A 111660-nucleotide genomic window follows, 5' to 3' on the forward strand; every position below is an offset into this window, starting at 1 on the left:
GCCGGGGTCGGCGGCGGGGCGGCACCCGTAGACGGCGGGAAGGCCCTCCGTCTCCCACACCTCCGCGTGCGAACACCCGAGCCGCAGCATCGCCCGCGCGAGCCAGCGGGCGGAGCGGCGAACGGAAGGGGGACCGGCGGGGCCGGCCGACACGGACGGGATGGCGACCCACGCCGCGAGTGCCTCCGGCTCCACCATGACCTCACTCATGACGCTGCTCCAGTCGACGGATCCCGCGCCTCGATCGCCGGCGGGGCTGGGTTGGCGCCCCCGGAGGCACCGGGTCGGTGTCGGGGCCGGGGGTGCGCTTCCAGCCCGAGCGGCGTTCGAGCGGGCCGCGGCGGCTTCGGCCGGGCTCTCGGGGCTCCGCCCCGGACCCCGCGCCTCAAACGCCGGCGAGGCTGGATCGGCGCCCCGGGGGCCGGGGATCGGACATGCCGCTCCTCCGTTCGTCACCGCCGGTCGGCCCCGGCCGTCGGCGCGGACTCCGCGCCGCCGCCGGTCGCCCCGGTCGTGGGCCGCGCCTACCCGCCCCGGGAGGGGCTACGCACCGTACCGGCCGATCGGCGAAGATGGCGGGGCCAGCGCAACCACGACCGAGACCTCCCCGACCCGAGGACCGACCCGCAGATGCCAGCCACCACCGGCCCCGCACCCGCTCCCGGCCAGGGCGAAGGCCAAGGCCAGGGCCAGAGCCAAGGCCAGGGCCAGGGCCAGAGCCAGGGCCAGGGCCAAGGCCAGGGCCGAGGCCCCAAGCCACCGACGATCGCCGACGTCGCCCGGACCGCCGGCGTCTCGCGGACCACCGTCTCCCACGCGCTCAACGGCCTCGGCAAGGTCGACCCCCGCACCCGCGAACGCATCAAGCAGGTGGCCGCGGACCTCGGATACCGCCCCAACCTGCGCGCGCAGCGCCTCCGCCGCGGCCAGGCCGAGGCCATCGCCCTCGCCTCCTCCATGCCCATCGCCGTGGCCGGCGGCGCCTCCCGGCTGGGCTTCTACATGGAGATCGCCGCGGCCGCCGCCGAAAGCGCCCTGCTCCACGAGTACGCGCTCGTCCTCGTGCCGCCCGTCCGGTCCGGCGCCGGACTGAGCTCCGTCGACGTCGACGGAGCCATCGTCGTCGAACCCGACGCCGACGACGCGGCCGTCGCCGACCTCCGGGCACGCGGACTGCCGTACGTGGCACTCGGACGGCCCGTCGCGCCCGCCGACGACGCCCCCTACGTCGACCTCCGCGGCGGCCCCGTCGCCGAACTCCTCCTGCGCCACCTGCACGAGCAGGGCGCCCGCCGCCCGGCCCTGCTCATCGGCTCCGGATCCCGCCACTCCTCCGTCGACGCCCGCGCCGCGTACGAACGCCTCGCCGCCGAGTACGGCTGGCAGCCCGTCGTCGCCACCGCCCACGAAGCGGGCGGCGAACGGGCCGGCTACGAGCGCTGCGCGGCCCTCCTCACCGAACACCCGGAGACCGACGCCGTCTGCGCCCTCGTCGACGCGTTCGCCGTCGGCGCCGTCGCGGCCATCCGCGACAGCGGACGCGCCGTACCGGACGACGTCCTGGTCGCCACCCGCTACGACGGGCTGCGCGCCCGCACCTGTCAGCCGCCGCTCACCGCCGTCGACCTCCACCTGGACCGCGCCGCCTCCGACGCGGTGGAGCTGCTGCTGGGCAGGCTCCGCGGTGAGGTGGGCACCGCCGCCGTGGTCAGCCCGCCCGAGCCCCGCCTGGTGGTGCGCGCCTCCTCGCTCCGCCCCGCCCCGCCGCGGGTCACATCCCGAGGATGAGCCCGAGACCCGAGACCAGCGCGAACACCAGCACGAACAGCCGCATCCGCCGCGCGTCGAGCCGGTGGTGGACGACCCGGCTCGCCCAGGCCCCGGCGGCGACGGCCGGCACCAGCAGGGCCGCCCACCCCAGGTCCGCCGCCCGCCCCTGCCCGGTCGCGAACAGCAGCGCCAGCGAGGCCAGTTCGCCGACGAGGAAGCAGGCGGCCACCGTCGCCCGCAGCTCGTCCGGCGGCCTGTGCTGGTAGACCAGCGCCAGCGGCGGCCCCCCGACACCGGTCGCCGTCTCCGTCAGTCCCGTCACCGCACCCGCGCCCAGGTAAGCGGCCCGGCCCGGGGCGAACGCGGGCGCGGCCAGGCTCACCACCGCCGCCAGCACGGTCGCGACCCCGACGAGCAACCCGATCGCACGGTCCGGGACCACCACCAGCAGCACCAGCCCCCCGGGCGTCGCGGCGAGCCGCGCCAGGGTGATCCACCCGGCCCCCCGCAGGTCCAGGGCACTCCGCTCCCGCCAGGCCACGTACAGGTTGAGCGGGACCATCGACGCGAGGACGAACACCGGCAGCAGCCCCGGGTCCAGCAACCCGGCCACCGGCGCGACGATCAAGGCGAAACCCAGCCCGCTGCCGCCCTGCACGAACGCCGCGACGGCCACGGTCACGGCGAGCACGGCCAGGGTCTCGACGCTCACCTGGCCCCGCCCCGGCCGCGCGCCGCCATCGACGTCGGGTGGGCGCGGGTCACGCCGGCCCGGCCCACGGCGGCCCGGGACAGGGCGGCCGCCCTCCGGACCAGCCCGGCCCCGTCCCACCCCACGGGCCGGCCCCGCAGCAACCGCAGCCGGCCCGCCACGAACACCGCGGTGATCTCGTCACGGTTGCCGCGCCGCACCAGCTCCCACGGCAGGTCCCAGGACAGCGCCAGCTCCGGTCCGGAGACGTCCACCAGCAGGAAGTCCGCGGCCAGGCCCGTAGCGACCGTCCCCGTACGGGCGCCCAGCCCGAGGGCGTCCGCACCGCCGCGCGCCGCGTGCTCGAGCCACGTCCACCCGGCACCGCACGAGGAGTCGCCGCTCGCCAGCCCGTACGCCAGCCGCTGGGCGAACTCGGCCGCGTCCGCCAGCCGGAAACCGTCGCCGCGCGTCCCGTCGGTGCCCAGCCCGAAACGGACCCCGCGCTCCGCCATCGCGGTGGCGGGGGCGACGGCGTTGCCCTTCCACGCACTGGCCACGGGGTTGTAGCTGACGGCGGTCCCGGTGTCGGCGAGCAGGGACAGCTCGCGCGGCGTGAGCAGCGTGGCGTGCGCGGCGACCAGCTGCGGGCCGAGCGCACCGACCCGGTGGAGGTGCTCCAGGGGCCGCGCCCCGTGCCGCAGCAGCGACCGTTCGACACCGGCCAGGTGCTCGTTGACGTGGATCTGCACGGTGGCACCGGCCTCCGCGGCCAGCCGCGCCGTCTCCCCGAGGGTGCGCTCGGTGGCCGACTCGGGCGTGGGGACGGCCAGGGACGCGTGCACCAGCGGGTCGCCCTCGTACCGTTCCAGGTGCTTGCGCGCCGAAGCGAGGACGCCGTCGGCGCCGTCGCCGTCGCCCGCGCCGTCGCCCGTCGCCGCGTCGGCGCACACCCGGCCGAGCACGCAGCGGATCCCGGCGTCCCGGACGGCGGAGGCGATCACGTCGACGTCCACACCGGCGCGGGTGCCGGCGTCGGCGACCGTGGTGAAGCCGCCGCGCAGCGCCTCGTACGCCGCCAACTTGGCGGACACGTAGGCGGATTCCTCGTCGAGCGAGCCCTCCAGCGGCTCCCAGACCCGCCGGAATATCTCGGACGGCTCACCGAAGGCGAGGGCGGCGCCGAAGCTCTGCGTCAGGTGGTGGTGGGTGTCGACGAAGCCGGGCATGAGGAGGTGGCCGGGCAGCCGTACGGCTCGGAGGCCGGGGTGCCGGCGGGTGACGTCAGCGGCCGGACCGACGGCGCCGAACGCGCCGTCGGAGACGACCGCCGCGAAGCCCTCGGCGGGCCCGTCGGGGAGCAGGACGGCGTCCGGGACGAGCACGAACGGGCGTGAACCGTCGGGCAGTTCGGGAGTGGGCTGGTCGGGGTGGTGGGGCTGGTGGGGCAGGTCGTACTGGCTCATCGGTCGCTTTCCGTACGGGGGCCGGCGGTCCGGGTGGCGAGGGCCGGCCGGACGTGGTGGAAGAGGATGTTGAGTACCGCCGCGGTGAACGCACCCACGGCCACGCCGCTTTCGAGCAGGATGCGGAGGTTCGGCGGGAAGCCGGCGTACACGCCGGGGACGAGGATCGGCAGCAGGCCCAGCGCGAGGGCGACGGCACAGACGAACGTGTTGGTGTGCTTGTCGAGCTCCGAACGCCCGAGCATCTGCACCCCGAGCACGGTGATCACGGCGAACACGACCATGGCGGTGCCGCCGATGACCGCGGACGGGATCACGCTGATGGCGCGGGCGACCGGGGCGAGGAAGCCGATGAGGATCAGGACGACGCCGGCGGCGGCCGTGACGTACCGGCTGCGGACTCCGGTGACGCGGACGATCCCGATGTTCTCGCCGCTGGTCACCATCAGCGGCAGCCCGAAGAAGCCGCCGAACAGCGAGGTGACCGCGTCGCCGCGGATGGTCTTGGGCACGTCGGCGCGCTGGTCGATCTCCTTGCCGACCGCCTGCGCGTTGATGACGGTCTGGCCGGTGGCCTCCGCCATGGAGGCCAGGCTGTACAGCATCAGCGGTACCGCGGCGAGGAGGCTGAACTCGGGTGCCCCGAACGGCAGCGGCTGGGGCAGGTTCAGCAGGCCGCCCTCGGTGGCGCCACCGAAGTCGACGGCGCCGAGGACCGCGGCCAGCGCGGTGCCGGCGAGCAGGCCGAGCATCACGGCGAGTTGGCGCAGGACGCCGGTGAAGAGCAGGTAGAAGGCGACGGTGAAGCCGATCGTGGCCAGGCCGAGGGCGAGGGCGGTGGTGTCGGCGAAGCCGGGCTGGCCGGGCCGGCCGGTGACGAGGACGGCCCCGACCTTCACCAGGTTGATGCCCACGATGACGATCATCGTGCCGATGACGAGGGGCGGGAAGAAGGCCAGCAGCCGGGAGAACACGGGCAGGACGACGAAGTAGAAGGCGGCGGTGAGGATCACCGCGCCGGTGGCCGTGGGCAGGCCGTGCTGGTCGGCGATGGCGAGGAACAGGATCAGCGGGGCGCCGCCCGGCAGCATCACGAAGGGCAGTCGCGGCCCGAACTTCCAGGGTCCGAGCGACTGGATCAGGGACCCGACGCCGGAGAGCAGGAAGGCCGCCGAGAGCAGTTCGACGGTCAGGTCGGAGTCGAGGCCGAGGGTGGCGCTCATCAGGAAGATCGCCGAGATGGGGGTGGCGGCCATGACGAGCACGTGCTGGACGCCGAAGAGGAGGATCCGGCCGAGGGGCCGGGACTGGTCGACGGGGTGGACGGGCTCCGGGGCCGGTGCGGCTTCCGTGCCGGTGGTGGTCTGACGCTGAGTGGACACGCATGAGCTCCGTTCGGCGTGTGGCACTTTCGGGTGGTTCGGGGACGAGCCAGGCCCTGGACGGAGAGCCAAATCGATTTGGCCAAATCGATTTGGCCGACTGTATCGGAGGGCCCGCAGGCCCCGTCAAGACTCCGTACGACAACATTCGCGCCACGCGGCGACCCGCCCCTCACGCGAGCCCGCGGCCCGGACCGGAGCCGGACCGACCGCGGCCCGCCCGGCCCCCACCAAGGCAAAGGAGCGAAGCGACGACCGAACCGGAACGGCCACACCGCGAGCCCCGAAGGCAGCGACCGGGGCGGCTCCGCCGATCGGGCACTGTCCGGCGGATCACGCTTCGGGGTCGAGGGCCCGGAGGTCGTAGAGGTAGGAGCGGTCGTCTTTGAAGCTGCGCCAGACGGTGGCCGGGGGTTCGGGTTCGTCAGCGTGGCCGTCGACGGGATGGGCGGTGACGAGGCCGTCAGCGATCTCGCAGTGCCAGCCGTCGGCCGGCGACCAGACGCACCACACGTTTCCGTCCGTTCGGCGGTACGCAGGGCGGCCGTTGTGCTCGCCGTCGCGTTCGAAGTGGTAGCGCAGCCCGTCCGTGTGGCGCACGAAGGTGAAGGACGCGAGTGCCGTCATGCCTTCGGCACTGTAGGGGACGACGCCGCCGGCGGCCGAGCAGTTCCGGGAGGGACCAGATGCAGGGCGCATCTCACGGGCGGAGCCGGAGCCTCACCGGCGAGGCGGATCCCGCAGGTCGGACAGACCGCCCCGGGACCGCCCGAGTCCTTCGTCCTGGCGGTGGCGCCGGGGCGTTCTCCTTCTTCGGGCGCCCGCGCGTCGAAGAGCACGGCAGGACGTCGAATCGACGCCGACCGTGCTCCGGTCGATCCGGCCCGCGAGGTCGGCGTCCGCCTGGACAGCGCGCGGAATCCGCTCCACGTACCGTCCGCCGGTCAATGCCGGTTCCGCCGGCAGGCGGTCTTCCAGCTGCCGAGGTCCCGGCGCGGCCACCCCTGGACGCTCGCCCCCCTCCACGGGGGAGGGTCAGCGCGCCGGGGCCATGTCGTAGGTCACCCACATGGTCCGCGTGGCCACCTGGTCGTACTTGGCGCGCGCCCGGTGGTTGTCGTCCGCGGTGATCCACCGGACCACGCTCCACCCGCGTTCCGCGGCCAGCGCGCGCAGCTCGCCCAGCAGCAGGTCGGCGGCGCCGGACCCGCGGTGCTCGGGTGCGACGAACAGGTCGTCGAGGAAGCAGCCCACCGTGGCGGACAGCGGACGCGCGAACGGCCGGTAGTGCGCGAGGCCGAGCAGCCGGCCGTCCGCGTCCTCCGCGACCAGGGCGTTCACCTCGTGACCGGGGTCGTTCACCCACGCCCACACGGTCGCGGCCGCCTCCTCGGTCTGCTCCACCCGGTAGAAGTCCGCGTAACCGCGGTAGAGGGCGCGCCACTGCGCGAAGTCCTCCGGGCGTACGGCGCGGACCGAGATCTGGGACATGCGGGAAACCCCCCGTGGTCGAAGGACGCGGCCGCGGGAGCGCGACCCGCCGGAGCCGATCATCCGGCAGCGCCCGGCGGAGCCGGAACCCGCCCCGGTGTCGAAGCGCCGGCACGGGAGGCGCCACGGTGGACATAACGGACGCGCCCCGGCGTACGCCCTCGGGGCGCATTCGGGCTGCCGTACGAGCGCTCCTCCCGGAGCGGGAAGCACCCCGGTGAACTTCCCCAACTGGCCGTCCACGGCGGGAGCGTGCGGTCTAGCGTGGGTATCCGGTGATCAACTCCGGCCGCGGCGCCGCCGCCCGGAACCCACGTCCGCCATGTACCGAGGACGCCGATGTCCGGACTCCGAGCCGCCCGCCACACCTCGTCGCGACACGCCGCCACGGGGCCGGGCCGCCACATACGGCCCCAGATGGTCCGCGCCGCCGTACTCCCCACCCTGGCCGCCGGGCTCAGCGGCGCCGCCGCCGTGATCTTCACCTTGCAGCTGGGCGGCGGGGCCGGCGAGCGCGACGCCCGGCTGTGGCCCGTACTGGCCGGCTGCGGGCTGCTCGTCGCAGGAGCCCTCGCGGCCGCGCTGCTCGGGGCCCAGCGCGCGGCCAAGACCGTACGCGACCGCTGCGAGGCCCTGCGCCGCTCCAGCAGCCGGGGCAGGATGGAGCTCCGGGCCACCGCCGAGCAGCTGCAACGGGGCGAGACCCCGGCCCGGCCGGCCCGCGCCGGGTCGGTACGCCCGCCCGGGCAGGACCCGGCGGCCACCGACGAGTTCTGGGCGCTGGCGCGGGAGTTGCGCGGTGCGCGGGAACAGGCCCACGCGACCCTGGTACGGCTGGCCGGCCCGGGCAGCCGCACCGACAACGACCGCAAGGTGGAGGTCTTCGTCAACCTCGCCAGGCGGCTCCAGTCCCTCGTGCAGCGGGAGATCTCCCTGCTGGACCACCTCGAGGACACCGTCGAGGACCCCGAGCTCCTCAAGGAGCTCTTCCACGTCGACCACCTCGCCACCCGCATCCGGCGGCACGCCGAGAACCTCGCGGTGCTCGGCGGAGCCGCCTCCCGCCGCCAGTGGACCCTGCCCATCGACCTCAGCGAGGTGCTGCGCTCGGCGGTCGCGGAGGTCGAGCAGTACACGCGGGTGAAGGTCGTACCGCCGGCGGGCGGCGCGGTGCGCGGGCACGCCGTCGCCGACGTGGTCCACCTCCTCGCCGAACTCGTCGAGAACGCAACCGTCTTCTCCGCCCCCGACACGGACGTCGTGCTGCGCGCGGAACGGGTCACGGCCGGCATCGCGGTGGAGGTCGAGGACCGCGGGCTGGGCATGCCGCCCGAGGAGCAGCACCGGATGAACGCCCTGCTCCGCGAACCCGACGGGATCAGCGTCAGCCATCTGCTCGCGGACGGCAGGATCGGCCTGTTCGTGGTCTCCGCCCTGGCGCGGCGGCACGGCATCGCCGTCGAGCTCAAACCCAACATCTACGGCGGTGTACTGGCCGTGCTGGTGCTGCCGCTGGACCTGCTGGGCACCGAGCCGGCCGCCCCCGCCCGCCCCCGGCCCGAGCCACACCCGGAACCGCCCGGGACACACCCCGAGCCGCCCGGGACACACCCGGGACCGCCCGAACCGGCCCGTCCCGCCGAACCGGCCGAGCCCGCCTGGGAGTCCGCCCCGGCGCCGCCACCCCTGGAGCCGGCCCGGCTGACCCTCCCGCGCCAGCAGCCCCCGCCCCGGACCGGCGCGACGGCGTGGGCCCCGGATCCGGACCGTCCTGGTGGGACGAGTGGAGCGAGCGCAGCACGGGTGACGACAGCGTCGCTGGGGGCCGCCGCCGACCTGGAACCACGGGTGACGGGCTCGGGTGAGGACGACGATGCCGCCGGCGAGGGGGGCCGACCCGCGCTGCCCAAGCGGCGGGCCCAGGCGCATCTCGCGCCCGGGCTGCGCGACGTGCCGCCGGCGCCCCGGGCGGCCGAGGCCGGTGAGCCGCCCGTGCACGATCCCGGCCTGATGGCCGCCTTCCAGCGCGGCTTCGGCCTCGCCCAGTCGGAGAACCCGTCATGACCGGCGGGACCGCCCGCCGAGCCCGAGAGCCCGGCGCGACCCACGAGGAGCCCATCCCGATGCCCGCCACGCCCGCCATGCCCGCCACGCCGGCCATGTCCGCCACCCCCGCCGTGCCCGCCACGCCGGCCATGCCCGCCATGTCCGCCACCCCCGCCGTGCCGTCCGTGCCCGTGATGCCCACCGAAGCCGTCGCCGCCCCGCCGGCGCAGCGCCGTCTCTCCGACCTGGACTGGCTGTTGAGCGGACTCGTCCAACGCGTGCCCTACACCCGCAGTGCCGTACTGCTCACCGCCGACGGCCTGGTCACGTGCAAGCACGGCCTCGACGCCGACAGCGCCGACCACTTGGCCGCGCTCGCCTCCGGTCTGTACTCCCTCGGCCGGAGCGCCGGCGCCCGGTTCGGGGACGGGGCCGAGGTCCGCCAGGTGGTCGTGGAACTCGACTCCACCCTGGTCTTCGTCTCCGCCGCCGGCGCCGGGACCTGCCTCGCCGTGCTCGCCGACCGCGAGGCCGACGCCGGGGTCCTCGGTTACGAGATGGCGATGCTGGTCAAGAGCGTACGGCCGTACCTCGCCGCCCCGCCCCGGCGTGCGGCCGCCGCCACCCCCGAGCGGTGAGGGCCCGGAAACCCGGAGCCGCGGCGCGGTCCGACGCGACCTGGTGGCCCGGGGCTTCCGGGGCCGAAGGCCCCGCCTGGCTCGACGACTCCGCGGGACGCGTCATGCGCCCGTACACCGCGAGCGGCGGCCGGACCCGTCCGGCCGTCCACCTCGACCTGCTGTCCCTGGTGACCGCCACCGGCGTACGGCTCCGGCCGCCGCTCGGCGCCGACCACACCCTCGCGCTGCGGCTCTGCGCGGGCACGGCCGCCGTGTCGGTCGCGGAGGTGGCGGCCCAGCTGCGGCTGCCGGCGGCGGTCACCAAAGTGCTGCTGTCCGACCTCGTCCAGGCCGGGGCGGTCACGGCGCGGGCGCCGTACTTCCCGGACAGCCCGGCCGACGACCTCTCCCTGCTCCAGGCGGTGCTCGATGGTCTGCGTAGAAAGCTCTGAGACCCACACCCCGTCCCCTGACCTGCCCGCGACGCTGAAGGTCCTCGTCGCGGGCGGGTTCGGGGCGGGCAAGACCACCTTCGTCGGCGCGGTGAGCGAGATCGAGCCGCTCTGCACGGAGGAACTGATCGGCGGACTCGGCGCGGCCACCGACCCGCTCGCCGGCGTCGAGACCAAGACGACCACCACCGTGGCCCTGGACTTCGGCCGGATCACCATCGACGCCGACCGGATCCTCTACCTCTTCGGCACGCCAGGACAGCAGCGGTTCTGGTTCCTCTGGGACGAACTGTGCACGGGCGCCCTCGGCGCGGTGGTCCTCGCCGACACCCGCCGACTGGCCGACTGCTTCCCGGCGGTCGACTTCTTCGAACGGCGCGGCATCGCCTTCGTCGTCGCCGTCAACGAGTTCGACGACGGCCACCGTTACACGTGCGACGAGGTACGGGAGGCGGTCGGCCTGGAGGCCGAGGTGCCGGTCGTACGGTGCGACGCGCGCCTGGCCCGCTCCGCAACCGGAGCACTGATCACCCTCCTCCAGCACCTGCTGACCCGGAGCCGGGACGGCTGACCGGCGGGCGGGTGACCGACACGACACCGGTGATGCCGAAGAGGCGACACGGCGGGCACGGCAGAGCCCGCACAGCGGCCGGCGCGCCCCGGCCCGACCGAGGGGGAACCATGACGTACCACGACTCGACCGGACACCTGCTGCTCACCCCGGCGGACCGGGACGCCCCGGCGCGCGTCGCCCGACTGCGCGCCCTGGGCCTGGGGGAGCGGACCGATCCCGAGCTCGACGCCTTCGCCCGGCGGGTCGCCGAGACCACCGGCACCCCTTATGCCGGGGTCAACCTGCCCGGTGCCGAACGGCAGTTCTTCGCCGGCCTCCACCACTCCCCGGGCGCCCCGGCCAGCGGCTATCCGGCCCGGGTGCTGGCCCGCGACCACGGCTGGTGCCCGCACGTGCTGGTGCGCCGCCGGGCGCTGGTCCTGGAGGACGTGAGGGACTTCGCGCGCTTCGCCGGGAACGCCGTCGTGGACGAGGACGGGGCCCGGTCCTACCTGGGCGCCCCGATCACAGACCGGCAGGGCGTGGTCCTGGGGACCGTCTGCGCCGTGGACCGGGTGCCCAGGCGGTGGGGCAACGAAGGCCTCGTGACGATCAAGGAGCTGGCGGCGGAGTTGGTGGAACGCATCCACCGGCGCGAGGACACCGGTCTCCGGTGAGGCGCGGGCGGCAGTCACGGGACTACCGTGCGAAGGGACCGCCGGCACCCCCGCGCCACCGGGCCGGCAGGGGCCGCAGGGGTGTGCGCAGACGCCCGGACGCAGGAGGACCGATGGCCGTGACCGCCGAGGACGTGCGTTCGGTCGCACTCGCGCTGCCGGAGAGCACCCTGGGCGGCCCGCGGCCCCGCTGACCGCAGCGCCGCTGACCGCAGCCCCCTGACCGGCCAGCCGCTCCCGCCTCGGCCCTCGCACGCCCCGCAGCCGTCCCGTACGTCTACACGTCCAGGAAGGCGGTGATCCGCTGCCGCAGCCCGGCCGGGTCCAGGCCGTGCGCGGCCGTGTGCTCCTCGACCGTCCCGTAGCGGCGCAGCTCGGCCCGGCCCACGCCCAGCCCCAGCACCCGGTGCGGCACCTCGGCCAGCGCGTCGTTCGCCGCCGCCGTCGAGGTCCCCGCGAGGTACGGCTCGACCAGCACCACGTCGGCGCCCGCCCGCCGTGCCGCGGCACGCAGCGACGCGTCGTCGAAGGGACGCACGGTCGCCGCGTACAGAACGGTCACGTCCAGGCCCGTGGTCGCGGCGAGCACGTCGTCCAGGGTGGGGCCCATCGCCACGACCACCCCGCGGGTGCCCTCCCGCACGGTCCGCAGGCCCAGCCCGCCCACCGGCCGAGCGGCGGCGTTCGACAACTGCGACAGCCGGACGTACACCTTGTCGTCCCCGGCCGCGTACGCGTGCCTCAGCAGCGCCTCCGCCTCGTCGGGATGGCCGGGCACGTGGACCGTCCACCCGTCCAGCGTGTCCAGCAGGGCCACGTCCCCGGGGGCCATATGGGTGTACCCGCCGGCCGGCCAGTCGTACGAGGCGCTGGCGCTGACCAGCACCCCGCCCGTCCCCTGGTGGCCGAAGTCCAGCTTCACCTGCTCGAACGGCCGCTCCACCAGGAAACTCGCGAACGTGTGCATGACCGGCCGCAGCCCGGTCAGCGCCAGCCCGCCGCCGACCCCGACGAGCAGCTGCTCGCGGATCCCGACGTTGAGCACCCGGTCCGGGTGCCGCTGCCGGGCCGGCCGGAAGCCGTCCATGCTGATCTCCGCCAGCACCAGCGCCAGCCGCGGGTCCTCGTCCAGCAGCCGCGAGGTCACCGTGACGAACCTCTCCCGCATGGTGTCCATGCCCGTTCCCTCCCCGTACTCCTGCTTCTCGTCCTGCATCGCCCTGCCCTGCTCTGTACTGCCCTGCCCTGCTGAGGCTGCGGTCAGGCCTTCTTCTCGACCCGGGCGACCACCGCGAGCGGCCGTCCCGGGTGCGGTGCGGTGAACGCGGCGTACAGCGCCTCGTGGTCCCGGCCGTCGACGGTCACCGCCGCCCAGCCGGCCGCCTCGAAGCGGGAGGCGATACCGCCGGGCCAGCCGTGCGTGGCCGAGTCGTTGTCGATCACGACGGTGTGGAGCCGCTCCAGTCCCGCGGACCCGGCGTAGGCCAGGGCCTCGTGGTTGCTTCCCTCGTCCAGCTCGGCGTCCCCGATGAGCACCCAGACGGCGGGCCCGGTCAGCCCCTGCGCCCGCAGTCCGAGCGCGGTACCGACCGCCAGGGGCAGGCCGTGCCCGAGGGAGCCGCTGCCGATCTCGACGCCGGGGACGAGCGTGCGGTCGGGGTGGTGCCCGAGGGGCGAGTCGTACGAGCCGAAGCCCGGCAGCCACTCCTCCGGGAGGAACCCCTTGGCGGCGAGCACCGCGTAGTACGCCATCGGCCCGTGCCCCTTGGACAACAGGAACCGGTCCCGCTCCGGGTCGCCGGCCGTTCCCGGCCCCACCCGCAGCACCCGGTCGTACAGCACCCACAGCACGTCGAGGGTGGAGGTGGCGGCGGGTCCGTGCTTCTCGGCGCCGGTCATCAGCGCCATGAGCGGGCGCAGGTCCTCGTAGCGGCGGACTTCCGTGTCCGCGGTTCCCTGGGTCATGTGCCCACCGTGCAACCTCAAGGGGACTTGAGGTCAACCACGACGTCGCCGGAAAGGAGCGCGCGACCACTCCCCGAAGTGCGGTATTGTTCTCGTGCGCGTTCATCCGGGGGAAACCCCAGGTCAGCGGGCATCGGGACGTGGCGCAGCTTGGTAGCGCACTTGACTGGGGGTCAAGGGGTCGCAGGTTCAAATCCTGTCGTCCCGACTTGCGAATACGCAGGTCAGAGGCCGTATCGGAAGCATCCGATACGGCCTCGAGATCGTTTTTGGGGACCAGCTGGGGACCAAGCCGGTCTGAACGGGTCAGACGGCGGCCATTGCCGTGGGTGGCAGTGAACGAGGTGCGCGGAGCGTCATGAGGTGCGCAGAGGGTGCGGCCCCAGCTGCTGTGATCTGGTCAGCGTCGGGGTGCGGTTAGCGCTGTGTGGTGGTCAGTGAGCCGTGTCCGGCGATCTTGCGAAGCACGTGCAGCGGGACGCCGGCGTCGGCGAACCATGTCGGCCCGGTGTGGCGGAGGTCGTGCCGCCGGAGGTGCTCGGCGCCGAGCTCGGTGACGACGTCGTCCCAGTGCGTGGCGTCGCGCAGGACCGCGGTGGAGATGCGTCCGCCGCGCGGTCCAAAGAAGCTCACGCCGGTCGTGTGGATCCGTGCGTCGAGGGGCACATCGTGCTGGTCGGCCACGGGCCCGTGCATCCGTCGGCGGATGTAGCTCCAGGCCGTGCGGCTGCACGGCCGCAGTGTCCCAAATCACCGAGAGTGTCGGGCAGTTCGGATAGGATCGCCGGTATGGGAATTGACTGGGAAAACATCCTCGGCACAAGCGGGAACGGTCTCGACGAGGCATACGACAGGGCGGTCTCCTCAGTCGTCTATGGCGAGATCTCGGAGGACGACCATCGGCCACTCCCGATCGGCGAAGAGTTCGACGACACGGATGGCCTTCGCTGACCTGAGGGCGCACGCAGAGACTGCCCGATGAGCCGGGGTTGCGTGTTGGGCTTGGTCCGCTCTGGCGGGCATCGGGGATCAGAGGCTTCTGCCCCGTAGTGAACCGGTGGTCAAGCGTGCCATCGGGAACCTCGCCTCGCCGTGTCCAGACGGGCGCGGCACTGGTGGCGAGAAGTTGCGCTCGGACGGCCCGGCGTCCGTCGCCGGCTTCTTCGGCCGGAAGAACGAGTTTCGGTCCCAGGGGGCCATGCGCTGCGGAGCACCTCGGTCACCCCGGCTGTTCCGGGCCCCGGCCGACGCCGGCACGCATGGGGATCGTCAGGAACGACATGAGCACGCACCCGGACATCCTGTCGCCGAGATCGGGAAGGACGGGGTCCGCAGCCGAACTCACCGCGCAATGGTCAGCAATCGGTAGGACGAGTTCGGTGGCGACCGAACTGACCTACGACCCCCGCGAGCCGGAGCGCGCCGTCCCCGTGGTGTCATGGCCCTGGTTCCTCGTGCGGATGTCCCTCGTCCTCGCCGTCGGCATCCTCATCCTCTGGGGCGGATGTGTCATGGCCGTCGACACGGCGTGGTACGACTGCGAGGGGCTGAGCGCGCGGGAGTGCGGCGAGGCGAACAGGTGAGAACGGCGGCAGCGCGCCGTCCCGGCGGGTGAGGCGTGGCTTTTCGGCCTGCTTGCCTCCGCGCGCCGGTGGAACCCACCCGCTCCGCTAGCATGTTCGAGCCAACACTGACCACGTTGAGATATGAACATCGGCTGAAAATTGATATCTGCGGCATCACGAGTACTTTCGCGCCCGGACGGCGGGATCGAACCCCCCGTGTGGCGTCGACCGAAGGTCCTGCTGTGGGCCGCAGTGGGTGTGGTGGCCTTCGGGTTCTTCGTCGCCCTGGAGGCCGCCGCCCGCCATTACGGCGTACCCGGCCCGATCACCGTCCAGGCCCGAGAGGTGATCTTCGCGCCCCAGTCGGGGACGGTCCTGTACGCCGCCATGGCGCTGATGATGGTGGTCCTCACCTGGCGGCAGCGGTTCGTCGCCGTCGGCGCCGCGATCGCGATCGACCTGGTGTTCTGGTTCGTCCGGTGGCTGGTCGGCGCCGAGATGATGTACGGCAACGGCGCGCTGTGGGTCACCCTCGGCTGCGCCGTGATCGCCGTCACGCGCCGTACCGGCAGTGAACGCGCCCTGCTGCTCAAGGGCGTGGGCCTGGCCCTGCTGCTCGTGGCCGGCCGCAAGACCGGTTACACGTGGCTGCTCATCACCTCCAAGACCCGCCCCATGGTGCTCGACCAGTACGTGGCCACCGCCGACCACGCCCTGGGCAACCCCTCGTGGGTGGCGGGCCGGATCGTCGAGGCCACCGGCACGGTCGGCTTCCACGTCCTCGAATGGGTCTACATCCAGCTCGCCGTGATGGCGGTCGCCGTCGCGCTGTACCAGCTGCGCAACGTGGCGGCCGAACGCCGCTTCCCGAGCCACCACCTGGTGCGCACCTTCCTGGTCATCGGCCTGCTCGGGCCCGGTATCTACATGATCTTCCCGGTGGTCGGCCCGATCTTCGCCTACGGCGCCGACGGCGAGGGCTGGGCGCTGGCGAACCTCTGGCCGCACACGCCGCCGCCGCTGGACACCCCGCTCCCCATGCCCTTCGACGGGGAGACCCCGCGCAACTGCATGCCCAGCCTGCACACGGCATGGGCCACCGCGATCTACGTGCATTCCCGCAGGGGCCCACTGGCCATGCGGCTCGCAGGAACGTTTTGGCTGATCGCGACGCTCGGCGCCACGCTGGGCTTCGGCTACCACTACGGCGCGGACATCATCGCCGGCGTGGTCTTCACGCTCACGATCGACGCGGCGCTGCGCGCCCTGGCCCGCGGCTGGGACCGGCGGGCGACCCTGTTCGTCGGCCACGGCGCGGCGGTCTTCGTCGCGTACCTCGTGTCGTACCGCTTCCTGCCGACGGAGATGGCCGCGCTGCCGTGGCTGTCCGGGCCGCTGCTCGTCCTGGCGATGTGCTCGGTGATCTACGGCTTCGTACGGACCACCCGGGAATGGGACCGTACGGCCGTCCCGGTGCCGGTACCGCGGCCCCGGCGCGAACGCACGCCGGAACTGGTCTGATCCGGCGCGGGCCGCGGAGGCGGAGCCGGGCCACGGCCACGGCTCCGCAGATGCCGGCGCCCGCTCACTCACCCCCGGGGCGCGGAGCACGGCCGCGCCCGGCCGGTCCGGGCTCCGCCGGTCCCGGCTCCGCCCGGCGCGGTGCCGCCGCCCGGGACGCGTAGGCGCGGACGTCCGCGTCGGCGTCGGAGGCGGCCCCGACCAGGGCGGTACGGGCCCCGGGCGCCTCCCGGTGGTGCAGGAGGGAGAGCACGGCGGCCTTGCGGACGTCCGCGTTCCCGTCGGCCAGTGCCGCGGCGAGCGCGGGGACGGCCTGCCCGGCCCCGGCCGCACGCAGCGCGGTCGCGGCGCCCGCCCGCACCTGCCAGGCCGGGTCGCCGAGCGCCGCCACGGCCCGCACGGCGTACTCGGGCGGGCAGCCGGTGACGGCCAGCGCACCCAGGGCCGCGCCCCGGACCAGGGGATCGCGGTCCTCCAGCAGCGGACCGAGCGGTGCGGGAGCCGGGGCGTGCACGGCCGCCAGGCCGCGGGCCACCGCGACCCGCACCTCACGCGCCGGGTCGGCGGCGGCCACGCCCAGCGCGGCCACCGCGTCCACCGACACCAGCCCGCGCACGGCCGTGGTCCGCACCTCGATCTCGGCGTCGGAGAGCGCGGCGGCGTACGTCGCCGAATCGCCCAGCCGCAGCGCCCGCAGCACGTCGAGCGCGGCGGCCCGGACGGCCGGGTCGGCGACGTCCAGCGCGGACCGCAGCCCTTCGCCCAGCTCCGGCTCGGCCGGCAGCACCTCGACGAGCTCGCGCAGCGCGGCCGCCGCGGCGGCCCGGACCGCCGGCGCGCCGTCCCGCAGGGCGGCGGCGAGCGCGGGCCCCGCACCGGCGGGCACCGTCTCGGCGAGCGCGGCGACCGCGGCCGCCCGCACCGCGGCGTCGGCGTCCGCCAGGTAGGGGCGGAGCGCGTCGAGGTCGGGGGACTCCTCGGCCAGCGACAGCACGCGCAGCAGGGCGGGCGCGGGAGCCGCGGGAACCCCGGGTGAGCCGTCCGCCCCGGCACCGTCCACCCCGGCACCCTCCGACGCCCCGGCACCGTCCACCCCGGCACCACCCGACGCCCCGACCGCAGCCCCGTCCGCCGCAGCCCCGTCCGCCGCGGCCCCGTCCGCCGTGGACACCACCCCGCGGGCTGCCGGAGCGGCCTCCCGCGGACCGGCCGTGGCCACCGGCACCAGGGCCACCTCGCCCAGCAGGCGTTCCGGCCCCGGCTCCGGGGAGAACCCCGGCACCGGCACCACGTACGGCTCGACCGGCCGCGCCGTGAACTCCATCGCCCCCGACGGCGACTTGCGCAGGTCCAGGTGGTGGAGCCAGCCCTCGTCGTCCCGCTCCGGGTGGTCCGTCCGGGCGTGGTACAGGCCCCAGCGCGACTCCGTGCGGGCCAGCGACGCCCGCGCGGCCATCTCCGCGCAGTCCCGGATGAAGCCGACCTCCGCGCACCGCATCAGCTCGTGCGGGGTGCGCGCCCCCATCCCGGAGATCTCCACCGCCATCCGGTCGAACGCCTCCACCGCCAGGGACAGCCTCGCCCCCGTCTTCGGCGGCGCCACGTAGTCGTTCACGAACCGCCTCAGCTTGTACTCCACCTGCGGCTGCGGCGGCCCGCCGGGGTTGCGCAGCGGACGGTAGACCAGCTCGTGGGCGGCCTCCACCTGGTCCCGCGGGAGCTCCCCCTCGTACGCCCGGTACCGGGCCGCGTCCTCGCCGGCCAGGTCGCCGAAGACGAACGCGCCGATCATGTAGTTGTGCGGTACGCACGCCAGGTCGCCCGCCGCGTACAGCCGGGGCACCGTGGTGCGCGCGTGGGCGTCCACCCGCACGCCGGAGGCCGAATGGCCCCCGCACAGCCCGATCTCCGAGATGTGCATCTCGATGTCGTGCGTGCGGTAGTCGTGGCCGCGCCCCTCGTGGAAGGTGCCGCGGGTGGGCCGTTCCGTCGTGTGCAGGATCGATTCGACGGCGGAGACCGTCTCCTCGGGCAGATGGCTGAGCTTGAGGTACACCGGCCCGCGGTCGGAGGCGAGTTCCGCCGCGAACTCGGCCATCATCTGCCCCGACCAGTAGTCCGACTCCACGAACCGCTCGCCGTGCCGGTTCACCTGGTAGCCGCCGAACGGGTTCGCGACGTACGCGCACGCCGGCCCGTTGTAGTCCTTGATCAGCGGGTTGACCTGGAAGCACTCGATGCCGGTGAGCGCGGCCCCGGCGTGGTAGGCCATGGCGTAGCCGTCGCCCGCGTTCGTCGGGTTCTCGTACGTCCCGTACAGGTAACCGGACGCGGGCAGTCCGAGCCGGCCGCACGCCCCGGTGGCCAGGATCACCGCGCCCGCCCGCACGGTGACGAACTCCCCGGTGCGGGTGTCGAACCCGGCCGCACCGATCGCCCGCCCGTCGTCCGGGTGGGTGAGGACCCGGACCGGCATGACCCGGTTCTCGATCCGGATCCGCTCCCGCATCTCGCGCCGCCGCAGCTGCCGGTAGAGGACCTTCTTGACGTCCTTGCCCTCCGGCATCGGCAGCACGTACGAGCCGGACCGGTGCACCTGCCGGACCGCGTACTCGCCGTGCTCGTCCTTCTCGAACTTCACCCCGTACGACTCCAGTCGCTTGACCATCGCGAAGCCGCGGGTCGCGGTCTGCCGGACGGTCGACTGGTCGACGATCCCGTCGTTGGCGCGGGTGATCTCGGCGACGTAGTCGTCGGGTTCGGCCCGTCCCGGGACGACCGCGTTGTTGACCCCGTCCATGCCCATGGCGAGCGCCCCGGAGTGCCGTACGTGCGCCTTCTCCAGCAGCAGCACCTGCGCGCCGAGGCCGGCCGCGGTCAGGGCGGCCATGGTGCCGGCGGTCCCGCCGCCGACGACCAGGACGTCGCAGGACAGCTCCCGCGCGTCGGCGGGGGAGGGTACGGGCATGGGGGAGGAGGAGTCCACGGGGGAAGCCACGGAGGTGTCCACGGGGGTGTCCACGGGAGGTGCTGCCTTTCGGATGCCGGGCACCGGGGTGCCCGCGGGTGCGTGCGGGTCGCGCGGGTTCACGGCGACCCGTCCAGGGATTCGAGGACGAGGCGGCGCAAGCCGGCGGTGCCGTCCGGGTGCCGCGCCCCGCGCCCGCGCGGGTGCGGTACGTCCAGCACCCGGCCGGAGCCCAGCAGGGCGACCCGGTCGCCGAGGTGGAGGGCCTCGTCCACGTCATGGGTGACGAAGACGACCGTCGCGCCGGTGCCGCGCAGCACGTCGACGAGCAGGTCCTGCATGCCGGTGCGGGTGTGCGCGTCGAGCGCGCCGAACGGCTCGTCCATCAGGACCGCCCGGGGCCGGCCGGCCAGCGCCCGGGCCAGCTGGGCGCGCTGCCGCTGGCCGCCGGACAGCTGGTGCGGCAGCTTGTGCCCGTGCCCGCCCAGCCCGACCCGTTCCAGCCAGTCGGCCGCGGACCTGCGCCGCTCCGCCCGCGGCACCCGGCGGATCGCCAGCGGCAGCTCCACGTTGGCGCGGACGGTGCGCCAGGGCAGCAGGGCGTCGTGCTGGAAGACCAGCGCCCGGTCGGCCGCCGGCCCGGTGACCGGTTCCCCGTCCTGGGTGAGCCGCCCGTCCAGCGGGGGCAGCAGCCCGGCGAGGGTGCGCAGCAGGGTGGACTTGCCGCAGCCCGAGGGCCCGACCACGGCCAGCAGCTCCCCGGGCGCGATGCGCAGGGTGACCGTGCCCGGCAGGGCGGTGCCGTCCGGGTGGCCCAGCCGGAGGCCGTCCAGGGCGAGTTCGGCGCCGGCGGACGGGGCGGCGGACGGCGCGGCCGTGTCCGGGGCGGCGGTGTCCGGGGGAGTGGGGGTGCTCATGGGACGGGCTCCTTCCGGGGAGCGGCGCGGACCGTGTCCGTGGGGGCGGGGTCGGCCGCGGCCGCGGCCGTGGGGCCGCCGGGCCGGCGGAGCGCCGGCCGCCTGGGGGCCGGGGCGCCGGCCGTGGCCGTACGGGGCAGCCAGGCGGTGGCCCGCCGGCCCAGCAGCTCCACGGCGGTGGAGGTCAGCCAGCCCAGGGCGCCGATCGTGACCATGCCGACGAACACGCCCGGGTAGTCGACGACCGTGTAGTCCTGCCACGTGCGGTAGCCCACCCCGTACTCCCCGGAGATCATCTCCGCGGAGATCACACAGATCCACGAGACGCCGACGCCCACCGACAGACCGCCGAAGACGCCGGGAAGGGCACCCGGCAGCACCACGGCGAACAGCACCCGCAGCCGGCCGCCGCCCATGGTGAGCACGGCCTCCTCCCAGACCGGGGCGAGGGCCCGCACCGCGTGCCGGGTCGACACCACCACCGGGAAGAACGCGGCGGTGAAGGTGATGAACACGATGCCCTGCTCGTTGGTCGGCAGCAGCAGGATGGCGACCGGGACGAGGGCGATCGCCGGCACGGGCCGCACCACCTCCAGCAGCGGGCCCAGCAGGTCGGCCGCCCACCGCGACCGCGCGACCGCCGTCCCGACCGCCACCCCCAGCACCGAGGCCAGCAGGAAGCCGGCCACGATCCGGCGCAGGCTGTGGACCAGGTCCTGCCAGTACGCGGCGGTGCCCAGCCGGTCGGCGAAGGCCGAGCACACCTCGCCGACCGTCGGGAACTGCTCGAACCGCAGCCACAGGTTGACGTCCAGGGCGGTCAGCAGCTGCCACAGGCCGAGGGCCGCGGCCAGTGACGCGCCGCGCAGCAGCCAGCGGCCCGCGCTCACGACGCCAGTCCCACGGCCTCGGCGTAGTCGATGACCCGCGCCCCGGGGCGGCCGCCCGCGTACCTCTCGGCGCCGGCCGGCGTGACGAAGGCGTGGAGGTCGCCGCCGTCCGCCACCCACACCGCCTTGTCGGCGAACCAGAGCGTGCCCGTCACCGCGTCCGGCACGTACGCGGCCCGCACGTCGGCACCCTTGGCGGCCTTCAGCAGCTCCTCGGGGCTGTCGAAGGTGCGGGTGGTGCCCTGCCCCTTCAGCCACAGCTCGGGCTTGGCGGCTCCGGCCTTGGGGTAGGCGGGGGCCCGTACGGCCCGCTCCAGCGGCGCCGGGTCGACGAAGGCGTCCACGTCGACGTCCTTGACCAGGGAAGCCGCCTTCAGCACCGGCACGTCCTCCTTCAGCGCGGCGATCAGCTCCGGACGGAGCTCCGGGTCGAAGGTGGCGATGCCGTTGGCACCGTTGTAGAGGTAGACCACCTCGGCAGGCAGTCCGGTCTCCTTCGCCACCGACTCGGCGGCGGCGACCGGCCGCTCGCGCAGGTAGTCGGTGGCGCGACGCTGTGCCCTGAGGAAGTCGTCGAGGACCCCGGCCCGCCGCTCGGCGAACTCCGCGCGGACCGTCACCCCGTGGAAGGTCGGCAGGTTCAGCTCCGCCCCGTCGTAGAGGGCCGTGGCACGGCCCTCGAAGGCCAGCTGCCCGGGCCATGCGACGAACTGGGAGAGGGCGTCCGCGCTGCCCCCGGCCAGCGACGAAGCCCCCACGCTGGGCTGCTGGTTCAGTTTCTGGATGTCCTTCGCCGGGTCGAGGCCGGCCCGCTGGAGGGCCCGGACCAGGGTTCCGTCCGCGGCCGAGCCGACACTGGTGGAGACCTTCTTGCCGCGCAGGTCGGCCAGCGACCGAAGTGGCGAACCCGGCCTGGTCACCACCGTGTTGAGGCCGCCGCGCAGGTTGTACCCGGTCACCGCGACCAGCCGGGTCGGCTGCTTGAGCTCCTTGCCGCGGGCCGCGTTGAGCAGCAGCGGGAAGTCGCCCATCGAACCGATGTCGATCTTCCCCGCGGTCATCTGCGCGGTGATCGGGGCCCCGGTGGCGTAGTCCTGCCACTTGACCCGGTAGGTGGTGCCGTCCTTCCTCCCGCGCGCAGCGAGCTCTTCCTCGAAGTAGCCGAGGGAGCGCAGCAGGGTGCCGGCGGTGACGGTGTTGATCGTCTTCGATTGGTAGCCGACCGTCACGGTGACCGTCTTCGGGCCGGCGTCGCCGCCGGTGCCCGTGTCGGCACCGCAGGCGGTGGCCGACGGGAGGAGCAGGACGAGCGGCAGCAGCCGCAGCAGCGGGATCCCCTTGGGAGACATGGGAGACATGGGAGTCGGGCCTTTCACCGGAGCAGGTAGGGCATGTTGACGGTGACCGCGCCGGTGGGGCAGCGGGCCGCGCAGGGGCCGCAGTACCAGCACTCGTCCACGTGCATGTACGCCTTGCCGTTGTCCTCGCGGATGGCGAGCGAGTCGAGCGGGCACATGTCGACGCAGAGGGTGCAGCCTTCGATGCACTTGGACTCGTCGATGGTCACGGGCACATCGGCGCGCTGGGGCACAAGGGGCATGGCTGTCTCCAACGGCCGCCCGGAGGGCGGCGAATGGGGGAAGGGGGGAAGGGGGAGGGGAGGAAGAAGGGGCGGCGGCCCGGATCACACGGAGCGCTGCAGCACGCCGCTCATGGTGATGCGGTCACCGCGGAACCGGATGAACTCCAGGTCCACCGGCCGGCCGTCGGGCAGACACGTCAGCCGCTCCAGCATCAGCACGGCTGCCCCGCGCGGTACTTGGAGCACGGCGGCGGAGTGCGCGTCGGCGTTGACGGCCTCCAACGTGATCGCGGCGTGGCCCAGCGGGCCGCCGGTCAGCGTTTCCAGCAGCCGGAACACGTCCGTGTTCTCCAGGTCGCACCCGAGCAGCTCGGCACCGAGGTCCATGGGCAGGTAGGACAGGTCCAGCGACAGCGGCAGTCCGTTGAGGTGACGCAGCCGTTCGACGCAGAGGACGTCGGCGTGCTCGGGCAGGCCCAGCCGGTGGGCCACCGGGCCCGGGGCGGTGACCGGGCCCACCGTACGGATCTCGTTGGTGACCCGTCCGTGCTCGTGCAGCGTCTCGGCCAGGCCCTGCAGCCGGTCGAGGCCGTGCGGGTACTTCTGGCAGACGACCACGGTCCCGACACCGGGCTGCCGCTCGACGAGCTGCTCGCCGCGGAGCAGGTCCAGCGCCTGCCGGACGGTGTTGCGGCTGGTCCGGAAGTCGGCGGCGATGACGTCTTCCAGGGGCAGTACCCCGCCGGGGAAGCCGCCCGCCAGGATCTGGTGGCGCAGCAGGTCGGCGAGCTGCCGGGCCCGGTCCGCACGCAGCCGGCGACGGCGCGCGGCGGCGACCGGGAGGGCTGCGGGGGCGGGTTCGGCGGGCATGGAAAGAACGTACCGGGAGTGCGACAGCGGTGGTGTTGCCGCCGTGTTGCGCCACCTGACGGGCCGTGAGAAACGGCTTGACCTGCGGTTTTGTGGATGGATCGGCGAGATCCGCCACTCCGCTGCCCACAACGTGGACATTGGACGACCATCATGCGGACGGCGCCCCGGCCCTCGGAACGAGGCGTTCCGACAGCATACGAAAGCACCGGCTCCGCCGGGCTTGATGCCTGGGCGGAGCCGGTGCTGAGGGTGCCGGGCGGACCGGCGCGGTACGGGTGTCAGGCCTTCATCAGCAGGCCGCGGTTGCGGAGCATCCGGCGTTCCAGTGGGCTGAAGACGAGGAGGTCGATGGCGATGCCGACGACGAGGATGAGGGCGATGGCGAGGAAGACGCCGGGGAGGTCGATGTTGTTGCGGCCGTTTTCGAGGAGTTGGCCGAGGCCGAGGCCGAGGTCGGGGGAGGAGGCGATGATCTCGGCGGCCATGAGGGAGCGCCAGGAGAAGGCCCAGCCCTGCTTGAGGCCGGCGACGTAGCCGGGGAGGGCGGCGGGCATGACGATGTGCCGGATGCCGCGGAGGCCGGTGGCGCCGAGGGTGCGTCCGGCGCGGAGGAAGAGGGGTGGGACCTGGTCGACGCCGGAGACGAGTCCGTTGGCGATGGAGGGTACGGCGCCGAGGAGGATGACGGTGAACATCATGGCGTCGTTGAGGCCGAACCAGAGGACGGCCGGGGGGACCCAGGCGACGGAGGGGAGGGATTGCAGGCCGGAGAGGATGGGGCCGATCGCGGCGCGGACGAACTTGACGCGTGCGACGAGGAGGCCGAGGGGGGTGCCGATGGCCAGGGCGAGGAGGAAGCCGAGCAGGCCGCGGGAGACGGAGGTCCAGATGACGTCGAAGAGGGTGCCCTGGAGCCACATCTGGGCGAGGCTGTCGAAGACGGCGGGCAGGGGTGGGAGTTTGGCTTCGTCGACGGTGCCGGTGGTGACGAGGGTGTGCCAGAGGGCCAGGACGAGGGTGACGGCGACGGTCGGGGGGAGGGCCTTCTTGGTGAGGACCTCGCGGATGGGGGTGCGGCGGATCTCGACGGCGTCGAGGGCGTCGAGTCCGGCTTCGAGGCCTGCGAGGTCGTCCGCTTTGGGCTTGGTTTCAGTGCTGGCCATGGCGGCGGATCTCCCCACGGAGGTGTTCGGTGATCTCGAGGGACAGTTCGGCGACGTCGGCGTCTTCGATGCGGCGGGGCTGGGGGATGCCGACGGTCCATTCCTTGGCGACGCGGCCGGGGCGGGAGGAGAGCAGCACGACGCGTTGGGCGAGGCGGACGGCTTCGCGGACGTTGTGGGTGACGAACAGCACCGACAGACCGGTCGCTTCCCAGATGCGGGTGAGTTCGCCGTGGAGGACGTCGCGGGTGATGGCGTCGAGGGCGGCGAAGGGTTCGTCCATGAGGAGGAGTCGGCTGTCCTGGGCGAGGGCGCGGGCCAGGGCGACGCGTTGCCGCATGCCGCCGGACAGTTCGTGGACGCGTTTGCCGTGGGCGCCGCCGAGCCGGACCAGCTCCAGAAGCCGTTCGGCTTCGGTGCGTCGTTCGGTTTTGGGTACGCCGCGTAGGCGGAGGGCGAGTTCGATGTTCTTGCCGGCGGTGAGCCAGGGGAAGAGGGCGTGTTCCTGGAACATCAGGGCGGGGCGGCCGGTGGTGTCGATGGTGCCGGTGGTGGGGCGGTCGAGGCCGGCGACGAGGTTCAGGAGGGTGGATTTGCCGCAGCCGGAGGCCCCCAGGATGGTGACGAACTCTCCGGGTGCGACATCGAGGCTGATGTCGTCCAGGACGAGTTGTGTGCCGGCCGGGCCGGTGAAGGACTTCGAGACGTGCTGGATGCGTGCGGCGTGCGTCGCCGCCGTCGCGGTGTCCTCGGCAGCCTTGGCGAGTGTGGTGGCCATGGTCGTCACCTCCTGGGGGATTGGGGGGGAGATCCCCGCGTGCCTGATTACTTGGCGCCGAGGCCGGCGTCGGAGACCTCGGGCTTGCCCGCGGCCTTGAGGACCTTGTTCAGGAGCGTCAGGTCGTAGATGCCGGTCAGGTCCGGCTGCTCGATGAGCTTGGCCTTCACGGCGTAGTCCGCCTGGGTCTTGAGGGTGGCGGCGAGCGGGTCGTCGGTCACGTCGATGCCGGCCCAGGCCGGGTCGATGACGGCGGCAGCGAGTTCCTTGCCGGTCTCCGCCTTCAGGGCGGCGTTCGCGGACGCCTTGGCCTTGTCCGGGTTGGCGTTGATCCACTCGTTGGTCTTGACCGTGCCCTTGAGGACGGCCTCGACGACGTCCGGGTGCTCCTTGAGGAACTTCTGCGACACGATCACGTTCGTGATCACGAACTTCTTGTCGGGCCACAGGTCGGTCTCGTCGAGCAGGACCTTCGCGCCGTCCGTGACCAGCTTCGACGCCGTCGGCTCCGGCACCCACGCGCCGTCGATCGAACCGGACTTGAAGGCGTCCGGGGTCACCTTGTTCTCGGTGCGGACGACGGAGACGTCGCCCTTGCCGGACTCCGGGTCGACCTTCCAGCCCTTCTCCGCGATCCAGTTGAGGAAGGCGACGTCCTGCGTGTTGCCCTTCTGGGGGGTCGCGATCCGCTTGCCCTTGAGGTCGTCCAGGGTCTTGATCTTGTCCGGGTTCACCACCAGCTTCACCCCGCCGGAGGCGGAGCCGGAGATGATGCGCAGGTTCTGGCCCTTGGACTTCACATAGCCGTTGATGGAGGGGGACGGGCCGATGAAGCCGATGTCGAGCGAGCCGCCGTTGAGGGCCTCGATCTCCGACGGGCCGGCGTTGAACGCCTGCGGCTTGATCTTGGTGCCGCCCAGCTCCTTCGCGATCAGCCCCTCCTGGAGGCCGACCAGGGCCGTGGCGTGCGTCAGGTTCGGGAAGTAGCCGATCCGCACCTCCGGCGCCGACAGCTTCACGCCGTCCGCGGCCACGTTGGCCTTGGCGTCGGAGGGCGTGTCCTTCTTGCCCTCGGATCCGTATCCGCACGCGGTGAGCAGCAGGGGCAGGGTCGCCGTGACGGCGAGGGCGCGCAGGGTGGTGGGGAGCGGTCTTGCGGCAGACACGGAGGTGTCCTTTCGGAGGGTGGTGACACGAGGGTCGTGACGAAGAGCGGGGGGAGCGCGCGGCGGCACGCCTCACGGGGTCCGCCGGCTTCCTCGGACGGAAGCAGCGGTGTCGTCAGCGCGTGCGGCGTCGCACGCCGGCGCGGAAACGTGCGCGGCGAGTGTGTGCCGGGGACGTACGGCCGTGTGCGCGGGCAGTGAGCGCCCTGGTGGGGCGGCTGCGCCGGAACGACCGGGGGATCGCCGCAGGGCGGCGTCAGAAGGGCCGACAGATGGCGCTGGACGTGCGCAGCAGGTCGATGTGGCGGCGAGAGGTGAGCGGGGGCAGAACTCGGCCCGCACGGTGTGTGGTTCGCACGGCCTGCCCCCGATTCCTAGTTTTCCCACCTGGTTGGTAGGCATAGTGGCAGAAGGCGCGCCCGCCCCCAAGGGTGCGATCACATAGTGGACGATCGCGTCTCAGCAGCCGAGAAAGCCCAGGTCAGGGGTTGGTCCAGGCCTCGGGTGTGTGGGTCAGCGCGGTGACGTCGGTGGGGAGGTGGGAGGACGCGACGTCGGCGAGGGTCACGCCCTCCAGGATCTCGCGCACGTTGGACCGCAGGGCGATCCACAGCGGCAGCAGCGATTCCGCGGGCCCGGTGTAGGAGAGGTCCGGGGGCCGGACGCCGCGTACCGAGACGAGCGGTCCGTCCACGACGCGGATGACGTCCGCGACGGTGATGTCGCGGGCGGGTTTGGCCAACCGGTAGCCGCCGTTGCCGCCGCGCTGGCTGAGCACCAGACCGCCCCGGCGCATGTCGTTGAGGATGCCTTCCAGGAACTTGTGCGGGATCTCCTGGGCGACGGAGATGGCTTCGGCCTTCAGTGGCCCGCCGTCCTGGGACGCGGCGAGCTGAAGCGCGGCCCGTACCGCGTAGTCCGCCCTGGCTGAGATCCGCATGTGGCCATTATCCCGTACGCCCGCGGGGCTGCCTGCGGCGCCCGCGCCGAGGGGGTCACGAGCCGTTGAGGTAGTGCTCGCCTATGGAGCGCAGCCGGTGCGCGGCCGGGCGGTGGGCCGTCAGGACGCGGGCGTTGCGCCAGAAGCGGTCCAGGCCGGGCGCGTCGGCGATCTCCAGTACGCGCGCGGCGACGCGCAGGGCGGCCTCGGCGGTCACGGTCTCGGCCGTGGCGACGAGGGCGGCCACCGCCGCCGGCTCGTCGGCGCCCAGCGCCGGGCCGGCGCCGAGGGCGCGGGCCATGACCTCCGTCGCGCGGTCGACCACGACGGCGGCCGTCTGCGCGGCGGTCGCGAGCTCGCCGTACGTCAGGAAGAGGTCCTGGTCCCGGCCGGCGCGGGTGCCCCGGCTGAGGTCGCGGGCCTCGGCGAGGGCGCCCTCGGCCGTGCCGAGCGCCACCTGGCAGAGGGCGAGCCGCAGGGCGGGCTCGGCGAGTGCGGTGAACGGTGCGGTCGACTCCTCGTCGGCGGGGCGGACGCCCAGTACCTGCCCGGCGGTGACGGCGACCCGGTCGAGGACGAGCCTGCCCGCACCGGCGACCCGCTGGCCGAGACGGTCGTGGGCCGGCTCGGCGGTCACGCCCGGCGCGGTGGCCGGGACGCGGACGACGAGGACTTCGCGGGTGGTGGTGCAGACGGCGTCCAGCACGATCTGGTCGGCCGTGGCCACCGCCGTGTCCAGGAACCGGCGCCCGTCCAGCACGTAGCCGGAGCCGCGGGGGCGCAGGGTGGCCGGTGCGGTGGCCCCGGGAGCGTCGGGGCCGCCGGGGACGTCGGCCCACGGGCGGTGCGGGCGGATCGATCCGGTCCACAGCCACTGCCCGTCCGTCGACTCCTCCTCGAGGGCGGCGGCGCGGTCCTGGCCGGCGTAGAAGCGGCCGCTCCACGTGTGGGCGTAGTGGCGGGCGAGCAGCTCGCCGACGGAGCTGTCGGCCGCGGCCGTCTCGCGTATGACGGCGCATCCGGTGCGCCAGTCCGTGCCGCGGTCCGGCCCGGGCGGGGTGAGGGCCGCCGGGAGGCCGGCCTCGCGCAGCCTGGCCGTCTCGTCGACCGGAGGCTTGCCCGCCTGGTCGCGGGCGATGGCGTCCGCGGCGAGGTCCTCCGCCACGTCGCGGGCGGTACGGAGGAGCGCGCGCCGCCGCGCTTCGGCGGGCCGTGCGTCGACGGTGGTCGTCACTGGATCCCCATATTCCCTATCGGATTGATAGGGAATGGTTCCCGAACCCGGCCCGCCCGGCAAGGGGTTGACCGAATGGCGGACAACCCCGTCCCGGCGCGAGAGACGACCCGACCCACCGGGCCGGCCGCACCACTCCGGCCCGCCCGTCAGCCGGCCGGAGCGGTGCGGCCGAAGAGCGGCCGACGAGGTCCACCGGCGACGCGCCCGCTCCCGCCGCGGGTGGAGGAACCGCGCTGCGCGGTCGCCGAGGCCGGGTGCAGGAGGGTCCTCCCGTCCGTGAGGGTCCTGACCACCCGTCAGGACGCGGACGGGCGAGCCGGGGAGGTCGACTGCGGGACCGCCCTCGCGCCGGTCAGTCGCCGATGTCGCGCAGGCGGACGTCCTCCAACGTCTCCCGCCGGACGAGCAGGCGGGCGGAGCCCCCGTGCACCGAGACCACAGGGGGGCGGCCCACCAGGTTGTAGCCCGAGGCCATGGACAGCTGGTACGCCCCCGCCACGGGCACGGCCAGCAGGTCGCCCGGGCGGACGTCGCCAGGCAGTCCCACCCCGGCGGCCAGGACGTCCCCGGCCTCGCAGTGCCGCCCCACGACGGTCGCCGTCAGCGGGGCCGCCGCCGACGCGCGGCCGATCAGCCGCGGCGCGTACCGCACCCCGTACAGGGCCGGCCGGGGGTTGTCGCCCATGCCCCCGTCGACGGCGACGAACAGCGTGCCGCCGCTCCGCTTCACGGCCAGCACCCGGTACACCGCCACGCCCGCCGGTCCCACCACGCCCCGCCCCGGCTCGATCACCAGCCGGGGCACGGGCAGTCCCGCCGTGGCGCAGCTGTCCGCCAGGACGCCCCGCAGCTCCCGGGCGAGCTCGACCGGGTCGAGGGCGGGCTCGCCCGGCCGGTGGGCGACGCCGTGCCCGCCGCCCACGTCGAGTTCCGGCAGAACGACCCCCGCCGTGTCCCGGACCCGCGCCATCAGCCCCACCATGCGGCGCACCGCCACCAGGTAGGGCTCCACCGCCGTGATCTGCGACCCGATGTGGCAGTGCAGACCGGTGAGTTCCAGCCGCGGCTGCGCGAGTACCCGGAGCACGGCGTCCAGCGCCGAGCCGTCGGCGAGGGACAGCCCGAACTTCTGTCCCTCGACCCCGGTACGGATCTTGTCGTGCCCGCCCGCGGACACGCCCGGCACCACCCGCACCAGCACCTTCTGGCGGGCCCGCGGACCGGCCCCGGCCGAGATCCGGGCGATCTCCGAGGGCCCGTCGATCACGATGCGGCCCACGCCGAGCCGCAGCGCACCGGCGAGGTCGCGCGGGGACTTGGCGTTGCCGTGCAGCCAGATCCGCTCCGGCGGGAACCCGGCCGTGACCGCCAGCTCCAGCTCGCCCGCCGAGCAGACGTCCAGCCCCAGCCCTTCCTCGCGCACCCAGCGCACCACGGCCCGGCACAGGAACGCCTTGGCCGCGTACAGGACTTCGGCCCCGGCGAACGCCTCCCGGTACGTCCGGCAGCGCTCCCGCACCTCGCCCTCGTCCAGCACGTAGACCGGCGTGCCGAACCGGTCGGCGACCGCTCCGAGCGGCACCCCGCCCACGGCGACGTCCCCGTCCGCGAGCCGCGCCGCGGAGGCCGGCCAGACGGACAGGTCACCCGTGCCCGAGCCCGCCCCCGGTACGACCGCGGTGGTCATCGTCTCCCCCCGCCCGGTCACGACGCCCGGCCCGCGAGGTCCGCGGCCTCCGCGGCGGCGGCACCGGCGGCCGCGGACTCCGGAACCGCCGGCACCGCGGTCACCGCGGGCGCCGTGAACGTCGGGTCGACCGTCAGCAGGGCCACCCCGAGCGGCTCGGCCATCGCCCGCAACGCCCGCCCGGACAGCCGGATCCACGGCTGCTCCGCACCGAGCAGGGCCGCCAGCCGGCCGGCGCTGGTGAAACCGACGGCGGTCCGTTCGCCCAGCGGTGTGCGGAACAGCCGTACCACCACCGGCGCGGTTCCCGGCCGGACCGGGACGAAGAGGGGTCCGGCCGGGACCCGTTCCTCGGGTTCGGCCTCGTCGTCGTACGTGAACAGGCACATGGGTCCTCCTCAACGGACCGTGAAGGGCAGGAGCACCCCACCGCCGGCAGGCGGATCCGGGTGCGCACCACCGAAGTTAGACCCGCCGCGGAGGCTGCGGACGCGGCCCTGACGGCACCTTGACGCCACCCGGCCCGGTCCGTACGCGTCCCTGACGGCCGAGGACGACCTGTCGCGCGACGCTCCCGGTCCACTACATTGCGTGATGCCCGCACCGGGCCCGCGAAGAGGAACGCGAAGACCGGACACCCCGCGCACCCGCCGAACAGGAGCAGACCCGTGGCCACCCACGCCCACCCCGGCTCCCTCCCGGGACCCGCCCCCGAAGCCCGCCGGATCCCCGAGCTGGACCCCGCCGCCGTGACCCGGTGGCAGGAGGGGGGCGGAGACCTCGTGGACCTGTTCGCCGAGGCCGGCCGGCGGCTCGGCGGCGTCGCCGCGGTCCGGCTCGGACCGAGGCCGACCGTCGTCGTCACCGGCCCGCACGCCGTCCAGCACGTCCTGGCGCTGCGCCCCGCCACGTACGTCAAGCGCTCGCACCGGGCCCGGATCCTCATCGGCGACGGAGTGCTGGCCGCCACGGGCGAGGCCTGGCAGAGGCAACGACGCCTGCTGCAAGCCCAGTTCACCGGCCGCGGCATGCGCCGCTACGAGCAGCGCATCACCGGGGCCGCCCGCACCACCGCGGCGCGCTGGGCCGGGTACGCCCGTACCGGGGAGGTCTTCGACCTCGGCGAGGAGATGCGCCGCTTCGCCCTGGACACCATCTGGCGGTCCCTCACCGGCCACCCCCTCGACCCGGACAGCGAGCGCGAACTGGCCGCCGTCCCGGCCGTGGTGGCCGCCCTGCCCAGCCTGCCCGCCGACGGCGCCGCACCCGAAGGGGCCGTCGCCGCGGACCTGGCCAGGATCGACGCCCTGGCCCACCGGGTCATCGCCGCCGCCCGCGACGTCGGGGCCGGCCCCGACGGGCCCGGACTGCTGCACGTCCTGCTCGAAGCCGCCGCGACCCGGCCCGAGTACGACGACCGGCTGATCCGCGACGAACTCGTCACCCTGCTCGTCGCGGGCCACGAGACCACCGCCACCACCCTCACCTGGCTCCACCTCCTCCTCGACCGGCACCCCGGCGCGAGGGAACGGGCCCTGGCCGCCGGCCCCGAGGGCTCCGCCGGACGGCGACAGGCCGTGCAGGCGCTCGTCCACGAGACGCTGCGCCTCTACCCCTCCGCCTGGATCCTGCCGCGCTGCGCGGCGGAGGACGACGTCCTCGCCGGATACGAGGTCGAGGCCGGCACCGACGTGATCGTCTGCCCCTACCTCACGCACCGCGACCCGGACCTCTGGCAGGACCCCGAACGGTTCGACCCCGAACGCTTCACCACCCCCGGACGGCGCCCCGCCCACCCCGGCGCGTACCTCCCGTTCGGCGTCGGCCCCAGGGCGTGCCTGGGCCTGCAGTTCGCCCTCCGGGAGTCCACCGCACTCCTCGAACACCTGCTGCCCGCGCACGCGCCCCGCTTCCACGCCGTCCCGGCCGGGGCCGCGTACGGCATCACCGTCCGCCCCGACGGCCCGACCCCCGCGACGCTCGACCCCCGGGAAAACGCTTGGACGGCATGACCGCGCCTGCGGGACACTCCGGATCCTGTCTTTTCGCTCCGACAAAGCAGGGTTTGGGATGGGAAAGCGTGACACACGCGAAAATCCGCCGCGCAAGGGGCCGGTGCTCCTCGCGCTCCGCTACTACGGACGGGAACTCGTACGGCTCCGCAGACTGACCGTTCCCGCGATGCTGCTGCCGGCACTCGGCAACATCGGCATCTTCTACGTCGCGCCGCTCATCGTCGCGAAGCTCGTCGGCCGGATCACCGGGGACGGCGGCACCGGCCCGGACCACGCCGCGGCCCTGCCGTACGTCCTCGGGTTCGCCGGTGTCCTGCTGCTCGCCGAGACGCTGTGGCGCATCGGGCTGCACTGCCTGAACCGCCTCGACGCGCGAGGCATCGAGCGGCTGTACGTGATCGGCATGGACGAACTGTTCGCCAAGGACGCCGCGTTCTTCCACGACAACTTCGCCGGTTCGCTCACCAAACGCGTGCTCGGCTTCGCCTCCCGCTTCGAGGAGTTCGTCGACACGCTGACGTTCTCCGTCATGGGCAGCTTCGTGCCGCTGGCCTTCGCCTCGGTGGTGCTGTGGCAGTACGAACCCCTGCTGGTGGCCGGGCTCCTGACGATGATCGCCGTGACGGCGGTCGGCGTCAGGCCGCTGATCCGCCGCCGCCAGACACTCGTCGCCCAGCGCGAGGCGGCGATCGCCCGGGTCTCCGGGCACGTCGCCGACAGCCTGATGAACATGGACACGGTCCGGGCCTTCGCCGCCGAAGAACGCGAGGCCGCCGAACACCGGTCCCGCGTCGCCGAGTCACGCCGCCTCATGCTGCGCTCCTGGGACTACGGCAACCTCCGCATCGACACCCTGGTCGCCCCGATGTCCGTGCTGACCAACACCATGGGCCTGCTGCTCGCGCTCGCCCTCGGCGCCGGACAGCACGGCGTGGAGGCGGTCATCGTGGCCTTCACCTACTACTCCAACGCCACCCGGATCATGTTCGAGTTCAACCAGATCTACCGCCGTCTGGAGAGCTCGATGACGGAGGCCGCCCAGTTCACCGAACTCCTGACGACGCCGCCGACCGTGCTCGACCCGGTGTGCCCCGAACCGCTCGTCTCGCCCGTCGCCTCCGACGTCCGCTTCGAACGCGTGACGTTCACCCACGCGGGTGGAACGGAACCGCTCTTCCACGGCCTCGACCTCGCCGTGCCCGGCGGCTCCAAGATCGGCCTCGTCGGCCGCTCCGGCGGCGGCAAGACCACGCTGACCCGGCTGCTGCTGCGGATGACCGACGTCGACGCCGGCCGCATCCTCATCGGCGGACAGGACATCAGCCGGCTGACCCAGGCCGACCTGCGCAGCCTGATCGCCTACGTGCCGCAGGACCCGGCCATGTTCCACCGCACGCTGCGCGACAACATCGCCTTCGCCCGGCCGGAGGCCACCGACGCCGAGATCCGCCGCGCCGCCGAGGCGGCACACGTCACCGAGTTCGCCGACGCCCTCCCGGACGGCTTCGACACCATGGTCGGCGAACGCGGGGTGAAGCTCTCCGGCGGCCAGCGCCAACGGGTCGCCCTCGCCCGGGCCATCCTCCGCGACGCACCCGTCCTGCTGCTCGACGAGGCCACCAGCGCCCTGGACTCGGAGAGCGAGGTCCTCGTCCAGGACGCGCTGTGGCGGCTCATGGAAGGCCGGACGGCCCTCGTGGTCGCGCACCGGCTCAGCACCGTCGCCACCATGGACCGGCTCGTCGTCCTCGACCGCGGGAGGATCGCCGAACAGGGCACGCACCGGGAACTCCTGGCCGCCGGCGGCGCCTACGCGAAGCTGTGGCAGCACCAGTCGGGCGGCTTCCTGGACGACGGCGGCCCGGCGCGCATCGCCGTGCGGCCGCGCGTGCCGGGCGACGGGGAGGCGGCCCGGGTCGACTGAACCGCCTGCGACCGGCCGGACCGGAGGAGAGCGGGGCGCCGCGGAGCACCGGGGCGCCCCGGTGCTCCGGGTCCGCGCCGGGGTACCCCGATCAGCCGGGCGCCGGGCGGGCCGTGTGGTGGGCCAGCGCGGCGTGCGGGTCCGTCCCCGCCGGGGCGTGGTCGGTGTGCACGGTGGCCGCGGTGAGCCGCGGAACGGAATGGATCAGCGCGTGCTCCGCCGCGACGGCCAGTTCGTGGGCCCGTACGACGGTCAGGTTCGGATCGACCACGATGTCGGCCTCGGCCCGCAGGCTGTGGCCGATCCACCGCATCCGGACCTGCCCGGTGCCGAGCACGCCCGGCACCCCCCGCAGCGCGGCCTCGGCGGTCTCCACCAGGGCCGGGTCCACCGAGTCCATCAGCCGCCGGAGGACCTCGCGGGCGGCGTCCTTCAGCACCAGCAGGATGGCCAGGGTGATCAGCAGACCGACGACCGGGTCCGCCGCCCGCCAGCCCAGCGCGGCGCCGCCCGCGCCGAGCAGCACCGCCAGCGAGGTGAACCCGTCGGTCCGCGCGTGCAGACCGTCGGCGACCAGCGCCGCCGAGCCGATGCGCCGGCCGGTGCGGATGCGGTAGCGGGCCACCCACTCGTTGCCCAGGAAGCCGGCCAGGGCCGCGCCGGAGACCGCCCACAGATGGGTCAGCTCGCGGGGGTGCAGCAGCCGGTCGACGGCCATCCAGCCGGCCACGGCCGCGGAGCCGGCGATGGTGGCGAGGACGACGAGGCCGGCGAGGTCCTCGGCGCGCCCGTACCCGTAGGTGTACCGGCGGTTCGCGGCGCGGCGGCCGAGCAGGAAGGCGATGCCGAGAGGTACGGCGGTCAGCGCGTCGGCGGCGTTGTGGACGGTGTCGCCGAGCAGCGCCACCGACCCCGAGAGGGCGACGATCACGGCCTGCACGGCGGTGGTCGCGCCGAGCACGGCCAGGGAGATCCACAGGGTGCGCATGCCCTCGCGGGAGGCCTCCATCGCCGGGTCGGTCCGGTCGGAGGCGGCGTGGCCGTGCGGCGCGCGGGGGCGGGCCGTGAGACGGCGCGGACCCGCGGGGCGGCCGTGGCCGTGATGCCCGTGATGGGGGTGGTCGTGTCGGTCGTGGTGGCCGTGGTGGTCGTGGGTGTTCCGGTTCCCCTCCATGCGTCCACCGTGGCACGGGAAACCCATTGCGGCTACGGCGGTCATACGTGCCGTGACCAGCTGCGATGCCTGCGCAACTGCCGTGTCGGGGCGGCACCGGCGCCGCCGTCACCGTAGGGTGGACCCAAGGTGCATGGAGGCGCGACATGGCCCGTAACCACCACTTCCACCTCGACCACTCAGGCCACTCGATCACCGTGAACGTCGGCCCGGGACGCAGCGGCGAGGTCGAGCTGCTGGTCGACGGCAAGGTGATCGCCCACCAGCGGGAGCACCGGTCCGGCACCACCGTCCTGGTCGGCGAGCTGCCGGAGGACCCGGTGCGCAGGTTCCGCGTGATGCTGCACCAGTCGCACCTGGTGCAGTCCCGGCTGCGCTGCACCTGCGAGCTGGACGGTGTCGAGCACACCATGCCGCAGCAGCCTTTCGTATGATGACCGCATGATCGCCGCCGTGCAGCCGACGCGTCGCCGCCCCGCCGGGCGCGGCGTCCTGCTGCTGGTGCTCGCGGTCGTGGCCGGCGTACTGGCCATGCATGGTCTCGGTCCCGGGTCCGTACCCACCGCCGCCCACCACGGCGGCGACCACGGGCGAGCGGCCCACCGTACGCACGCCACCCACGCCACCCACGACGCGCAGTCCGCGTCCGCCCGGGCCTGCTCGCACTCGGCCGACGGCTCCGGCCACGTACGGCACGCCGACGCGACCTGCGCGGCCGCCGGAATCGCCACCCCGTACGCGCCGCCCGCGCCCGCCGAGGCCCCGGACGGCGTACCCCCGGCCGCGGAGCCGGCCGGACGGGCCGCGGAGGCCACCCAAGCGGGCCGGGCCCCGCCGGACCTCACCGAACTGCAACTCCTGCGGATATAGGGCGCCCCGCACGGCGCCCGCCCGCGCGCACCCCTGCGCCCGCGCATGACCGCCGTTGCTCCGGCACGTCCACGTTCCGCCTTTCCGCATGCCCTGACCAGGGCTGCGTACCCAAGGGGTTGCACTTTCCATGGACCACAACCGTCCGCAGCAGAACCGTCCGACCGTCCGCCGCGCCGCGCTCGTCGCCCTGGCCGCCGGCGCGTCCGCCCTCCTGCTCACCGCCTGCGGCTCCGGAGCCGACGGCTCCGCCGGGCACGCCGGCACCCACGCGTCCAAGGCCCCGGCCGCCTCCCCGGCCGCGCCGTCCCCCGCCCCGGGCGGCCGCAACGCCGCGGACACGGCCTTCGCCAAGGGCATGGTCCCGCACCACCGCCAGGCCGTGGAGATGGCCGACCTCGCCCCGTCGAGGGCCGGGTCCGCCGAGGTGAGGGAGCTCGCGGCGGAGATCCGCAAGGCCCAGGACCCGGAGATCAAGACCCTGTCGGGCTGGCTCGCGTCCTGGGGCGAGCAGGTGCCGGCCGAGGGCGCCGCGGACCACTCCGGCCACGGCACGGGCAGCGGCCCGGGAATGACCGGGATGATGACCGCCGAGGAGATGGACAAGCTCGCCGGATCCTCCGGCAAGGCCTTCGACACCGCCTTCATGGAGCTGATGATCAAGCACCACGAAGGGGCGGTCGAGATGGCCCGGACCGAGCTGAAGGACGGCGCCTTCCCGGCCGCCAAGGAGATGGCCGAGGCCATCATCGGCTCGCAGAGCGCCGAGATCAGCCGGATGAAGTCGCTGCTCGGCAGGGGCTGACCCCGCGCTCGGGGCGGGCACCCGCCCCGCCCCGGCCGCAGGCCCGGCCCGCCCCGGCTGCCGGCCACACCGCCGGCCACACAGTCGGCCGGGCCGCGCGTCGGGCCGCGCCGGGCCGCGCGCCGGCCGCTCCCCGGGCTGCCGTCAGGCCGCCGGCCCGGCCGCCGATCGGGTGAAATCCCCATGCCCGGCCCCCCGTTCCTCCTAGCCTGGGTACCCGGGGCGACCGAGGGAGACCAGGTGGACGCGGCGGAACTCTTCGACGGCATGGGGATCGAGTACGAGCGGGCCTTCGCCCGGCTGCCCGGGCAGCTGGAAGCACTGGACTGGCTCGTCGAACGCCTCCCGCCAGGGGCGCGGGTCCTCGACGTCGGCAGCGGCACCGGCCGCCCCGTCGCCGAGACCCTCGCCCGGGCCGGACACGACGTCACCGGGATCGACGTGTCCCGGACCATGGTCGACCTGGCGCGCGCCCAGGTGCCCGGCGCCCGGTTCGAGCAGCACGACGTACGCGGGTACCGGGCGCCCGAGGGGAGTTACGACGCCGTGTGCGCCTTCTTCCCGCTGCTGGTCATGGGCCGCGCCGAGGTCGGCGAGGTCCTGGAACGCATCGCCGGGTGGCTGGCCCCCGGCGGCTACTTCGTGATGGCCACCGTCCCCGCGGACGTCGAGGACCTGGAGATCGAGTGGATGGGCCGCCGCGTGTCGGTGTCCAGCTACTCCACCGAGGAGTACCTGCGGCGGCTCCGCGAGGACTGCGGACTGGAGGTACTGCACCACTCCACGTCCACCTTCCAGCCCGAGAGCGAGATCGCCGGGCCGGAGGACCACCTGTTCTGCTACGCCCGCCGCCCCAGCAGCCGGTGAAGGGAGGCCGCGAAGGCCACGACGAACGCGTCGCGGTCCGCGGCCGGCAGCAGGTCCAGCGACAGGTACGGGTTGAGGTCCTCCAGCTCGACCAGGAGCAGCTCCCCGGACGGCGCGCGGCAGGCGTCCACGCGCTGGATCCCGTGGTCCACCGTGTTCCAGTCGACGAAGCGGCGGGCGAACTCCAGGTCCTCCGGGCCGGCCGCGTAGGGCTCCAGCTCCCAGCGACGGTCCGGCCGGGGCGCGTACAGGGCGTACTGGAAGTCGCGGTCCACGAAGTAGAACGACACCTCGTACCGGAACGGGATCCGGGGCTGGACCAGCATGCTGCCCGGAGGGGCCTCCTCCAGGGCCGCCGCGAGCGAGCAGTACGGAAGGAAGCGCAGCCCTATGGAGTCGGCGCCGAGCTTCGGCTTCACCACGTACTCCTCGGCGGCGGGCAGCCGGGGCAGGTCCGCCGCCCGGTCCACGGTCGGGATCACCGGGTACCCGGCGGCCGTCAGGTCGAGCAGGTACTGCTTGCCCGCCATGTCGGCGCGGCCGGTGAGCTGGTTGTACACGGGGATGCCGCCGGCCGCCGCGCGGGCGCGGAACGCGTCGTAGGCCTCCCGGTGGTTCAGCACCGGTCCGCTGTTGCGCACCACCACGGCGTCGAAACCGTCCATCAGCGCCGCCGCGTCCAGCGGGTGGCACAGCGCCAGGTCGAACTCCGCGCGCAACCGGGAGGTCAGGAACACGTCCTCGTCGCAGTAGCGCCGGCCGCGGGCCGGGTAGGCCAGGTCGCTGACGTACAGGATGCGGGGGCGGGACATCGCCGTCCTCCGGATGGTGCGCTGGGGCGTTCGGACCCCCGCCACGCTATCCGGCGGGCCCGCCGGGCCCGTCAGGGGGTCAGCAGGGCCCGCGGCAGGTACGGCGAGCTGACCGGCAGCGGCCAGCCCATCCGGTGCGCGTGGCAGGCCAGGCCCAGCACGTCCAGGTCGATCCACGCCTCCGGGTCCCGGCCGCGGCCGGCGCCCGCGTGGTGCTCCCGGTGCGCCTCCAGCGCGTCGGCCAGCGCCAGCACGAACCCCTGCCGGTCACCGTCGACCAGCTGGGACAGCAGGGACACCGGCGGGGGCAGGAACCCGCCGCCCGACAGCCGCCCGGCCGTCCGCAGCGCCCGCAGGACCGCCGGCTCCGGATCCGCCCCGCGCAGGTAGTCGTGCAGCGCCGCGCAGTACGCGCTGGCCGGCGAGGCGTACGGCCCCTGCTCGAAGAAGCCCGGCGTGACGAGCACGCAGTCGGCCAGCGGGCCGCGGGCCCCCGCCGCCAGCGCCAGGGCCACGGACTCGCGCCACCGCTGCGTCCCCGGCTCGAAGGAACTGCGCCAGGCCGGCAGCCGCCGGGTGGTGCCGCCGACGGTGACCTCCGGCTCCGTCCCCGGTTCGGCACGCGCCAGCCGCCACTGCGCCCCGCCCGCCTCCGCGGCGAGCAGCAGCGCCTCCCGCAGGACCGGGTCCCCGCCCTCCGGGTCGGCGCCGGCCCGCGCCAGGAAGCGGAGCCGCTGGTACCGCCCCAGCGCCCCGAGGTCGCGGGCGACGGCCGCCGGATCGGCCGCGAGGTCGCGGAACCGGGCCAGCTTGGCCGCCGCCACCTCCTCGTACGCCCGCAGCCGCGCGTCCCCGGGGGAGGGCCGGCCGGGCCGGGACACCACCAGCGGCCCGGCCGCCAGGGCCGCCACCGCGTCGGGCCGCTTGTCCCGGCCGAGCGGCCCCACCCGGGGCCCCGGCACGGCGAACCCGGTGACCAGCGCCTCCGGCAGGTACTCCGAGTCCACCTCGATCCGCCATCCCTCCCAGCGGTGCGCCATCGCGGCCAGCGCGATGGCCGCCGCCGGCAGCAGCGTGCGCGGCGGGGGGTTGCGCACCCCGGCCGGGGAGTCGCCGTACCGGCCGCGGTGGATCTCCAGCTGCCGGGCCAGGGCGGTCGCGAAAGCCGCCTCGTCCTCCGCTGCCAGGGCCCGCAGGGTCGCGAGCGCGGCCCGCTCGGCGAGCTGCGCGTCGCCCGCGCCCAGGCCCGCCGCGATGGACTCCACCACGGCGGGCCGATCGGCCGGGGGGAGCGGGTCGGGCGCGTCCCGGTTCTCCTGGAAGCCGTACACGTACGCCAGCAGGGCGTGCGCCAGGGCCGTGGCGGGCTCCCGCTCCCGGCCGCGCAGCGGCCCGGCCAGGTGGACGAGCAGCCTGCCGTACAGGTCGGTGCGGTCCGCTAGCACCGCCAGCCAGCAGGCCTCCAGCCAGTCCGGGGCCTGCGGCGGGCGAGCCGCCCCGAGCTGCCCGGCCGGGCCGTCCGGCCCGGTGTAGCGGATGCCGTCGCCGACGAAGCCGATGAACACGTCCATCCGCTCGCCGGCCGCCAGGGTGACCGCTCCGACGGCGGCGGCCGCCGCCGACTCCACGGCCACCCTGATGTCGCGTCCGCGCAGCCCCGGGTCGGTCACCGAGCGGGCGGCGACGTAGTCCAGCAGGTCGTCGGCGATCATCTGCCAGCCGTACGAGGGCGAGTCGTCGTGCCTCATCCGGTGCACCTCGCCGCCGAGGCGGGCGGTGAAGTCGTCCTGGGCGGCGGACAGCGCCGCCGCACCGACCCGGTGCCGTTCGATCCGCGTACGCATCCGACCTCCTGCAATCCCGCCGCGATCCCGCGACCCCCATACCCCGCGACCGGCGGTCCGACCCCAGCCCGACCAGCATAGGAAGGGGGTCTGACAGTCCGTCGACGGCCTCCCCGCCCGGTCAGCCGATCAGTCGGTGGGCCCGGCGCACCGCCTCGGCCAGCCCGTCCACCTCCGGGTCCCGGCTCCCCGCGGCCAGCCGCCCGGCGTGTTCCGCCAGAACCCCCAGCCCGACCGCCCCGGGCAGCGGGGCCCAGCCGCCGTCCCGCCCGCGCAGCTCCGAGGCGAAGTGCGCGGCCACCGCCGCCACCTGGAGCCGCTCCGGGGTCCCGGCCCCCCACAGGTCGCGGTCCAGCGCCCGCACCTCGATCCGGCCGGACTCCTCGTGCGGCGCCCGGTCGTCCGGGTCCAGCCAGCGCACGGTGGCCGTCGCCACGTGCCCGGACGCGCCCGGCCGCAGCCGCACCGCGTACAGGGCGGTGACGGTGTGTCCGGGCCCGACCTCGCCGCCGTCCACGCCGTCGTCGCGGAACGACTCGTCCGCTACCCGCCGGTTGTCGTAGCCGATCAGCCGGAACCGCTCCACGTTGCGCGGGTCGAAGGCGACCTGCGCCTTGGCGTCGCGGGCACGCAGCTCCACCTGTGCGGGGAGGTCCTCCACGAAGACCCGGCGGGCCTCCTCGCGGTCGGAGACGTACACGGTGTGGCCGTCGCCCCGGTCGGCCAGGCGTTCCATGAGGGCGTCGCCGTACTCGCTGCCGACGCCCACCCCGAACAGGGTGATCCCGTGTTGGGTCCGGGCGCCCTCGATCCGCCGGAGCAGTGCGTCGGCCGAGGTGGCGCCGGTGTTGGCGAGGGCGTCGGAGAGCAGTACGACCCGGTTGGTGGCGCCGGGCCGCAGGCCCTCGACGGCCACCTCGTAGCCGCGGGTGACGCCCGCCTCGACGTTGGTGGAGGACGAGGGCCGCAGCCCGTCGACGACCTCGTGGACGCGGTCGCGCCGGCCCTCCAGCCGGGTCATCGGCAGTCGTACCTCGGCCGTGCCGCTGAAGGCGACGACGGCGAGCGAGTCGTCGCCGCGCAGCTGGTCGGCGAGCATGCCGAGGGAGGCGCGGACCAGGTCGAGGCGGCCGGGTTCGGCCATCGAGCCGGATACGTCCACGACGAAGGTGAGGGCGGCGGGCGGGCGCGCTGTCCCGTCCTGCCGGGCGCGGGTGGCCAGCCCGACCCGCATCAGCGACCAGCCGTGGCCGTCGGCGCCCTCGCCCGCGGCGGTGCCGCCCGTGCCCGTGGGGGCCGCGTCCATGTCGCCGACGGTGCCGGCGTGACCGCCGCCGGCGGCCCGGGCGCCGTCGAGGGTGACGGAGAAACCGTCGCCCTCGGGCCTCGGGTAGTCCTGCGCGAAGCTGTTGACGAACTCCTCCGGCCGGACGCCGTCCGGGGAGGGCAGGCGGCCGTCGGCCAGGGTGCGCCGGGCGTACCCGTAGGAGGCGGTGTCCACGTCCAGGGCGAAGGTGGACAGGTAGTCGGCGGGCGGCGCGGTGGGCCGGCCTTCCGGTTCCCCGGCCTGCGGGGTCCGGGAGCCGTCCTCGGGTGCCGCCCGGGTGGGGCCGCCGGGCAGCGGCTGCTGGTCGCGGCGGGCGGGTTCGCGGGCGGTTCCGGTCCCGTCGCCGGTGGCGGCTCCGGAGCTGCAGCCGGTGAGCAGTACGGCCCCGGCAGCGAAGGCCGCCAGCAGGCGTGCGCCCGGGCGTCTACGGAAGGTCATCCCGTCCCCTCTCGGATCGTCGGTCTTGCGAATGTGACGTCCTGGAAGGGGAGTTGGACGCATCGAAGGGGTTGCGAACGCGTCTCGAAGGGACAACGGCAGGCGGAACGTCAAGCTCTGGCGGCGATCAGGACACGAACTCCTCACGCAGGCCGCCGGCCGTGCCGGCGCGGCCGGTCGCCCGGGCGTAGAGGGCGCGCACGTCCGCGCCGAAGTACGGGCTGTAGGAGGTGTCCGGGGAGTCGCCGCCCTCCTGGTAGCCGCCGATGACGCCGATCACCTCGCCGGTCCGGGTGCGGGGGTCGTAGCGGCGCAGGAAGGGGCCGCCGCTGGTGCCGCCCGGGTAGCCGGTGCAGGCGATGCGCAGGAAGGAGCCGGGTCCGGCCTTGTCCGTGCTGGTGAAGCGGGTGGTGCGGTTGACGCACTGGCGGGGCCGGGCGGCCCGGGCCGGGTGGCCGATCAGCCGGACCGCCGGGTGCGCGTACCCGGCGCCGGTGACCAGCCGGTTGGCGCCGACCACGTCCTGCAGGAGCTTGCCGTCCGCCCGAGGGCCGACCTGTACGAAGGCCACGTCGAGCGGGGCGCCGCGGACCGGGCCGCGGCTGCGGTAGCGCGGGTCGACGAAGATCCGCCGGACCGGGAACGTCCCGTGCGGCCTGGGCCTGGCCGCGGTGTACTGCGGGACGAAGGCGATCTGCTTCGGGTCGGTGCCGCGGAGGCAGTGCGCCGCGGTGAGCACCAGGTCGCGGCCGGGCGAGGCGACGGCGCCGGCGGTGCAGAAGTAGCCGCCGCCCTTCTTCACGCCGAACAGCCGGCCCACCACGGGGATGCCGCCGAAGTCGCGGCCGGTGCCGGCTCCGCCGGGGCGGGCGCCCGGCCGGCCCGGGGCAGCGGTGCCGTCGCGTTCCGGGTCCACGGGCAGGGCCCCGGCCATCCGCTCGGGGGTCCAGAAGCGCGCGGCCTCCCGGGCGGCCAGTGCTGCGGCGGCCCCGGCGGCACCGGTGGCGCCGGCGGCGGTGGCCCCGCCGGTGGTCGCCCCGGCGGGTCCCGGCGCCGATGCGGTGGCGCCGGCCGGGCCGCCGGGTCCGCCGGATCCGGCCGGGCCGCCCGGCGCCGCCGAGGCCGCCGGTGGTCCGCCGGCGGCGAGCACGGCGGCCGCGAGCGCGGCCCCGGCGGTGAGGAGGGCGTGGCGCAGACGCATGCGGCCCAGTCTCGGCCCGGCCCCGCGGGGCCCGCCGTACGCACCGCCGTCCGCTCGCCCGATCGGCGCACGGCCCCGGCGTCCGGCCCCCAAGTGGAGCCGCGGTGAACCTTTGTTCGCGCCGCTGCAAACCGCTTGACCCCCAAATAAAGGGGGCATAAGTTCTGCCGCACCACTCCGCGTGGAGGGGTGCTCGACACCTGCTCAGGGGGGAACCGTGAAGATATACATCGAGGTGCTCAAGAAGTACGCGGTCTTCGGCGGTCGGGCCCGCCGCCAGGAGTTCTGGATCTTCTTCCTGGTCAACCTGCTCATCTCGATCCCGCTGGTGATCATCGACTTCGCGCTCGGGATCTACCCGCTCCTCACCGGCCTCTACGGGCTGGCGACGTTCCTCCCGAACCTCGGCCTGACCGTCCGCCGCCTGCACGACACGGGCAAGTCCGGCTGGTTCGTCCTGCTCGGACTGATCCCGCTCGTCGGTTCGATCATCATGCTCGTCTTCATGGCCTCCGAGGGCCAGCCGGAGGCCAATGAGTACGGCCCCAGCCCCAAGGCCGTCCCCGCCTACTAGGCCCCCGTCCGCCCGCGGCCGGGCCCACGACGACCGAGCGCCGGTCCCGGAGGATCACTCCGGGACCGGCGCTCTCGTCGTCCTCGGGCTGAGATATCTTGATGTCGAGCAATGTTGCAGACGAGAGACGCATACGTGGAGCGGAGCATCCGGTGACTGACTCGACCATCATCTACACCCACACTGACGAGGCGCCTGCCCTCGCGACGTACTCCTTCCTGCCTGTGATCCAGGCCTACGCGTCGACCGCCGGTGTGACCGTCGAGACCCGCGACATCTCCCTGGCCGGGCGGATCATCGCGAGCTTCCCGGAGCACCTGGAGGAGGGGCAGCGCATCGCCGACGCCCTCGCCGAGCTGGGCGAGCTGGCGAAGACCCCCGCCGCCAACATCATCAAGCTGCCGAACATCTCGGCCTCCATCCCGCAGCTGAAGGCCGCGATCGCCGAGCTCCAGGGCCAGGGCTACGCGCTGCCGGACTACCCGGACGACCCGAAGACCGACGAGGAGCGCGAGATCCGCGCCCGCTACGACAAGGTCAAGGGCTCCGCCGTCAACCCGGTCCTGCGCGAGGGCAACTCCGACCGCCGCGCCCCCGCCTCGGTGAAGAACTACGCCAAGGCCCACCCGCACCGCATGGGCGCCTGGACCGCCGAGTCCAAGACCAGCGTCGCCACCATGGGGCAGAACGACTTCCGCTCCACCGAGAAGTCGACCGTGGTCGCCGAGGCCGGCAGCCTCCGCATCGAGCACGTCGCCGCCGACGGCGCCGTGACCGTGCTGCGCGAGTCCGTACCGGTCCTGGCCGGCGAGGTCGTCGACGCGTCCGTCATGCGCGTCGCCGCCCTGCGCACCTTCCTCTCCGAGCAGGTCGCCCGCGCCAAGGCCGAGGACGTGCTGTTCTCCGTGCACCTCAAGGCCACGATGATGAAGGTCTCCGACCCCATCGTCTTCGGCCACGTGGTCCGCGCCTTCTTCCCGAAGACCTTCGCCAAGTACGGCGAGGTCCTGGCCGCCGCCGGTCTCTCCCCGAACGACGGCCTGGGCACCGTCCTCAAGGGCCTGGCCGCCATCCCGCACGGCCTGGGCGACGAGATCAAGGCCTCCTTCGACGCCGAGATCGCCGAGGGCCCGGCCCTCGCGATGGTCGACTCCGACAAGGGCATCACCAACCTGCACGTGCCGTCCGACGTCATCGTCGACGCCTCGATGCCGGCCATGATCCGCACCTCCGGCCACATGTGGGGCCCGGACGGCCAGGAGGCCGACACCCTCGCCGTCCTCCCGGACAGCAGCTACTCCGGCGTCTACCAGGCCGTCATCGAGGACTGCAAGGCCCACGGCGCCTTCGACCCGGCCACCATGGGCTCCGTCCCGAACGTCGGCCTCATGGCCCAGAAGGCCGAGGAGTACGGCTCCCACGACAAGACCTTCGAGATCGCCGCGGCCGGCACCGTCCGCCTCGTCGACGCCGCGGGCAACACGGTCCTGGAGCAGGAGGTCGCCGAGGGCGACATCTTCCGCGCCTGCCAGACCAAGGACGCCCCGATCCAGGACTGGGTCAAGCTGGCCGTCACCCGCGCCCGCGCCACCGGCGACCCGGCCGTGTTCTGGCTGGACGAGGGCCGCGCCCACGACGCCGTCCTGATCGAGAAGGTCAAGCGCTACCTGGCCGACCACGACACCGACGGCCTCCAGATCGAGATCATGTCCCCCGTCGAGGCGACCAAGTTCTCCCTGGAGCGCATCCGTCGCGGCGAGAACACCATCTCCGTCACCGGCAACGTGCTCCGCGACTACCTGACCGACCTCTTCCCGATCCTGGAGCTGGGCACCAGCGCCAAGATGCTGTCGGTCGTCCCGCTGATGAACGGCGGCGGCCTCTTCGAGACGGGCGCCGGCGGCTCCGCCCCGAAGCACGTCCAGCAGCTGGTCAAGGAGAACTACCTGCGCTGGGACTCCCTCGGTGAGTTCCTGGCCCTGGCCGTCTCCTTCGAGCACCTGGCCACCACCACGGGCAACGCCCGCGCCCAGGTCCTGGCCGACACCCTGGACCGCGCCACCGGCACCTTCCTCAACGAGGACAAGTCCCCGTCGCGCCGCCTCGGCGGCATCGACAACCGCGGCAGCCACTTCTACCTCGCCCTGTACTGGGCCCAGGAGCTGGCCAAGCAGACCGACGACGCGCAGCTCGCCGCCGCCTTCGGCCCGCTCGCCAAGACCCTGACCGAGCAGGAGGAGACCATCGTGGCCGAGCTCATCGCGGTCCAGGGCTCCCCGGCGGAGATCGGCGGCTACTACCAGCCGTCGCCGGAGCTGGCCGCGGCGATCATGCGCCCGTCCGCCACCTTCAACCAGGCCATCGCCACCCTCGGCTGAGCCTGACCGCACCACCCCGCCCCGGCCGGCACCACCCGGCCGGGGCGGCCGCGGTTCCGGGCCGGGGCGGTCGTCGGACCGGGGTGGGTCAGGGGGCGGGTGAGGTGGGTGGGGTGGGGCGGGGGCGGCCGTGGTGGCGGCCCCGGCGGGTGCGGAGGCGGGAGGCCGTGAGGTGCCGCGTCGTCGGCGCCGGGAGTCCGGCCAGCGCCGGGTGGAGCTCCTCCTGCCGGAGCCGTTCCGCGACCGGGTCGGGGTGGGCGGCGGCCGCTTCCCGCTGCCGGACGTCCAGGTCCAGCCAGCGGACCTGCGCGACCAGCGCGAGGCCGGTGACGACCGCCGCCGTCCACTGGAGCGGCCCGTGCGGCATCCGGTCCAGCAGCGCGACCGTGGCGAGGGTCAGTTCCATGGCCAGCAGCGTCATGCCCAGGACGGCCAGGCAGCAGGGCGCGTCCCGCCGGGGACGGGGCAGGCCGGCCCTCAGGACGGCGCCGCACTCGGCGTGGAACTCCGCGCGGACGGCGCGCAGTTCCGGATCCCGGAGCACCAGGTTGCCCAGCGCCGCGGGCGCCGTGCGGCGGCGCAGCGCCGCCAGCAGGGCGTCCGGCAGCGGATGCCCGGCCGTACGGGCCGGGTCCGCGCCGGCGGTGGTGAGCCGCAGGTTCCCGCGGTGGTTGACGGTGACCAGCCCGTCCAGCAACAGCCGGGCGGCGGCGGCCTGGACGTCGTCCTCCGCCCACCAGCGGCCCGCCGCGGCGTGGTACGGATCGACGCGCAGCCCCGCGCAGTACGCGGCCACCGCCCGGTCCCGGCGGCGGCGCGCGCCGAGCATCCCGTACAGCAGGGCGGTGACGGGCAGTACGACTGCGCAGGCGAGTATGACGGGGTCCATCCGCCGAGCCTAGGACCCGGGTCCGACACGGCTCACAGGCGGTGCACGAACTCCTGCGGCAGGGCCAGCGGGTACCGTCCCGTCGCCAGGATGCGCAGGCCCGGGGCGACGGCCAGCAGCCGCCTCAGCCACTCCAGGGCCTCGGCGGTGAGCAGTCCGCCCCCGTCGAGCACCAGCAGCATGTCCCGCTCGGCCAGGTACGAGACCGCGTCCGCGGTGCCGCACGGCAGGAAGGGCATGCCCGGTACGCAGCCCAGCGCGGCGATGAGTTCACGGACGCCGGAACGCCGTTCGAGGGTGACCACGGCCACCCCGTCGCAGAAGTTGGACGCCAGCCGTTCCCCGATGCCGCGGACCAGCAGGCTCCGCGGCCCGCTGAAACGGCCCGTCACCGTCACCACACGGCCCCGGCGAACGGCGCTGAGGAGCCTCGACAGTTCGCCGGACGACACCGGCAGGGTCCCGATCGGCACGATGCCCCCCATGCATGCGTGACCACCTACGGAAACGGCGGCCGTTTCCGGCCGACGTGCAGACGATTATGCGCCAGCTGTGCCCCAGGGCCAGGGGAACGCCGCATTCCGGTGGAACCGTGACGGACCGGTCATGATCGCGGCACTCCGGGCCCCCCACGGACTGCCGCGCCCGGCGTAGCTCCGGTGGTCCGAGTGACGTACGTGCCGCGCCCCGGCGTCCGGCGAACGGTTGTCCGCCGGACGGGAATCCGCTCTACTTCTGTCCAGCCCCGCACGCGGGCATATTCCAGGGGAGGGCCCGACCATGACGGCGAACCACCGCAAGAGGCCGTTAGCGCACCGGCGCCGCGCGGGCTTCCGCGCACGTCGCCCGGTGCTGTCCTTCCTGGTCGCCGCCTGCCTCCTGGTCGCCGCGCTGGCCGCGGCCGGCCTGGTCTGGGACCCGTTCCCGGCCGGCGCCGGACCCGCCGGCCACGCCTCCGGCACCGGCGTGCCCGGGACCGCCGTGCACGGCGGCCGCCCCGACGCCACCCCCGCCGTCCCGGTCCCCGCCCCGGCCACCACCGGCCCCTCCGGCACGCCCGCACCCGGCGCCACCGGCGGCACCGGCAACGGCACGGGCGGGGATCCCCAGGACGGCGACGGGGCCCCGACGCGCCCCGCCGGCGCGCTGCCCTTCGACATGCCCGCACCCGCCACCCTCCGCGCGAGCGGGAAACTCGTCTTCGCCCACTACTTCACCCCCTACCCCCTCTCCCTCGACAACGCGCCCGCCGCCCAGGACTACTACACCCGCAACTACCTCCACCCCGACGGCGAGAACGGCAAGCACGACGCCTACGGCGGACTGCTGCGCGACCGCCCCCTGCCCGTCGCACCCCAGCCCGGCGACTGGCAGCTCGCCAACCTCAAGCGGGAGGTCCGCACCGCCCGCGACGCCGGCCTCGACGGCTTCACCCTCGACCTGCTCTCCCTGTCCGGGCAGAACTGGGAACGGTGCAAGCTCCTGCTGGAGGCGGCCCGTTCGGTGGACCCCGCCTTCCGCATCATGCTGATGCCGGACATGACCTCCCTGAAGACCGACGACCCCGCGGTCCTCGCCGGCGTCCTCGCCGAACTCGGCCGCGCCCCCTCGGCGCACCGCCTCTCCGACGGCCGGCTGGTGGTCTCCCCGTTCAAGGCCGAGCAACAGAGCGCCGACTGGTGGCGCAAGGTGCTGGACACCCTCCGCGAACGGCACGGCATCCGCACCGCCTTCGTCCCCCTCTTCCTCGACTTCGGCGCCCACAGCGCCGCCTTCGCCCCCATCAGCCACGGCTTCTCCGAATGGGGCAGCCGCTCCTACACCGGCCAGGAGAGCTCCGCCCGCGACGTACGCCGCGCCCACTCCCTCGGCAAGATCTGGATGCAGCCCGTCTCCGTCCAGGACGCCCGCCCCAACCAGGGCGTCTACGACGAGGCCGGCAACACCGCCACCCTCCGCGCCACCTGGACCCGCGCCATCGAGGACGGCGCCGACTGGGTGCAGCTCACCACCTGGAACGACTACTCGGAGGGCACCCAGTTCGCCCCCTCGGTCCACAACGGCCACACGTACCTCGACCTCAGCTCCTACTACCTGACCCGGTTCAAGACCGGCAGCTGGCCGAGGATCGTCCGGGACACCCTCTACGTCACCGCCCGGACGCAGTTCGCCGGCGCCGACCCCACCGGGGACCAGTCCCTGGTGATGAACCTGCGCAGGGGCAGCGCACCCGCCCGCGACACCGTCGAGGTGCTCAGCTTCCTCACCGCCCCGGCCACCGTACGCACCACCGTGGGCACCGCACGCGACTCCCACCGGGCCCCGGCCGGGGTCCACGCCGAACTGCTCCCGCTGCGCACGGGCACCGGCGCCGCGGCGGTGGAACGGAACGGCCGCACCACCACCGAGGCGCGGCTGCGCTACCCCGTCGCCCGCACGGTCGAGGTGCAGGACCTCCAGTACCAGGGCGTCACCAGCGGCCGGGACGTCCCGACCTGCTGCTGACCGGCCGGACCGCGCCGGGCCCGCGCCGGGCCCGCCCCGGGCCGGCCCGGGGCGGCCGCCGGAGGTCAGACGTACGCGCGCAGCACCGCGGCGAGCCGCTCGTACTCCTCGGGCCGGTTGTAGATCTGGCCGCACACCCGGATGCCGCCGCCGCCCGGCCAGGGCCACACCAGCACCCGGATCCGGTGCCGGGTCGCCAGCTCCTCCCGCAGTGCCACCGCCTGCTCCCGGGTCTCTGCCGTGCCCGGCGGGAGCCGCAGCGAGCGCATCGCCACGCCCGGCGAGTGCGGCAGCGGGCGCAGCCCGGGAAGGCCCGCCAGCAGCTCCGCACCGTACGCGGCCAGCGCCGCGTTGTGCGCGCGGACCTTGGCCGCGTCCAGCCGGGCCAGCAGGTCCAGCCCCTCGGGGGCGGCCAGCCGCCCGGTGTAGTCGGCGGTGGCCCGGAACTCCACGGCACGGGGGAACCCGTGCCGGTCCTCCCAGGACGGCACCAGCGGCTGCACCCGCGACCGGTGCGCCGGCGCCACCGCCAGCACCGCGCTGCCGTGCGGCCCGTAACCCCACTTGTGCAGGTTCCCGAACCAGAAGTCCGCCCGCCCGGCCAGCGGGTCGGCGAGCATGCCCAGGGCGTGCGCCCCGTCCACGACCGTGGTGATGCCCCGGTCCGCCAGATCGGCGAGCAGCTCCGGCGAGGCGATGATCCGTGCCGTGGGCGAGCTGATGTGGTCGAGTACCGCCACCTTCGTGCGCGGGGTGAGCGCGGCGAGGACGGCCTCGCGGACCGCGTCCTCGTCGGCGAGGTCCGGGTCGAGCCGGGCGGTCACCAGCGGCGCCCGGCGGGCCGCGGCCGCCACCACCGTGCCGTAGCCGTGATCGGTGACCAGGATCTCGTCGCCCGGGAACAACGGGGCCGCGTTCACCGCCAGGTTGGCGGCCTCGGTCGCGTTCGAGACGAAGGCGAGACCACCGGGATCCTCGGCCAGGTGCTCCGCGACGCGGGTGCGGGCGGCCGCGAGCCGGTCCGGTACGGCGAGGAAGAAGGCGTCGGGGTCGGCGTGCGCCTCGCGCTGGTACGCCGCCTGCACCTCCTGCACGGGTACCGGAACGGCCCCGTAGGAACCGTGGTTGAGGTGGGCGACCTCGGGGGTGAGCCGGAAGAGCCCGGGGCCGCCCGGGAACTCGCCGGCTGTGGTCGACGCGGTCACGTACGGGGCCTCCGGGGTTCGGAACGGCGGGACGGCGGGGCGGGGCTCGTGACCCCGCCCCATGATCCTCCCCAGCCGGCCGGGGTCCCACACCGGGACGACCGGCCGCACCGGGACGACTGCGGCACCGGGGACGACCGGCGGCACCAGACGACCGGCGGCGCCGGCCGCACCGGCGGCACGGCCGTGGCCGCACCCCGCCCGGACCGGTCCCGACGGGTCCCGAACGGTCCCGACCGGTCCCGACCGGTCCCGACCGGTCCGGACCGTCCGTCAGTCGCCGCGCCGCAGCAGGTACGTGTCCATGATCCAGCCCTTGCGCGCGCGGGCCTCCGTGCGCAGCTCCTCGATCCGGCCGGACACCTCCGCCAGCTTCCCCTGCACCAGGATCTCGTCCGGGGTGCCGACGTACGCCCCCCAGTAGATGTACAGGTCCTGGTCGAGGTGGTGGGTGAACGCGTGCCGGGCGTCCAGCATCACCACCACGTCGTCCACGTCCTCCGGCCAGCCCTCGGCCAGCCGCCGCCCCGTGGTGATCTGCACCGGCCGGCCCACCCGGTTGAGGTTGGTGCGGTGCTTCGCCAGCAGCGCCGAGATGCTGCTGACGCCCGGCACCACCTCGTACTCGAACGCCACCCGGCCGCGCTCCGCCACCTCCTCCAGGATCGCCAGGGTGGAGTCGTACAGCGACGGGTCGCCCCACACCAGGAACGCGCCCGTCTCGCCCTCCGCCAGGTCCTCGGCGATGAACCGCTCGAAGATCTCCGACCGGGCGCTCCGCCAGCCGTCCACGGTCGGCGCGTACCGCTCCGGCGTGCGGTCCCGGTCCGGGTCCCGGCCCTCCACCAGCCGGTGCCCGGGGCGGGCGTGCGCGTCGAGCATGGCCCGCCGCAGCCCGGTCAGGTCCGCCTTCTCCTCGCCCTTCTCCAGGATGAGGAAGGCCTCCGCCGCGCCGATCGCCCTGACCGCCTGCAGGGTGAGGTGGTCCGGGTCGCCCGCGCCTATACCGATCACTGAGAACTTCTTCACGGCGCTATTCTGCCCGTCATGCGCGCCGCCCTGTTCGTCACCTGCGTCAACGACGCGCTCTACCCCGGGACGGGCACCGCCGTGGTCCGGCTGCTGGAGCGGCTCGGCGTCGCCGTCGACTTCCCGGCCGCCCAGAGCTGCTGCGGCCAGCCCCAGTACAACACCGGCCACCGGCACCAGGCCGAGCCCCTGCTGCGCCGCACCGCGCGGGCCTTCGCCGGCCACCGGTACGTGGTCGCGCCCTCCGGGTCCTGCGCGGCCATGGTCCGGGAGCACTACCCGCGGATCGGCGCGCGGGCCGCCGCCGAGGGCCGCGGCACGGAGCTCGCCGACCTCGCCGCCGACCTCGCCCCGCGCGTGTACGAGCTCACCGAGTTCCTCGTCGACGTACTCGGCGTGACCGACGTCGGCGCGTACTTCCCGCACACCGTCACCTACCACCCCTCCTGCCACGGCCTGCGGTCCCTCGGACTCGGCGACCGGCCGCGCCGGCTGCTGGCCGCCGTGAAGGGGCTGGAACTGGTCGAGCTCCCGGGCGCCGAGGAGTGCTGCGGCTTCGGCGGCACCTTCGCCGTCAAGAACCCCGACGTCTCCGCGGCCATGGCCGCCGACAAGCTGGGCAACGCGGGGGCCACCGGGGCGTCCGTACTGTGCGGGGCGGACAACTCCTGCCTGGCGCACCTGGACGGCACCCTCCGCCGCGTCGGCTCACCGATGCGCACCCTGCACCTCGCCGAGATCCTCGCCGCCACCGAAGCGGAGCCGCTGCCGTGACCGCCACACACCTCGGGATGCCGGCCTTCCCCGACGCCGCGCGGGAGGCCGTCCACAACGGCACGCTGCGCGCCAACCTCCGGCACGCCACCCACACCATCCGGGCGAAACGCGCCCGCGCCGTCGCCGAACTCGCCGACTGGGAGCGGCTGCGCGAGGCCGGCCGCGCCATCAAGGACCACACCCTGCGGCACCTGGACCACTACCTGCTCCAGCTGGAGGAGACGGTCACCGCGGCCGGCGGCACCGTCCACTGGGCCGCCGACGCCGCCGAGGCCAACAGGATCGTCACCGGCCTGGTCCGCGCCACGGGCCACCGGGAGGTGGTCAAGGTCAAGTCCATGGCCACCCAGGAGACCGGCCTCAACGAGGCCCTGGAGGCGGCCGGCATCAGCGCCTACGAGACCGACCTCGCCGAACTCATCGTGCAGCTCGGCCACGACCGGCCCTCCCACATCCTGGTCCCGGCCATCCACCGCAACCGGGCCGAGATCCGCGACGTCTTCGCCCGCGAGATGGGGCAGTGGGGCCGCCCCGCGCCCGAGGGCATGGACGACACCCCGGCCGCGCTCGCCGAGGCCGCCCGGCTGCACCTGCGGGAGAAGTTCCTCCGGGCGAAAGTGGGCGTCTCCGGCGCGAACTTCATGGTCGCCGAGACCGGAACCATGGTCGTCCTCGAATCCGAGGGCAACGGCAGGATGTGCCTGACCCTCCCCGAGACGCTCATCTCCGTCGTCGGCATCGAGAAGGTCGTCCCCACCTTCCGTGACCTGGAGGTCTTCCTCCAGACCCTGCCCCGCTCCTCCACCGCCGAACGGATGAACCCGTACACCACCATGTGGACCGGGGTGGGGCCGTCGAAGGGGGCCGACGGCGACGGACCCTCCGCGTTCCACCTGGTCCTCCTCGACAACGGCCGCACCGACACCCTCGCCGACGAGGTCGGCCGGCAGGCCCTGCGCTGCATCCGCTGCTCCGCCTGCCTCAACGTCTGCCCGGTCTACGAACGGGCCGGCGGCCACGCCTACGGCTCGGTCTACCCCGGCCCGATCGGCGCCATCCTCAGCCCCCAACTGCGGGGCACCGCCTCCGACATCGACGCCTCGCTGCCGTTCGCCTCCACCCTGTGCGGTGCCTGCTACGAGGTCTGCCCGGTCGCCATCGACATCCCCGAGGTCCTCGTCCACCTCCGCGAACGGGTCGCCCAGGGCGGCCCGGTGACCCGCGACGGCGTCCGCGTCCGGCTCCGCCCCGCCCGGGGGCACGCGGCGGAACGCGCCGCGATGTATGGGTCCCGGCTGCTGCTGGACCGCCCCGGCGCGCTGCGCGCCGCCGAACGCGTACTGGCCCGGACCCGCCGGTTCCGCCCGCACCGGCTGCCCGGCCGCACCGGCCGGGCCTGGACCGGCACCCGCGAACTGCCGGTGCCGCCGGCGGAGCCCTTCCGTGACTGGTGGACCCGCGAACGGGGGAATCCGGCATGAGCGCCCGGGACCAGATCCTCGCCCGCATCCGCAGGGCGAACGACGCGCACGTCACGGGCCCCGCGGACGGCGCGGCCGTCGCGCGGGCGTACCGCGACGACGTCCCCCGCGACTACCTCACCACCCACGCCGACCGCACCCCCGCCCAGACGGTGGACCTCCTCGCCGCCAACCTCACCGAATACCGCGCCCACGTGCACCGCACCGACGAGGACGGCCTCCCCGGCCTCCTCGCGCGCCTCCTCGCCGACCGCGGCGCGCGCACGGTCGTGGTCCCGCCCGCCCTCCCGCCGCACTGGCTCGCCGGAGCCGGCCCCGCCCGCGTACCCGACCACGACGGACTGGCCACCACCGAACTCGACGGGGCCGACGCCGTCGTGACGGGCTGCGCCCTCGCCATCGCCGAGACCGGCACGATCGTCCTCGACGCCGGACCCGACCAGGGCCGCCGCCGCATCACCCTGGTCCCCGACCACCACATCTGCGTCGTCCGCGTCCCCGCCCAGGTGGTCGACTCGCTCCCGCGGGCCCTGCCCCGGCTGGACCCCACGAACCCGCTCACCTGGATCTCGGGCCCCTCCGCCACCAGCGACATCGAACTCGACCGGGTCGAGGGCGTACACGGCCCCCGCAGGCTGGACGTCGTACTCCTCGGCGCACAATAGGGGCATGCCCTCCCACATCGCCCTCACCGCGCTCCTCGTCGCCGACTACGACGAGGCCGTCGACTTCTACACCCGGGCCCTCGGCTTCGACCTCGCCGAGGACACCCCCAGGCCGGACGGCTCCCGCTGGGTCGTCGTCAGGCCGCCGGGAGCCACCGAGTCGGCGCTGCTCCTCGCCCGCGCCAAGGACGCGGCCCAGCGCGCCCGGGTCGGCGACCAGACCGGCGGCCGGGTCGGCTTCTTCCTCCACACCGACGACTTCGCCCGCGACCACGCCCGCATGACCGCCCGGGGCGTCCGCTTCCTGGAGGAACCGCGCCACGAACCGTACGGCTCCGTCGCCGTGTTCGAGGACCTGTACGGCAACCGCTGGGACCTACTCCAGCCCACCGCCCAGTAGCCGCGGCGCCTCCCGCGCCGCGTCGACCGGTTCGCCCCCCTCCACCCGGCCGGCCAGCTCCCCGGCCCACCGCACCAGCCCGGCCAGGTCCAGCCCGTACGGAGACTCCCCGGCCCGCCCGCCGAGCCCGGCCGCGCCCCGGCGCAGCAAGCGGGCCCCTCCCACCGCGTTCCCCCGCGCGGCGTGCGTCAGCCCCACCGCCAGCTGCGCGAGGGACTTCCACAGCGGGGCCTCGGCGGGCGGCCCGGACTTCCAGGCGTCCTCGAACACCTCGTGCGCGTGGAACGGCATCCCGGCGTCCAGGAGCCGCTGCGCCTCCCGCACCGTCCCCTCGGGCGTCCGCGCCACGCCCTCGGGCTGCCGCGCCACGCCGGGCGCCCCGTACGCCAGCGGCCGGCCCAGCCCGTCCCGCGGCCGCGCGCTCCGCGCCCGCCCGCCGGCGTCCCGGTCCCTGCCGCCCCTGCCCGTGCTGTCTCCCACACCTCCATCCTGCCCCTGCCGGTACCCGTGTGTGTGCACCCCCCGTCGTGCGGTAGTGTTCTTCATGCACCGCCGCCCGGGGGAAACCCCAGGTGAAGGGGCATCGGGACGTGGCGCAGCTTGGTAGCGCACTTGACTGGGGGTCAAGGGGTCGCAGGTTCAAATCCTGTCGTCCCGACTCTGCTCTTCGCAGGTCGGAGGCCGTTCTCTCATCCGTGAGAGGGCGGCCTTTCGCGTGTCCGGGGCCATGGTGGTCGCCATGTGGTCGCACGTCCGGTCTGCGGCCGGGCGGTCGTCGCGCTGAAGGCCAGCGGCACGGGGGAGCGGAGCCGGCGGACGACTTCACCGAGCCGTTGGACCTGGTCGCGTGGTGGTCGCAGCCACGCCGGGCGGCTCGTGTCGGCGCCAACCTTCTCGACTCCGGTGAGGGTGCGGTCGAAGGTGTCGTCGGCTTCGCGGGCGGCCTACGGGTGGGGCCGGTGGACACCGGGCCCTCGCCCTCGCGCTCGGCGACGTCTCCGAACGGCACGAGGCGCTGCGGGCGCAGTACCGGCTCGACCGGGCGGCCCGGCCGGCCGCCTTCCCGGTCCCGGAGGCGGACCGCTCCCCCGACGGTGGCGAACTCGTCCGGTCAGCCCCCCACGCCTCCCGCCCCGAGGCCCTCGAAACCCTGCGGGCCGTCCTGCTCGCCCCGTTCGACGCCGGAGCTCCGCCACCGGGTGTGACGGCAGAGCGCCGCGTCGGGGACCCGCCCACCTGCGGGACGGCGCCCGACGAGCCGGTCGCCGGGCGCGCCACCCGGTGCGCTTCCGGTGCCGGCGAAACCCGACGCACCGTGATCCGCGCCTGGCGTCCGCAGCCAGTCGGCACCACCGGCCGCCCCGTGCCACGGCGGCACGCGCGGACCCGCCGTTCGTCGCCGGGGGCGGCGAGGGCTTTCCGGGGTAGACGGGCCGTGACGAAAGGACGGGCCGCGTGGGCGAGTTGCTGATCGGGACGTGTTCGTGGACGGACAAGGCGCTGGTGGCGGGCGGATGGTACCCGCCCGGGCGGCGCGACCCGGAGGGGAGGCTGCGGTACTACGCCGAACGCTTCTCCGTCGTGGAGGTCGACGCCGGCTACTACGCCCTCCCGAGCGTGCGCAACAGCGTGCTCTGGAGCGAACGCACGCCGCCGCGCTTCCGCTTCGACGTCAAGGCGTTCTCGCTCCTCACCGGCCACCCGACCCGCAAGTCCGCCCTGCCCGTCGACCTGCGCGGCCACGACCTCGGGGACCCGGAGCTGCTCGACGAGGTCTGGCACCGTTTCGGCGCGGCCCTGCGGCCGCTCCGCGAGTCCGGCCGACTGGGTGCCGTACTGTTCCAGTTCCCGCCGTGGTTCGCTCCGGGCGCGCGGGCGGAGAGCGTGCTCCACGTCACCAGGAAGCGGGCGTACCACTGGCCGATGGCCGTGGAGTTCCGCCACCCCGACTGGTGGCGCGAGGACCGGCGGGAGCGCACTGCCGCCCTGCTGCGGGACCTGGACGCCACCGCGGTGGCCGTGGACACCGCCCAGGGTCTGCCCACCTCGATGCCCCCCGTCACCCCCGTCACGTCCTCGAAGCTCGCGGTGGTCCGCTTCCACGGCCGCAGCGCCGACTGGGGGACCGGGAGCAAGGAGGACCGCTTCCGTCACACGTACACGCGGGAGGAACTGGCCGCCTGGCTGCCGCGCCTGCGCCGGATGGCGGACCAAGCGGAGCAACTGCACGTGCTGTTCAACAACTGCTGCGGGGACGCCGCCGTACGCGCCGCCGAAACGCTGCGCGGTCTGCTCGAACCTCCCTGAACCGGCCTTCCGGTTCCCGCCAGGGCGGTGTGGGCGGAACGCCGCGAAAGCCCGACGCTCCGTGGTCCGGGGGACCGGTCGAGGACCATACGATGGAGGCGGCGGTGCACGAAGTCCCGCCCCACACACGGCGACCTGCTCGTCCGCCGGTTGAGGGGGCGCAGGTTCACGTCCTGTCGTCCGTGCATCCGACCCACCACCGCACCCAGACTCGGAGGACCGAGAGAATGACCGGCCTGTCCGCTTTCCCGCTGCCCTTCCAGGCTTCGCGTTCCATACGGTTCACGCAGCCCCGGACACTGCGGGAACTCCAGATGATGGAGTGCAGCTCGCACATCCGGTCGAAGCCGGGATGGTTCGACAAGGTGAACGACGCCGGCATCGTCGCCAGGTGGACGCGGGAAGCGGTCGCCCAGGGCCTCACCGAAGCGCAGGTCCGTTACGTACTCGCCGAACTCGCCCACTACGCCGCCCTGCGGGACGGGCGTACCGGCATCGAGGTGTCCGCCGTCGACGGGGTGTGGCAGTCGGACGCGCTGGTCGACGACGGGCTCAGGTCCCGGCTGCGCGAGGCGGTCCGGGTCCTGGAGGAGGTCCCCGAGGAGGAGAAGGACTGGCATCCCGGCTCCGGCGGCCAGGTCCTGGACCTGGTGCACCCCTCACTGTTCTGCCTGGTGCGGGAGGTGAGCGGCGAGCCCGACCAGGCGTGGCGGAACCCGACGGACCACTACTCGAAGCACGAGTTCTCGGAACGGTTCCAGTGGCTGCCCACGGACGTCGAGGTCGGTGAGGACGGCGAGGTCCGCTTCCTCTCTTACGTCAACAACGTCCACCCCGAGGAGCACCGCGAACTTGCCGCCGTCCTGCCGGACCTGTTCGCGCGGATGCGCCCGCTGCTGGAGAACGTGCTCACCGACCTGCGGCACCCGCGGCCCCCGCGGATCGAGGCCGATCCCCACGGCTGGTACGGCTCGCCGCCGCCGTACCCGCAGAAGTCCGCCTACGATGACGACGCGGCCCACCGGGCAGCCCTGCGCGACTGGCGGCACGCCCACGGCGAGTGGTACGACAACCGCAGCCTGGCCGTCCCGGACGCCCCGGAGTTCACCCCGCCGGAGCCGCTCGCGGAATCCGACCGGGTCGACCTGCGGGGCCGGCGGCTCCAGGTCATCGTCAAGCTCGCCACCGTCCACCTGACCCCCGACGACCCCGAGTACGCGGGCGGTTCCTGGCACGTCGAGGGGATGCTGAACGAGCGGATCGTCTCGACCGGCATCTACTACTGGGACAGCGAGAACATCACCGAGAGCCGGCTGGGTTTCCGCGCCGCGCTCGACGACCCGTACTACGAGCAGAACGACGACGAGGGTGTCCGCGAGGTCTACGGCCTGGAGGACGAGGACGCGCTGAACCAGGTGCTGGGATCGGTGGCGACCCCGGCGGGCCGGTGCCTGGCGTTCCCGAACATCCTCCAGCACCGCGTCGATTCCTTCCGCCTCGCGGACCCCACCCGACCGGGACACCGCAAGATCCTCGCGTTCTTCCTGGTCGACCCGGAGCAGAGGATCGTCTCGACCGCCGACGTGCCACCGCAGCAGCCGTGGTCCGCCACCTCGACCATGACGCGCGAGGAGGCCGAGCGCTTCCGCGAAGAGCTCATGCAGGAACGCAAGTTCTTCGTCGACGAACACAACGAGCAGGTCTACGAGCGGGAGTTCTCGCTCTGCGAGCACTGAACCGCGAGCACTGAACCGCGAGCACTGAACCGCGAGCACTGGGCGGCGGGCACTGGGCCCCTCAGGAGGACGGTCTCCCGGGGGCCGGGGTGAGGGTGCACACGCCGTCCGCGCACCGGCGCTCCAGGCGGCCCCGGGAGACGGTCTGCACCAGGCCGACCATCCAGCAGGTGGGACAGCCGCGGAAGGCGATCAGGGCGAGTGGCGCCGCCAGCAGGGCGGCCGGGCCGACCACGGGCACCAAGGCAATGGAGCCGGCGATCAGTCCGAAGCCGATGGCGCCGCGCGCCAGGTGGCGGGGGACGGACCTGCTGGCGAAGTCCCCCTTCCGGGCCGGGGTGTTCATGGTCGGGTGTCTCCTTCACGGGGGCCGAGGGCCCCTTCGCGTTCGGTCTCGGATTCGGTCTCGGATTCGGTTTCGGTCAGGGACTGGCGCAGTGCCGCCCGGGCGCGGTGCAGCCGGGACTTCATCGCGGCGCTGCTCAGGCCGAGCGCGTGGGCGACGGTCCGGCCGGGCAGGCCCTGCACGTCACGCATGAGCAGGACCTGCCGCTGGTCGCGGGGCAGCGCCCGGAGGGCCGCCGCGATCCTTTCCACCTCCAGGGCCCGCAGCACGGCCTCCTCGGCGGACGGTCCGGCGGGCCCCTCCGGTCCCGCCGTCGTGTCGTCTCCGGGCGTGACGAGCAGCCGTACCTGACGGAGGCATTCGTTGCGCACGATCCGGAACATCCACGAGGCGAGCGCGCCCGTGGCCCGCAGGGTGCCGATCTTCCGGTAGAGGATGATCAGCGCCTCCTGCGCCGCGTCCTCCGCGTCCTGCGGGGTGGCGCACAGCGACAGGGCGAACTTGCGGACGTGGGGCTGCGACTCCATGACCACGGTGGTGAGCGAGGTGACGTCGCCGTCCTGCGCGGCCCTGATCAGCCGCTCCTCCGGCCATCTGAAACGTGGGTTCATCCGCGGATCAGCGCCGGCTCTTGTAGCGGCGCGTCAGGTGCCAGGCGCACGCGCACACGAGCAGGGCTCCCACCACCACGAGACCAGTGACCATCGTCGTTTCCTTCCGGTTCCGCCGGCCCGTTCGGCCGGTACACAGACAAGAGGCGCGGGGGTCCGGAAAGGATTCAGCTCGGGCCGGGATTTTTTCCGAGGAGGGTGAGGGCGGAGGCCGGACAGTGGCCGACGGCCAGGCGCACGGCGGTGTGCTGGTCGGGTGGCGGGCTGGCATCCAGCAGGATGACGAGCCCCTCGTCGTCGTCCTGGTCGAAGACCGCCGGTGCGGTCAGGGCGCACATGCCGGCGCCGATGCAGCGGCCCTTGTCGGCGTGGAGGTTCATGCCGGGCGGTTCCCGTCGTCCCAGGTGACGGGCAGCCGGTGCACCCCGTACACGTTCATGTTCGTGCGCAGCGGTACCTCGTCGGCCGGTACGGCCAGCCGGAGCGTGGGGAACCGGCCGAGGAGGGCGGGCAGGGCCACGGTCAGCTGGACGCGGGCGAGCTGCTGGCCCAGGCACTGGTGGATGCCGTGGCCGAAGCCGAGGTGGCCGGCGGCCGCCCGGTGGAGGTCGAGCACGTCGGGGTCGCGGAAGCGCTCGGGGTCGCGGTTGGCAGCTTCGAACGAGAGCGTGACGCTCTCCCCGGCCCGGATCAGCCGGCCGTCGAGTTCGACGTCCTCCAGCGCGGACTTGATGCCGGTGGGTGCGACCGTCAGGTAGCGCATCAGCTCCTCGACGGCCTGGGGCGCGAGGTCGGGGTCGGCGCGGAGGGCCTCGGCCTGCGAGGGGTTGCTCAGGAGCGCGAAGGTGCCGTGGGCGATCATGTTCGCGGTGGTGTCGAGCCCGGCGGCGAGCAGGAACCCGCCGATGCCGACGAGTTCCTCGTCGGTGAGGCCGGAGTCGCGGGCGAGGTCCCCGAGGAGGTCGTCCGTGGGTTCGGCGCGTTTGGCGGCGACCAGCTCCTCCATGTACGCGACGAGCCCGGTCAGTGCCGCGTACCGCTCCTCCGGGGTCACGTCCATGGACATGGTGGTGTGGGCGTGGTCCGCGAAGCGCGCGCGGTCGGCGTAGGGGACGCCGAGCAGCTCGCAGATCATCACGGCCGGGATGGGGCGGGCGAAGACCTCGACCAGGTCGGCGCCCGGCCCCCGGCGCTCCAGGGCCTCCAGGTGCTCGGCGGTGATCTCCGTGACCCGCTCGGTCAGCTGCCGCATCCGGCGGACGGTGAACCTGCCCATGAGCAGCCGCCGGAAGCGGGTGTGCTCGGGGGCGTCCATCCCGGTCATGTCGCCGACGGGCGCGGGCGGCAGCGGGCCTTCCGGCCCGCCGGGGAAGGGGTAGTGGATCAGCTCGTACCGCGAGCTGAAGCGGGGGTCCGCCAGGATCGCGCGGACCGTGGAGTAGCCGGTGGCCAGCCAGCCGACGTGCCCGTCCGGATAGGCCATGCGAACCAGCGGGCTCCGCTGGCGAAGCTCCGCCAGCCCGGCGGGCGGGTCGAAGGGGCATCCGGCGGCGCGCCGGGTGGGCAGGTCGACCGGCTCGGCCGGGGTGTGCTCGCGGTGCATGAACGGATCCTCCTGGTCGGGGTGCCGAATGCGCGGCGCTCAGTGGCGCCAGTGGTGCCACCGATGGCACCACGCCTGCCGCCACCCAGACGCCCCGGCAACCCGGCCCACTTACCCGCCAGCCCGGGGTTCGTCCCCGTACCTGGCGGGCGGCAAGCCAGCTCGTCGCCAGCGCCGTCCTGATGAGGGTGGCGGCCCGTGAGAACCATCATGGCGCCAGAATGACGCCATGGCAAGCCGTTCTGGCGCCGAGTGGCACCGAATGGCGCCGAGTGGCGCCACTGGTGCCTTCCCCCGGCCCGGTGTCACCGGCGTGCCGTCAGCGGCGGGTGGCGGTCAGGAGCCAGGCCGTGCTGCGGAGGCGGAGGGGGGTGCCGGGGGAGTGGTGGCGGGTGAGGGCGGCGGTGAGGCGGTGGCGGGCCGTGGTACGGGTGGGCGGGTCGACCTGGGCGAGGAGGTGGCGGCCCGGGCCGGAGTCCAGCAGGAAGTCCGCCGCGTCGGCGGCGTCGGCTCCCCAGGTGCCGTACGCCTCCACGTGCTCGGCGCGGACGTCGGTGAGGCCCGCCCCCGTCAGGTGGGCCGTGGCGGTCGCGGGGTCGGCCAGGGAGAACATGCCGGGCCCTCCGGGGCTGCCGAAGCCGCCGACCGGGAGGATGTCGGAGAGCCCGGTGAGGGCCGTAAGCCACTCGTTGCCCGCGGGGTCGGCGGCGCTGAGGAACGCGACGCGGCCACCGGGGCGGAGGGTGTAGGCGATGTGGGCGAACGCGGCGGCCGGGTCGGCGAAGAACATGACGCCGAAGCGGCTGATCGCCACGTCGAAAGCGCCCTCGGGCAGGGGATGGACCTGGGCGTCACCGTGGACGAAGGAGGCGTGGTCCAGGCCCTCCAGGGCGGCGAGTTCGCGGGCGCGCTCCAGCATGGGGCCCGACAGGTCCAGGCCCAGGGCGCGCCCGGTCGGGCCCGTGGCGCGGGCGGCCAGGCGGGTCGTGGCGCCGGCGCCGCAGCCGACGTCGAGCACGTGCTCGCCGGCCCGGATCGCGGCGGCGGTGAGCAGCGGGGTGTCGAAGCCGGCGTTGACCGCGTTCCAGCGGTCCTGGTGGGCGGCCCAGTGGGTGCCCTCGTAGCCGTTCCAGGCCTCGGCCTGCGCGGTGTTGGCGGCGTGCTGCATGGCTGTGCCTCCGGAGTCGCGGACGGGTGCGCCCCGTAGTATGGGCGCATGCCCAAACAGTATGGGCGCGCGCCCATACTGTGCAACGGCCGTTTTCTGGGAGGTAGTCGATGTCACCGCGCGGAGTCGCGATTCCGGAGCTGCGGGAGAGGCTGTTCGCCGCGGCGGAACGGGTGCTGGCCCGGGACGGGGCGGGCGCGCTGACCAGCCGCGCCGTCACCGACGAGGCGGGCTGCGCCAAGGGCGTGCTGCACGCGCACTTCGAGGGCTTCGACACCTTCGTCGCCGACCTCGTACTGAGCCGCTTCGAGACGGCGGCGGCCCTGGCCCTGGACCTGCCGGCCCGGGCGGGGGAGGGGAGCGTCGTGGAGAACCTGGCGGAAGTGTCCGGGGCCGTACTGTCCCTCGACCCCGGCCTGGTGGGGCTGGCCGTGACCCGCCCGGTGGCGGCGCAGCGGGTCCGGGAGGCGTGGCGGGCGGGGGCGCCCGGCTTCGGGGTGATCGAGGAGTGCGTCGCCCGGTACCTGCGCGCGGAGCAGGACGCCGGGCGGGCGCCGGCCGGGCTCGACGCGGGGTCCGCCGCGCTGGCGCTGGTGGGCACCTTGCACCACCTGCTGATGACCGGCCCGGAGGAGCCCGCGGCCTCGCGCGAGCGGGTCGGGCGGCTGCTGCGGGCGCTCGTAGGCGCCGGCGGGGTGTGACCCCTGCCGGCGCCTGACGGGTCCGCGGTCTGACGGTGTCCGCGGTCTGAGGGTCCGCGGTCTGTCGGTGTCCGCGGTCTGAGGGCCGCGGTCCGGCGGGGCGGCTACCTGAAGGAGCGCAGCCGCAGGCTGTTGGTCACCACGAAGACCGAGGAGAAGGCCATCGCGGCCCCCGCGATCATCGGGTTGAGCAGGCCGGCGGCGGCCAGCGGCAGGGCCGCCACGTTGTAGCCGAAGGCCCAGAACAGGTTGCCCTTGATGGTGGACAGGGTGCGCCGGGAGAGCCGGATGGCGTCCGCCGCGACCCGCAGGTCCCCGCGGACCAGCGTCAGGTCGCCCGCCTCGATGGCGGCGTCCGTCCCGGTGCCCATGGCCAGCCCGAGGTCGGCCTGGGCCAGGGCCGCCGCGTCGTTCACGCCGTCGCCGACCATGGCGACCGTACGGCCCTCCGCCTGGAGCCGGCGGACGACGTCCACCTTGTCCTGCGGCAGCACCTCGGCGATCACCTCGTCGATGCCCACCTCGCGGGCCACGGTCTCGGCCACCGCCCGGTTGTCGCCGGTCAGCAGGACCGGGGTGAGCCCCAGTGCCCGCAGCTCCGCCACCGCCTGCGCGCTGGTCTCCTTGACCGCGTCGGCCACGGTCAGCACGCCCCGGGCCGCGCCGTCCCAGGCCACCACCACGGCGGTGGCGCCCTCCGTCTCGGCGGCCGCCTTGGCCGCGGCCAGCGGTTCCGGCAGGTCGATCTCCCAGTCGGCCAGCAGCTGCTCCCGGCCGACCAGTACGGCGTGGCCGTCGACCACGCCCTGTACACCCAGCCCGGCCACGTTCTCGAAGCCCTCGGGCACCGGCAGCGTCCCGGCCGCCTCGGCCGCGCCGGTGGCGACGGCCCGGGCGATGGGGTGCTCGGAGGCGTGCTCCAGCGCGCCGGCGAGGCGCAGCAGTTCGCGCTCCTCCACGCCGTCGGCGGTGTGGACGCCGGCCAGGGTCATCCTGCCGGTGGTGACGGTGCCGGTCTTGTCGAGGACCACGGTGTCCACCCGGCGGGTGGACTCCAGGACCTCGGGGCCCTTGATCAGGATGCCGAGCTGGGCGCCGCGGCCGGTGCCGACCATCAGCGCGGTCGGGGTGGCCAGGCCCAGGGCGCACGGGCAGGCGATGATCAGTACGGCCACGGCGGCGGTGAAGGCCGCGGCGGCGTTGCCGGTGACGAGCCACCACGCCACCCAGGTGGCCAGCGCGATCAGCAGCACCACGGGCACGAACACGGCGGAGATCCGGTCGGCGAGGCGCTGGACCTCCGCCTTGCCGTTCTGGGCGTCCTCCACCAGCCGGGCCATCCGGGCCAGCTGGGTGTCCGCCCCGACCCTGGTGGCCTCCACGACCAGCCGTCCCGCGGTGTTGACGGTGGCGCCGGTGACGGCGTCCCCGCCGCCGACCTCCACGGGCACCGACTCGCCCGTGAGCATGGAGGCGTCCACGGCGGAGCTGCCCTCGACCACGGTGCCGTCGGTGGCGATCTTCTCGCCGGGCCGGACCACGAACCGGTCGCCGGCCGCCAGCCGGGCGACCGGCACGCGCACCTCGGCGCCGTCGCGCAGCACGGCGACGTCCTTGGCGCCCAGCTCCAGCAGTGCCTTCAGGGCGGCCCCCGCCTTCCGCTTGGACCGCGCCTCCAGGTACCGGCCGAGCAGGATGAACGTGACCACGCCCGCCGCGACCTCCAGGTAGATGGCGGAGGAGCCGTCGGTGCGCGAGACGGTGAGGTCGAACCCGTGCCGCATGCCGGGCATCCCGGCGTGTCCGAGGAACAGCGCCCACAGCGACCAGGCGAAGGCGGCGAGGGTGCCCACGGACACCAGGGTGTCCATGGTCGCGGCGCCGTGCCGCGCGTTGGTCCAGGCCGCCCGGTGGAAGGGCAGCGCGCCCCACACGACCACGGGGGCGGCCAGGGTCAGGGAGAGCCACTGCCAGTTGTCGAACTGCAGGACGGGGACCATGGAGAGCAGTACCACGGGCAGGGCGAGGACGGCGGAGACCAGCAGGCGCTGCCGCAGTGCGGCCGTGGCCGGGTCGTGTTCCGCCGGCTCCGGCGCCGCGGCCGCGTCCTCCGCGTCCCCGGAGGCGGTGCCGCGCCCGGGTTCCGGTTCCGGGGCGGGAGGTGGCGGCGGCTCCTCGGCCGTGTAGCCGGTCTTCACGACGGTCGCGATCAGGTCGGCGACCTCGACGTCGCCCCCGTAGGACACCCTGGCCGTCTCGGTGGCGAAGTTCACCGTGGCGCTGACGCCGTCCATCCGGTTGAGCTTCTTCTCGATCCGGGCCGCGCAGGAGGCGCAGGTCATCCCGCCGATCGACAGCTCGATCCGGCGGTCGCCCGGCTCTGTGGCCGGGGCCGCGGGCCCGTCGTGCACTGTGGTGCTGCTCATGTTCCGGCTCCAGGGGGAGGGCCGGGCCGTACGGAACCAGTATCAGCCGGCCGGTACGGCCCGGCGGGGGTGCTTCGGGAATTCTGACGGAGAACGGGGGGCGGGAGGTCAGGCGGCGGTCCCGGCGAGCTCGTAGCCCGCCTCGTCCACGGCCGCGCGTACGGCGTCCTCGGCGAGCGGGGCGTCGGAGACGACGGTCACCTCGCCGGTGGCGGCGACGGCCTTGACCGCGGTGACCCCGGCCAGGGCCGAGAGCTCGGCGGTGACCGCGCCCTCGCAGTGCCCGCAGGTCATGCCCTGCACGCGGTAGACCGTGGTGACGGAGCCGCCTTCGGTCGAGGACCCCGCCGCGCCGCCGGAGCAGGAACCGGCGCCGGAGCAGCAGGAACTGGTGATGGCCTGGGAAGTCATGGCGGTTTCCTCACGTCTCGGCTACTGCGACGGCGGCACGGCGGCCGCCCTCGTCCACAGGAACCACTATACCCCGGGGGGGTATTCCATGCCACCGCGGCTCCCCGGGCGGAAGCGCCCCCCGTGCCGGCTGGGGAGCCGGCACGGGGAGGCGGGCGGCTGTGAGGACCGGCCACAGGACCGGGCGGCGTCAGGAGCCGACGTACGCCGCGAGGTGCTCGCCGGTGAGGGTGGAGCGGGCGGCGACGAGATCGGCCGGGGTGCCCTCGAAGACGACCCGGCCGCCGTCGTGGCCCGCGCCGGGCCCCAGGTCGATGATCCAGTCGGCGTGCGCCATGACCGCCTGGTGGTGCTCGATCACGATGACCGACTTGCCCGAGTCGACGAGCCGGTCCAGCAGTCCCAGCAGGTGCTGGACGTCGGCGAGGTGGAGGCCCGCCGTCGGCTCGTCCAGGACGTAGATCCCGCCCTTCTCCGCCATGTGCGTGGCGAGCTTGAGCCGCTGGCGCTCGCCGCCGGACAGGGTGGTCAGCGGCTGCCCGAGGGTCAGGTAGCCGAGTCCGACGTCGGCGAGCCGCTCCAGGATGCGGTGGGCGGCCGGCGTGCGGGCCTCGCCGGTGGCGAAGAACCCTTCGGCCTCGGTCACGGACATGGCCAGCACCTCGCTGATGTCCCGGCCGCCCAGGTGGTATTCGAGGACCGAGGCGTCGAACCGCCTGCCCTCGCACTCCTCGCAGGTCGTGGCCACGCCGGCCATCATCGCCAGGTCGGTGTAGATCACGCCGGCGCCGTTGCAGACGGGGCAGGCGCCCTCGGAGTTCGCGCTGAACAGGGCCGGCTTCACCCCGTTGGCCTTGGCGAACGCCTTGCGGATCGGTTCGAGCAGACCCGTGTACGTCGCCGGGTTGCTGCGCCGCGAGCCGCGGATCGCACCCTGGTCGACGGACACCACCCCGGCGCCGGTCGGGATCGAGCCGTGGATCAGCGAGCTCTTCCCGCTGCCGGCGACCCCGGTGACCACGGTGAGCACGCCCAGGGGGACGTCCACGTCCACGTCACGCAGGTTGTGCGCCGACGCGCCGCGGATCTCCAGCGCGCCTGTGGGCTTGCGCACCTCGCCCTTGAGGGAGGCCCGGTCGTCGAAGTGGCGGCCGGTGAGGGTGCCGCCGGTGCGCAGCCCCTCGACCGTGCCCTCGAAGCAGACGGTGCCGCCGGCGGTGCCTGCACCGGGACCGAGGTCCACGACGTGGTCGGCGATCGCGATGACCTCCGGCTTGTGCTCCACCACCAGCACGGTGTTGCCCTTGTCGCGCAGCCGCAGCAGCAGGTCGTTCATCCGCTGGATGTCGTGCGGGTGGAGACCGGTGGTCGGCTCGTCGAAGACGTACGTCGTGTCGGTGAGCGAGGAGCCGAGGTGGCGGATCATCTTGACCCGCTGTGCCTCGCCGCCGGACAAGGTGCCCGAGGGACGGTCGAGGGAGAGGTAGCCGAGGCCGATCTCCACGAACGAGTCGAGGGTGTGCCCCAGGCCCGCGAGCAGCGGCGCCACCGACGGCTCCCGGAGGCCGCGGACCCACGCGGCGAGGTCGCTGATCTGCATCGCGCAGGCGTCGGCGATGCTGATCCCGTCGATCTTCGAGGACCTGGCGCCCTCGTTGAGGCGGGTGCCGTCGCAGTCGGGGCAGGTGGTGAAGGCGACCGCCCGGTCGACGAACTCCCGGATGTGCGGCTGCATCGACTCCTTGTCCTTGGCGAGCATCGACTTCCGGATGCGCGGCACCAGACCCTCGTAGGTCATGTTGATGCCGGCGATCTTCATCCGCGTCGGCTCGTGGTGGAGGAAGGCGTCCAGCTCCCTCTTGGTGAAGTCGCGGATCGGCTTGGCCGCGTCGAAGAGGCCCGACTCGCTGTAGAGGCGGTGGTTCCAGCCGCCCGGCTTGTAGCCGGGGATCGTGAGCGCGCCCTCGTCGAGCGACTTGGAGTCGTCGTAGAGCTGGGCGAGGTCGAGGTCGGTGACCGAGCCGCGGCCCTCGCAGCGCGGGCACATGCCGCCGGTGATCCTGAAGTCGCGGCGCTCCTTCACGGTCTTCCCGCCGCGCTCGTAGGTGACGGCGCCCGCGCCGCTGACGGAGGCGACGTTGAAGGAGAACGCCTTGGCCGAGCCGATGTGCGGCCGCCCCAGCCGGCTGAAGAGGATCCGGAGCATCGCGTTGGCGTCGGTGGCCGTACCGACCGTGGAGCGCGGGTCGCCGCCCATCCGCTGCTGGTCGACGATGATCGCGGTCGTCAGGCCTTCGAGGACGTCGACGTCGGGGCGGGCCAGAGTCGGCATGAAGCCCTGGACGAAGGTGCTGTACGTCTCGTTGATCAGCCGCCGCGACTCGGCGGCGATGGTGTCGAAGACCAGGGAGCTCTTGCCCGACCCCGAGACACCGGTGAACACCGTCAGCCGGCGCTTGGGGATCTCGACGTCGACGTCGCGCAGGTTGTTCTCCCGCGCGCCGTGCACCCGGATCAGCTCGTGGCTGTCGGCGGCGTGCGGCGCGGCGGTCCCGCCCCCGCCCGTCTTCATGGCCCTGCTCATCGTGTCCCCATCTCCCTGTCACGCGCGTGCCGTCGCGCTGGTGCGCCGCCCACGGGGGCGGGCTCAGCGCCGCTCCTCACCCTAGGTGTGGCCTGAAGTCGGCGCTTCTCGATTCCTGACCGGCCGGTCAGGGAGCGGGGTCGGGAGCGGCCCCGGGAAGCGTGAGCGTGAAGACCGCGCCGCCCTCGGGCCCGCGGCCACGGGCGGCGAGGGACCCTCCCAGGCGGCAGGCCAGACGATGGGCTATGGCCAGGCCCAGACCGCTGCCGACCGGCCGCTCGCCCCGGTAGCGCGCGTGCAGCGCACCCCGCTCGAAGGCCACCGCCAGGTCCGCGCCGGTCAGCCCGGGCCCACCGTCGCGGACCTCGATCCGCGCCCCGGAGCCGCCCGGGTCCGCGGCCAGGGCCAGGACCACGGGCCGCCCGGCGGGCGTCACGCGCAGGGCGTTCTCCAGCAGACATTCGGCCAGCTGCCGGACCCGGAACCCGTCGGTCCGGACCGGTGGGCACCCTTCCTCCCCGGGCGGCTCCCAGCGGAACTCCACCCCGTGCCGCGCGCACCGCTCCCGCCACACGCCGGAGGCCTGTTGCAGCAGGACGCCCAGGTCCGTGACCACCGGGTCGAGGCGGAACTCGTCCGCCTCCAGCCGGGCCAGGTCGAGGAGGTCGGAGAGGAACCGGTCCAGCCGCTGCGCCTCGGCGACCAGGACGCGACCGGTGCCGGGAACGCCGTCCGCCCCGATGACGCCGTCGGCCAGGGCCTCCGCGTAGCCGCGCATGGTGGTGAGCGGCGTACGGATCTCGTGCGAGATCGACAGCAGGAACTCCCGCTGCCGTTCCTCGCCGCGGGCCAGCTCCCGGTCCAGCACGGCCATCGCCCGGCCCAGCTCGGCGACCTCGGCGGGCCCCGGCTCCGGGACCGCCACCCCGCGCTCCCCGCCGGCCAGGCGTCCGGCCGCCGTCGCGGCCCGGGCCAGCGGGCGGGCGATGCGGCGCGCCAGCAGCAGCCCCGCCACGGCCGCCCCCGCCAGACCCGCGCACAACGGCAGGACCAGGCTGCGGCGGATCCTGGCGGCCGCCTCGTCCACCTCCCCGGTGGGCTTGGTCAGCACCACCCCGCCCACCCCGGAGGTCCGGCCCTCCACGATCACCGGCCGCCCGTCCAGCGTCCCGGCCGCCGACAGCGGCCGGCGGGCGAGCAGCACGTCGCGCTGGGCGTTCGACACGGCGTCCGCGGCCGGACCGCGGAGCGTGCCCGAGGCGTCGAGGACGGCCAGCCGGACACCGTTGGAACCGGCGATCAGCTGCTCCCCCTCCAGCAGCAGCGCGGACATCCGCGGAACCCGGCTGAGCACCGTCGCCTGCCGGCCCAGCCGGTCGCGTTCCTGCGCCTCCGCGCTGCCGCGCGCCGTGTACCAGGCGGTCACCCCGCTGAGCAGTACGGCGATCAGCGCGACCAGGCCCCCGAACAGCACCAGCTCCCGGGCGAGGGTGCCCCGGACGGCCCTCACGCCCCCGCCGCTTCCGCCGACGCGCCGTAGCCGACACCGCGCACCGTGCGGATCGGGCTGGCGGTGCCGAGTTTGGCGCGGATCTGGGACACGTACACGTCCACCACGCGCTGGTCCCGGTGCGCCGAATCGCCCCACACGCGGTCCAGCAGCTGGGCCCGGGAGAACACCTGGCCGCGGTGGTCCAGCAGGTGGGCGAGCAGGGCCAGCTCCAGCGCCGTGAACTCCACGGGCAGACCGTCGACGTGCACGGTGTGGCGGCCGCGGTCGACGCGCAGCCGGCCGAGCGCGTGCACGGCGGGTGCGGGCCCGGGGGCGGGCCGGGGGCCGCGGCGGAGCACGGCGTTCACGCGGGCCACCAGCTCGCCCGGCGAGAACGGCTTGGTGAGGTAGTCGTCCGCCCCCAGCTCCAGGCCGAGGATCCGGTCCGCCTCGTCGCCGCGGGCCGTGACCAGCAGTACGGGCGTCCAGTCCCCGCGTTCGCGCAGGCGCCGGCAGAAGGTCACGCCGTCCATGCCGGGCAGCCCGACGTCCAGCACGACCGCCACCGGGGCGCTGCGGGCGACCGCCGCGAACCCGGCGGTGCCGTCCTCGGCGATCTCGGTGCGGTAGCCGTCCCGCTCCAGGTACAGGCGTTGCAGCGCGGCGATGTTGGCGTCGTCCTCCACGATCAGGACGAGTCCCTTGTGGGCGTTCATGACGACTCCGGGGCAGGGGCGCGGGGGCGGTGGCGGTGGCGGGGGCCCATGCTAACGGCGGTGCCGCCGCGGGGCCGGGTCCCGCCCGGGCCCACGCGGTCCGCTCCGGTAACGCCTAACAGAGCGCTAACAGTGCGCTCATCGTTCCCGGGTGATCGGCGGTGACGATCGGATCGGAGCGGGGCGGCGGTCGGCCGGCCCGCCGGAACCGATCCACCCACCGCGAGGACCCCAGATGACGTCAGCCGAACGCGCCGAGCCGTCGCTCCTGTACCGGACCGGCCGGGCCTGTGCCCGGCGGCCCTGGCTGGTGACGGGGGTCTGGCTGATCGTCCTGCTCGCCGTCGTCGGGGCCGACCGGGCCTGGGGCGGCCGTTACGAGGACGACTTCGCCCTCCCCGGCACCTCGGTGCAGACCGGGGCCGATCTGCTCGACGCCCACGCCGGCCCCGAAGCCCGGGGCGTGGCCGCCAAGGTCGTCCTGCACGTGGAGCAGCGCGGCGGCCCCGGGCTCACCGGGCACCGGGACCAGGTGGAGGCCGCGCACCGGCGTCTCGCCGGACTGCCCGGCGTGATCGCCGTGACCGGCCCGCTCTCCGCACCCGGCGCCCTCACCCAGGACGGCCGCACCGGCTACTACACCGTCCGGTTCGACTCCGACCCGGCCCGGTTCGACCCCTCCTACCTGGACCGGGTCGACGCGGCGGTCGCCCCGCTGCGCGCCGGCGGCGTGACCGTCGAGTACGGAGCGCCGCTCGGCGCGCTCGCCGCCCCCACCGGGGCCGGCCGCGCCTCCGAGGCCATCGGCGTCGTCACGGCCGTGGTCGTCCTGCTGCTCGGCTTCGGCAGCGTCGCGGCCGCCGCCTTCCCCCTGGCCAGTGCCGTCGTCGGACTGGTGGCCGGGCTGGCCGCGCTGGGCCTGTTCGCCGCCGGGTTCGACTTCGCCGCCGTATCACCCACCCTCGCCGTGATGATGGGCCTGGGCGTCGGCCTGGACTACTCGCTGTTCCTGGTGACCCGGCACCGCCGGCTGCTGCGCGAGCTGCCCGACCCGTCGGACGCCGCCGGCCGGACGGTCGCCACCAGCGGCCGCGCCGTGCTCGTCGCCGCGCTCACCGTGACGGCGGCCCTCGCCGGGCTGTTCGCCTCCGGCGTCGGCTTCATCGGCATGCTGGGAGTGGCCGCCGGAACGACCGTGCTCACCGGCGCGCTCGCCGCCCTCACCCTGACGCCCGCCCTGCTGGGCCTGGCCGGGCGGCGCATCGACCGGTTCCGGGTCCGCACCCCCGTGGACGAACCCGACGGCGACGGCGACGTGTGGCACCGCTGGGCCGCGGTCGTCGGGCGCCGCCCGTGGACCTTCCTGCTGCTGGGCACGGCCGTGCTCGCGGTGCTCGCCGTACCTGCCCTGTCCATGCGCCTCGGCCACGTCGACGCGGGCGCCTCGCCGCCCGGTTCCACCGAACGCCGGGCGTACGACCTGGTCGCCCGGGACTTCGGGCCGGGAGCGAACGGGCCCGTCACCGTCGTCGTCACCACCGACAAGGCCGGCACCACGGCCACCGGCCGCGCCGCACTCTCCCGGGACCTCCACCAGGCGCTCACCCGCACCCCCGGGGTGGCCTCCGCCAGCCCGCCCGCGCCCACCCCGGACGGTGCCCTGCTGGTGTCCACCGTGCTTCCGGCCGGTGCCCCGCAGGACCGGACCACGGCCGACCTGCTGCACCGGCTGACGGACGAGACCCTGCCGGACGCGCTCGGCCCCCACCACGCCACCGGATACGTCACCGGGCCGGCCGCCGCCCAGCAGACCTTCCGCGACGTGCTCGCCGACCGGCTGCCGCTGGTCGTCGGACTCGTGGTCGCGGCGGCCTTCGTCCTCCTGCTGGCCGTCTTCCGCAGCCCGCTGGTCGCCGCCAAGGCCGCGCTGCTCAACCTGCTGTCGATCGGCGCGTCGTTCGGCGTCGTCGTCGCCGTCTTCCAGTGGGGCTGGGGCTCCTCGCTGCTCGGGGTGGACGGCACCGTGCCCGTCGAGTCGTACGTGCCGATGATGATGTTCGCGATCGTCTTCGGCCTGTCCATGGACTACGAGGTGTTCCTGCTGGCCAGGATCCGGGAGCACTGGCTGGACGGCAGCGACGACCGGGCCGCGGTCGCCGCCGGCCTGGCCTCCACGGCCCGCGTCATCACCTGCGCAGCGCTCATCATGACCAGCGTCTTCCTCGCCTTCCTCCTCTCGCCGAACCCGGTGGTCAAGATGCTCGCGCTCGGCCTCGGGGTCAGTGTGGTGCTCGACGCCACCGTCGTCCGGCTGCTGCTGGTCCCGGCCTCCATGACCCTGCTGGGTCGCGCCAACTGGTGGATACCCGCGTGGCTGGACCGCCTGCTGCCGCACCTCGACGCCGAAGGCGCCCACCCCGCGCGCCCCGCCCGCCCCGAGGCCCGGTCATGAGCCGCGGCACCGCCGCCACCGCCCGCACCGGGGCGCGTGCGCAGGCCCCGGCCGGACCCGCTTCCTGGAACCGCGGGAGCCGCGGGAGCCGCGGGAACCGCGTGGACCGCGGGAGGCGCCGGCGTCGCCTCGTCGCCGCCGTCCTGGCCGTCCTCGGTACGGCCGTGGTGGCCGGGGCCGCCGAGGTCGCGGCGACCACGGTGGTGGAGAACCGCATCGAGGACGCCCTGCGGCCGCGGCTGGGGGACACGACGGCCGAACTCACCGGCCCGGGCCTGCTCACCCTCCCCCGGGGCCGGGCCGGGTCCGTGACCGTCAGCGGGGAGGAGGCACGGTTCGGCCGCCTGTCCGGCGCGTCGGTGAGGCTCCGCCTGGACGGGATCGCCCTGACCGGGGGCACGGCGGGGGAGGTGGATTCACTGCGCGGCACGGTCACGCTGCCCACCGCGGCCCTACGGGCCCTGCTCGTGGACACCCGGCCCGGACTGCCGGTCGGCGAGGTCGCCGCCGACCCGGCCACCGGCACGCTGCGGGCCGGTTTCGGGCCCGGCGACGCCCTCACCGTCGCCCTCCGCCCGCAGCTGGACGGCGGCCGGCTCGGCTTCACGGCGACCGAGGTGACCCTGCTGGGCCGACCCGCCCCGGAACACCTCGTCAGCGGCATCCGGGAGCGGCTGGCGGAACTCCCGCAGGGTTCCGCCGGGCCACCGCTCCCCGGGGCGGAACCCGTCTCCCTGCGGGTCACGGAGCGCGGCGTCGAACTCGCCGTGGCGGCGCGGCACCCGACGCTCACGGCACCCCGGCCGGGCTAGGAGAGGCCAGGGGCCGGAGGTGCGGGGCCGGGGGACCGGGGGCCGGGGGACCGCGAGCCGGGTCCACCGCCGCCGTACCGGCCCCGGCCTCAGCCGCCGAAGCGGCCGCCGCCGCTGCCGAAGCCCCCGGAACGGCCTTCCAGACTGCTGAACCCCACCTCGAAGTGCTCCACCGACACGATGCGCTGGCCCTCGCGCTGCGCCGCCTCCTCGCGGATCCGGGCGGCCCGCTCCTCGCTGGCCCGCATGCTCTCCTCGTCCTCCCACAGCGTGAGCGACCTGGCTTTCCCCGAGCTCCGGTCGACGAGGTAGTACACGCCCCGGAAGCCGGGGACGTCCCGGACCTGCTCGACGATCGCCTCCGATCTCGCGGCCACGTCGCCGTCCGCGGGAACCGGTGATCCCTGGTAGGTGCTGAGCCTCGCGAACATCTCCGGCGGTCCTTTCCTGACCGGCTGCCGGTCGGGGAACCGGCGGCTCCAGGTCCAGCGTGCTCCGCAGGACCGGCGGCCGCATGCCGAGCCCGGTGCAGCGGCGCCACAATGGAGGGGTGCCGTACATAGCGGTGACCGCCCTCAGCCATGCAGGCCTGCTGCGCGAGCACAACGAGGACAGCCTGGCCGTCGGACCGTGGACGCTCTGCGGAACGGTGACCGACAGCCCCCAGACGCTGCTGTTCCCGCTCGGCAGGCCGCTGGTCGTCGCGGTCGCCGACGGCCTCGGCGGGCAGCCCGCCGGGGAGGTCGCCAGCGCCCTGGTGGTACGGCGGCTCGCCGGCTTCGGACACGCCGTGGACGGCGCCCGGACCCTCGAAGAGGCGCTCGACCTGTGCAACCGCGAGGTGTACGCGGCCGCCGAGGCGCGCCCGGAGCTGGCCACGATGGGCACCACGGTCGCCGGGACCCTCGTCCTCGCGGAGTCGCTGCTGGCCTTCAACGTGGGAGACAGCAAGGTCTACCGGGTGGGACCGGCGGGGCTCCGGCAGGTGAGCGTGGACGACAGTCCGCTGCCCGAGCCCGGCCGCCGCACCACCTCGCTCGTCACCCAGGTCCTGGGCGGCAGCCGCGGATACGGCGCGGTCGAGCCCCACATCGCCCCTTGTCCGCTGACCGGGGACGACCGCTACCTGGTCTGCAGCGACGGCCTGACCGATCCGGTCACGGACGAGGAGATCGAGGCGCTGCTGCGGGTCCACGACGACGGCAAGGCCGCCTTCGAGCTGTGGAAGGCCGCCATCGAGGCGGGCGGCCCGGACAACATCACCCTGGCCCTGGTCCGCATCGGGGAGTGAACCCGCTGCGGTCTACAGGCCGTAGCGGCGGGCCGACTCCTCCTCCTGGGCCAGGCGGTGCAGCGCGCGCAGCACCGGCTGGAAGAGGATCGTCGAGGCGACGGCCAGCTCGACCTTCTCCGCTTCGTCGGGGTGCGCGTCGATCAGGTCGAGGTCGCGGACGGCGACCTGGTGCATCAGGCGTCCGTAGGGGGCGATCACCTCGGCGTCCCACGTGTAACCGAGCCTCATCAGCGTGGCCACCGCCACGACCAGCGAGCGGTGGACCGGCGAGAGGGGGGCCAGTTCGCGCGCGGTCTCCCAGCCGAGCGACACGAGCAACCTGTCCACCTCGGCGGCCGCCGCCGCCAGCGTCCGGTCCTCCTCCGGGTCGGTCCCCGGGCCCGTCGCCGGTTCCTGGGGGAGTGCCCACAGGGCCGCGCCGAGGCGGATGGTCCGACCCAGCGAGTCGTCGTCGATGTGCCGCAGCACCTCGCGGGCCCGGGCCACCGGGAGGCCGCCGACCTGGATCAGGGCGCGGATCAGGCGCAGCCGCCGTACGTGCGCCTCGTCGTACTCCGCGGTGGTGGCGCCGATCAGCCGGCCCGCCGGCAACAGCCCTTCCCGCAGGTAGTACTTGATGGTCGTGGTGGAGACGCCGCTCCGCTCGCTCAGTTCCGCCAACCGCATCTCTTGCGCCTTTCCTCGGAGAGCGTCACTATCCAATCATGCGGTTGTTGGAGAGCGCCGCTATCCAATACAGCGGAGGAGGACCGCGATGTCCGGGATGTTCGCCAGACCGAATCGGGGAAAGACCACCGCGGCGGCCGAGGGCGAGGTGGTGGTCCTGCTGATCGGCATGCGGATCAACCACTTCTGGGCGGTGCACCACTGGCTGCCGGTGCTCCTGGCCATGCCACGGATGCTCCGTGAGCTGGCCCGGGACCCCGGCCGGGGGCTCCTCGGCCACGTGCTGCTGCTGCCCAGCGGGTCCCCGCGCACGTACTACGTGGTCCAGTACTGGGAGTCCAAGGAGAAGCTCTACGCCTACGCCGCCGCGCCCGACATGTTCCACCACCGGGCGTGGGCGATGATCAACCGCAGGGAGCGGAGCGGTCGGGCGCGCGGGCACGTCGGGCTGTGGCACGAGGCGTACGTCGTCCCCGAGGGCTCGTACGAGTCGATCTACGCCGACATGCCGGCCTACGGGCTGGCGGCGGCCACGGGCGTGGTGCCCCTGGAGCGGCGCGGTCGCCGGGCGGCGGACCGCTTCGCCCACCGCTCGGGCGCCCCGGAGCGCCCGGCGGCCCCGGCGGGCCCCGACTGCGGCACGGCCCCCGGCCCCGCCGGCGCGGACGCGGCCCCCGGCCCCGCCGGTCAGGTCAGGTAGCGCAGCAGCACCACGCCGTTGCCGAAGGTCCGGGTGCCCGCCGGGCGGAGCGGGGTGCGGGCGTCCGAGACGGGGAAGAGCGGCTTGCCGCGGCCCAGCAGCACCGGGTGCACGTAGATCCGGAACTCGTCGATCAGGCCGTACCGCATGAAGGTGGCGGCCAGGTCGGCGCCGCCCAGGGCCAGGTCCCCGCCGGGCGCGGCCTTCAGCGCCTCGATCTCCGCCGGGTCCACGTGCCGGACCACCGTGGTGTTCCACTCGGTGTGGGCGGCCGGGTCCAGGGTGCGCGAGAAGACGTACTTAGGCATGGTCCGCCAGATGGCCGCGAACTCGGCGACCGCGGCGGGCGCGTCCGGGTCCTGGTCGGCCGTCGGCCAGTAGCCCGCCATCAGCTCGTGGCTGACGCGGCCGCTGAGGAACGCGCCCATCGGGGCGAGCTGTTCGTTGAAGTGGGCGTGCAGTTCCTCGTCGACCAGGTGCCAGTCGATCTCGCGGCCGGGCCCTTCGACGTAGCCGTCGACCGACACGGAGATCGGCATGATGATCCGTCCCATACGCGCCGAGGATAGGCGCCGGGGAGCCCGCCGCGGCGGCAGGACACCCGCACCGGTACCGTCGTGCCGTGGCCGGCCGAGCGAACGGAGAGCTGTGATGACCGCGTCCGAGAGCGAGCACGGGGGCGTGCGCGTCGCCAGGACCGGCCGCACCGGCCGGATCACCCTCGACCGGCCCCGCGCCCTCAACGCCCTCACGCACTCCATGGTGCGGGAGATCGCGGCGGCGCTCGACGCCTGGGAGCACGACCCCGAGGTCACCCAGGTCCTCGTCGACGGGGCCGGCGGCCGCGGCCTGTGCGCGGGCGGCGACGTCCGGGCCATCCACCGTGACGCCGCGGGCGGCGGCACCGGCACCGTCGCGTTCTGGCGGGACGAGTACCGCCTGAACGCCCGCGTCGCCCGCTATCCCAAGCCGTACGTCGCCTTCATGGACGGCATCGTCATGGGCGGCGGGGTCGGGATCTCGGCGCACGGCGGCGTACGCGTCGTCACCGAGCGGTCCCGCGTGGCCATGCCGGAGACGGGCATCGGCTTCGTGCCCGACGTCGGCGGCACCCACCTCCTCGGCCGCGCCCCCGGCGAACTGGGCCTGCACCTGGCGCTCACCGGCGACGCGGTCGGTGCCGCGGACGCCGTGCTGTGCGGGCTCGCCGACCAATTCGTACCCTCGGCGCGGCTGCCCGAGCTGGCCCGGGACCTCGCCGGGGCCGACGTCCACGAGGTCCTGCCCGAGTACGCCGAGCCGGCCGGGACGGGCGAACTGGCCTCCGCGCGCGCGTGGATCGACGCCTGCTACTGCGCCCCCACCGCGGAGGAGATCGTCGACCGGCTCCTCGGCCACGGGGACCCCGCCGCCAAGGAGGCCGCCGAGACGATCCTCGGCAGGTCCCCGACCGCGGTGAAGGTCACCCTGGCGTCGGTGCGGCGGGCGCGTGCCCTCGGCACCCTGGAGCGGGTGCTGGAACAGGAGTTCCGGGTGTCCTGCGCCGCCCTGGCCGGGCTGCCCGACCTGGTGGAGGGGATCAGGGCGCAGGTGATCGACAAGGACCGCCGGCCGCGCTGGAACCCCGCTTCCCTCACCGAGGTCGACGCCACCGCGGTGGCCCGGTTCACGGAAGCGCCGGAGGTCCCGGGCCCACCGCTCGGCCTTGCCGGAGCGTGAGGCCCGGGACCCCGGGGCGGCCGTACGCCGAACCCCCGCGCGGAGCCCTACGCGGAGATGTACTCCCGCAGGTGACGGGCGGTCAGCGTGTCGCTCTTGGCGACGAGTTCGGCCGGGGTGCCCTCGAACACCACCTGGCCGCCGTCGTGGCCGCCGCCCGGGCCGACGTCGATCAGCCAGTCGGCGTGCGCCATGACGGCCTTGCTGTGCTCGATCACGATGACGGTGTTGCCGTCGTCGACGAGCTGGTCCAGCAGGGCGAGCAGCTTGTCCACGTCCGCCATGTGCAGGCCGGTGGTCGGCTCGTCCAGGATGTAGGTCGAGGACTTCTCCGCCATGCTCACGGCCAGCTTGAGCCGCTGCCGCTCACCGCCCGACAGGGTGTTCAGCGGCTGGCCCAGCCGCAGGTAGGAAAGGCCGACGTCGACGAGGCGGCCGAGCACCGCCCCCGCCTGGCCGGTGGTGAAGAACTCCGCGGCCTCGGCGATGGACATGTCCAGCACCTCGCTGATGTTCTTCCCGCGGAGGGTGTACGTGAGCACCTCCGGGATGAACCGCTTGCCCTGGCACTCCTCGCAGACCGAGGCGACGCCGGCCATCATCGTCAGGTCGGTGTAGACGAGCCCGATGCCGTTGCAGTTCGGGCAGGCGCCCGCCGAGTTGGCGCTGAACAGGGCGGGCTTGACGCCGTTGGCCTTGGCGAAGGCGTTCCGGACGGAGTTCAGCAGGCCCGAGTACGTCGCGGGGTTGGACCGGCGGGAGCCGCGGATCGGCGACTGGTCGGCCACCACCACCCCTTCCCGGCCCGCCAGGTGGCCGTGGATGAGGGAGCTCTTGCCCGCTCCGGCCACGCCGGTGACCACGGTCAGCACGCCCATCGGCACCTCGACGCTGACGTCCTTGAGGTTGTTCAGGGTGGCGCCCTTGATGGACAGGGTGCCGCGCGGCTCACGGACCCGCTCGCGCAGCGGTGTGCGGTGCTCCAGGTGCCGTCCGGTCAGGCTGTCGGAGGCGCGCAGGCCGGCCACGTCGCCGCTGTAGCAGATCCGCCCGCCGGCACTGCCGGCGCCGGGGCCGAGGTCCACGACGTGGTCGGCGATCGCGATGACCTCCGGCTTGTGCTCCACCACCAGGACGGTGTTGCCCTTGTCGCGCAGCCGCAGCAGCAGGTCGTTCATCTGCTGGATGTCGTGCGGGTGCAGGCCGGTGGTGGGCTCGTCGAAGACGTACGTGACGTCGGTGAGCGAGGAGCCGAGGTGGCGGACCATCTTGACGCGCTGCGTCTCGCCGCCGGACAGGGTGTTGACCGGGCGGTCCAGGCTCAGGTAGCCCAGGCCGATCTCCACCAGCGAGTCCAGGTGGCCGCGCAGGCTGGACAGCAGCGGCGCCACGCGCGCGTCGTCGAAGCCGCGGACGAACTCGGCCAGGTCGCTGATCTGCATGGCCGCGCACTGGGCGATGTTCACCCCGTTGATCTTGCAGGACAGCGCGGCCTTGGTGAGGCGGGTGCCCTCGCACTCCGGGCAGGTGGCGAAGACGACGGCGCGGTCCACGAAGGCGCGGATGTGCGGCTGCATCGACTCGCGGTCCTTGGCGAGGAAGGTCCGCTTGACCTTGGTGACCAGGCCCTCGTAGGTGAGGTTGTTGGGGCCGACCTTCACCTTCACCTGGTCCTTGTGCAGGAAGTCGGCCCACTCCTGCTCGGTGAAGTCCTTCAGCTTCTTGTCCGGGCTGAAGAAGCCGGAGTTGGCGATGACCTGCCACTGCCAGGAGTCCACGGCGTGGCCGGGGACCGTGATGGCGCCCTCCTTGAGGGAGAGCTCGCGGTCCACCAGCTGGTCGACGTCGATCTCGGAGACCTCGCCCATGCCCTCGCAGTGCGGGCACATGCCGTCGGGGCTGTTGAAGCTGAACATGCTGGACAGGCCGATGTGCGGGGTGCCGAGGTGGCTGTAGATGATCCGCAGCATGGCGTAGGTGTCGGTGGCGGTGCCGACGGTGGAGCGGGAGGTGGACCCCATGCGCTCCTGGCCGACCACGATGGCGGCGCTGAGGTTGTGCAGTCCGTCCACGTCCGGGCGGCCCAGGCTGGGCAGGAAGGACTGGATGAAGGCGGCGTACGTCTCGTTGATCAGCCGCTGCGACTCGGCGGCGATCGTTCCGAAGACCAGCGAGGACTTGCCGGAGCCGGAGACGCCGGTGAAGACGGTCAGTCGACGCTTGGGGATGTCCACGGAGACGTTCGCGAGGTTGTTCTCGCGGGCTCCGCGGACCTGGATGACCTGGTGGCTGTCGGCGAGGCTCAAGCCTGGGCTCCTTCGATGTGGACGGTGGTCCCGTCGGGGTCGGTGACCAGGAATAGCCGCCTGCCCCCGAGGCTGGTCGGAGGGGTGGTGGAGGCAGGCATGCCGTCGACGGCTGGTGGTAACGCGGTGGTGATGGCGGTGATGGTCTGCACGTAGTGCCTTCGTCGATCGGTGGCTCTCTCGTACTTTCTCTCTACATTGTACAGTATACGTTGTATAGAAATTTTTCCGAGCGTGGAGGAAGGGGCGCGGCCCGTGGGTAAGGACCGAAGCGGAGGGGCCGGCGACCCGGCCCGCACCCTCGAACTGCTGTGGCGCGAGCCCGCCGGTCCCGCGCCGGCGGAACGCGCCCCGGGCCGCCGCGGCCCCCGGCAGGGGCTGAGCGTGGACGCCGTGGTGGACGCCGCCACCGAGCTGGCCGACGCCGAGGGGCTGGACGCGCTGACCATGCGGGCCCTCGCCCAGCGGCTCGGCGTCACCCCGATGACCCTCTACACCTACGTCCCGGGCAAGGCCGAGCTCCTCGACCTGATGCTGGACCAGGCCTACCGGCGGATGGCGCGCCGCGCCACCGGCCCCGGCGACCCGTGGCGGCAGCGCGTCACCCGCGTCGCCGAGGACAACCGCGACCTGCTCGCCCGGCATCCCTGGGTGACCGAACTGGCCGTCACCCGGCCCCCGATGGGCCCCGGCGTCATCGACAAGTACGCCCACGAGCTGGCCGCCTTCGACGGGATCGGCCTGCCGGACCTGGAGATGGACGCGGCCCTGACCCATCTGCTGTCCTTCGTCCACGCCGCCGTCCGGGCGGCGGCCCAGGCCGCCGAGCACAACAGGCGGCTGAGCGACGAGGACTGGTGGACGGCGACCGCCCCTGTCCTGCGGCGCGTGGTGAAGTCCGAGAACCACCCGCTCGCGTCCCGCGTCGGTACCGCGGCCGGCGCCTACAACCCCCAGTTCGCCTGGGAGTTCGGCCTGCGCTGCGTCCTGGACGGCATCGCCTCACGCCTGCCGCGCGAGTGACCCGCGGCGGCTCCCGTCAGCGGTAGCCGGCGGTGTCCGCCGGAAGGCCCGGGTCCTGCACCTCGACCAGGTAGCGCCAGGCGTCCGGGCGGCTGCCGTCCAGGTCGGTGAACCCGTAGACCCGGGCCAGCTGGCCGCTCGACAGGGACCGGCCGTTCCAGCGGGCCACCTCCGGGTCGGCGGCCAGCGCCGCCACCGCCCGGCCGACGTAGCGCGGGGACTCGGAGATGGCGAAGTGCGGCACCTTCTCCGTGGCGTCCCGCCAGTTCGCCTCCGTCACCCCGTAGTGCTCCAGCATGATCTCCGACCGCAGCCAGCCCGGGGTCAGCGCCACCGCGGTCGCCCCCCGCGGCCCCAGCTCGTGGCCCAGCGAGAACGCCATCCGCAGCACCGAGGACTTCGCCAGGTCGTAGAAGAACGACACCCGGTAGTTCTCCCGGTTGTACTCCTCGGTGCCATCCGTCATCTCCACCACCAGCCCGCCCGGCCGGCGCAGCAGCAGGGGCAGCGCGAAGTGGCTGGTCACCGCATGGGTCTCGACCGCCAGCCGCAGCAGCCGCAGCCCGTTGTCCAGGTCGTGCTCCCAGACCGGGGCCTCCCACTCGAACAGCTTCTCGCCGCCCCAGATGTCGTTCACCAGGACGTCGAGCCCGTCCTGCTCGGCCTCGATCCGCCGCACCAGGGCCTCCACCTGATCCGGCACCAGGTGGTCGCAGACCACCGGGACCCCGAGCCCGCCCGCCGCCGTGACCAGCTCGGCGGTCTCCTCCACCGTCTCCGGCCGGTCGTACTCCGACCGGCCCGCCGCCCGCGAACTGCGCCCGGTGACGTACACCGTCGCCCCCGCCGCGCCCAGCTCCACCGCGACACCCCGGCCCGCGCCCCGGGTGCCCCCGGCCACCAGTGCCACTTTGCCCGCAAGAGTTCCGGTCATGTTCCGACCCTACGCCCGGGGGCCGTCCGTACGGCCCGGATCGGGCCCGTCCGCCGCCCGGGGCAGGAAACGGCCGGACTTGAGGGCGAGCTGGGCGGCGAGGTGGGCGGGGGCGTCGTCGGGGCGCATCCGGGTCAGCGCCACCATCGCGGTGATGATGGTGTCGGCGACCTCGTCGTGCACGTCCTGCCAGGTGTGCGAGTCGCCCTTGCGCGGGTTGGTGCCGCGCGCGCCGATCACCGCCTGGGCCGCCTCGCCGAACTCCTCGCCGATCTTCAGGACCTGGAGGGTCCACTGCTCCTCGACGGACACGCCGCGCGCGGCGTCCCGCTCCTCGAAGGCGGCGGCCAGGGCGGCGATCGTCTTCCAGACCTCGTCCATCGCGGCGGTTCTCTCCGATCGTGACCGAGTGGATCCCGAGTATCCCGAGTATCCCGAGTGGTCCTGCCTGCTCCTGCTCCCGCCCGCCCTACCGGCCAGGGCGGGCCCCGCGGTCCGACCCCGACCACCGGTAGAGGGGCGCGCTGCGGCCGCCGTCGACCGTGACGTACCGACCGGTGAACTCGAAGAGCTCGCGCCGGCCGTGGTGCTCCACGGCCAGCTGCCCGGGGACGCCCGCAGCCGCGACGAGCGCGGTGGCGGGCAGCCCCGCGGGGCCGCCGCGCAGGGCGACCAGGAGGGACGGGAGCGGGGGTGCGGTTTCGCTCATGGCGGGGGGATCTCCGGCTGGGGAAGGGGGCGCGTACGACTATAAGTACCCATAGTTGGTGTCTTGTTCGCACCGGGATCGGCCCGGACCACGACGGCCCCTCCCCGCCCGTCACGCCAGCGTCGGCGCCGGCGGCACCCACCGCCCCGTGCGCGACGGCTTCACCCCGTACTCGGCCTTCAGTTCCGCCGGGATCGCGTGGTGCATCACCCGGCCCCGGGTCAGCGAGGCCAGCTCGAACGAGGTCACCAGCGAACCCGCCTTGTCCAGCGCCCACTCGGCGAGCGGACTGCTGTCCTCGATGGTCTCCAGCAGCCCGAGCACCACCGGCACCGCCCTGGCCGCCGCGTCCCACGGCCCGCGGGGGATCTCCAGCCAGTCCGCGATGGTGTCGCCGACCAGGAAGCGGATCGTGGCGGGCACCACCGGGTCGAAGAAGGTGCCCGGGACGACGTCCTCGTACAGCCGCATCAGCTGGGCGTTCAGCCGCACCCCGTCCGCCGACGGGCCGAGGTTGCGCAGCAGGTACAGGTCGGCGAACGCCCGGGCCTCGGCCAGGTCGCGCGGCACCTGCTCCATGTCGCAGCCCAGCATCGCGCCGACCACCCGCCAGGCGTAGAAGTAGGCCTCCGCGCCCTCCTCGCTCATGTGCACGCCCAGCCGGTGCATGGCGTCCAGCACCAGCAGCGAGAAGCAGATCTGGCCGCCGATCATGTCCTCCTGGGACAGCGGCATGCCGTCCGCGGCGACGTCCCAGTGGCCGCCCTCGCGCAGGTGGTGACGGACGGCGGCGTGCAGCAGGCGGACCTTCTGCACGGCCGGGATGAACTTGCTGCCCTCCTCGAAGGCGTTGGTCTGCATCAGGTAGGTGACGAACTGGCCGGTGTTCGCCATCCGCCGCGAGGGGTAGTCCATCGAGTGGGTGGAGGCCAGCAGCCGCGACACCCTGGGGATGGCGTAGGTGGCGGGCATCGCCGCGAAGGACAGGCCGGTGTTGATGTGCGCCGCGTTGTCCATGAAGAACAGCCGGGCCTGCTCCATCACGTCCCAGTCCACCCACTCGGGCGGCATGGCGGTCGCCTCGAAGTACTCGGCCGCGGCGGCCGGCAGCTTCTCGGGCAGCTGGTGCCCGGCGGTGCTGAAGAACCGCATGAGGGTGTTGAAGTTCGCGACCTCCTTGCGCGCGAACAGCTTCGCCACCGTCCCGTCGGCCAGCGGATCGCCCTGGCCGCGCAGCCGGTCGAGCACCGCGTCGTCGTACGTCGCCTTCATGGCAGTGTCGTCCATCTCCGTCGTTCCCGGTTCCTCGGTCATCTCCGCCACCCTCAGTACGACCGTTCCGTCGCCGTGGCGGCCAGCTCGCGCAGAGCCACCCGCGCCTCGTACGGCACGGGCACGCCCTCCAGCGCGTCCTGGGCGCGGCGCACCCGCTCCCGCACCATCTCCTCGACCCGCCGTCGGGCCCCGCACCGCTCCATCAGCTCCCGCACGGACGCCGCCTCCGCCTCGCCGAGGTCGGCGCGGCCCACGTGCTTGGCCAGCAGCCGCCGTTCGTCCTCCGTGGCCGCCTCGGTGGTCAGGGCGAGCAGTGCGGTCGGTTTGCCGTCCCGCAGGTCGTCCAGGTTGGACTTGCCGGTGACGGCCGGGTCGCCGAAGGTGCCCAGCAGGTCGTCGTGGAGCTGGAACGCCTCGCCGAGCGGCAGCCCGTACGCGGTGCACGCCTGGAGCAGCGCCCGGGAGCCGCCGCCGAGGGTGACCCCCAGCTGGAGGGGCCGCTCGACCGTGTACTTCGCGGTCTTGAACCGGGCCACCTCCAGCGACTCGGCGACCTTCGGCGCCCGGGCGGCCGGGGCGTCGGTGCGCAGCACCTCCAGGAACTCCCCGGCCACCGTCTCCCGCAGCAGCTCCGACCAGAGCGGCACGGTCCGGGCCAGGTAGGCGCCCGGCAGCCCGCACGAGGTGAAGACGTGCCCGGCGTAGCCCATCAGCAGGTCGCCCAGCATCATCGCCAGGGCGGTGGAACGGTGACCGGCGGCACCGAACGCGGCGTGCGCGGTGAGCTGCCCGTGCCGCATCCGGCTGTCGTCGATGATGTCGTCGTGGGTGCAGGCGGCCGCGTGGACGAGTTCCATCGCCGCGGCCGCCCGGATCGCCCCGTCGCAGTCCGGCTGCCCGGCCGCGCGCCACCCCCAGTACAGGAACGCGGCCCGCAGCCGCTTGCCGCGGGCCAGGGAGCGGCGCAACTGCTCGGACAGCGGGTGGAGTTCGGCGTGGAGGCCGAGCAGGGCGGCCTCCTCCTCGTCGGCGAGCTCCACCAGGACGCCGTCGATGCGCTGCTTGAGGACGGCGTGGTCAAGCACGGGGGCCGGCCTTCCGCGCGGCCCGCTGGGCCATGGCCTCCAGGTAGTTGTCGGAGCCGCCGCCCATCCGCTGGGTGGCCAGCTCGCCGCGCTTGCGGAGCTCCACCACCCCGTCGGTGAGCAGCTCGCGCAGGTCGGCGCGGCGCATCACGTCGTGGGCGCGGTCGGAGGACTGCTTTAACTGCTCGATCGCCAGATCGGCCACCCCGGCCACGAGGTGGGCCAGCAGCTCCAGCGTCCCGGTGGGGCTGAACCCGCCGTCGCCGGACGGGCCTGGCGCACCGGCCGCCCCCGCGGTCCCGTCGGCGGGTCGCTCCCGGTCGGTCTCGGACATCGTCGGTCCACTCCTGTTCCCTGGTGCCCGCGCTCGTACGGGCATCGGAAGGGGCGGCCCGCCGGACACCGCCGCGGACCGCCCCTGATCGACTTCGGCAAAGTGAACCCAGCCGCCGTCCGTACCACCAAGCGGCGGGCGGGCTCCTCCCCCTCACGAGTGGTGGGATTACCGCTTACGGGTGAAGCCGGCGCCCCGGAGCGCGGCCGCGACGGCGGACGCCTCCTCGTACGGGTCGCCGGCCGGTGCGGTGCGGTGCGCCGTGGTGCGGCGCGCCCACTCCTCCTCGTGCGCGTGCCAGTCGACCGCGCGCGGGGCGGTGCCGGTGCGCAGGGCGTCCTCCAGGGTGCGGAAGTACAGCGCCCAGCGCGGGGCGTACAGCTCCTCGACCAGTCCGGCCCATTCGCGGTTGGCGTAGTCGTGCAGGAAGCCGCCCTCGCTGGTGCCGCGCGGCCCCCACACGCTGAGGATCGAGCGGGCGTCGTACTCGTGGCGGTCGCGCTCGGCCTCGTCGGCGCCGGCGGCGCGGGCCGCCGCCAGCCAGGGGCCCAGCAGGAAGTGCGGGTCGGCGCCGACGACCCGGGCCAGCCGGCGTTCGGCGTCCTGCCACTGCCCGACCAGCTCGCGGAACCGGGCCAGGTCCTTCGCCTCGTACGCGGCCTTGATCCGCGGCAGCAGTACCCGCGAATGGTTGGCGAGGGCCTGCCGGGCGGTGTCGGTGAGGTCGAAGCGGTAGGCGGAGGAGGAGCGCAGCGCCGGGTCGACGTCGAGCAGGTGCTCCAGCGCCCGCAGCACTGACTCCGCGGGATAGCGCATCGACTGGGGGCTCCAGTGGGCCGCGCCCTTCGCGCTCAGCGAGGGCCGGGCCGTGAACAGGCTGTCCTGCGACTCCGACCACAGCCCGGACGAGGTCGCGTACGGGCCCTTGCGGAGCTCCTCCCAGGCGGCGGCCGCGGCCGGGTCGGGGCGGCCGTACCGGCGGGCCGCGAAATCGGCGAACCACTGCCGGTGGTCGATCGTCCCCGGTTCCCACGCCAGATCGGTGAACAGGTCGAAGGCGGCCGGGTTGGTGCCGGTGGCCTCCGGCAGGTAGGCGGTGCCGGCCAGCGCGCTGCCCGTCTTGTCCCGCCAGGGCCCGAACCGCTCCAGCCACACGGAGGTGTTGGCTCCGATCGTGGTGTGCCCGCCGAAGTTGTAGATGGTGCCCATGGCGTAGGGGGCGCCGCCCCAGCGGGCCTCCCGGTCCAGCCGGTTGTACCGGTCGGACAGCCCGTCGAGGATCAGCAGCCGGGAGGTGTCCACCCCGGCCAGCAGCTCGGCCGTCGGATCGTCCTGCCAGCCCAGCACGGCCCACAGCGCGCCGGGGTGGGCCGCGTCCAGGGCCCGCTGCACCGCCCCGGCGGCCGCCCGCACGTCGACCGTGCCGGTCAGCCCACCCTCGTGCAGCGGGCTCATCCGGTACATGGTGCTGTCGCCGAACGCGGCGCGCTGCTCCGCGTAGTAGGCGGCGGCCAGCCGGGGGAAGGCCGCCGAGGCCGGGTCCAGCCAGTCGGGCCGGGCGAAGCCCGCCCAGTCGCCCTGGGGGACGGTCGCCGCGTCCGGGTTGCGGGTGGCGAAGCCGGGCGGGACCGTGCCGAAGTAGCCGGGCAGGACCGGGGTCATGCCCAGGGCCCGCAGGTGGTCGGCGACCCGGCGGCCGGTGTCGGCGCGCTGGCGCAGCAGGCGCTCGCCGACGGGCCCGCCGAAGCCGCTGAGGTTCTGCAGCAGCCACCAGCTCTGGTGGCCGGGGGCCGGGATCCACGCGCGCAGCTCCTCGGCGGTGTAGCCGAAGCCCTGGAGGGCGCGGTAGTACGGCCACTCGGCGCCGACCTGCACGAACACCTCGTTGATGCCGTGCAGCGCCATGAGGTCGATCTGCCGCCGGTGTTCCTCGAAGGTGCGGTACGGGCCGGAGTACCCGTCGTCGGTGTCGTTGAGGGCGTACCGGTGCGGCACCCGCGCGGTACGGGTCACCGGTTCCGGTACGGCGGGCAGCACGTCCGGCAGCCGCCCCAGGCTGTCGCCGGGCCAGCCGACGTCCACGCCCGCGACGTGCTGGAGGTACCAGCCGACGCCGGTCAGCTGGGCGGCCGGGGTGTTGGCCCGTACGGTGACGGCGCCGGCGGTGCCGGAGACGGTGAAGGCGTCCTGGCCGGCCGCCCCGGGCTCCGCGGCCTCCAGGGTGAACTGGGCGGCGTGGCGGGGCAGCAGGCGCCGCAGCGCCTCCCGGGCCGGCGCCGGGTCGAACCCGGGCACGTCGGCCCGCCCGGTCCGGGGGGCGGACGGAGCGGCGGCCGGCCCGGGGTCGCCGGCGGCCGGGCCGGGCACGGTCCCCAGCCCCAGCGCGGCCAGTACGGCGGCGAGCAGCACGGCGGCCGGCCGGGCCCGGCGGCGGAGCACCGGGCGGGACGGCGGGCCCGACGCGCTGCCGGAAGCGCCCCCGGAAGCGCCCCCGGGAGCGCCGCCGGAAGCGCCGCCGGTCACATGGGCGGTGTCGTGGGCGGTTTCGTGAGTGGCCATCAGACGGGCAGCGCCCAGGTCTGGTCCACGCGGTGGTCACCGCAGGGGGACATCCGCAGGGCCGGCTCGGTGGCGTCCGGGACGGCCGCGGCGGCGGGTGCCTCCAGGCAGCTCCCGTCGTGCCCGTCGGCGACCAGGGCGCCGTTGCGGCCGTGCCGCCACAGCGCGCCCGGTGCCTGGTCGGCGCCGTTCCCGGCACAGTCCTCCAGGGTGACCGAGCCGTCCGCGTCGGCCGTCAGGCAGTGCCCGAGCAGGCGCAGGGTCCGGTCCGGGGCCAGGGTCCACCGCTGGTCGGCGCCGCCCGTGCAGGGGGACAGCACCACGGTCCCCACGCCGGTGGTGTTCTCGCCGTCGGCGCACCGCATGGCGTCGCCGGTGATCTGGCCGGTGGGCACCGGCTCGGCGCAGCCGCGGGGGCTCAGCCGCCAGACGGCCGTGCCGTGGGCGGGGATCCGCGCCGTCAGGGCGTCGGAGACCGTCCGGGAGGTGCCCGTCCACAGGTCGGTGGCGTCCACCGTGCAGGCGGGCAGGCCGACGTCGGCGAGCGGGACCCGTACGTCCACGGCGGCCGAGGAGCGGTTCAGCACGGCGACGGCCCGGTCGCCGTCGGCCAGCGGGCGGGCCAGCACGTCGCGGGTGCCGTCGGTGGAGACCACCCCGGCCTGGCGGCCCATCGGGTCCTGGTCCAGCTCGATCAGGGCGTCGTTCTTCAGCGCGGCCAGGCCGGCGGCGCTGATCCGCGACACCTCGGAGGACAGGATGAACGGCGAGGCCATCATCGCCCAGAGGGCGACCTGGCTGCGGCTCTCCTCGTCGGTGAGGCCCGGAGCCCCCGCGATCAGGAAGTCGGGGTCGTTCCAGTTGCCCGGGCCGGAATGGCGGGCCAGCCAGCGGTTGTAGCCGTAGTTGCCGAGGACCGAACTCCACCGAGAGGTCGCCGGGGACTTCGGGTTGTAGACCTTGATGTCCCGGCCCTCGCGCCACAGCTGGCCGGTGTCACCGACCCAGCCGAGCACCTTGTGCCAGTCGGGGCCGCCCCATTCGCCCTGCTGGAAGTAGGCGGGCGCGGAGGCCGAGAGGACCATGTCCCGGCCGCTGGCGCGCAGCGCCCGGGCCACCGCGTGGTAGGCGTCCCGGTAGGCCTGCTCCTTGGTCTTCCCGGGCGGCACCCACATGTTGCAGCCGTCCATCTTGACGTAGTCGACCTTCCAGGACGCGAAGAGCCGGGCGTCCTGTTCGAAGTGGTCGGCGCCGCCGCCCTCGGGGGTGCCGCTGCCTGGGTAGCGCTCGCAGGTCAGGTACCCGGCGTCCTGGTAGATGCCGAACTTCAGGCCGCGCGCGTGCAGGTACTCGCCCAGCCACGCCATGCCGCGCGGGAACTTCACCGGGTCGACCACCAGGTCGCCGGCCCCGTCCCGGCTCTTGGTCATCCAGCAGTCGTCGACCGTCACCGTGTCGTAGCCCTTGGCGGCCAGGCCCGACGAGACCAGGGCGTCGGCGTTGGCCAGCACCTTCTGCTCGTCGATGTCGCACATGTAGTGCGCCCAGTTGTTCCAGCCCATGGGCGGGGTCAGGGCGAGCGGGTTGTCCGAGGTCGCGGTGGGCTCGGCCACCGCCGGCGCGGCGGCGAGGGATACGGCGATCAGGGCGGCGGCGGTGAGGCAGCCGGGGAGCGCACGCAGGCGAGACGGCACGGGGACTCCTTGACGTGAGGGGCGTACCGACAGGGCTGTCGTGCGCACAGTGCAGCGAGGCGACGACACACTGTCAACGAAAGCCGGGTCATGTCGCCGTTCGGCGGCGGATAACCCCCGTATGGGGGAGCGCGCGGCGGCGCGAGGCTTCGATACGCCGTCTGTTACGGTGTATCTCATGCCGCGCACCTCACCCGCGCTCGAACGGGCCACCCCCCGGGCCATCGCCGACGCGGCCCTCCGCCTCATCGACGAGGAGGGCCCGGCCGCCCTCAGCTTCCGCACCCTCGCCGCCCGCCTGGACGTCTCCCACGCCACCGTCCAGCGCCGCTGCACCGACCTCGCCGGCCTGCTCGACCTCTGCACCGAACACCTCGCCCGCCGCCTCCCCGAAGTGCCCGCCGGAACCGGCTGGGCCGAGGCCACCGAGCTCCGCTTCACCGCCCTCTACCGCCTGCTCACCGCGCACCCCGGCCTGCTCGCGCTGCGCGGCGGCCGGCCGTGGACGGGCCGGCAGCTGCTGGCCCGCCTGGTGGAACCCCAGCTCGCCGACAGCATCGCCGCGGGCATGACCCCGGCCGAGGCCATGACCGTCTACCGGCGGATGTACCTCCTCACCCTCGGCTGCGCCGCCTTCGTGGACCACCGCGACCCCGCCGCCGCCACCGCCCACACCCGGACCGCCCTCGCCGCCCTCGACCCGGACGAGTTCCCCGCACTCACCGCCGACGTCCCCGGCCTGCTCCCCGTCATGACCGACCACGAGGTCTACCACGGCGCCCTGCGCCAGCTCATCGAAGCCGCCCGTCCCGCCTCCTGAACCGGAGCCCCCGATGGAACAGCAGCTCGACCCCGCCGCCGTCCGCGCCGCAGCGGCCCGGATCGCCGGACACACCCGCCCCGCCGCCGTCGCCCCCGCCGGGCCGGGCGTCTGGTACGCCCTGGAACACCTCCAGCACACCGGCTCCTTCAAGGCGCGCGGCGCCCACAACTTCCTCGCCGCCCACGCCGGGGCGGGCGCCCTGCCCGCCGCCGGCGTCACCATCGCCTCCGGCGGCAACGCCGGACTGGCCTGCGCCTGGGCCGCCCGCACCCACGGCGTACCGGCCACCGTGTTCCTGCCCGCCGCCGCCCCGCGGGTCAAGGTCGACCGGCTCCGCGGCTACGGCGCCGACGTCCGGCTGGTGGGGGAGACGTACGCCGAAGCCCTCGACGCCTGCCAGGAGTTCGCGGCCCGCAGCGGCGCCCTGAGCAGCCACGCCTACGACCACCCCCTCGTCGCGGCCGGAGCCGGCACCCTGTTCGAGGAGATCCGCGCCGCCCTCCCCGGGCTGGACGCGCTGGTCGTCGCGGTCGGCGGCGGCGGCCTGTTCGCCGGACTGGCCACCGCCGCCCGGGAGCACGGCGTACGCATCCTGGCCGCCGAACCGGAGAACTGCCGGGCCCTGAACGCCGCCCTGGAGGCCGGCCGCGTCGTCGACGTCCCCGTGGCCTCCGTCGCCGGCGACTCCCTCGGCGCCCCCCGGGTCTCCGCCGACGCCCTCCGCGCCGCCCGGCACCCCGACGTCGAATCCGTGCTCGTCCCCGACACCGCCATCACCGCAGCCCGCCGCGCCCTGTGGGAGGAACACCGGCTGGTCGTCGAGAACGGCGCCGCCACCGCCCTCGCCGCCCTGCGCACCGCCCCCGCCCCGCCGGGCGAGCGGGTCGCCGTCGTCCTGTGCGGGGCCAACACCGACCCCCGGGACCTCTGAGCACCCGGCCGGTCCGCGTCGCCGCGCGGATCCGGCCACCGGTGCCCGGGTGCTGTTGACGCACCCCCCGATGCGGCGGAGCGTGGCAGCGCTCTCCGGCCCGGCGGCCGGAACCACCGAAGGAGGGCGGCACCGATGACCCGTTCGCACCTGGCCCGAACCGCCGTGGCCGCACTGCTGGCCGGCGCGCTGACCACCCTCCCCGCATGCGGGATCGGCGGCCCGGAGGAGGTCGGCGAGGCCCGGCGCACCGGCCGCGTCGCCGGAGCGATCACCTTCCGCACCCTCCAGCTCAAACCCGTCTTCACCGGGTACGTCGAGGACGTCATCGAGGCCTTCGAGCGCAGGTACCCGGAGGTGGACGTCACATGGGAGGACGTACCGGGCGACGGCTACAACGAGAAACTCGTCGCCGACGCCCGGGCCGGCACCCTGCCCGACGTGGTCAACCTCTCCACCGACTCCTTCCAGCTGCTCGCCGACCGAGGCATGCTCGCCGACGTCGCCGCACTCGACCCCCAGCTCGCCGCCCAGTACGTGCCCGGGGCCTGGGAGCAGTTCAAACTCCCCGGCAGGGGCGACGCCGTGTACGCCTACCCCTGGTACGTGACCCCGGAGATCCTCACCTACAACCGGGAGCTGTTCGAACGGGCCGGCCTGGACCCGGACCGGCCGCCGGTCACCGTGGAGCAGTTCTTCGACTACGCCGAGCAGATCGCCACCAGGTCCGGCGGCCGCTTCTCCGCCTTCATGGCCGACCCGCGGGGCCGCCTGCCCGGCGACTGGCAGAAGATGGGCATCCCGCTCCTCAACGAGCGGCGGGACGCCTTCACCTTCGACACCGACCGCGCCGTCGCCTGGGTCGAACGGATGAAGGAGCTGTACGACATGGGCGCCATGCCCAAGGAGTCACTGCTGAAGGCGGACGACGTCAACCAGCTCTACGGCGCCGGCCGCATCGCCTTCGGCCCCGGCTCCCCGGGCTTCGTCAAGGACGTCAAGCGCAACTCCCCCCAGGTGTACGCCCGTACCCAGGTCGCCGGCGCGGTCACCGGCACCCTCGGCCACATCGGCGTGTACGCCCAGTCGCTGGGCGTCCGCAAGGACACCCGGCACCCGGACGCGGCCGCCGAGTTCGCCGCGTGGGTCACCAACGGCCCCAACCAGGTGGCCTTCTCCCGGCGGGCCACCATCTACCCCTCCCACGCGCGGGGCCTGGACGACCCCTACTTCTCCGACCGCGGCGACGGGCGGGACGCCGAGACGCTGGCCCGCGCGATCGGCGCCGAACAGCTCAGGACCGCCGCGCTGGACGCCAACACCCCCGTGGAGTGGACCAGTCAGGTCGGCGACGCCGTCGTGCGCGAGGTGCAGAAGGCGATCGGGGGCGAGCAGGACGCCAGGACCGCGGTCCGGAAGGCCCAGCAGGAGGCGAACCGGATCCTCGCGCACACGGCCGGGCGATGACGGCCCGCGGTGCGGCCGGCCGCGGCGCGACCGACCGGCGCCTTACCGACCGCGGTGCGGCCGGCCGCGGCGCGACCGACCGGCGCCTTACCGACCGCGGTGCGGCCGGCCCCGGCCCGGCCGGCCGCCGCCGGTGGGCGCCCTACCTGTTCCTCGCGCCCGGCCTGGCCCTGGTGGTGCTGTTCTCGCTGTGGCCGTTCGTCAACACCGTCGTACTGTCCCTGACCGACGCCCGGATCCTCCGCGGCGGCCGCTTCGTCGGCCTCGCCAACTACGAGCGGGCCTTCGCGGACCCCGACTTCTGGCTGGCCGCGGGCAACAGCGTGCTCTACCTGGCCGTCGTCGTCCCGGCCCTGGTGCTCCTGCCGCTGGCCCTCGCCGTCCTGGTCCGGCGCGAGATCCCCGGCATCGGCTTCTTCAGGTCCGCCTTCTACACCCCGGTCATCGCCTCGGCCGTGGTCGTCGGCCTGATCTGGCAGTGGCTGCTGCGCAGCGACGGCCTGGTCAACACGGTCTTCCTGAAGCTGAGCCTGGTGTCCGAGCCGGTGCCGTTCCTGACCGACGCGACCATGCTGCTCGTCTCCGCGATGATCGTGACCGTGTGGAAGGGCCTCGGCTACTACATGGTCTTCTACCTGGCGGCCCTGGGGAACGTACCGCCCGCCCTGTACGAGGCCGCCGCCCTGGACGGCGCCGGCCCCCTGCGCCGCTTCCTCAGCATCACCGTCCCCCAGGTGAAACCGATGATGATGCTGGTCGGCACCCTCTCGTCGATCTCCGCGCTCCGGGTCTTCACCGAGGTCTACGTCCTCGGCGGCGAGAGCGGCGGCCCCGGCGGCGGCGCCCGCACCCTGCCCTTCCTCATCCGCCAGGTCGGCCTCGGCTACTCCGGGGAGACCGGCTACGCCGCCGCGATCTCCCTGCTGCTGTTCCTGCTCACCCTCGTCTTCAGCCTCCTGGGACGGCGGCTGGCCCGGGGGGACGAGCCGTGAGCCCCCGCCTGGCCGGCCGCTACCTGGTCCTGGGCCTGACGCTGGTGGTGATGACCGGCCCGATCGTCTGGCAGTTCCTCACCTCGCTGCGCGGCCGTACCGAGAACGTCTACGCCGGGGTGCTGCCGTCCGAACCCACCCTGGACAACTACGCCCGGGTCGCCGAGTCCTTCCCGCTGCTCCAGTACGTGGGCAACACCCTCGTCGTCGCGGCCCTGGCCGTCACCTCCAACCTGCTGTTCGCCTCGATGGGCGGCTACGCCCTCTCCCGGCCCGGCTGGAAGGGCCGCAAGGCGGTCTTCACGGTGCTCGTCGCCACCCTGATGTTCCCCTTCGAGTCCGTGATGGTCTCGATGTTCCTCACGGTCCGCGACCTGGGTCTGGTGGACACCCTGGCCGGGGTCTGGCTGCCCGGAGCCGTCTCCGTGCTCAACATCATGATCATGCGGGCGGCGTTCCTGGCCGTGCCCGCGGAGCTGGAGGAGGCGGCCGTCCTGGACGGCGCCGGCGAATGGGCCCGTTTCACGCGGGTCTTCCTCCCCTCCGCCCGCGGCGCGCTCGCCGTCGTGTGCATCACCAGCTTCATGGGCGCATGGGACGACTTCCTGTGGCCGCTGCTCGTGCTCACCGACAGCGACCACTACACCCTCCAGCTGGGGCTGAAGACCCTGGCCGGCGCCACCACCGTCAACGACCAGCGGCTGACAGCGGCCGGAGCGATCGCCGCCCTCGCCCCGATGGTCGTCCTCTTCTTCGCCCTCCAGCGTTTCTTCTTCGACGGGGTCGGCGAAGGCGCCGTCAAGACCTGACCCCCGGATCCGATCCCGACATCTGGAGCAGCCGTCATGCACGACGACCGCAGCATCACCGAGCACCGCCTCCGCAGGGTCCTGGAGCAGCGCGTCAGGCCCGCGGTCCGCTCCCGCTCCGTCCCCCTCGCCGTCGCCCGCTGGGACGCGCCCGGCGAGCCCGTCCCCGTGGCCGAGGGCCTCGCCGCGGCGTACCGCCCCACCGGGCCCGGCGAGGCATGGGGACCGGCCTGGGGCACCACCTGGTTCCGGTTCACCGGTACCGTCCCCGGGGACTGGGACGGCCGCACCGTCGAGGCGGTACTCGACCTCGGCTTCGACCGCATGATGCCCGGCTTCCAGTGCGAGGGCCTGGTCCACCGCGCCGACGGCACCGAGGTCAAGGGACTGAACCCGTACAACGACTGGGTGCGGGTGGCCGACGCGGCCGAGGGCGGTGAGCAGGTCGAATGGTACGTGGAGGCCGCCGCCAACCCGGTCCTGGTCGACCACGCGCCCACCTACGAGGGCGACGTCCGGACCAGCGGCGACCAGCCGCTGTACCGGCTGGCCCGGGCGGACCTCACGGTCTTCGAGACCGAGGTCTGGGAACTCGTCCAGGACCTGGAGGTGCTCCAGGGCCTGATGGCCCAGCTCGACACGGCCGACGCCCGCCGGTACGGCATCCTGCACGCCGTCGGCCGCGCCCTGGACGCCCTCGAGCTCGATGACGTACCGGGCACGGCCGCCGCCGCCCGCGCGGAGCTCGCCGGCGTCCTCGCGGCCCCGGCCCACGCCTCCGCGCACCGGATCAGCGCGGTCGGCCACGCCCACATCGACTCCGCCTGGCTGTGGCCGCTGCGCGAGACCGTCCGCAAGGTGTCCCGGACCGCCTCCAACGTGGTCGCCCTGATGGACGACCATCCCGGCTTCGTCTTCGCGATGTCCCAGGCGCAGCAGCTGGCCTGGGTCAAGGAACACCGCCCCGAACTCTTCGAACGGATCAAGAAGAAGATCGCCGACGGGCAGTTCGTGCCGGTCGGCGGCATGTGGGTCGAGTCCGACACCAACATGGTCGGCGGCGAGGCCATGGTCCGGCAGTTCCTGTACGGCAAGCGGTTCTTCATGGACGAGTTCGGCATCGAGACCAGGGAGGTGTGGCTGCCCGACTCCTTCGGCTACACCGCCGCGCTGCCGCAGATCGTCCGGCTCTCCGGATCGCGGTGGTTCCTCACCCAGAAGATCTCCTGGTCCCAGACGAACCGGTTCCCGCACCACACCTTCTGGTGGGAGGGCATCGACGGCACCCGGATCTTCACCCACTTCCCGCCCGTCGACACCTACAACGGAGACCTGGGCGGCGCCCAGCTGGCCCACGCCGCCCGCAACTACCGGGAGAAGGGGCGGGGCTCCCGCTCGCTGGCCCCCTTCGGCTGGGGCGACGGCGGGGGCGGCCCCACCCGCGAGCACCTGGCCCGGGCACGGCGGCTGCGCGACCTGGAGGGCTCCCCGAGGGTCGAGATCGAGCGCCCCGAGGCCTTCTTCGAGAAGGCCCGCGCCGAATACCCCGACGCGCCCGTCTGGGTCGGCGAGCTGTACCTCGAACTGCACCGCGGCACCTACACCTCCCAGGCGGGCACCAAGCAGGGCAACCGGCGCGGGGAGTCCCTGCTCCGCGAGGCCGAGCTCTGGGCGGCCACCGCGGCGGTACGCGTCCCCGGCCACGCCTACCCGTACGAGGACCTGGAGCGGATCTGGAAGACCGTCCTCCTCCACCAGTTCCACGACATCCTGCCCGGTTCCTCCATCGCCTGGGTGCACCGGGAGGCCCGCGAGACCCACGCGCGGGTACGCGCGGAACTGGAGGCGCTCACCGCCGCCGCGCAGACCGCGCTGGCCGGGGAGGGCACGACGCGACTGGTCTTCAACTGCGCGCCGCACCCGCGCCGGGGCGTACCGGCGGGCGGCGCGGCCGTCCCCGTACCGGCCGGCGCCCCCGCCACGGTGACCGGCCGGCCGGGCGGCGGGCACGTGCTGCGCAACGGCCTGCTGCGGGTCGAGGTCGACGCGCGGGGGCTGGTGGTCTCGGCGTACGACCTCGGGGCGGGCCGCGAGGCCGTCGCTCCCGGCGCCGCCGCCAACCTGCTCCAGCTGCATCCCGACCACCCCAACATGTGGGACGCGTGGGACGTCGACGCCTTCTACCGCAACAGGGTCACCGACCTGCTGGACCTCGACGCGATGGAGGTGACCGAGGCCGGGCCGGACGCGGTGACCGTCAGCGTGCGGCGCGGTTTCGGCGCCGGCTCCTCGGTCCGGCAGTGGATCACCCTGCGGGCCGGCGCGGGGTCCCTGGAGATCACCACCGAGGTGGACTGGCAGGAGACGGAGAAGTTCCTCAAGGCGGCGTTCCCGCTGGACGTGAAGGCCGACCGGTCCGCCGCGGAGACGCAGTTCGGTCACGTCCACCGGCCCACCCACACCAACACCTCCTGGGAGGCGGCCAAGTTCGAGGTCTGCGCCCACCGCTGGATCCAGGTGGAGGAACCCGGCTGGGGCGCCGCCGTCGTGAACGACTCGACCTACGGCCACGACGTGACCCGCGAGGTGCGGCCGGACGGGGGCCAGACCACCACCGTCCGGCTGTCGCTGCTGCGCGCCCCCCGCTACCCGGACCCGGAGACCGACCGGGGCACCCATACCCTGCGGTACGCCCTGGTGCCGGGTGCGGCGGTCGGCGACGCGGTGCGGGAGGGCCACTGGTTCAACCTGCCGGAGCGGACCGTGCCGGGGGCCGGACCGGTGGTCCCGCTGCTGTCGGTGGACAACCCGGCGGTGGTCGTCGCGGCGGTCAAACTGGCCGAGGACCGCGGCGGCGACGTGGTGGTCAGGCTGTACGAGTCCCTCGGCGGCCGGGCCACCGCCACCCTGACCGCCGGCTTCGACCTGGCCGGCGTGACCGAGGTCGACCTGCTGGAACGCCCTCTGGACGGGGCGGCCGCGGGGGAGCCGGGCGCGGGCGGCACGGTCGCGCTGACGCTGCGGCCGTTCCAGATCCTGACGCTCCGGCTGCGGCGGGGCTGAGGGGCCGCCGGAACGGGCCGGGGGCGCTGGGAGGCGCGGGGGCGCCGGAACGGCCCGGGGTCCACCGACCGGTGGACCCCGGGTCCGACCGCTCGACCGCCGGGACGCGGGCATAGCCGCCGGAGGCGATCCCGCCAGCAGCGCGGACCGCGCGGCCCGGCAGCGGTCCGCCGGACCGCGCGGAGGCCGTCGGCCGGCCGTGAGGTCCGACACAGGAGCCCCATCTGCTTTTGCACTTTGTTGCAAAAGCGGGCGGGTCTCGCTACAAAAAGGGGTGACCCCACCCGCGCGAGGAGGCGCCCCCATGAGCCCGCAGAGCTCCCAGAGCCAGTACCCGCACCTGCTGAGCCCCCTGGACCTCGGCTTCACCACCCTCCCCAACCGCGTGATCATGGGGTCGATGCACACCGGTCTGGAGGAGCACCCGGGCGGCTTCGAACGCCTCGCCGCCTTCTACGCCGAGCGCGCCCGCGGCGGCGCCGGCCTGATCGTCACCGGCGGCATCGCCCCCAACGACGCCGGCCGCCCTCTCGAAGGCGGCTCCCGCCTCACCACCGAGGCCGAGGCCGAGGAGCACCGCGTCATCACCGACGCCGTGCACGCCGAGGGCGGCAGGATCGCCATGCAGATCCTCCACTTCGGCCGGTACGCCTACCACGAGGACCTGGTGGCCCCCAGCGCCATCCAGGCCCCCATCAGCCCCTTCGTGCCCAACGAGCTCACCGACGACGAGGTCGAGCAGACCGTCGAGGACTTCGTCCGCGCCGCCCGCCTGGCGAAGCTCGCCGGCTACGACGGCGTCGAGATCATGGGGTCCGAGGGCTACCTGGTCAACGAGTTCATCGCCGCGGCGACCAACCGCCGCACCGACCGCTGGGGCGGCTCCTACGAGAACCGGATCCGCTTCCCTCTGGAGATCGTCCGCCGCACCCGCGCCGCCGTCGGCGACGACTTCATCCTGATCTACCGGCTCTCCATGCTGGACCTCGTCCCCGGCGGCTCCTCCTTCGAGGAGGTCGTCCACCTCGCCAAGGAGATCGAGGCGGCCGGCGCCACCATCATCAACACCGGCATCGGCTGGCACGAGGCCCGCATCCCCACCATCGCCACCTCCGTGCCCCGCGGCGCCTACACCTGGGTCACCCGCAAGCTCATGGGCGCCGTGAGCGTCCCCCTGGTCACCAGCAACCGGATCAACACCCCCGAGGTCGCCGAGCAGCTGCTCGCCGAGGGCCGCGCCGACCTGGTCTCGCTGGCCCGCCCCTTCCTCGCCGACGCCGCGTTCGTCAACAAGGCCCGGGCCGGCGCCGCCGACACCATCAACACCTGCATCGGCTGCAACCAGGCCTGCCTGGACCACACCTTCTCCGGGAAGATCACCAGCTGCCTGGTCAACCCCCGCGCCTGCCACGAGACCGAGCTCGTCCTGGCGCCCACCCGCACCGTCAAGCGGGTGGCCGTCGTCGGCGCCGGCCCGGCCGGCCTCGCCTGCGCGGTCTCCGCCGCCGAACGTGGCCACGCGGTCACCCTCTTCGAGGCCTCGGACCGGATCGGCGGCCAGCTCGACATCGCCCGCCGCATCCCCGGCAAGGAGGAGTTCGAGGAGACCATCCGCTACTTCGGCACCCAGCTCGCCGCCCGCGACGTGGACGTCCGGCTCAACACCACCGCCGACGTCGACACCCTCACCGGCTACGACGAGGTCGTCGTCGCCACCGGCGTCACCCCCCGCATCCCCGACATCGAAGGCGTGGGCGGCCCCAACGTCGTCAGCTACCTCGACGTGCTGCGCGACGGCGCCCCCGTAGGGGAGCGCGTCGCGGTCGTCGGCGCCGGCGGCATCGGCTTCGACGTCGCCGAATACCTCACCGACAGCGGGGAGGGCGCCGCCCAGGACCCCGACGTCTACTTCCGCCACTGGGGCGTCGACACCTCGTACGCCGCCCCCGGTGGCCTCACCGCCCCGGAGCGCCCGGCGCCGCCGCGCCAGGTGCACCTCCTCCAGCGCAAGGCCACCAAGGTCGGCGCCGGCCTGGGCACCACCACCGGCTGGATCCACCGCGCGGAGATCAAGCACCGGGGGGTCACCACCGTCGCCGGCGCCACCTACGAGCGGATCGACGAACAGGGCCTGCACATCACCGTCGGAGGCGAGCCGACGCTGGTCCCCGCCGACACCGTGGTCCTGTGCACCGGCCAGGAACCCCGCCGCGACCTCCACGAGCGGCTGCTCGCCGCCGGCGTCGAGGCCCACCTGATCGGCGGCGCGGACGTCGCCGCCGAACTGGACGCCAAGCGGGCCATCAAGCAGGGCACCGAGCTGGCCGCCCGGCTCTGACCCACCCTGACCCACGGGCCGGCCGAGCGAACTGACGGAAAGTCCACACGGTGTTGTGGCGGTCCCCCCGAACCGCCACAATCACCGTGTGACAACCCTCGCACCGGCGGACGCGGACACGATCCTCGCCGCCAACTTCGCACCCTGGGTGCTCGACCTCGGCCTCACCGTGGAGGAGACCGGACCGTCGCACGCCGTGCTCCGGCTTCCCTGGTCGGACCGGCTCGCCCGGGACGGGGGCGGCCTGTCCGGCCAGGCCATGATGGCCGCCGCCGACACCGCGACGGTCATCGCGATCTCGGCGGCCCGCGGTGGCTACGGACCCATGACGACGGTCCAGCAGTCGACGAGCTTCCAGCGCCCGGTCGTCGGGGCCGACCTGCTCGTCGACGTGCGCGTCACCAAGCTGGGCAAGCGGATGGCCTTCGCGGAAGTCACCATGACCGCGGACGGCAGCGAGGAGCCGGCCGCCAAGGCCTCCACCGTCTACGCCCTGCTGGGCTGAACTACCACATCACCGGCATGCGCTCGGGGATCCGCTTCATGAAGCGGGTCCGCCACACCAGCTGGTCCACCGGCACCGCCAGTGCCAGGCCCGGCATCCGGTCGAGCAGCGTCTCGATGGCGATCTCGGCGTGCTTCTTGCCCAGCGCGGTGGCCGGGCAGTAGTGGCCGCCACCGCCGAACGACAGGTGGGCGTGGTTGTTCGGCCGCTCCAGGTCGACCTCGTTCGGGTTCTCGAACGCGTCCGGGTCGAAGTTGGCGCCCTCGACCAGCACCAGCACCAGCTCGCCCTGCTTCACCAGGACGTCGCCCAGCTGCATGTCCTCCGTGGCCAGCCGCGGCAGGCCGTCCGCGATGGACAGGTTGATCCGCAGCAGCTCGTCGATCGCCGCCGGGATCTTCGACCGGTCGGCCTGGAGCTCCGCCACCAGCTCCGGGTGCTGCAGCAGGGAGAAGACCGCCATGGTCAGGAAGCCCATGGTGGAGATCACTCCGGCGCCGAAGAAGGTCACGCCGACCGTCGCGAGCATCTCGTCGGTCAGGTGGGCGTAGTCCGGGTCCTCGCGCAGCGCGGCGAGCTCGGCCATCAGACCGTAGGTGGCCGGGTCGTCCAGCCGGTCCACCATGTAGGCCATGTCCCGGTCCCAGTTCAGCTTGGCGCCGGTGACCGGGCAGGCCGAGTTCATGAACGCGATGTCGAGGCTGGCGCTCAGCTTCGGGGCGTCCTCGAAGGGGATGCCGAGGATCCGGCAGTGCAGCGCCTCGGAGTACGGGTTGGTGAACTCGGCGCGCAGATCGGCCGGGGCCCCCTTGGCGACGATGCCGTCGATCAGCTCGGCGGCGTGCTCCCGCATCCAGTCCACCAGGCCCTCGGACTTGGGGTTGATCGCCTTCAGCACGGCCTTGCGCAGGCCCGCGCCGGTGATGTTGCCCATGTTGTTGACGACTTCGGGCGGAATGGTCAGGGCGTACTGGCGGGGCACCCCGGGGGCCGAGGTCTCCTTCAGGCTGAACCTCGGATCCTCCAGCACCTGCTTGCACAGCGCATAGGAGGACACGAGCCAGGCTTCGTCGCCGGCTATCGTCCGCACCTTCTTGACCGGCTCGGCACGCAGGGCCTCGATCTCGGCCGGAAGCCGGTCGCCGCGCCAGTCGAAGGGGAAGTCGATCAGATTTTCGTGCAGGGTGTCGACTGACATCGGGTCAGGCTCCTTCGGCGGGCGTGATGATGGCGTGGCCCTGGTTGCGGGAGGCGCGCAGCCCGGCCCCCCGGGAGTACAGCAGCTCGGCCATCGGAAGCAGCTGGTGGTAGCAGTTGAGCGAGGAGGGCACGCCGAAGATGGCGGGTGTGTCCAGGAAGAGGGGGGCCTCGGCACAGATGTACTTCAGGCAGACCTCGCGCTGCCGTCGTGTGCTGGGCTCCCCGTTCGACTTGGTGGACAGGAAGTAGGTCGCGAGCTCCTCGCAGATCCGGCGGAACTCCGGATCGCTGTCGAGCAGTCGCAGGATCCGCTGGTGGATCTCGCGGTAGGCCTCGTTCTCGGTGAACTCCGACAGGGCGCGTGCCCGGACCCTGCCGTCGCCCGGATCGAGGGCCGACGCCGCGTTGTTCACCTTGGCCCGGACACCGCGCAGGTTTTTCACGGCCTTGCGCTGGGCATCGATCGGGTCGTACCCGAACGCCTCGTACATCTCGGCCACGTGGAGATCGGTGTAGAGGATGTCGACCTCGTTGAAGTTCTCGACCCCCCAGCGGCCGAGATCGTGGACCCGCTGGGCCGAGAAGTAGCTGTTGCCGGGCGAGATGCCGATGAGCGCGTGGTCACCCGCGGCGTGGATGACCTCGCAGTGCAGGGTGTAGGGCTGAACGTCGAAGAGTTCGGCTGCGGTCTTTGTCGCTGTCGTTGTCGCTGTGGTCAACGTCGTCAACGGAGAGCGTCCTCCGCGTCGCTAGTCCCGATGGAGCCTCGTGCTCCTGGTGTGGCGACGACGCCGTGAAGTTAACGAGCGGGCACGGAGCGTGTCAACGTCGTCTCGCAGGATGCGAGTTGCCTGTGTCTACCAACTTCCGGCCAGCGTCGTCGCACGTCAGAGGCCTGGCGGTGGCTGGATCGCAGCGTTCCGTCAACCCGCTCGACCCAATGGCCAGGGCGCCCGTGGGCCTTGGGGCGGCTGGTTCACCGGTGGCGGGAGTGGCGCGGAACGATGCTCTCCGCAAGCGCTTCCGGACGGCCTGATTCGCGCGTGCTTAAGGATCCGTACACCGGTTGTTCATCAACTGTTGGCCCATCAGATGGACGTATCGCGGCTTGGTTTACGTGCACGCCATCGCTCCGCCGCCCTACGGCAACAGGTGCTCCGTGTCGTTCCACAGTTCCACCGCCGGTGTGTCGTGGGACCAGCCGAGGACGGACAGCGAAGCCGGTGCGAGGTTCAGGCGCGCGGCGAAGCCGACGTCCGCCTCCAGCCAGCGCGCCGCGATCGCCCGCAGGAAGTGGGCGTGGGAGAAGAGCAGCAGGTCGCGGCCGTCCGCCCGGGCCCGCGCCACCACCTGGTCCGCCCGGTCCGAGACCTGGGCGAGGGTCTCCCCGCCCGGCACCCCGTCGCGCCACAGGTCCCAGCCGGGCCGGTCGCCCTGGATCTCCGGGGTGGTCAGGCCCTCGTAGTCGCCGTAGTCGAACTCCATCAGGGTGTCCCAGCGGGTGGCCCGGTCGGCGAAGCCGGCCAGCCGGCAGGTCTCCCGGGCTCGCTCCAGCGGACTGGTCAGCACCTCGGCCCCGGGCAGCCCCCGCCAGGGGGCGCGGCGCAGCCGGTCACCGAGCCGCTCGGCGTTCCGGATGCCCGCCGCGAGCAGCGGCAGATCACTGCGTCCGGTGTGGCGGCCATTCTCCGACCAGGCGGTCTTTCCGTGCCGGGCCAGAACGATACGGGGTCGGTCGCTGCCATCCATGGTTCCAGTTGATCAGCGCCGGGTCGCCCGCGCGACCCGTGCGGGCCGGACCGCCGTCTGGACGGTGGACGAGGGGGACGAGGGCGCCGTACCGCCGGGGTGCGCTCAGGGCCGGTCGTACCAGGAGAACGCGGCGATCCGCCAGCCCTCGGGGGTGCGGACGAACTGGATCGTCTTGGTCCCGCCTCCCTCGAACGGCTCACCGTCCAGGACCCCGGACTTGCGGTACTCGCCGAAACGGGACGCGATGTCCCCCTCGATCTCGGTCCGTTCGGAGGTCTCCCATTCGGAGAACCCGACCAACCGGCCCCCGGCGAGCAGCTCCTCGCGCGGGCCGATGAACTCCTCCACGGAGTAGACCTCGAACTTCGCCCCGGTCTGCACGATCACACCGCCCGGAACGACCAGCCGGCGGAGCCGGCCCAGATCGGCGGCGCGGCCGTCGCGGTTGTCGAAGGCGCCGAAGAACTCGGCGGTCACCCTGTCAATCTCGGCCTTGGACATGGCGTGACCCTAGCATCCTTCAGTGGATCTCCAACAGGGCCTTCGGATCGCAGAGTTGACCGAAGACGAGGGAGTCGTCCGGCCCGCCCGTGACGGGCGCCCCGAGGCCGCCCCGGGCGATGCGTCCGAGCAGACCCGCCAGCCACCGGCGGTCCTCCGCCGGCGCCCGTTCGAGCCTCATCCGCCGGGCCCGCAACGGTACGACGCGCAGCCCGCGGAGCGTGCCGGTGGCGCGGTCGAGCGTGGGGAACCACAGCAACCGCAGGTCGTCGCGGTACGCCTCGAACCCGGTGATGCCCTCGTAGTCGTCCACCAGGTCGCCGCAGCCGTAGGTGATCAGCTTCCCCCGGTAGAGCTCCGGCGCGCGGGGGTGGTGCGAGGAGTGGCCGTGGACGAGGTCGACACCGCCGTCGACCAGCGCGTGCGCGAACCGGATCTGGTCCCGGGGCACCCCGTACCCCCAGTTGGAGCCCCAGTGGACCGATGCCACGGACAGGTCCCCGGGCCGCTTCGCCGCGCGGACGCGGGCGGCCACCGCCACCGCGGCGCCGGGCGAGGTCGCGCCCACGAAGGCCACGCCGCTCCGCTCGGCGGTCGCGGCCCAGTCGGGCGGGATGCCGCTCGTCGGCATGCCGAAGGAGTGGACCAGCACCCGGCCACCGCCTTCGAGGGGGACGGCTGCCGGACGGAACGCCTCCCGGGCGTCGTGCCCGGCCCCGGCCGTGCGGAACCCGGCACCGGCCAGCACGGCGAGGGTCTCCTCCAGCCCGCGGCGGCCGAAGTCCAGGACGTGGTTGTTGGCCAGGACACAGACGTCGGGGCGGGCGGCGGCCAGACACGGCAGGTTGTCCGGGTGCATCCGGTAGTGGACCGCCTTCCCGGGGGCGAAGTCGCCGCTCCGGGTCACACCGGTCTCCAGGTTCAGCACCCACGCGTCCGGCGCGGCCGACCGCAGTACCTCCAGCGCGTCGCCCCACGGCCAGGCGAAGCCGGCCGGACGGGGGACCGGCCCGTGCGCCGCCTCGGCGAGCTCCACGTAGCGGCGGGCGTCCCGCAGGTACCCCTCGGCCAGCGTCGGGTCGCCGGCGTGCGGGAGTACCTGGTCGACGCCCCGCCCGAGCATCACGTCGCCGGCCAGGCACAGCGTGACCGGACCATCCCGCACCCGTCCAGGCTATGGCCGGGCCACCGGAGGCGCCACGGACCGGGAGGCGGAGGGCCGGCGTGGTCCGGCGCGGGCCGGCGTGGTCCGGCGGTCACCGGGGCTCGGCCACCCGGTCCGCCTCGGCGGCCGCCCCGCCGGCCGCCCCCGCACGGCTCAGCACCGCGTAGGCGAGCGTCACCGCGGTCAGGGCCACGGCGGACAGCCACAGCGGGGCCCGCAGCCCGAACGCGTCGGCCACCAGGCCGCCGGTGAGGGCGCCCAGCGGGACCGCGGCCATGGAGAAGGTGCGGTTGGCGCTGTTGACGCGGCCGAGGAGCTCGGCCGGCACCAGGCGCTGGCGGAGGGTGACCGACAGTACGTTCCACACGGCGAAGGCTGCTCCGGTGCCGCCCCAGGCGAGGGCGGCCAGGGCCGGGTGGGGGAACGCCGCGAGGGCGAGGACCAGCACCGCGGTGGTGGCGAGCGAGGCGATCTGCAGGCGGCGGCGGTCGAAGCGCCGGGTGAGGACGGGCGTGACCATGGCGCCGGCGACGCCGCCGATCGCACCGGCGGCCAGCATCACGCCGTAACCGGTCTCCGAGACGCCCATCGGGCCGAGCGCCAGCAGGACCAGGGTCGCCTCCCAGGCCATCGTGAAGAAGGTCAGGGCGGAACCGGTGAGCACGATGGTGCGGACGTGGCGGGCGCGCCACAGCCAGCGCATGCCGGCGACGGCGTCGGCGGCGACGGTCCGGACGATCCGGGTCCGCGCCGTGCCTGGGCCGGGGTCCGCGCCCGTGTCCGTGGCCGCGCCCGTGCCCGGTGCGGCGGCGCAGGGCCCGGTGGCGCGGACGCGGGCGAGCAGCAGCACGCCGACGGCCATGGTGACCGCGTTCAGCCCGAAGGGGAGGGCGGGGGAGAGGGCGAACAGCACGCCGCCCAGGGCCGGGCCGGCCAGGTCCTGGCCGACGCGTTCCGCCGTGACCAGCGCGCTGTTGGCCTTCTCCAGCTGCGCGTCGGGCACCACCCGGGGCACCAGCGACTGGGCCGCGTTGTCGTACGCCGCCTCGCCGATGCCCAGGAGGAACGCCAGCACGTACAGCAGGGCCATGGACCGTACGTCGGCCAGCAGCGCCAGGGCCAGTACGGCCAGGAGCACGGTACGGGCGGTGTTGGCCCAGGTCATGAACCGCTCGGGCCGGCTGCGGTCGACCAGCGCGCCGATGGGCAGCCCGAACAGGAACCACGGCAGGAAGGAGACGGCGGTCAGGGCGCTCACGGCGAACGGATCGCGGGTGGTGGCCGCGGCCAGCAGCGGCAGCGCCACCAACCGGATGCCGTCGCCGACGTTCGACAGGGCGGCCGCGGCCAGGACGCGCGCGAAGCGGCCGTCGCGGCCGTTACGGCCGTTACGGCCGTCGCGCCCGCCGCGGCCGTCGGTGGTGGGCGCGGCCGTCACCGGGGCGGTTCCGGGTCGCGCGTGCCGGACAGCGCGGCGGACAGCCGGCCCCGGGGCGCGGGCTCCGGCAGCGCGGCGTGCCGCTCGATGACGCGGGCGGCCAGGTCGTCGGTGTCGACCCCGTCGAGGAAGGCGCGCAGCACCGCCAGGCTCTCCTTCGCCTGCCGGGCCACGCCGTCCGCGTCCTCGCCGAACCGCCACGGGAAGGTGCGCCGCAGCTCCGGGTGTTCGGCCGCGGCCCGGTCGAGGAGGTCGTGCAGGACGTCGGCCCACATGGGCGGGGTGTCGCCGCTGAAGGTGATGTGGACGGACTCGCTGTCGGTGGTCCACGCGTCGTGCACGAAACCGCGCGGGATGTAGAGGGACTCGCCGGGGTGCAGGTCGAGTTCGGCGACGACGGGGGTGTCGTACGTCTCGCCGGGCCGGGGCATCGTCCGCGGCCACTCCACGGGCGGTGCCTGCAGGCGCCAGTGCTTGACCCCGTGGACCTGACGGACCAGGACGGACATCGGGTCGAAGTGGGGTCCGGCGCCGCGCGAGTCCGGCGGGGTCAGGTAGGCACCGGCCGACACGGCGAAGCCAAGCTCGCGCGACAACCGCTCGCAGAACGCCGCGACTTCGGGGGAGTAGCGGACCAGGCCGCGCAGCACCACCGTCGCGCCGGCCGCCACCTCGCGCAGCACGCCGTGCGGGTCGGCCACGCCATCGGCCTGGCCCGCGCCGGTCCCGGTGCGGTGGGTGAACCGGGAGGCGGGCACGTAGCCGCCGTTGTTCAGCAGCCGGATGTAGGGGATCCGCAGGCCCCGGTTGACGACGAGGTCCTCGGCGAGGTCGAGGCCGAAGACGTCGTCGAAGCCGCCGAGGTCGCGCGAGTGGAGCGGGGCCGTCTCCCAGGCCCGTCGCAGGGCGTCGGTGTCGCCGACGAGGCGGTGCAGCACCATGTCAGGTACTCCTGTTCGTGGTTCAGGCGTCCAGCAGCCGCAGCCGGGGCGGCTCGGCGAGGCCCAGGTGCGGGGCGAACCGCCGGGCCCGGGCGTCGAGGTCGTCCGGGCCGGTGAAGCCGCGGTCGTACAGGGACGGGAGGAGGGCGGTGGTGTTCCAGCGGCGCATGCAGTGCCGTTGCAGGGCGGTGGGGGAGACCCGGCGGAGCGGGTAACCACCCTCCGCAAGACGCGCGTTGAGCAGGTCGACCTCCGCGAGCAGGCCGCGCAGCCGGTCCGCGCCCGGGGCGGCGAGCACTGCCTCGGCCAGCGCCGGCAGCGGTGCCAGACCGCAGGACCAGCGATACGAGCGCACCAGCGCCCGGGCCACGGCGGCGTCGTCCGTCGCGGCCGGATCCCGGTCGGCCACCCAGTGCGCCGGTGCGCCCGCCTCGCCGCCGGCGGGCAGCAGCCCCCGCTCACGGGCGGCCTCCGCGGCGCGCCGCTCCAGGACCCGGACGTCCTCGCCCCGCTCGCCGGTGATCAGGCGCAGCACCGTCCGGTGGTGCAGCTCGGGATAGTCGTCGGCGTACACCTGGGCGGCGGTGAGCAGCGCGATCGACTCGGCCGCGGCGGCGCGCCGCCAGTGCTCCACGTGCACCGTGACCGGTACGGGGACGCCGACCGGGGCGGCGGGGGCGGCCGGCGCGGCCGGCGTCCTTGCACCGTCCGTCCGGGCGAGCCGGGCGAGCCGGGCGAGCAGGGCGCGGGCGTCCTGCGCCTTGACGTCCCAGCTCTCCCGCGGACCGGCCACGGTCTCCCGGACGGCCTCGGCGGCGGCCCGGGACACGCCCTCGGCCCGCTGCAGGACGCCACGCCAGGTCCGGGCGGTGAAGTGCAGCTCCTCGGCCGCGGCCAGCAGCCGCGCCTCGTCCTCCGGGGTGATCCGCGCCCGGCGGACCAGCCGGCGCAGGGCCACCCGGACCGAGACCAGGGCGACGGTCAGCGCGCGCGACCCGTCGTCGGCCTCGGTGTGGACGAGGGCCACCTCGTCGTCGCGGTCGAGCAGACCGCTCGCGTACAGGCGGTACACGACGCCGCTGCCGGTCATGCCGTGCCGGTCGAGCTCGGCGGCCCGCAGGGCGCCCATGCTCGCCGCGCCGTACACGGCCGCACCGCGGGCGAGGACCTCGCAGATCTCCTTGTGGCGTACGGAGGCCGACTGGAAGAACTGCCCGTCGATGAGGGCGACCCGGTCGCCGGGACCGGCCGGCAGCGCGGTGAGGTCGCCGTGCCGTACGGGCGGGAGGACCACCGCGTCCGGGAGGAGGGCGCGCACGGCGTCCGCGTCCAGGGACGGCCCGGCGAAGACGTACGTGGTGCTCATCGGCGACCGCCTCCGGTCCGGGGTCCGCCGGCGCTCGCGCTGACGTTCGTGCGGTCGTCGAAGGCCAGTCCCGGTGCGATCACCTTGACCACCGGGACGCCCGTGGGGCTGGGCAGCACCACGCGGACCGGCTCGTACCCCGTGCGGGCGGCGACGGTCTCCGCCAGCGTGCGCACGTCGGCGTCGAAGTCGCCCCACGCCGGCGCGTTCCACCACCCGAGGAGCCCGGTGCCGAGGTCCTCCCGGCCGCCGGCAGCGGGGTGGGCGGCCGCCCCGTAGAGCAGGGGCGGCAGGTCGTCGCGCGCGCCGGTGATGGCGGTCAGGCGGCTCTGCGCGGCTTCGGTGAGGGCGCGGCTCAGCGCGATGGCCGGGTCGAGGTGGCAGCCGGCGCCGGTGTAGGTGACGGGGTGGGCCTCGGAGCGGATGCGGACCTCGAAGCAGGCGGGTTCGAGGTCGGCGACCACGATGTCCACGGTCACCCGGGCGGCGGCGTAGCGCTCCAGCAGGTCCCGGCAGTCGGGGTCGTCGACGGTGCCGGGGTCGAGGCGCTGCCAGTCGGTCCGCGGCCGGGTGCGCAGCCGGGCCAGGGAGTCCCGCTCGCACAGTTCGGCGAGGGCGTGGGCGGTGGCTTCCGCGACCGTGTTGCCGGAGGCCAGGCCGTTGCTGGTGGTGCGGAACAGCGGGGGCGTCCACTCGGCCCGGTAGGTGTGGTCGAGCCGTACGGCCGGCTCCGGCACGGGGACCACCGTGCCGCCGAGGAGCCCTTCGCCGTCGAGCCAGGGCAGCGGCAGACCGGGGTGCACGAACGAGCCCTCGGCGAGGTCGAGTCCGGTCAGTGGGTAGGGCAGGCCCAGCTGCTCCGCCGCGGCGGTGGCCGGGGTCGCGGGCAGGTTCTCGGCGTGCCACAACTCGACGGCCTCCATCGCGGCCGAGACCCGGGCGGCGTCGGCGGTCAGGCCCTTGCCCTGGGAGACGGACACCGTGCGGGCGGACGGGCGCACGGCCTGGAAGACCGGGATGCCGATGTCGTCGAGCCCGGTGACGTCGGCGACGCGGGTCACCCCGTAGTACGGCAGCTGGGCGCGTATGCGCTGCCAGGTCTCCGCGGGCGGCACCGCGCGGTGGG

Annotated in this window: 103 protein-coding genes, 2 tRNA genes and 2 pseudogenes (2 of these 107 cut by a window edge); 41 read left to right on the forward strand and 66 right to left on the reverse strand. The window is 74.1% G+C overall.

Translation table 11 applies throughout. The features are described 5' to 3' along the window. A protein-coding gene (locus ACFY61_RS22455; RefSeq protein WP_389474454.1) for a M20/M25/M40 family metallo-hydrolase crosses the window boundary here: on the reverse strand, positions 1-210 show its beginning. 1164 nt of this gene lie to the left of the window's left edge; 210 of the gene's 1374 nt are visible here — the first part of the coding sequence; its start codon is at positions 208-210; its stop codon lies beyond the left edge, outside the window. A gap of 420 nt (positions 211-630) precedes the next feature. Here ACFY61_RS22455 and ACFY61_RS22460 point away from each other — a divergent pair, with 420 nt between their 5' ends. Continuing rightward, the gene (locus ACFY61_RS22460; protein ID WP_389474456.1) at positions 631-1788 is read left to right on the forward strand and encodes a LacI family DNA-binding transcriptional regulator; all 1158 of its coding nucleotides are present in this window, start codon (positions 631-633) and stop codon (positions 1786-1788) included. On the opposite strand, the gene ACFY61_RS22465 is transcribed toward ACFY61_RS22460, so the two are convergent. The 6 genes and pseudogenes from ACFY61_RS22465 to ACFY61_RS22490 form a co-directional block, all read right to left on the reverse strand. Continuing rightward, positions 1772-2482: a TSUP family transporter gene (locus ACFY61_RS22465; RefSeq protein WP_389474457.1), complete on the reverse strand. Its 711-nt coding sequence runs from the start codon at positions 2480-2482 to the stop codon at positions 1772-1774. The two genes, ACFY61_RS22460 and ACFY61_RS22465, sit on opposite strands and share 17 nt — an antisense overlap. Further along, entirely contained in the window at positions 2479-3927 is a 1449-nt protein-coding gene (locus ACFY61_RS22470) for an amidohydrolase family protein (protein WP_389474459.1), read from the reverse strand. Before ACFY61_RS22470 ends, ACFY61_RS22465 begins: the two co-directional genes overlap by 4 nt. Beyond that, positions 3924-5309 carry a uracil-xanthine permease family protein gene (locus ACFY61_RS22475; RefSeq protein ID WP_389474460.1) on the reverse strand — a complete coding sequence of 462 codons (1386 nt, stop codon included), beginning with the start codon at positions 5307-5309 and terminating at the stop codon, positions 3924-3926. The genes ACFY61_RS22470 and ACFY61_RS22475 overlap by 4 nt, the downstream gene beginning before the upstream one ends. Positions 5310-5642: 333 nt before the next feature. Further along, complete coding sequence (locus ACFY61_RS22480; protein ID WP_389474462.1) at positions 5643-5936, reverse strand: hypothetical protein; 294 nt, start codon at positions 5934-5936, stop codon at positions 5643-5645. A 120-nt stretch (positions 5937-6056) separates the two neighbouring features. Next, positions 6057-6313 (reverse strand): annotated as a pseudogene (locus ACFY61_RS22485) (IS5/IS1182 family transposase); the annotation flags it as partial. 31 nt (positions 6314-6344) lie between these two features. Continuing rightward, a complete protein-coding gene (locus ACFY61_RS22490; protein WP_389474464.1) occupies positions 6345-6800 on the reverse strand; it encodes a GNAT family N-acetyltransferase in 456 nt (151 codons plus the stop codon). A 339-nt stretch (positions 6801-7139) separates the two neighbouring features. On the opposite strand from ACFY61_RS22490, the gene ACFY61_RS22495 reads away from it, so the two are divergent. The 5 genes from ACFY61_RS22495 (at position 7140) to ACFY61_RS22515 (ending at position 11148) form a co-directional block, all read left to right on the forward strand. Continuing rightward, the gene (locus ACFY61_RS22495; protein ID WP_389474466.1) at positions 7140-8864 is read left to right on the forward strand and encodes a sensor histidine kinase; all 1725 of its coding nucleotides are present in this window, start codon (positions 7140-7142) and stop codon (positions 8862-8864) included. 176 nt (positions 8865-9040) lie between these two features. Then, positions 9041-9484 carry a roadblock/LC7 domain-containing protein gene (locus ACFY61_RS22500; protein WP_389474699.1) on the forward strand — a complete coding sequence of 148 codons (444 nt, stop codon included), beginning with the start codon at positions 9041-9043 and terminating at the stop codon, positions 9482-9484. 104 nt (positions 9485-9588) lie between these two features. Next, positions 9589-9918 carry a DUF742 domain-containing protein gene (locus ACFY61_RS22505; protein ID WP_389474468.1) on the forward strand — a complete coding sequence of 110 codons (330 nt, stop codon included), beginning with the start codon at positions 9589-9591 and terminating at the stop codon, positions 9916-9918. Then, a complete protein-coding gene (locus ACFY61_RS22510) occupies positions 9896-10489 on the forward strand; it encodes an ATP/GTP-binding protein (RefSeq protein ID WP_389474469.1) in 594 nt (197 codons plus the stop codon). Before ACFY61_RS22505 ends, ACFY61_RS22510 begins: the two co-directional genes overlap by 23 nt. A 110-nt stretch (positions 10490-10599) precedes the next feature. Then, positions 10600-11148: a GAF domain-containing protein gene (locus ACFY61_RS22515; protein WP_389474471.1), complete on the forward strand. Its 549-nt coding sequence runs from the start codon at positions 10600-10602 to the stop codon at positions 11146-11148. 277 nt (positions 11149-11425) lie between these two features. On the opposite strand, the gene ACFY61_RS22520 is transcribed toward ACFY61_RS22515, so the two are convergent. Next, positions 11426-12364 carry a transketolase family protein gene (locus tag ACFY61_RS22520; protein WP_389474473.1) on the reverse strand — a complete coding sequence of 313 codons (939 nt, stop codon included), beginning with the start codon at positions 12362-12364 and terminating at the stop codon, positions 11426-11428. A 44-nt stretch (positions 12365-12408) separates the two neighbouring features. After that, entirely contained in the window at positions 12409-13113 is a 705-nt protein-coding gene (locus tag ACFY61_RS22525; RefSeq protein ID WP_389474474.1) for a transketolase, read from the reverse strand. Between the two features lie 134 nt (positions 13114-13247). Between ACFY61_RS22525 and ACFY61_RS22530 the strand changes: the two genes are divergently transcribed. Beyond that, positions 13248-13321, forward strand: a tRNA-Pro gene (locus tag ACFY61_RS22530). 98 nt (positions 13322-13419) lie between these two features. Here ACFY61_RS22530 and ACFY61_RS22535 read toward each other — a convergent pair. After that, positions 13420-13740, reverse strand: a pseudogene (locus ACFY61_RS22535) (tyrosine-type recombinase/integrase); the annotation flags it as partial. Positions 13741-13902: 162 nt separating this feature from the next. Here ACFY61_RS22535 and ACFY61_RS22540 point away from each other — a divergent pair. The 3 genes from ACFY61_RS22540 to ACFY61_RS22550 all read left to right on the forward strand — a co-directional run bounded on the left by ACFY61_RS22540 (position 13903) and on the right by ACFY61_RS22550 (position 16199). After that, positions 13903-14064, forward strand: a complete 162-nt coding sequence (locus ACFY61_RS22540) for a hypothetical protein (protein WP_389474476.1) — start codon at positions 13903-13905, stop codon at positions 14062-14064. Between the two features lie 428 nt (positions 14065-14492). Then, positions 14493-14696 carry a hypothetical protein gene (locus ACFY61_RS22545; RefSeq protein WP_389474478.1) on the forward strand — a complete coding sequence of 68 codons (204 nt, stop codon included), beginning with the start codon at positions 14493-14495 and terminating at the stop codon, positions 14694-14696. A gap of 198 nt (positions 14697-14894) precedes the next feature. Further along, positions 14895-16199 carry a DUF5933 domain-containing protein gene (locus ACFY61_RS22550; protein ID WP_389474480.1) on the forward strand — a complete coding sequence of 435 codons (1305 nt, stop codon included), beginning with the start codon at positions 14895-14897 and terminating at the stop codon, positions 16197-16199. 64 nt (positions 16200-16263) lie between these two features. On the opposite strand, the gene ACFY61_RS22555 is transcribed toward ACFY61_RS22550, so the two are convergent. The 14 genes from ACFY61_RS22555 to ACFY61_RS22620 form a co-directional block, all read right to left on the reverse strand. Continuing rightward, positions 16264-19167, reverse strand: coding sequence for a fumarate reductase/succinate dehydrogenase flavoprotein subunit (locus tag ACFY61_RS22555; RefSeq protein WP_389474700.1), 2904 nt, complete (start codon positions 19165-19167; stop codon positions 16264-16266). Between the two features lie 119 nt (positions 19168-19286). Next, positions 19287-20084 (reverse strand): ABC transporter ATP-binding protein, encoded by a 798-nt coding sequence (locus ACFY61_RS22560; RefSeq protein WP_389474482.1) that lies wholly within the window; start codon positions 20082-20084, stop codon positions 19287-19289. Beyond that, a complete protein-coding gene (locus tag ACFY61_RS22565; RefSeq protein WP_389474484.1) occupies positions 20081-20974 on the reverse strand; it encodes an ABC transporter permease in 894 nt (297 codons plus the stop codon). Before ACFY61_RS22565 ends, ACFY61_RS22560 begins: the two co-directional genes overlap by 4 nt. Then, the gene (locus ACFY61_RS22570; protein WP_389474485.1) at positions 20971-22332 is read right to left on the reverse strand and encodes an ABC transporter substrate-binding protein; all 1362 of its coding nucleotides are present in this window, start codon (positions 22330-22332) and stop codon (positions 20971-20973) included. Before ACFY61_RS22570 ends, ACFY61_RS22565 begins: the two co-directional genes overlap by 4 nt. A 14-nt stretch (positions 22333-22346) precedes the next feature. Further along, positions 22347-22574, reverse strand: coding sequence for a ferredoxin family protein (locus tag ACFY61_RS22575; RefSeq protein ID WP_389474487.1), 228 nt, complete (start codon positions 22572-22574; stop codon positions 22347-22349). 84 nt (positions 22575-22658) lie between these two features. Continuing rightward, on the reverse strand, positions 22659-23426 hold the full coding sequence (locus tag ACFY61_RS22580) for a GntR family transcriptional regulator (RefSeq protein WP_389474489.1): 768 nt from the start codon (positions 23424-23426) through the stop codon (positions 22659-22661). 281 nt (positions 23427-23707) lie between these two features. Beyond that, positions 23708-24592, reverse strand: coding sequence for an ABC transporter permease (locus ACFY61_RS22585; protein WP_389474491.1), 885 nt, complete (start codon positions 24590-24592; stop codon positions 23708-23710). Further along, positions 24579-25370, reverse strand: coding sequence for an ABC transporter ATP-binding protein (locus ACFY61_RS22590; protein WP_389474492.1), 792 nt, complete (start codon positions 25368-25370; stop codon positions 24579-24581). Before ACFY61_RS22590 ends, ACFY61_RS22585 begins: the two co-directional genes overlap by 14 nt. Positions 25371-25417: 47 nt before the next feature. Further along, a complete protein-coding gene (locus tag ACFY61_RS22595) occupies positions 25418-26536 on the reverse strand; it encodes an aliphatic sulfonate ABC transporter substrate-binding protein (RefSeq protein WP_389474493.1) in 1119 nt (372 codons plus the stop codon). A gap of 256 nt (positions 26537-26792) precedes the next feature. Next, a complete protein-coding gene (locus ACFY61_RS22600; protein ID WP_389474495.1) occupies positions 26793-26894 on the reverse strand; it encodes a putative leader peptide in 102 nt (33 codons plus the stop codon). A gap of 123 nt (positions 26895-27017) precedes the next feature. Beyond that, positions 27018-27476 (reverse strand): RrF2 family transcriptional regulator, encoded by a 459-nt coding sequence (locus ACFY61_RS22605; RefSeq protein WP_389474497.1) that lies wholly within the window; start codon positions 27474-27476, stop codon positions 27018-27020. A gap of 55 nt (positions 27477-27531) precedes the next feature. Beyond that, a complete protein-coding gene (locus tag ACFY61_RS22610; protein ID WP_389474499.1) occupies positions 27532-28710 on the reverse strand; it encodes an acyl-CoA dehydrogenase in 1179 nt (392 codons plus the stop codon). 355 nt (positions 28711-29065) lie between these two features. Next, a complete protein-coding gene (lysA, locus tag ACFY61_RS22615) occupies positions 29066-30400 on the reverse strand; it encodes a diaminopimelate decarboxylase (protein WP_389474501.1) in 1335 nt (444 codons plus the stop codon). Between the two features lie 17 nt (positions 30401-30417). Continuing rightward, positions 30418-30789, reverse strand: a complete 372-nt coding sequence (locus ACFY61_RS22620; RefSeq protein ID WP_389474502.1) for an SAV_915 family protein — start codon at positions 30787-30789, stop codon at positions 30418-30420. Between the two features lie 279 nt (positions 30790-31068). Here ACFY61_RS22620 and ACFY61_RS22625 point away from each other — a divergent pair, with 279 nt between their 5' ends. After that, complete coding sequence (locus ACFY61_RS22625) at positions 31069-32412, forward strand: cytochrome P450 (RefSeq protein WP_389474503.1); 1344 nt, start codon at positions 31069-31071, stop codon at positions 32410-32412. Between the two features lie 58 nt (positions 32413-32470). Further along, positions 32471-34339 carry an ABC transporter ATP-binding protein gene (locus tag ACFY61_RS22630; RefSeq protein WP_389474504.1) on the forward strand — a complete coding sequence of 623 codons (1869 nt, stop codon included), beginning with the start codon at positions 32471-32473 and terminating at the stop codon, positions 34337-34339. 91 nt (positions 34340-34430) lie between these two features. Here the strand turns inward: ACFY61_RS22630 and ACFY61_RS22635 are convergent, their stop codons facing one another. Next, the gene (locus ACFY61_RS22635) at positions 34431-35513 is read right to left on the reverse strand and encodes a cation diffusion facilitator family transporter (protein WP_389474505.1); all 1083 of its coding nucleotides are present in this window, start codon (positions 35511-35513) and stop codon (positions 34431-34433) included. Between the two features lie 146 nt (positions 35514-35659). On the opposite strand from ACFY61_RS22635, the gene ACFY61_RS22640 reads away from it, so the two are divergent. From ACFY61_RS22640 to ACFY61_RS22655, 4 genes are all read left to right on the forward strand, one after another. After that, entirely contained in the window at positions 35660-35947 is a 288-nt protein-coding gene (locus ACFY61_RS22640) for a hypothetical protein (RefSeq protein ID WP_389474507.1), read from the forward strand. Between the two features lie 7 nt (positions 35948-35954). Then, complete coding sequence (locus tag ACFY61_RS22645) at positions 35955-36383, forward strand: DUF6153 family protein (protein WP_389474509.1); 429 nt, start codon at positions 35955-35957, stop codon at positions 36381-36383. Positions 36384-36513: 130 nt separating this feature from the next. Next, positions 36514-37188, forward strand: a complete 675-nt coding sequence (locus ACFY61_RS22650; protein ID WP_389474510.1) for a DUF305 domain-containing protein — start codon at positions 36514-36516, stop codon at positions 37186-37188. Between the two features lie 240 nt (positions 37189-37428). Beyond that, the gene (locus ACFY61_RS22655) at positions 37429-38055 is read left to right on the forward strand and encodes a class I SAM-dependent methyltransferase (RefSeq protein WP_389474512.1); all 627 of its coding nucleotides are present in this window, start codon (positions 37429-37431) and stop codon (positions 38053-38055) included. Here ACFY61_RS22655 and ACFY61_RS22660 read toward each other — a convergent pair. The 4 genes from ACFY61_RS22660 to ACFY61_RS22675 all read right to left on the reverse strand — a co-directional run bounded on the left by ACFY61_RS22660 (position 38028) and on the right by ACFY61_RS22675 (position 43677). Beyond that, complete coding sequence (locus ACFY61_RS22660; RefSeq protein ID WP_389474514.1) at positions 38028-38867, reverse strand: hypothetical protein; 840 nt, start codon at positions 38865-38867, stop codon at positions 38028-38030. The genes ACFY61_RS22655 and ACFY61_RS22660 overlap by 28 nt on opposite strands. Before the next feature lie 71 nt (positions 38868-38938). Beyond that, positions 38939-40711, reverse strand: coding sequence for an Imm49 family immunity protein (locus tag ACFY61_RS22665; protein WP_389474516.1), 1773 nt, complete (start codon positions 40709-40711; stop codon positions 38939-38941). A gap of 121 nt (positions 40712-40832) precedes the next feature. Further along, positions 40833-42476, reverse strand: coding sequence for a von Willebrand factor type A domain-containing protein (locus ACFY61_RS22670; RefSeq protein WP_389474517.1), 1644 nt, complete (start codon positions 42474-42476; stop codon positions 40833-40835). A gap of 127 nt (positions 42477-42603) precedes the next feature. Then, complete coding sequence (locus tag ACFY61_RS22675) at positions 42604-43677, reverse strand: trypsin-like serine peptidase (protein ID WP_389474519.1); 1074 nt, start codon at positions 43675-43677, stop codon at positions 42604-42606. Between the two features lie 217 nt (positions 43678-43894). On the opposite strand from ACFY61_RS22675, the gene ACFY61_RS22680 reads away from it, so the two are divergent. Both ACFY61_RS22680 and ACFY61_RS22685 read left to right on the forward strand, forming a co-directional pair. Continuing rightward, on the forward strand, positions 43895-44251 hold the full coding sequence (locus ACFY61_RS22680; RefSeq protein WP_389474521.1) for a DUF805 domain-containing protein: 357 nt from the start codon (positions 43895-43897) through the stop codon (positions 44249-44251). Positions 44252-44403: 152 nt separating this feature from the next. Then, on the forward strand, positions 44404-46629 hold the full coding sequence (locus ACFY61_RS22685) for an NADP-dependent isocitrate dehydrogenase (RefSeq protein ID WP_389474523.1): 2226 nt from the start codon (positions 44404-44406) through the stop codon (positions 46627-46629). 88 nt (positions 46630-46717) lie between these two features. Here the strand turns inward: ACFY61_RS22685 and ACFY61_RS22690 are convergent, their stop codons facing one another. Both ACFY61_RS22690 and ACFY61_RS22695 read right to left on the reverse strand, forming a co-directional pair. Continuing rightward, positions 46718-47518, reverse strand: a complete 801-nt coding sequence (locus ACFY61_RS22690) for a hypothetical protein (RefSeq protein WP_389474524.1) — start codon at positions 47516-47518, stop codon at positions 46718-46720. 32 nt (positions 47519-47550) lie between these two features. Continuing rightward, positions 47551-48003 (reverse strand): hypothetical protein, encoded by a 453-nt coding sequence (locus tag ACFY61_RS22695; protein ID WP_389474526.1) that lies wholly within the window; start codon positions 48001-48003, stop codon positions 47551-47553. Positions 48004-48298: 295 nt separating this feature from the next. Between ACFY61_RS22695 and ACFY61_RS22700 the strand changes: the two genes are divergently transcribed. Continuing rightward, complete coding sequence (locus ACFY61_RS22700) at positions 48299-50023, forward strand: endo-1,3-alpha-glucanase family glycosylhydrolase (protein ID WP_389474527.1); 1725 nt, start codon at positions 48299-48301, stop codon at positions 50021-50023. A 65-nt stretch (positions 50024-50088) separates the two neighbouring features. On the opposite strand, the gene ACFY61_RS22705 is transcribed toward ACFY61_RS22700, so the two are convergent. Continuing rightward, positions 50089-51228, reverse strand: a complete 1140-nt coding sequence (locus ACFY61_RS22705) for an aminotransferase class V-fold PLP-dependent enzyme (protein ID WP_389474529.1) — start codon at positions 51226-51228, stop codon at positions 50089-50091. A 273-nt stretch (positions 51229-51501) separates the two neighbouring features. Then, the gene (gene cobF, locus ACFY61_RS22710; protein WP_389474531.1) at positions 51502-52257 is read right to left on the reverse strand and encodes a precorrin-6A synthase (deacetylating); all 756 of its coding nucleotides are present in this window, start codon (positions 52255-52257) and stop codon (positions 51502-51504) included. Between the two features lie 18 nt (positions 52258-52275). Here cobF and ACFY61_RS22715 point away from each other — a divergent pair, with 18 nt between their 5' ends. The 4 genes from ACFY61_RS22715 to ACFY61_RS22730 are packed head-to-tail and all read left to right on the forward strand — an operon-like array spanning position 52276 to position 55580. After that, entirely contained in the window at positions 52276-53031 is a 756-nt protein-coding gene (locus ACFY61_RS22715; RefSeq protein ID WP_389474532.1) for a (Fe-S)-binding protein, read from the forward strand. After that, a complete protein-coding gene (locus ACFY61_RS22720) occupies positions 53028-54515 on the forward strand; it encodes a lactate utilization protein B (protein WP_389474534.1) in 1488 nt (495 codons plus the stop codon). Before ACFY61_RS22715 ends, ACFY61_RS22720 begins: the two co-directional genes overlap by 4 nt. After that, entirely contained in the window at positions 54512-55180 is a 669-nt protein-coding gene (locus ACFY61_RS22725; RefSeq protein ID WP_389474536.1) for a lactate utilization protein C, read from the forward strand. Before ACFY61_RS22720 ends, ACFY61_RS22725 begins: the two co-directional genes overlap by 4 nt. 4 nt (positions 55181-55184) lie before the next feature. Continuing rightward, entirely contained in the window at positions 55185-55580 is a 396-nt protein-coding gene (locus ACFY61_RS22730) for a VOC family protein (protein ID WP_389474538.1), read from the forward strand. On the opposite strand, the gene ACFY61_RS22735 is transcribed toward ACFY61_RS22730, so the two are convergent. Beyond that, positions 55557-56060, reverse strand: coding sequence for a DUF309 domain-containing protein (locus ACFY61_RS22735; RefSeq protein ID WP_389474540.1), 504 nt, complete (start codon positions 56058-56060; stop codon positions 55557-55559). The genes ACFY61_RS22730 and ACFY61_RS22735 overlap by 24 nt on opposite strands. A 104-nt stretch (positions 56061-56164) precedes the next feature. On the opposite strand from ACFY61_RS22735, the gene ACFY61_RS22740 reads away from it, so the two are divergent. From ACFY61_RS22740 to ACFY61_RS22750, 3 genes are all read left to right on the forward strand, one after another. Continuing rightward, positions 56165-56238, forward strand: a tRNA-Pro gene (locus tag ACFY61_RS22740). 797 nt (positions 56239-57035) lie between these two features. Then, positions 57036-57887 carry a DUF72 domain-containing protein gene (locus ACFY61_RS22745; RefSeq protein ID WP_389474541.1) on the forward strand — a complete coding sequence of 284 codons (852 nt, stop codon included), beginning with the start codon at positions 57036-57038 and terminating at the stop codon, positions 57885-57887. A gap of 227 nt (positions 57888-58114) precedes the next feature. Beyond that, positions 58115-59623 (forward strand): DUF4246 domain-containing protein, encoded by a 1509-nt coding sequence (locus tag ACFY61_RS22750; RefSeq protein WP_389474543.1) that lies wholly within the window; start codon positions 58115-58117, stop codon positions 59621-59623. Positions 59624-59684: 61 nt separating this feature from the next. Here the strand turns inward: ACFY61_RS22750 and ACFY61_RS22755 are convergent, their stop codons facing one another. From ACFY61_RS22755 to ACFY61_RS22775, 5 genes are all read right to left on the reverse strand, one after another. After that, positions 59685-59969, reverse strand: coding sequence for a hypothetical protein (locus tag ACFY61_RS22755; protein ID WP_389474545.1), 285 nt, complete (start codon positions 59967-59969; stop codon positions 59685-59687). Next, complete coding sequence (locus tag ACFY61_RS22760) at positions 59966-60580, reverse strand: RNA polymerase sigma factor (protein WP_389474547.1); 615 nt, start codon at positions 60578-60580, stop codon at positions 59966-59968. Before ACFY61_RS22760 ends, ACFY61_RS22755 begins: the two co-directional genes overlap by 4 nt. Before the next feature lie 167 nt (positions 60581-60747). After that, on the reverse strand, positions 60748-60960 hold the full coding sequence (locus tag ACFY61_RS22765; protein ID WP_389474548.1) for a ferredoxin: 213 nt from the start codon (positions 60958-60960) through the stop codon (positions 60748-60750). Beyond that, positions 60957-62183, reverse strand: coding sequence for a cytochrome P450 (locus ACFY61_RS22770; RefSeq protein WP_389474550.1), 1227 nt, complete (start codon positions 62181-62183; stop codon positions 60957-60959). The genes ACFY61_RS22765 and ACFY61_RS22770 overlap by 4 nt, the downstream gene beginning before the upstream one ends. A 319-nt stretch (positions 62184-62502) precedes the next feature. Next, positions 62503-63351: a class I SAM-dependent methyltransferase gene (locus ACFY61_RS22775; protein ID WP_389474552.1), complete on the reverse strand. Its 849-nt coding sequence runs from the start codon at positions 63349-63351 to the stop codon at positions 62503-62505. Positions 63352-63461: 110 nt separating this feature from the next. Between ACFY61_RS22775 and ACFY61_RS22780 the strand changes: the two genes are divergently transcribed. After that, the gene (locus ACFY61_RS22780) at positions 63462-64052 is read left to right on the forward strand and encodes a TetR/AcrR family transcriptional regulator (RefSeq protein WP_389474554.1); all 591 of its coding nucleotides are present in this window, start codon (positions 63462-63464) and stop codon (positions 64050-64052) included. A 104-nt stretch (positions 64053-64156) separates the two neighbouring features. Here the strand turns inward: ACFY61_RS22780 and ACFY61_RS22785 are convergent, their stop codons facing one another. From ACFY61_RS22785 to ACFY61_RS22805, 5 genes are all read right to left on the reverse strand, one after another. Next, on the reverse strand, positions 64157-66478 hold the full coding sequence (locus ACFY61_RS22785) for a heavy metal translocating P-type ATPase (protein ID WP_389474556.1): 2322 nt from the start codon (positions 66476-66478) through the stop codon (positions 64157-64159). Positions 66479-66586: 108 nt separating this feature from the next. Then, the gene (locus ACFY61_RS22790; protein WP_389474558.1) at positions 66587-66889 is read right to left on the reverse strand and encodes a heavy-metal-associated domain-containing protein; all 303 of its coding nucleotides are present in this window, start codon (positions 66887-66889) and stop codon (positions 66587-66589) included. Positions 66890-67079: 190 nt separating this feature from the next. Next, the gene (locus tag ACFY61_RS22795; protein WP_389474559.1) at positions 67080-69473 is read right to left on the reverse strand and encodes an ATP-binding cassette domain-containing protein; all 2394 of its coding nucleotides are present in this window, start codon (positions 69471-69473) and stop codon (positions 67080-67082) included. Between the two features lie 127 nt (positions 69474-69600). Next, positions 69601-70983, reverse strand: a complete 1383-nt coding sequence (locus ACFY61_RS22800) for a histidine kinase dimerization/phospho-acceptor domain-containing protein (protein WP_389474561.1) — start codon at positions 70981-70983, stop codon at positions 69601-69603. Continuing rightward, positions 70980-71681: a response regulator transcription factor gene (locus ACFY61_RS22805; RefSeq protein WP_389474563.1), complete on the reverse strand. Its 702-nt coding sequence runs from the start codon at positions 71679-71681 to the stop codon at positions 70980-70982. Before ACFY61_RS22805 ends, ACFY61_RS22800 begins: the two co-directional genes overlap by 4 nt. A 235-nt stretch (positions 71682-71916) precedes the next feature. On the opposite strand from ACFY61_RS22805, the gene ACFY61_RS22810 reads away from it, so the two are divergent. Next, the gene (locus ACFY61_RS22810) at positions 71917-74133 is read left to right on the forward strand and encodes an MMPL family transporter (protein WP_389474565.1); all 2217 of its coding nucleotides are present in this window, start codon (positions 71917-71919) and stop codon (positions 74131-74133) included. Between the two features lie 101 nt (positions 74134-74234). Next, positions 74235-74945 (forward strand): hypothetical protein, encoded by a 711-nt coding sequence (locus ACFY61_RS22815; protein ID WP_389474567.1) that lies wholly within the window; start codon positions 74235-74237, stop codon positions 74943-74945. An 89-nt stretch (positions 74946-75034) separates the two neighbouring features. On the opposite strand, the gene ACFY61_RS22820 is transcribed toward ACFY61_RS22815, so the two are convergent. Further along, positions 75035-75376 carry an antibiotic biosynthesis monooxygenase gene (locus ACFY61_RS22820; protein ID WP_389474568.1) on the reverse strand — a complete coding sequence of 114 codons (342 nt, stop codon included), beginning with the start codon at positions 75374-75376 and terminating at the stop codon, positions 75035-75037. A 119-nt stretch (positions 75377-75495) separates the two neighbouring features. Here ACFY61_RS22820 and ACFY61_RS22825 point away from each other — a divergent pair, with 119 nt between their 5' ends. Further along, positions 75496-76236, forward strand: a complete 741-nt coding sequence (locus tag ACFY61_RS22825; RefSeq protein ID WP_389474570.1) for a PP2C family protein-serine/threonine phosphatase — start codon at positions 75496-75498, stop codon at positions 76234-76236. A 12-nt stretch (positions 76237-76248) separates the two neighbouring features. Here ACFY61_RS22825 and ACFY61_RS22830 read toward each other — a convergent pair whose 3' ends face one another. Beyond that, complete coding sequence (locus ACFY61_RS22830) at positions 76249-76905, reverse strand: MerR family transcriptional regulator (RefSeq protein ID WP_389474571.1); 657 nt, start codon at positions 76903-76905, stop codon at positions 76249-76251. 97 nt (positions 76906-77002) lie between these two features. Here ACFY61_RS22830 and ACFY61_RS22835 point away from each other — a divergent pair, with 97 nt between their 5' ends. Next, positions 77003-77605, forward strand: coding sequence for a DUF4188 domain-containing protein (locus ACFY61_RS22835; RefSeq protein ID WP_389474702.1), 603 nt, complete (start codon positions 77003-77005; stop codon positions 77603-77605). Here the strand turns inward: ACFY61_RS22835 and ACFY61_RS22840 are convergent. Further along, positions 77593-78159: a dihydrofolate reductase family protein gene (locus ACFY61_RS22840; RefSeq protein ID WP_389474572.1), complete on the reverse strand. Its 567-nt coding sequence runs from the start codon at positions 78157-78159 to the stop codon at positions 77593-77595. The genes ACFY61_RS22835 and ACFY61_RS22840 overlap by 13 nt on opposite strands. 97 nt (positions 78160-78256) lie before the next feature. Between ACFY61_RS22840 and ACFY61_RS22845 the strand changes: the two genes are divergently transcribed. Further along, positions 78257-79324, forward strand: a complete 1068-nt coding sequence (locus ACFY61_RS22845; protein WP_389474573.1) for an enoyl-CoA hydratase/isomerase family protein — start codon at positions 78257-78259, stop codon at positions 79322-79324. A gap of 47 nt (positions 79325-79371) precedes the next feature. Here the strand turns inward: ACFY61_RS22845 and ACFY61_RS22850 are convergent, their stop codons facing one another. Together ACFY61_RS22850 and ACFY61_RS22855 are read right to left on the reverse strand one after the other, a co-directional pair. After that, positions 79372-81630 (reverse strand): ATP-binding cassette domain-containing protein, encoded by a 2259-nt coding sequence (locus ACFY61_RS22850; protein WP_389474574.1) that lies wholly within the window; start codon positions 81628-81630, stop codon positions 79372-79374. Next, on the reverse strand, positions 81627-81782 hold the full coding sequence (locus ACFY61_RS22855) for a hypothetical protein (RefSeq protein ID WP_389474576.1): 156 nt from the start codon (positions 81780-81782) through the stop codon (positions 81627-81629). The genes ACFY61_RS22850 and ACFY61_RS22855 overlap by 4 nt, the downstream gene beginning before the upstream one ends. 103 nt (positions 81783-81885) lie before the next feature. Here ACFY61_RS22855 and ACFY61_RS22860 point away from each other — a divergent pair, with 103 nt between their 5' ends. After that, entirely contained in the window at positions 81886-82653 is a 768-nt protein-coding gene (locus tag ACFY61_RS22860; RefSeq protein ID WP_389474577.1) for a TetR/AcrR family transcriptional regulator, read from the forward strand. 16 nt (positions 82654-82669) lie between these two features. Here the strand turns inward: ACFY61_RS22860 and ACFY61_RS22865 are convergent, their stop codons facing one another. The 8 genes from ACFY61_RS22865 to ACFY61_RS22900 all read right to left on the reverse strand — a co-directional run bounded on the left by ACFY61_RS22865 (position 82670) and on the right by ACFY61_RS22900 (position 91243). Further along, positions 82670-83587: an SDR family oxidoreductase gene (locus tag ACFY61_RS22865; protein WP_389474579.1), complete on the reverse strand. Its 918-nt coding sequence runs from the start codon at positions 83585-83587 to the stop codon at positions 82670-82672. Between the two features lie 9 nt (positions 83588-83596). After that, positions 83597-83968, reverse strand: a complete 372-nt coding sequence (locus tag ACFY61_RS22870; RefSeq protein ID WP_389474580.1) for a MazG-like family protein — start codon at positions 83966-83968, stop codon at positions 83597-83599. A gap of 88 nt (positions 83969-84056) precedes the next feature. After that, on the reverse strand, positions 84057-84296 hold the full coding sequence (locus ACFY61_RS22875) for a DUF5988 family protein (protein WP_389474582.1): 240 nt from the start codon (positions 84294-84296) through the stop codon (positions 84057-84059). 111 nt (positions 84297-84407) lie between these two features. Further along, positions 84408-85610, reverse strand: a complete 1203-nt coding sequence (locus ACFY61_RS22880) for an oxygenase MpaB family protein (RefSeq protein WP_389474584.1) — start codon at positions 85608-85610, stop codon at positions 84408-84410. Between the two features lie 11 nt (positions 85611-85621). After that, the gene (locus ACFY61_RS22885; RefSeq protein WP_389474586.1) at positions 85622-86656 is read right to left on the reverse strand and encodes a polyprenyl synthetase family protein; all 1035 of its coding nucleotides are present in this window, start codon (positions 86654-86656) and stop codon (positions 85622-85624) included. After that, positions 86649-86990, reverse strand: coding sequence for a hypothetical protein (locus ACFY61_RS22890; RefSeq protein WP_389474587.1), 342 nt, complete (start codon positions 86988-86990; stop codon positions 86649-86651). Before ACFY61_RS22890 ends, ACFY61_RS22885 begins: the two co-directional genes overlap by 8 nt. A 168-nt stretch (positions 86991-87158) precedes the next feature. Beyond that, positions 87159-89549: an alpha-N-acetylglucosaminidase gene (locus ACFY61_RS22895; protein ID WP_389474588.1), complete on the reverse strand. Its 2391-nt coding sequence runs from the start codon at positions 89547-89549 to the stop codon at positions 87159-87161. Further along, positions 89549-91243 (reverse strand): ricin-type beta-trefoil lectin domain protein, encoded by a 1695-nt coding sequence (locus ACFY61_RS22900; protein ID WP_389474590.1) that lies wholly within the window; start codon positions 91241-91243, stop codon positions 89549-89551. Before ACFY61_RS22900 ends, ACFY61_RS22895 begins: the two co-directional genes overlap by 1 nt. A gap of 178 nt (positions 91244-91421) precedes the next feature. Between ACFY61_RS22900 and ACFY61_RS22905 the strand changes: the two genes are divergently transcribed. The 8 genes from ACFY61_RS22905 to ACFY61_RS22940 all read left to right on the forward strand — a co-directional run bounded on the left by ACFY61_RS22905 (position 91422) and on the right by ACFY61_RS22940 (position 102171). Further along, on the forward strand, positions 91422-92063 hold the full coding sequence (locus ACFY61_RS22905; RefSeq protein ID WP_389474592.1) for a TetR/AcrR family transcriptional regulator: 642 nt from the start codon (positions 91422-91424) through the stop codon (positions 92061-92063). Between the two features lie 13 nt (positions 92064-92076). Continuing rightward, positions 92077-92997: a serine/threonine dehydratase gene (locus ACFY61_RS22910; protein WP_389474593.1), complete on the forward strand. Its 921-nt coding sequence runs from the start codon at positions 92077-92079 to the stop codon at positions 92995-92997. A 135-nt stretch (positions 92998-93132) separates the two neighbouring features. Beyond that, positions 93133-94464: an ABC transporter substrate-binding protein gene (locus tag ACFY61_RS22915; protein WP_389474594.1), complete on the forward strand. Its 1332-nt coding sequence runs from the start codon at positions 93133-93135 to the stop codon at positions 94462-94464. Then, on the forward strand, positions 94461-95456 hold the full coding sequence (locus ACFY61_RS22920; protein WP_389474596.1) for a carbohydrate ABC transporter permease: 996 nt from the start codon (positions 94461-94463) through the stop codon (positions 95454-95456). The genes ACFY61_RS22915 and ACFY61_RS22920 overlap by 4 nt, the downstream gene beginning before the upstream one ends. Beyond that, a complete protein-coding gene (locus tag ACFY61_RS22925) occupies positions 95453-96265 on the forward strand; it encodes a carbohydrate ABC transporter permease (RefSeq protein WP_389474598.1) in 813 nt (270 codons plus the stop codon). Before ACFY61_RS22920 ends, ACFY61_RS22925 begins: the two co-directional genes overlap by 4 nt. Positions 96266-96301: 36 nt before the next feature. Next, entirely contained in the window at positions 96302-99328 is a 3027-nt protein-coding gene (locus ACFY61_RS22930; protein WP_389474599.1) for an alpha-mannosidase, read from the forward strand. A 304-nt stretch (positions 99329-99632) separates the two neighbouring features. After that, positions 99633-101666: an FAD-dependent oxidoreductase gene (locus ACFY61_RS22935; RefSeq protein WP_389474601.1), complete on the forward strand. Its 2034-nt coding sequence runs from the start codon at positions 99633-99635 to the stop codon at positions 101664-101666. A gap of 88 nt (positions 101667-101754) precedes the next feature. Then, positions 101755-102171: a PaaI family thioesterase gene (locus tag ACFY61_RS22940; RefSeq protein ID WP_389474602.1), complete on the forward strand. Its 417-nt coding sequence runs from the start codon at positions 101755-101757 to the stop codon at positions 102169-102171. A gap of 1 nt (position 102172) precedes the next feature. Here ACFY61_RS22940 and ACFY61_RS22945 read toward each other — a convergent pair whose 3' ends face one another. From ACFY61_RS22945 to ACFY61_RS22985, 9 genes are all read right to left on the reverse strand, one after another. After that, the gene (locus ACFY61_RS22945; protein WP_389474604.1) at positions 102173-103369 is read right to left on the reverse strand and encodes a cytochrome P450; all 1197 of its coding nucleotides are present in this window, start codon (positions 103367-103369) and stop codon (positions 102173-102175) included. Positions 103370-103373: 4 nt separating this feature from the next. Continuing rightward, complete coding sequence (locus tag ACFY61_RS22950; protein ID WP_389474605.1) at positions 103374-104090, reverse strand: tRNA-dependent cyclodipeptide synthase; 717 nt, start codon at positions 104088-104090, stop codon at positions 103374-103376. A 421-nt stretch (positions 104091-104511) separates the two neighbouring features. Then, positions 104512-105120: a histidine phosphatase family protein gene (locus ACFY61_RS22955; RefSeq protein ID WP_389474607.1), complete on the reverse strand. Its 609-nt coding sequence runs from the start codon at positions 105118-105120 to the stop codon at positions 104512-104514. 105 nt (positions 105121-105225) lie between these two features. Continuing rightward, on the reverse strand, positions 105226-105624 hold the full coding sequence (locus tag ACFY61_RS22960) for a DUF4440 domain-containing protein (RefSeq protein WP_389474609.1): 399 nt from the start codon (positions 105622-105624) through the stop codon (positions 105226-105228). A 19-nt stretch (positions 105625-105643) separates the two neighbouring features. Next, complete coding sequence (locus ACFY61_RS22965) at positions 105644-106789, reverse strand: CapA family protein (RefSeq protein ID WP_389474610.1); 1146 nt, start codon at positions 106787-106789, stop codon at positions 105644-105646. A 91-nt stretch (positions 106790-106880) separates the two neighbouring features. Next, complete coding sequence (locus ACFY61_RS22970; RefSeq protein ID WP_389474611.1) at positions 106881-108227, reverse strand: MFS transporter; 1347 nt, start codon at positions 108225-108227, stop codon at positions 106881-106883. Next, a complete protein-coding gene (locus tag ACFY61_RS22975) occupies positions 108224-109168 on the reverse strand; it encodes a JmjC domain-containing protein (RefSeq protein ID WP_389474613.1) in 945 nt (314 codons plus the stop codon). Before ACFY61_RS22975 ends, ACFY61_RS22970 begins: the two co-directional genes overlap by 4 nt. 22 nt (positions 109169-109190) lie before the next feature. Beyond that, complete coding sequence (locus ACFY61_RS22980) at positions 109191-110534, reverse strand: TfuA-like protein (RefSeq protein WP_389474615.1); 1344 nt, start codon at positions 110532-110534, stop codon at positions 109191-109193. After that, positions 110531-111660, reverse strand: partial view of a YcaO-like family protein gene (locus tag ACFY61_RS22985; protein WP_389474617.1) — the 3' portion only. Its footprint extends 46 nt past the window's final position; 1130 of the gene's 1176 nt are visible here — the last part of the coding sequence; its start codon lies beyond the right edge, outside the window; its stop codon occupies positions 110531-110533. The genes ACFY61_RS22980 and ACFY61_RS22985 overlap by 4 nt, the downstream gene beginning before the upstream one ends.

It is taken from the genome of Streptomyces sp. NPDC012888, from assembly GCF_042900645.1.
Taxonomy (GTDB): domain Bacteria; phylum Actinomycetota; class Actinomycetes; order Streptomycetales; family Streptomycetaceae; genus Streptomyces.

What these genes read in the sequence shown, in the direction of transcription:
- ACFY61_RS22645 (WP_389474509.1), top strand. Translation starts at nt 35,955, where the DNA reads ATGATCGCCGCCGTGCAGCCGACGCGTCGCCGCCCCGCCGGGCGCGGC.
- ACFY61_RS22560 (WP_389474482.1), bottom strand. Translation starts at nt 20,084, where the DNA reads ATGAGCACCCCCACTCCCCCGGACACCGCCGCCCCGGACACGGCCGCG.
- ACFY61_RS22635 (WP_389474505.1), bottom strand. Translation starts at nt 35,513, where the DNA reads ATGGAGGGGAACCGGAACACCCACGACCACCACGGCCACCACGACCGA.
- ACFY61_RS22695 (WP_389474526.1), bottom strand. Translation starts at nt 48,003, where the DNA reads ATGGGGGGCATCGTGCCGATCGGGACCCTGCCGGTGTCGTCCGGCGAA.
- ACFY61_RS22470 (WP_389474459.1), bottom strand. Translation starts at nt 3,927, where the DNA reads ATGAGCCAGTACGACCTGCCCCACCAGCCCCACCACCCCGACCAGCCC.
- ACFY61_RS22975 (WP_389474613.1), bottom strand. Translation starts at nt 109,168, where the DNA reads ATGGTGCTGCACCGCCTCGTCGGCGACACCGACGCCCTGCGACGGGCC.
- lysA (WP_389474501.1), bottom strand. Translation starts at nt 30,400, where the DNA reads ATGACCACCGCGGTCGTACCGGGGGCGGGCTCGGGCACGGGTGACCTG.
- ACFY61_RS22820 (WP_389474568.1), bottom strand. Translation starts at nt 75,376, where the DNA reads ATGTTCGCGAGGCTCAGCACCTACCAGGGATCACCGGTTCCCGCGGAC.
- ACFY61_RS22670 (WP_389474517.1), bottom strand. Translation starts at nt 42,476, where the DNA reads ATGACCTTCCGTAGACGCCCGGGCGCACGCCTGCTGGCGGCCTTCGCT.
- ACFY61_RS22715 (WP_389474532.1), top strand. Translation starts at nt 52,276, where the DNA reads ATGCGCGCCGCCCTGTTCGTCACCTGCGTCAACGACGCGCTCTACCCC.
- ACFY61_RS22725 (WP_389474536.1), top strand. Translation starts at nt 54,512, where the DNA reads ATGAGCGCCCGGGACCAGATCCTCGCCCGCATCCGCAGGGCGAACGAC.
- ACFY61_RS22590 (WP_389474492.1), bottom strand. Translation starts at nt 25,370, where the DNA reads ATGGCCACCACACTCGCCAAGGCTGCCGAGGACACCGCGACGGCGGCG.
- ACFY61_RS22915 (WP_389474594.1), top strand. Translation starts at nt 93,133, where the DNA reads ATGACCCGTTCGCACCTGGCCCGAACCGCCGTGGCCGCACTGCTGGCC.
- ACFY61_RS22750 (WP_389474543.1), top strand. Translation starts at nt 58,115, where the DNA reads ATGACCGGCCTGTCCGCTTTCCCGCTGCCCTTCCAGGCTTCGCGTTCC.
- ACFY61_RS22830 (WP_389474571.1), bottom strand. Translation starts at nt 76,905, where the DNA reads ATGCGGTTGGCGGAACTGAGCGAGCGGAGCGGCGTCTCCACCACGACC.
- ACFY61_RS22520 (WP_389474473.1), bottom strand. Translation starts at nt 12,364, where the DNA reads ATGCAGGACGAGAAGCAGGAGTACGGGGAGGGAACGGGCATGGACACC.
- ACFY61_RS22875 (WP_389474582.1), bottom strand. Translation starts at nt 84,296, where the DNA reads ATGAGCGAAACCGCACCCCCGCTCCCGTCCCTCCTGGTCGCCCTGCGC.
- ACFY61_RS22555 (WP_389474700.1), bottom strand. Translation starts at nt 19,167, where the DNA reads ATGCCCGTACCCTCCCCCGCCGACGCGCGGGAGCTGTCCTGCGACGTC.
- ACFY61_RS22775 (WP_389474552.1), bottom strand. Translation starts at nt 63,351, where the DNA reads ATGCAGCACGCCGCCAACACCGCGCAGGCCGAGGCCTGGAACGGCTAC.
- ACFY61_RS22620 (WP_389474502.1), bottom strand. Translation starts at nt 30,789, where the DNA reads ATGTGCCTGTTCACGTACGACGACGAGGCCGAACCCGAGGAACGGGTC.
- ACFY61_RS22730 (WP_389474538.1), top strand. Translation starts at nt 55,185, where the DNA reads ATGCCCTCCCACATCGCCCTCACCGCGCTCCTCGTCGCCGACTACGAC.
- ACFY61_RS22675 (WP_389474519.1), bottom strand. Translation starts at nt 43,677, where the DNA reads ATGCGTCTGCGCCACGCCCTCCTCACCGCCGGGGCCGCGCTCGCGGCC.
- ACFY61_RS22835 (WP_389474702.1), top strand. Translation starts at nt 77,003, where the DNA reads ATGTTCGCCAGACCGAATCGGGGAAAGACCACCGCGGCGGCCGAGGGC.
- ACFY61_RS22980 (WP_389474615.1), bottom strand. Translation starts at nt 110,534, where the DNA reads ATGAGCACCACGTACGTCTTCGCCGGGCCGTCCCTGGACGCGGACGCC.
- ACFY61_RS22510 (WP_389474469.1), top strand. Translation starts at nt 9,896, where the DNA reads ATGGTCTGCGTAGAAAGCTCTGAGACCCACACCCCGTCCCCTGACCTG.
- ACFY61_RS22570 (WP_389474485.1), bottom strand. Translation starts at nt 22,332, where the DNA reads ATGTCTCCCATGTCTCCCAAGGGGATCCCGCTGCTGCGGCTGCTGCCG.
- ACFY61_RS22515 (WP_389474471.1), top strand. Translation starts at nt 10,600, where the DNA reads ATGACGTACCACGACTCGACCGGACACCTGCTGCTCACCCCGGCGGAC.
- ACFY61_RS22690 (WP_389474524.1), bottom strand. Translation starts at nt 47,518, where the DNA reads ATGGACCCCGTCATACTCGCCTGCGCAGTCGTACTGCCCGTCACCGCC.
- ACFY61_RS22495 (WP_389474466.1), top strand. Translation starts at nt 7,140, where the DNA reads ATGTCCGGACTCCGAGCCGCCCGCCACACCTCGTCGCGACACGCCGCC.
- ACFY61_RS22480 (WP_389474462.1), bottom strand. Translation starts at nt 5,936, where the DNA reads ATGACGGCACTCGCGTCCTTCACCTTCGTGCGCCACACGGACGGGCTG.
- ACFY61_RS22930 (WP_389474599.1), top strand. Translation starts at nt 96,302, where the DNA reads ATGCACGACGACCGCAGCATCACCGAGCACCGCCTCCGCAGGGTCCTG.
- ACFY61_RS22865 (WP_389474579.1), bottom strand. Translation starts at nt 83,587, where the DNA reads ATGACCGGAACTCTTGCGGGCAAAGTGGCACTGGTGGCCGGGGGCACC.
- ACFY61_RS22890 (WP_389474587.1), bottom strand. Translation starts at nt 86,990, where the DNA reads ATGTCCGAGACCGACCGGGAGCGACCCGCCGACGGGACCGCGGGGGCG.
- ACFY61_RS22660 (WP_389474514.1), bottom strand. Translation starts at nt 38,867, where the DNA reads ATGTCCCGCCCCCGCATCCTGTACGTCAGCGACCTGGCCTACCCGGCC.
- ACFY61_RS22650 (WP_389474510.1), top strand. Translation starts at nt 36,514, where the DNA reads ATGGACCACAACCGTCCGCAGCAGAACCGTCCGACCGTCCGCCGCGCC.
- ACFY61_RS22640 (WP_389474507.1), top strand. Translation starts at nt 35,660, where the DNA reads ATGGCCCGTAACCACCACTTCCACCTCGACCACTCAGGCCACTCGATC.
- ACFY61_RS22785 (WP_389474556.1), bottom strand. Translation starts at nt 66,478, where the DNA reads ATGAGCAGCACCACAGTGCACGACGGGCCCGCGGCCCCGGCCACAGAG.
- ACFY61_RS22765 (WP_389474548.1), bottom strand. Translation starts at nt 60,960, where the DNA reads ATGAACCTCCACGCCGACAAGGGCCGCTGCATCGGCGCCGGCATGTGC.
- ACFY61_RS22870 (WP_389474580.1), bottom strand. Translation starts at nt 83,968, where the DNA reads ATGGACGAGGTCTGGAAGACGATCGCCGCCCTGGCCGCCGCCTTCGAG.
- ACFY61_RS22805 (WP_389474563.1), bottom strand. Translation starts at nt 71,681, where the DNA reads ATGAACGCCCACAAGGGACTCGTCCTGATCGTGGAGGACGACGCCAAC.
- ACFY61_RS22935 (WP_389474601.1), top strand. Translation starts at nt 99,633, where the DNA reads ATGAGCCCGCAGAGCTCCCAGAGCCAGTACCCGCACCTGCTGAGCCCC.
- ACFY61_RS22755 (WP_389474545.1), bottom strand. Translation starts at nt 59,969, where the DNA reads ATGAACACCCCGGCCCGGAAGGGGGACTTCGCCAGCAGGTCCGTCCCC.
- ACFY61_RS22540 (WP_389474476.1), top strand. Translation starts at nt 13,903, where the DNA reads ATGGGAATTGACTGGGAAAACATCCTCGGCACAAGCGGGAACGGTCTC.
- ACFY61_RS22665 (WP_389474516.1), bottom strand. Translation starts at nt 40,711, where the DNA reads ATGCGTACGCGGATCGAACGGCACCGGGTCGGTGCGGCGGCGCTGTCC.
- ACFY61_RS22790 (WP_389474558.1), bottom strand. Translation starts at nt 66,889, where the DNA reads ATGACTTCCCAGGCCATCACCAGTTCCTGCTGCTCCGGCGCCGGTTCC.
- ACFY61_RS22840 (WP_389474572.1), bottom strand. Translation starts at nt 78,159, where the DNA reads ATGGGACGGATCATCATGCCGATCTCCGTGTCGGTCGACGGCTACGTC.
- ACFY61_RS22575 (WP_389474487.1), bottom strand. Translation starts at nt 22,574, where the DNA reads ATGCCCCTTGTGCCCCAGCGCGCCGATGTGCCCGTGACCATCGACGAG.
- ACFY61_RS22795 (WP_389474559.1), bottom strand. Translation starts at nt 69,473, where the DNA reads ATGAGCAGGGCCATGAAGACGGGCGGGGGCGGGACCGCCGCGCCGCAC.
- ACFY61_RS22605 (WP_389474497.1), bottom strand. Translation starts at nt 27,476, where the DNA reads ATGCGGATCTCAGCCAGGGCGGACTACGCGGTACGGGCCGCGCTTCAG.
- ACFY61_RS22525 (WP_389474474.1), bottom strand. Translation starts at nt 13,113, where the DNA reads ATGACCCAGGGAACCGCGGACACGGAAGTCCGCCGCTACGAGGACCTG.
- ACFY61_RS22810 (WP_389474565.1), top strand. Translation starts at nt 71,917, where the DNA reads ATGACGTCAGCCGAACGCGCCGAGCCGTCGCTCCTGTACCGGACCGGC.
- ACFY61_RS22910 (WP_389474593.1), top strand. Translation starts at nt 92,077, where the DNA reads ATGGAACAGCAGCTCGACCCCGCCGCCGTCCGCGCCGCAGCGGCCCGG.
- ACFY61_RS22500 (WP_389474699.1), top strand. Translation starts at nt 9,041, where the DNA reads ATGCCCACCGAAGCCGTCGCCGCCCCGCCGGCGCAGCGCCGTCTCTCC.
- ACFY61_RS22460 (WP_389474456.1), top strand. Translation starts at nt 631, where the DNA reads ATGCCAGCCACCACCGGCCCCGCACCCGCTCCCGGCCAGGGCGAAGGC.
- ACFY61_RS22945 (WP_389474604.1), bottom strand. Translation starts at nt 103,369, where the DNA reads ATGTCAGTCGACACCCTGCACGAAAATCTGATCGACTTCCCCTTCGAC.
- ACFY61_RS22700 (WP_389474527.1), top strand. Translation starts at nt 48,299, where the DNA reads ATGACGGCGAACCACCGCAAGAGGCCGTTAGCGCACCGGCGCCGCGCG.
- ACFY61_RS22895 (WP_389474588.1), bottom strand. Translation starts at nt 89,549, where the DNA reads ATGGCCACTCACGAAACCGCCCACGACACCGCCCATGTGACCGGCGGC.
- ACFY61_RS22760 (WP_389474547.1), bottom strand. Translation starts at nt 60,580, where the DNA reads ATGAACCCACGTTTCAGATGGCCGGAGGAGCGGCTGATCAGGGCCGCG.
- ACFY61_RS22780 (WP_389474554.1), top strand. Translation starts at nt 63,462, where the DNA reads ATGTCACCGCGCGGAGTCGCGATTCCGGAGCTGCGGGAGAGGCTGTTC.
- ACFY61_RS22505 (WP_389474468.1), top strand. Translation starts at nt 9,589, where the DNA reads ATGCGCCCGTACACCGCGAGCGGCGGCCGGACCCGTCCGGCCGTCCAC.
- ACFY61_RS22770 (WP_389474550.1), bottom strand. Translation starts at nt 62,183, where the DNA reads ATGCACCGCGAGCACACCCCGGCCGAGCCGGTCGACCTGCCCACCCGG.
- ACFY61_RS22845 (WP_389474573.1), top strand. Translation starts at nt 78,257, where the DNA reads ATGACCGCGTCCGAGAGCGAGCACGGGGGCGTGCGCGTCGCCAGGACC.
- ACFY61_RS22960 (WP_389474609.1), bottom strand. Translation starts at nt 105,624, where the DNA reads ATGTCCAAGGCCGAGATTGACAGGGTGACCGCCGAGTTCTTCGGCGCC.
- ACFY61_RS22580 (WP_389474489.1), bottom strand. Translation starts at nt 23,426, where the DNA reads ATGCCCGCCGAACCCGCCCCCGCAGCCCTCCCGGTCGCCGCCGCGCGC.
- ACFY61_RS22920 (WP_389474596.1), top strand. Translation starts at nt 94,461, where the DNA reads ATGACGGCCCGCGGTGCGGCCGGCCGCGGCGCGACCGACCGGCGCCTT.
- ACFY61_RS22880 (WP_389474584.1), bottom strand. Translation starts at nt 85,610, where the DNA reads ATGACCGAGGAACCGGGAACGACGGAGATGGACGACACTGCCATGAAG.
- ACFY61_RS22490 (WP_389474464.1), bottom strand. Translation starts at nt 6,800, where the DNA reads ATGTCCCAGATCTCGGTCCGCGCCGTACGCCCGGAGGACTTCGCGCAG.
- ACFY61_RS22585 (WP_389474491.1), bottom strand. Translation starts at nt 24,592, where the DNA reads ATGGCCAGCACTGAAACCAAGCCCAAAGCGGACGACCTCGCAGGCCTC.
- ACFY61_RS22630 (WP_389474504.1), top strand. Translation starts at nt 32,471, where the DNA reads ATGGGAAAGCGTGACACACGCGAAAATCCGCCGCGCAAGGGGCCGGTG.
- ACFY61_RS22955 (WP_389474607.1), bottom strand. Translation starts at nt 105,120, where the DNA reads ATGGATGGCAGCGACCGACCCCGTATCGTTCTGGCCCGGCACGGAAAG.
- ACFY61_RS22905 (WP_389474592.1), top strand. Translation starts at nt 91,422, where the DNA reads ATGCCGCGCACCTCACCCGCGCTCGAACGGGCCACCCCCCGGGCCATC.